Here is a 115,343-nt window from a genome sequence, read left to right on the forward strand (position 1 = left end):
CCCGAAGGCGTCCGCTTCCTGATCCGCTCCCGCCTCTTCAGCGACCAGGAGTCCGCCGACCTCGGCCTCCTCTGACCAGGCCTGAAAAGGCAGGGGGAAACCTTCAGCGCATACCAGCGCCGGAATTTTGCCGCAATGAAAGGAAAAACCGGTTCACCTCAGTTGAAACCCATGACATTTGTCAGGGTCCGGATCGCTGGTCACCAGCTGTCACCGGGGCGGACGATTTCGAGCACCAATCAACGCCGGTTCCGCCCCGACCGAGTTGGATCGGAGCGGGCCTGCCCAGCTCGAGGAGTTCTGTTGAAGCAACGGATTCTCGTGTCCGCCCTGGGCGTCGGCGCACTAGCCGTCGCAGGACTGACCAGCCAAGGAGCCGCCGCCGCGACTCCGACTCCGTACACCGCCGGAAAACATGCCACCAAGGTGTGCGCGACCGCGACCTCACCCCACACGGCGTCCTGCCATGCCTTCAAGCTGGTCGACGCCTCGGGAGTGGCGCCTGCGACGGCCACCCCGCCGGCCACCGGGCTCACCCCGACCGGCCTGCGCGACGCCTACAAGCTCAACGGGCTGAGCGCCAACGGCCGGACGGTCGCGATCGTCGACGCCTACGGCTACCCGAACCTGGAGCGCGACCTCGGCGTCTATCGCAGCCAGTTCGGCCTGTCCGCCTGCACGATCGCCAACGGCTGCTTGCGGATCATCGACCAGAACGGCGGCACCTCGCTGCCGCGCTTCAACACCGGCTGGGCCGGCGAGCAGGCGCTGGACGTCGACGCGGTCTCCGCTGCCGCACCGGACGCCAAGATCGTCGTCGTACAGGCCAAGTCGGCCAGCTTCGCCGACCTCGGCACCGCGGTGGTCACCGCCGCCAAGCAGCCCGGCGTGGTCGCGATCTCGAACAGCTACGGCGGCGGCGACGCGGCCGACTCGACGTACGGGACCTACTACAACCACCCGGGGATCGCCGTCACGGCGTCGACCGGTGACAACGGCTACCAGGGTGGCAGCTACCCGGCCTCGTCCTCCTACGTCACCGCGGTGGGTGGCACCTCGCTCGTGTCGGCCAGCAACACCCGTGGCTGGTCGGAGAGCGTGTGGAGTGGCGCCGGTTCCGGCTGTTCGACGTACAACACCGCTCTGAGTGCGGCATCCACGTTCGATACCGGCTGCTCGAAGCGAGCGATGGCCGACGTCTCTGCCGCGTCCGACCCAGGCAAGGGCGGAATGGCGATCTACTACCCGACCAGCAAGACAGCCTCGACCTGGGCGCAGTTCGGCGGGACCAGTGAGGCCGCTCCGATCATCGCGTCGGTCTACGCGCTGTCGGGCAACACCGCCGGGTACGCGAACGCACTGCCGTACGCGCACACCAGCTCGCTGTTCGACGTCACCACCGGCTCCAACGGCAGCTGCCCCATCACCCAGTGGTGCAACGCCCGGACCGGCTGGGACGGCCCCACCGGCCTCGGCACGCCGAATGGCGCAGGCGCCTTCTAAGTAGGTTCGTCACAGCCAATCAAGCAACGGGCGGACCGGCATCACCGGTCCGCCCGTCCAGCACTGTTCGCAGCCGGTTCGTTGCTCTGTGCTACGACTTTGGCGTCGCTTGCAGTATCGGTCCGTTTACGAAGGACAACCCTCGTCTCGGCCGCATTCACCGAATAGCCCTTCCGCGCGCGGAAATGCAGGTTTAAGGTCAGCCCGGACGGATCGTCGAGGGCGAGCCGCAAAGACAAATTCATGGAGCGTTTGCTGTGACAACACCACGCAGGGGGCGGGGGCTTCTGGCAGTCACCGCTGTCTCAGCCACCACCGTGCTGGCGATCACCGCCACCGGTGCACTGGCGGCACCATCCGCCAAGCCGGGTCCGGACTCGTCGAAGCAGGCCGGTCAATCCGCCGACAAGAAGACCGCCAAGGAACGCAAGGGCAACTACGACGCCCGGACGCCCAGCGACCGGGTCGACTACGCGAACGCGGCTCGCACGATGAGCAAGCAGGGCGCGGCGCAGGACAAGTTCCGCGCCTCGCTCGGCAGCCAGGCCGTGGTCTCCGTCGACCAGGTCACCGGTACGCCGAAGCAGGTGGCGAAGCTGAACGGCTTCCTCACCGGCGCGAGCAACAAGCCCGCCGCGAAGGTCGCGCTGGACTACATCCGGGCGCACCCGGAGATCTTCCACCTCTCCGAGCAGGACCTGCAGACGCTCCGGCTCCGCAAGGACTACAAGGACATCGTCGGCACCCACCACGTCTCGTGGGAGCAGGTTGTCGGCGGCGTACCGCTGTTCGGCAACGGCCTGCAGGCCAACGTCACCAAGAAGGGCCAGCTGATCTCGATCCAGGGCTCGCCGGTGGCGGGTCTGAACGGGCTGGCCGCGAGCCGCTCGGCCGGTCCGGCGGTCTCCGCCGACTCCGCCCGTGGCAAGGCTGCCTCGGATGTCGACGGCAAGGCCCAGGCAGTCAAGGGCACCGCCAAGGGCAACGTGAAGAACTGGACCAACGGCGACCAGGCGAAGCTCGTGTGGTTCTACACCGCTGACGGCCTGCGTAAGGGCTGGGCGACGTACACCCAGGCCGGCGACTCCCTCAACTACACGCACGTGATCGACGCGCAGTCGGGCGCCGTGCTGTACCGCCGCGACCTGACCGACGAGGCCAACGGCGACGCCTTGGTCCAGGAGAACTACCCGGGTGCTCCCCGCGGTGGCCAGCAGCACGTGGTCAACCTCTTCCAGCGGGGCTTCCTGCTCAAGGGTGCGACCACCCTCGACGGAACGTCGGTGCACGCCTTCGCGGACGTGAATGACGACAATGTCGCCAACGCCGGTGAGAACGTCAAGGTGCCCGGCACCAAGCACGGCGCGGAGTACGTGCTGAAGTCGTTCAACACGAACAACTCCAGCAAGCTCTGCTCGACCGCGTTCATCTGCACCTGGGACCCGGCCAAGCCGGACTCCTGGAAGGTGAACCAGAAGCAGGACGTCACCAACGCGTTCTACCTGGCCAGCAACTTCCACGACTGGTTGCAGAAGGGCCCGATCGGTTTCACCCCCGCGGCCGGTAACTTCACGACCGCCGGCGGCGACCCGGTCAGCCTGAACGCGCTCGACGGCGCGGCCACGGCCGCCAACGGTGGTCCGGACGCCAACCACCTCGACAACGCGAACATGAACACCCCGCCCGACGGCCTGTCACCGACGATGCAGATGTACCTGTGGCACACCCCGGGCGCTGACGACACCCAGGACGCCTTCGTCCCGAGCAGCGGTGCGAACGACGCCAGCATCCTTTACCACGAGTACACCCACGGTCTGTCGAACCGTCTGGTGGTCGACGCCTCCGGGAACTCGACGCTGAACAGCATCCAGGCCGGTTCGATGGGTGAGGCGTGGAGCGACTTCTACGCGATGGACTACCTGGTCACCAACCGCCTCGAGAAGGACACCAGCAAGGACGGCGAGGTGCTCGAGGGCAAGTACGTCTCGGCCGGCGCGCTGTTCCGTACCCAGGCGATGGACTGCTCGGTCGGCTCGGCCTCGCCGAACTGCGTGGGCATCGACGGTTCCCAGGGTGGTTACACCTACGGCGACTTCCCGACCATCGGCGGTGCACCCGAGGTGCACTCCTCCGGTGAGGTCTGGGCCCAGACGCTGTGGGACATCCGCAAGAAGCTCGGCCGCACCAAGGCCCTGTCGGACATCACCCGCGGGATGGAACTGTCCCCGGCCGACCCGTCGATGCTCGACATGCGCAACGCCATCCTGCAGGCCGACCTGGTCGCATTCGGTGGCGCGAACCAGAAGGCGCTCTGGAAGATCTTCGCCAACCGCGGCATGGGCTGGTTCGCCGGCGCCACCAACGCGGGCGACTCGCTGCCGGCCGAGGACACCCACGTCCCGCCGACCGGCGCGACCGCCACACTGTCCGGCACCGTGATCGACAAGGACACCAACACCGGGGTCAGCGGTGCGCTCGTCTTCATCGCCGGTCACGACTCCGGCTTCGGCGGCGACTACACCGCCGTGACGAACGCCCAGGGCAAGTACACGATCCCGGGCATCTTCCCGGGCACCTACCCGAAGTTCGTCGTCGCGGCCAAGGGCTACGAGATCCTGAACCAGTCCGTCACGGTCTCCGCCAGCGGCACCACGGCGAACTTCTCGCCGCGGCGCAACTGGGCCTCGGCCTCCGGCGGCGGCACGGTGAAGGCGTTCAACGGTCCCGACTTCAGCCCGCAGTGTGGGCCGGGCTTCGCGATCGACAGCGGCCAGGGCACCGGCTGGGGCAGCACCACCGGTGACAACGCCGGGAACCCGACCAACGTGATGATCCCCAAGAACATCGACATCGCGCTGCCGGCGGCCGTGAACGTCACCAAGTTCTCGGTCGACCCGTCCAACACCTGTGGTGACCCGGGCAGCGCCTCGACCGGCGACTACCGGATCGAGACCTCGGTCGACGGCACCACCTGGGCGACCGCCCAGACGGGTACCTTCACCGCGGCCAACCGTGGCAAGTACACCGAGCTCACCCCGAGCGGCAACGCGACCGGCATCAAGTTCGTCCGGTTCGTGATGCTCAGCCCGCAGGTCCCCAACTTCTCGACGAACTGCCCGGCCGGCGCCTTCGGCGGCTGCAAGTTCACCGACATGTCGGAGATCCAGGTCTTCGGTACCAAGTAGCAGCACCGACACCGAAGGGCCGGCCGAACATTCGGCCGGCCCTTCGGCCTGTACTGCGCGCGTCCGGCGACCGCGCCGGACAGAGTGAGACGGGACACGCTGGCGTGATGAGGCCCTCACCGACATGACTGACCGGTAACCAACCAATAACATCGCTGGTATGCAGATCCTCGCCATCGTCGTCTCGCTCGCGATCGCCGCTGTCGGTGTCGCACTGTTCGGCAAGACGATCGGGCACATGGTGTCCGTGATCAAGCTCGGTCAGCCGGTCAGCCGCACGGACAACCCGGGGCAGCGGACGGCCACGCTCGCCAAGGAGTCCTTGCTGCACACCCGGATGCTGCAGTGGAGCCACATCGGCGTCCTGCACTGGTTCGTGGCGTTCGGCTTCATCGGGCTGTTCCTCAGCCTGGTGACGGCGTTCGGGCAGCTGTTCTCCGCGCACTGGGTGCTGCCGATCATCGGCCACTGGTTCGTCTTCGAGTGGGTCAGCGAGTTCCTGTCCTGGACCGGTCTGGTCTCGATCATCGGGCTGATGGCGATCCGGCTACGGAACCTGCCGAAGGGCGAGAAGGGCCGGTACAGCCGCTTCTTCGGCTCCCGCGCCTGGCAGGCGTACTACGTGGAATACACGATCCTCGGCGTACTGATCTGCATCCTGCTGCTGCGCGGCCTGGAGTACGAGCTCGGTGGCGCCTCCAAGTTCCACTTCCCGACCACGTTCTTCCTCGGCACCGGGCTGTTCGGCGGCCTGTCGGAGCACGGCCTGGAGAACGCGGTCTACCTGGTCGCGATGGTCAAGATCCTGATCTCGTTCGCCTGGATGATCACCATCTCGCTGAACGCCACGATGGGCGTCGCCTGGCACCGGTTCACCGCCTGGCCGAACATCTGGTTCAAGCGCAAGCCTGCTACCAGCGATGGCGGCGGTCTGGCATTGGGCGCGCTGCAGCCGATCATGATCAAGGGCGAGCCGATCGACTTCGAGAACATCGAGGAGCTCGACGAGGACGCGACCCTCGGGGTCGGCAAGATCGAGGACTTCACCTGGAAGGGCCTGCTCGACTTCACCACCTGTACCGAGTGCGGCCGCTGCCAGTCGCAGTGCCCCGCCTGGAACACCGAGAAGCCGCTGTCACCGAAGCTGGTGATGATGAACCTGCGCGAGCACGCGTACGCCAAGGCGCCGTACCTGCTGGCCTCGTCGGACGAAGAGCGCCAGTCGCTGCCCGACCTGGTGAAGGCCGAGGTCGAGCGGCCGTTGGTCGGCGCGGCCGACGTCGCCGTGATCGACGAAGAAGCACTGTGGGCCTGTACGTCGTGTGGCGCCTGTGTGCAGCAATGCCCCGTCGACATCGAGCACGTGGACGCGATCATGGACATGCGCCGCTACCAGGTGCTGATCGAATCGTCGTTCCCGTCCGAGCTGAACGGGCTCTTCAAGGGCCTGGAGAACAAGGGCAACCCGTGGAACATGAGCCCGTCGGGTCGGATGGACTGGGCCAAGGATCTGCCGTTCGAGGTCAAGCAGGTCGGCACCGATGTGGAGACGCTGGCCGAGGTCGAGTACCTGTTCTGGGTCGGCTGCGCGGGCGCCTACGAGGATCGCGCCAAGAAGACCACCCAGGCCGTGGCCGAGTTGCTGAACATCGCCGGCGTCTCGTTCGCAGTACTGGGTGACGGTGAGACCTGCACGGGTGACCCGGCTCGCCGGGCCGGTAACGAGTTCGTCTTCCAGCAGCTGGCGATGCAGAACGCCGAGGTGTTCAAGGAGACTGGCGCGAAGAAGGTCGTCTCGACCTGTGCGCACTGCTTCAACACGCTGAAGAACGAGTACTCCCAGCTCGGCGTCGAGCTGGATGTCATCCACCACACCCAGCTGCTGAACCGGTTGGTCCGCGAGGGCAAGCTGACCCCGGTCGCGCCGACCGACAGCGCGCTGAACGGGCAGAAGATCACCTACCACGACCCGTGCTACCTGGGCCGGCACAACCAGGTGTACGACGCGCCGCGTGAGCTGCTCGACATCATCCCGGGCGCGGAGTTCGCCGAGATGCCGCGGAACCAGACCAAGTCGTTCTGCTGCGGCGCGGGTGGCGCGCGGATGTGGATGGAGGAGAAGACCGGCAGCCGGATCAACCTGAACCGGACCGACGAAGCCGTCGCGACCGGTGCGGACAAGATCGCCACCGGCTGCCCGTTCTGCCGGGTGATGCTGTCCGACGGCCTGACGGCCAAGCAGGCCGACGGTTCGGCCCGCGAGTCCGTCGAGGTCCAGGACGTCGCCCAACTGCTGCTCAGCTCGGTCAAGCGCGGCAGCTGACTGATTGCACGTTGCTGCAATTCCCTTCCGGTGAAGCCACTCGGACCCGTAGGATCCGACAGCTCGGGGTCCATTGGGAGGGGAATTGTTGTGAAGTTTGGTACTCGGCTGGCAGCCGTGGCTGTCGCACTGCCGCTGGCGTTGGGTCTGGCTGCCTGCGGAGGTAGTGACGGGAAGAACAGCGCGAACGGCTCCATGCCGTCCGTACCGGTCAGCACCGAGACGGCACCGACCAGCGCGCCGCCGACGACGGCACCGCCGGCACCGGTCGCGCACCTGAACCGCGTCACCTTCCTGCCGGCGATGAACACCGCGCTGACCAAGCAGAAGACCTGGCGGACGACCGCGACGATGACCGCCGGCGGTCAGACGATCATGACGATCACCGGCTACCAGCAGGCCAAGCCGCTGGCCGCGTCGATGACGATGACCGGTCAGGCGTTCGAGGGCAAGTCGGCGAAGATCATCGTGCTCGGCAGCAAGCTGTACATGTCCATGCCCGGTGCGACGCCGGCCGGCAAGTACCTGATGATCGACACGAAGGTCGCCGATCCGGCCGGCATCGGGGCGATGGTGGACAGCGCCGATCCGACCAAGACGTTCAAGGCGCTCGGCATCGGGATGAAGAACGTGAAGTTCATCGGCCCGGAGACCGTCGACGGCGTCAAGCTCGACCACTACGAGTTGACCGTCGACACGGCGGCAGCGCTCAAGACGCAGAGCAAGAAGCTGCCCGCGGGCACGCCGAAGACGCTGCCCTACTCGCTCTGGCTCGGCGCCGACCATCTCGTCCACAAGATGTCGTTCGACGCCCAGGGCATCAGCATGGTGATGAACATGAACGAGTACAACAAGCCCGTCACCATCACCGCGCCGCCGGCGAGCAAGATCGTCAAGCGCTGACCTCAGCGCAAGTAGGAAGCGCCGTTGAAGTCAAGGACGGCGCCGGTGGACCAGGTCGCGGCCGGGGAGGCCAGCCAGACGATCGCGTCGGCGACCTCCTCGGCTCGTGCGACCCGTCCGTACGGGCTCTGGGCCCGGATCGGGTCGCCGGCCGGTCCCGCCAGCAGTTGGGCCGTCATGTCGGTGGCGATGAATCCGGGCGCGATTGACGTCACGGTGATGTCATGTGGCGCCAGTGAGACGGCCAGTGACTGCCCCAAGGCGTGCAATCCGGCCTTCGAGGCCCCGTACGCCGGTACGTCCGGCTCGCCGCGGTAGGCGCCGCGCGACCCGACATTGACGATGGCGCCTCTTTTGACGCCATCGGCCGGTGCCACGTCGAGCATCTGCCGGGCCACGCACCAGGTCAGGTGCGCCGCCCCTTCGAGGTTCACCGCGAGCGTCTTCCGCCACGCCGCCACCCACTCGTCGTACGAGGTCTCCGCCAGTGGATGACCGATCCGGCGGGACCCGGCGACGGGCTGTTCGACATACAGGGCAGCGTTGTTGACCAGCACATCGATCCGCCCGAGCGCAGCGGCTGATTCCTCAACCAGGGAAGGGATTCCGGTCGAATCACCAAGATCGCCGGTGATCACGGAATGCCCCTCGCCGGGAAGCTCGGCCAGTACTGCGTTCGCCTCGTCGACGGCACCGCGACAATGCAGGACGACCCGATCACCGGCGGCCGCGAACGCCTTCGCCGCCGCCGCTCCGACGCCTCGTGACGCCCCGGTGACGAGCACTCCTCTGGACACGCTCACAGCTCACTCCCTAGCTCGTTGAACCTTCATTCTGCCGCATCACCAGCACCCCTTGACGGCGTCATGACATCACGAGGGGTTGACAGTGACGTCATAGTGACGTCACTATTGCGTCATGGAACTTGACCACTACCTCGAGTCGGTCCGCCGTAGCGTGGAGAACGCCACCGCGTTGGCCGACGACCAAACTCGCTCCGTGGCTCAGCGCCTCGGCGCCACGCTGGATGACGCGGGCCGGCTGGCCCTCATCTCAGCCCTGTCCGACGCCGCCGGTGAGATCAGCCGCGAGCTTTCCCCCGGTTCGGTCGAGCTCCGGATGGCCGGTGGCCGCCCCGAGTTCGTGGTCACGCCGGCCCCGAGTCAGCTGACCGGCCCCGACGACGACCTGGACGACGAGACGGACGACTCCGGCACTGTGGCCGACGAGCTCGCGCCGGACGCCGACGAGGCGACCGCACGGATCACGCTGCGGCTGCCGATGTCGGTGAAGAACAAGGTGGACGAGGCCGCCGCGAGCGAGGGCATCTCCTCGAACGCGTGGCTGATGCGCACCGTGATGACCTCGCTGACCGGCGACCGCGGCCGCCGCGGTGGCCCCCGGCCGCCCCGCCCGCCGCGCGCCCCGCGAGGTGGCTTCTTCGGCCCCGACGGTCCGCTCGGACCGGAAGGCCCGCTGGGACCCGACGGTGTCTTCGGCCCGGACGGTGTGTTCGGACCGGAAGGCCCGTTCGGACCGGACGGCGTCTTCGGCGACCGGGACAAGCGCGGTGACCGCGACCAGCGGCGCGGCGAGCGCGACTCGCGCCGGGACAAGCACGACCGCCGCGGTGGACGCGGACCGGGACAGCAGATGACGGGGTGGGCAGAGTGAGCGACTACAGCAGCACTCAGGTGATCGGTGAAGCCGGCGAGATCGACCGGGTCCGGATCGAGATCGGCTCCGGCCTGGTGGAGATCCACCCGGTCGACGGCGACAAGACGCTGGTCTCTCTGGAGGTCGACGGAGGCCAGGCGGAGAGCGTGCGGTGCGACGTCGTCAACGGCGAGCTGATCGTCGAGGGCCCCCGCAACGTCCGCCGCGGCCCGGAGATCCGGGTCCGGGTCCAGACCCCGGATCAGCTGATCACCCGGATCAAGACCGGCTCGGCCGACATCGTCGCCTCGACGCCGCTGGGTGAGTCCCGGCTGTCGACCGGGTCCGGCGAGATTCAGCTCGACCGGGTCGAAGGCAGCCTGGGCGCGAGCACCGGCAGCGGCGAGATCCGGGTCCGGTACGCCGCGGGTCCGGTCCGCGCCAAGACCGGCTCCGGCGCGATCGACATCGGCGAGGCCGCCGACTCGCTCGGCCTGAGCACCGGTTCGGGCGACATCCGGGTCGGCGACGCGGCCGGCCCGACCACCGTCAAGGTCGGCTCGGGTGACATCACCATCGAGCGGATCCGGGACCACTCGGTCGCCACCTCCGGCTCCGGTGACGTCACGGTCGAACTCGCCGACGGACCGAGCGTCCGGGCCGAGACCGCCCGCGGCGACGTTCACATCGGCGTACCGGAGGGCGTGCCGACCTATCTCGACCTGAAGACCATCACCGGCCACATCCGGTGCGACCTCGAGGCCTCCCAACGGCCGGCCGAGGGCGAGCGCTCGCTGATGCTGCGGGCCCGCACCGTCTCCGGGGACATCACCGTCGTCCGGGTCTGAACCACCAACCACATTCGTCAACGGGGACCAGTGAGGGGAAACATCATGATCACCGAACACCAAGAGGTCGCCCGTCACCGGGTCGCCGAGCAGATCAAGGCCGCCGAGGTTCGGGCGCAGCGCAAGGAACACCGCGAGGTACTGCGGGCCGAAGGCGAGGCCGGCGGCCCGCGGCACGAGCTGGCCGGGGTGCTGCGGCGCCTGGCCGACCGGCTCGAGCCGCAGCCGCGCCACCGCCGTACGGGCTTGTCTGTGGTGCGGTGAGATCGATGACTTATCAGTCACTTTGCAGCTTGTTGCAACGCCTGGGCTTGATCACCATCCCGAACCGCTGACGCTGCTAGGTTTCAAGCGATCATTTCGATTGACTTGGGGAGAGAGCAACGATGCAGCGTCCGACGACCGCCAAAGCAGTCGCCACCGCAGCCGCCCTGCTCGTCCTGCTGGCCGGCTGCGGCGGCAAGGACGACGACAAGGGCAACGGCACTTCGAAAGACGGCGGTGACAACCCGGCGAGCACCCCGTCGGCCCCCGCGGTCGCGTCGTTCGACCCACCCAAGGGCTTCAATCCCATCCAGGCCTACGGCGTCCTGAAGTCCGACACCGAGGACACCTACTCGCTCAGTGCCGGGATGGTCGGGCAGACCTCGCTGGTCTCCGGCAAGACCGGTCTGACCGGCCGGGACATCGCCGGCCAACGCGACCCGTGGACGGTCCTGTCCACGACGAAGCCGGACACGATCAGCACCGTCGCCCACACCGATCCGATGCCGGTCCAGGTCGACGGCAAGGACGTCATCGCGATCGCCTACGTCCAGAACGACAAGGGCGGCGGCACCCAGAAGGTCCACGGCCAGGTGCTGCTGCAGTGGCTCGACGCCGCCGACGGCAAGAAGCTCGCCGAACTGACCGTCGACCTCAGCCAGACCCTCGGCCCGGGCGGCGGCTCCAAAGGCTTCCTGAGCAAGAGCTACGACCAGGCGACCGGCCAGGTCGCGCTCGGCCTCAGCATCGACGCGGCGGACGGTGAGAAGAAGGCCGGTTCCGCGATCACCATCTTCGCCGACCCGAAGACGCAGAAGGCGAACGTGATCCCGTTCTTCGAGGCGGCCGGCGTGCTGAACGGCACCGTCGTCGGCACCAAGGCCAGCAACTCCGAGGGCGCGCACGACGGCACGATCGTGATCGCCGACGGCGCCAGTGGCAAGGTCAGCAAGCAGATCCCCACCAAGCTCAACTACCTGCAGCCGGCCGGCAGCGGCACCAAGCACGCCTTCCTGTCCGGTTCGTCCTACGTGCCGAACTCGAAGTCGGTCATCTACACCTACATCAACACCCTGTACTCCGTGGACATCGCCACCGGCGCCGTGGTCCAGACCAAGTCGGCCCTCGACACTGAGCACGACTACTACTTCCGCTGCCTCGGGGACCAGGCCGCCGGCGTCGTCTGCACCACCGGCGAGAACCCGGGCACGGACGAGATCATCGGCATCGACGACACCACCGGCAAGAAGGTCTGGGGCTACACCAAGTCCTCGGCCAGCCGGATCGTCCCCCGCGTCACCGCGGCCTTCCACGGCGTCGTCTACGGGGTCGCCGGGGAGGACCAGCCGGTGATGCTGAACCTGGCCGGCGGCCAGGACATCCCGCGCCCCTCGTCGGACCCGTCCTCGTCGGACCCGTCCGGGACGCCGACGACCGGGACCACCCCGACCGACGGAACGACGCCGACCGACGACGGCCTGGTCACGCCGCCCACCGAGACGCCCGGGGTGAACGATCCCAGCAGCGCGTTCGGCTCGTCGATGTCGTTCTACGACCCGAAGCTCGGCGTGCCGTCGCCGACCGCGGTGACGCAGTACGGCGGCGCCTATCTGCAGGAGGCTCTCGGTGACGACCTGGAGCGCGAGAAGATCCTGGTCGTGTTGAAGCCGACCGCCTGATCACCCGAAACGCAGGTCAGATGTCGGTGCGGTGGAAGTTCTGGTACGAGCGCGACGGTGTCGGGCCGCGCTGGCCCTGGTAGCGCGAGCCGTACTTCGCGGAACCGTAGGGGTGCTGGGCCGGTGAGGACAGCCGGAAGAAGCACAGCTGGCCGATCTTCATCCCCGGCCAGAGCTTGATCGGCAGCGTCGCCACGTTCGACAGTTCCAGCGTCACGTGCCCGGAGAAGCCCGGGTCGATGAAGCCGGCGGTGGAGTGCGTCAGCAGGCCGAGCCGGCCGAGCGAGGACTTGCCCTCCAGCCGCGCCGCCACGTCGTCGGGCAGCGTCACCAGCTCGTAGGTGGAGCCCAGCACGAACTCGCCCGGATGCAGGATGAAGGGCTCGTCGCTGTCCGGCTCGACCATCCGGGTCAGGTCGGGCTGCTCCTCGGCGGGGTCGATGTGCGGATACCGGTGGTTCTCGAACACCCGGAAGAAGCGGTCCAGTCGTACGTCGATGCTCGACGGCTGCACCATCGCAGCTTCGAACGGATCCAGTTGGACCCGCTTCGCGTCGATCTCGGCCAGGATGTCGCGGTCGGAGAGCAGCACGAACGCAACCTACCGCAGCATGCCGCTCCTCCGCCCGCCCCGGCCCAACGCGGTGAACCGCGCAGGCCGGTCAGGTATCTGGTCCTACCGGCCCGAAGATGGCCCTCCGGAGCCCTCAGCTCCCCGGATCGCCCCAGCTACGGGCCCTCGGCAACGGATCAGCCGGACAGCTTGTTGAACTTCGACACCTGGGTGGCGAAGGTCTTCACCTGAGCCGGCGACCAGTCCTTGAGCAGGTCGTCGATCACCTTGTGCCGCTTCTTCCGCGCGGCGGCCAGCTTGCGCTTGCCGTTGGCGGTCAGCGTCAGCAGGGTCGCCCGCGCGTCCGACTTGTCGGCGGCCCGCTTCAGCAGACCTTCCTCTTCCAGTCTTGCGCAGGCCCGGCTGACCGGACCCTTGTCCACTTCGAGTGCCGCGACCAGATCGGCCATCCGAACCGGTGCGAGCTCCTCGACATGGTTCAGCAACGCGTACTGCGCCGGCTCCAGGTCCGGGTGTGCCTCGTCGGACAGCGTCCGCTGCAGACCGCGCAGCCGGCGCGCCAACGTGACGAGCTCCTTTTCCAGGTTCTCCAGTGCGTCATTGGCTTCAGTTGCCACCTGTTCACCCCTTCTTTTCAGTTGCCCCGCAACCATCTTGTCCGGTCCCGGCAGGGACCGCATCCTCACGTTGCGTCGAATGTTGCCCCCGGCAACGCGTTCTAATCTGCCAGAAGTTGACCGGCCTGCCCAGTCCTGGGCGCGCCCTTTGTGGAAAACTGCCCGATAACCCCCCGTGCGAACCACCCCGGGCCTCAGGTATGATCCTGCGGTCTGCTGGTTGAGGGACAGCTCCGCGGGTGTAGTTCAATGGCAGAACATCAGCTTCCCAAGCTGACAGTGCGAGTTCGATTCTCGTCACCCGCTCCACGCAAAACCCCAGGTCAGAGGCCACTTTCTGACCTGGGGTTTCGTCGTCTCAGGGGCCTGGCAGCCCTGCCGTGCCCCCTCCGTGCCCCTTAGGTTCCAGACGCCTCCGGAAGGTCGTCAGAACTCTCTTCGGCCGCCGCCTCTCTCAGGCTGTTCTCGACAAGTTCTGACATTCCCTTGGCGACTGCCCTGTGACGGTCGTCGTTGGTGTGCAGGTAGATCAGTGCGGCTCGACTGCTCGCATGGCCCATACGTTCCATCAGCTCCCGGAGCGTCGCGCCGCTCTCGGCAGCCCATGTGTTACCGGTATGCCGCAGGTCGTGGAAGTGCACTCGGCTGTCCAGCTCGGGCCGCCTCCAACCCGCGCCGCCAGTGACGCTGAAACGTTGACCGCCGCAACTGGGCTCGCTTCGCGCCGGTGAACACGAAGCCGTCTGATTTCGATTCCACATAGACGTCGAAGTGCGTCCGGATATCGTCCATGACGAACTCATCCAGGTAGATGGTCCGTCGTCCGGCGTCCGACTTCGGTGGGCTGATCCGGAGTTCGCCGGTCGGCAACTCCACCACCGACTGACGAACTCGTACGACGCCGTTGACCAGGTCCACATGCTTCCGCTGCAAGCCTGCCAGCTCGCCCCATCGCAGGCTCCCGAATGTCGCGAGCAGGACCAGGGCGCGGTACCTCGGATGCATGCCGTTCGCGACTTTGTAGACCTCGCTCACGGTAAGGACCGGTCGCTCAGGACTGCGCTCGGTTGCCGCGCCTTTGATGTAGCAAGGGTTGCTATCGATGATTCGGTCCTCCACCGCAGTTGACAGGATTGAGCGGAGCAGGCGGTACGCCTTGGCAGTGGTGACCGGCCCTAGGCCGCCGTCTAGCAGGTCTTGCCGCCAGTTCCGGAGCAGCGGCGCGGTCAGTTCTCCCAGCGGCTTTCCGCCGAGCGTCGGTTGAATGTGATTCCGAAGGAGTCCGCTGTACAGAACCAGCGTCTTCGGCCGTAGTCCGGGACGCTCACGAATCCAGCTACGCGCATAGTCGCCTAGCGGCACCTCCGCCAACGCCGGATCGATCCACTGATTGCGCGCAATCTCGGCTTCCTTGAGAGTCAACCAGCGCCCGGCATCGGTCTTGGTGGCGAAGGTCATCGGCGCGGGGCGGAGAATCCCATCGGGCCCCGGGTAGCGGGCCTGAAATCGGCCAGAGGGCAGCTTGCGAATTCGTCCCCATCGTCTCATCGTCATCAGGCGGCCTCCCCCATGTTCGCCAGCCGGATCGGCCGGACCGTGTTGTTCTTGATGTGGTCGCGAATCGCCGACTCCGGAATGCGCACCTTGCTACCGAGCTTCACGAACTCGATCCGGCGTTCTGCGATCAGGCGGCGGGGGTATCGGACGCCACTCTCGTTGAAGGTGCCCAGCATCATCGCGGCTTCCGTAACGTCGAGCAGCCGATCAGTCTCACTCGTTGCCGTTGACAACTTGGTTCTCCCTTGCTCCGTGATGCAAGTCGCTTCGGGTCGTACGGCGGGCATGGTCATGCGGTTTCGCAGGTGGGGTGGGTGTGGGTGCCGTCGTCGTGGGTGAGGGGTTGGCGGCAGCCGATGCAGATGGGGTTTTTGGTTGTCTGGGGGGATCCGTCCCAATCCGTCCCAACCGTCCCTTCGCAGGTCAGAGCGGGGACGGTTTGGCTGGTTGGGACGGTTGATCCGTCCCAGGGGATCGATCCGTCCCCGGTGTGACCTGCGAAGGGACGGTTGGGACGGATTGGGACGGTTCCCTCCTGGTCGGTGTTTTCGGGGGTTGGGCAGTAGCGGTTCCAGGTGTCTTCGAAGGCGTCGCGGGTGTAGCCCTTGGCTTGGCTGCCATCGGGGAAGCGGACGTTTCCGGAGGTGATTTCGAAGTCGCGGAGCATCGCGGCGAGCTTGCGGACGGTCAGTCCGGGCCGGGGCGGGCAGATCGCTCCAGGGTGCTTCGTCGTCGGCGCGCAACCGATCGACCAGGCCGACTGAGGAAAGTGCCGGCGTGTAGCCGAACGCGGTACGGCAGTCGGTGAGCAGCCGGGCAGGCAGCGGGATGTCTGCGGATGATTCACGGTCGGCGAGCAGGGTCAGGGCGGCGATTCGGGCGGCGGTTGGCCAGTCGCCTCCAGCGAGATCCGCCAGTGCGATCAGCGGTTCCCAGGTGTCGGCGGCGCGGTCTTCCAGCGGCATCGCCGGTTCTGCGTTGGTGAGTTCGTCCAGGTGGGCGGTGATCCAGGTGTGCAGGTCGGTGCGCAGGTCTCCCAGTGCGGGCCCGTCGCGGCGGACCCGGTAGGGCTGGACAGTCTCCCCGGGTGCACGGCGACGCATCCTGATGACCGCTGCTCGGTCTTCGATGGTGTCGGGCATGTTCCCGATCCCTGCCAGGGCAGCCATGGCGAAGGTTTCGATCTTGTCCACGGTCTTGGTTCCGGCGTCGTAGCGCAGCGTCGGCCGGCCGCGTTGGTGTCCGGCGTTGAGCAGGCCGCGTAGGTCTTCGTTGTCGCCTGCCTTCGGGCCGAAGATCGTGTCTGCCTCATCGATGAGCAGCGTCGGCGGGTTGGTCGGGTCCACACCGATGGACCGGTAGACCGCTGACGGGCTGGCGTTGAGAACACGCGCACAGGGGAGCTGATCCGCAAGCGACGGATGGAGCTCCAGATGTCCCAAGCCGAGTTAGCGGAGAAAGCCGGTGTCGCTACACGGCAGATACGCCGCTACGAGAGCGGCGAACAGCAGCCGCTGCTAGCGGTGGGCGTCGCGATCGCCCAGGCGCTCAAGATTCCTGTGACCGAGCTGGCCGGCGTCACGCTCTTGCACCGAGTGGCGCTCTCTGGCGAGTGGTGGATGGCATGGCAAACCAGCCAGAACCACAAGGAGGTCATCACGACTCAGACGGTCATGCTTACCCAGCAGGACGACCTGATCCACGTCCAGACCAGCTCGCGCGGCAGCGTCACACTCGACGAAGGCGGCTACAACTGGCAGGGGGAGTTGCGCCTCTGGGACAACAAGATCCTGATGGGCTGGTACGCCGCAGAAGACGGAGCAGTCAACTCCAAGGGCACGCTCTACTTCGTGCTGCACAACCACGGCGTGAACGCCTTGGGCATCTGGACTGGCCTTAGCCACGACGGCAACATCCTGTCCGGATGGGGTGCCCTGGGACGCGGCGAGGACGAAGTACGCGAACAGGTGAAGGAACTGAAGAAGACCCTCGGAGCTACCGCTCTGCGCACAGCTCCCCAAATCGAAGGATCTGCCAATGACCACTCCTGATCACGTTGTTGCACTAACGACCACCCCGACCGAAGAGGAAGGCCACCAGCTGGCTCAGGGGCTGGTTGAGGCTCGATTGGCTGCCTGCGTTCAAATCACGTCCCCCATCACCGCCGTGTATCGGTGGAAGGGAAAGGTCTGGAGCGAGCCGGAGTGGCAGCTATGGATCAAGACCGCGACAGACAAGCGTGACGACCTGGTGAAGTACCTCGACGAGCACCACAGCGGCGAGGTCCCCGAACTGATCTTCCTGCCAATCACGGACGGCTCGGACGCCTACCTCAGTTGGATCACCGAGCAAACCCGCTAGAACGCCCCCACAACACCGAACGCCCCCGTATTCGGAGCAATCCGGCCGGGGGCGTTCGGCATCCCCGGTCAGGTCGTCAGTCATACCGGCCCGGCTTTACGCCGAACCGGACGACACGTTGACCGTCCACCGCCGGACGTTCATGTCAAGGCAAGAAAGGTTGCAGCTTGTTGCAGATTTGACACATTGAGTTACATCGAAATGAGATCTATCGTTCAAGCGCTTGCTCACCCGCCCACAGAGGAGTATCGCTAGTGAATGTCAAGCTTGGTCTCAAGTCGGCTCTGGCCGTACCGCTTGCTGCCGTCACCGTCCTGATCGCCAGTGCAGGCTCTGCGCAGGCTGCTACCAATCCCGGCCCCGCAGCCGCCCTCAAGCCGAGTGTCATTCAGGCTGTCGGGCTTCCGTACACGGGTACCGTGACCGGCCTAAGTGGCGGCAGCGGTGGAGTGACGAGTCCCGTCTTCTCGACCAACTCCACCGGCAAAATCTGTGTCGATCCCAACTTGCACAACGAGCACGACGCCACTGGCGGCGCCCAGAACAACGACAACAACTTCCGGGTCGAGGTCTACAAGGACAACTCAATCAGCGATGAACTGCAGCGAACCATCCAGTTCAGCCTCTCCAGCCAACTGAAGACGTGTGTTAACGGCCTGACCACTAACCACAACTACTACATCAAGACCAAGAAGAACCTGATGAGGGATGGTCAGACCATGGGCGGGACTGTGGTAATCAGTTACACATGACTCCAGACAGCCTTGTCATTCCGGCGGCCGTGGTGGCACTTGCCTTCCTCGCGTGGGTACTGCTTCGGCTAGTCAGGTTGACTCGGCAGGGCGACTTCATCCGAGCCGCTCACCTGGCTAGCGCCTCCACCGCATTGTGGGGACTCGGGCTGTTGCTGGCGACCCTCGGAGGCAGACCCCAGGACTCTCTTGGAAGGATCTGGTTCAACTGGGTTCCATTCGCCACCCAGACCGCAGCAAACGACACCGAGATCGTCATGAACTTCCTGTTGTTCGTGCCCGCCGGCCTCCTCCTGCCTTGGATCGCGCGGCATGCCACACGGCAACGAGTCATAGTGCTCGCGCTCGGAGCCGCAGCCATGCTCTCTTCGGTGATCGAGGTGCTGCAGACCTTCACTCCCCTCGGGACCGCAGGCGATATCACGGACATCCTGAGCAACACCATCGGCTGCACAATCGCAGCGGCCATCTCATCAATCGTCCATCACTGGCTCGTCTCTCAGCAGCTCACCAGGTCGGCTCCAGAGGCTAGGCAGCTCCAGTCGTAAGGCGCGTGCCCGCCGTGCCCCCGGCGTGCCCCGACTGAAGGATTCTGAGGCGAACCACGGGTAACTAGCGGTCAATTCAAGGTGGGGTCAGTGCTCCGTACCACTCACGCTCAGCCCCGCCTGAGCTGACAAGTCTGTTCCCAAGCTGACAGTGCGAGTTCGATTCTCGTCACCCGCTCCACGCAAAACCCCAGGTCAGAGGCAGGTTCCTGAGCTGGGGTTTCGTCGTTTCGGCGGCCGGACAGAGTCTGCGTGCTCTTGCGTGCCCGATCCCTGCGAGTGGTCAGCGGGGACCGGGCCGGCCGGACTACCCACCTCACACCGGCTCAAATCATCTGATCGGTCGATCGTGTGCGGCCCTTCGTCAGATCACGGCGAGGCCGACGCGCCGGTATCAGAATTTCGAATGATGCCGGTTTGTCCTTGCAAACATGGTGCTGGGAACCATTCCATACGCGTGGCCAGAGGCAACCAGTCGGGGGTCAGACGACCCGGGTGCCGCCGTCCAGGTGGAGGTCGACGGCGTTGACGGCGCCGTTGCGCAACAGGAAGTCGGTGGCGTCGATGACTTCTGCCATCGTGGCGAGCCGGCCGATCGGCGTACGGGAGACGGCCAGTTCCTGCGGACGGCTGACCCACTGCGGGCTGTCGCCGACGACGCCGGGATGAAGAGCGTTGACCCGGACCGGCGCGAGTTCGACGGCGAGGGTTCGCATCACACCGGAGACCGCGCTGTTGGTCGCGGTGACCATGGTCGAGCCCGGGTACGGACGGACCTTGCCGAGGCCGCCGAACAAGACGATGGAAGCGCCCGGACGGAGCCGGTCGCTCATCACCCGCACGGTCTCGGTGTACCCGACCAGCTTTACCGTCGACGCCTTCACGGCGTCGGTGATGCTGAAGGACTTGACGGTGTTGCCGGACTGCTCGATCGCGGTGATCACCAGATGGTCGATCTCGCCGACCTCGGCCAGCGCCTTCTCGATCCCCTCGGGTTCGGCCAGGTCCACCGCCTTACCCCGCTGGTCGCGGCACCGATCTCGGCAGCCGCCTGCTCGGCGCGCTCCGCGGACCGGCTCGTCACGACGACGGAGTCACCCCGCTCCGCGTAGTACCGGGCGATCTCCCTGCCCAGCCCGCCGCTTCCACCGACGATCAGCACTGACGACACCTGATCCACCTCACCGACTAGACGATTGAATTTTCAATAATAGCGGGCAGGTCATGAAAACTAAGAGTGGGTAAGCGGTTGCCGTAACTTACTTTCGACTGCTTGACTCCTCAGGTGAGGTTTTTCCCCTTCGCCCGGGAGTACCAGTGCAGATCACTCGTCGCCGCCTGCTGTCCTTCGTCCCCGCCGCCGCGCTGCTGACCGCGGTTCATCCCGCCGGCGCCTCGGCTGCTGAGCCCCCGCCAGAAACACCCGGCCGGCTCCTCGCCAACGCGATCGCGATCTTCGCGGGCACGGAGGAGTCCAACGCCCGTCCGGAGGTCGCGGCGAAACTCGCGGCGATCGACCAGACCGCGCGAACCTGGCTCGCGTCGATGGATCGGGCCCAGGCCGGTGAACTCTTCGCCGGGCTCCAGCTCGGCGTCAGCGACCCCAACCTGAGTGCGTCGTACCAGCACCTCTACGAGATCGCGCTGGCCACGAAACGCCCCGGGCCCGGCCTCCGACCTGCAGGGCAACCTCGCAGTACAGGCGAAGTTGCTCGAGAAGCTCCAGTGGCTGCACGCGAACTACTACGGCGACCAGGCGAAGGGCTACTACGGCAACTGGTTCACCTGGGAGATCGGCATCTCGACGTACGTCGGCCGGACGCTCGCCCTGCTGGACGCGCCCCGGGACCTGGTCAGCACGTACGTCGCGTCGATGGACTCCTATCTGCGCAACGGGACGAACGGCGACGTGAACCTCGACTCCCGTTTTCACACCGGCGCGAACCTCGCCGACATCACCACCAACCGCGTCATCCAGGGCGCGCTGCTCGGGGACGACGCCCGGATCCGGAAGGCGTTGCAGGACCAGTTCACCGTCTTCGCGACCATCGATCCGTACGAACTGCAGCACGGCGTCACCGACGGGTACTACGCGGACGGCTCGTTCATCCAGCACGACTCGGTCGCCTACACCGGGTCGTACGGCAAGGGCATGCTCAGCCGGGTCGTCCAGACGATCAAGATGCTCGACGGCACCGGCTACGCGCAGAGCGGCGACCTGGTCGGCGTCGTCCAGGGCTGGGTGGTGAACGGCTTCGCGCCGCTGATCTTCGAGGGCTGGATGATGGAGATCGTCAAGGGCCGCGCGGTCAGCCGGACCGCCACCGGGTACGACGACGTGGCGGTCGTGGTCGAGGCGATCGTCGACCTCTCGGACTACGCCGCGGCTGCCGACGCGGCGCTGCTCAAGGGGTACGTCAAGTTCACCGCCCGGCCGACGCTGAACCCGAACAGCTTCGTCTCGCCGGTCAGCGTGGCCCGGTTCGCCGACATCATCGGCGACCCCGCAGTACAGGCTGCTGACCTCAATCCCCCGGCGAGCAGTGTCGCCTTCAACGCGATGGATCGGACCGTGCACCGCCGGCCCGGGTACGCGTTCGCGCTGGCGCGTAGCTCGGACCGGATCAGCAAGTACGAGTACATGAGTGGCGAGAACCTGCTGCCGTGGTTCCAGGGCGATGGCGCGTTCTACCTCTACCTGTCCGGGCAGGATCAGACCAAGGCGTTCGGTGTCGACTACTTCACCACAGTGTCGCCTTACGCCCTTGCTGGCGTCACTGCGCCGGTAGAAGAACGCCGTACGATCCCGGAGCTCTACGGCACGCAGTACTACGACAACCCGCCTGTGTTCACGCCCTCCTCCGAGGCGCAGAACACGTACGTCTACTTCCCTCGCGGGACGAACCAGTACTCCGGCGGGGCGACCCTCGGTGCTTATGGCGCGGCTGGGTGGATCCAGTCCGACGACGTCGCGTACGCCGAGCGGGAGACCCTGCCGGACGACTTCGTGGTCTACAAGAACGCGCGGTCGACCAAGTCCTGGTTCATGCTCGACGAAGAGATCGTCGTACTCGCTGCAGGCATTGGCGATGACAACAGAGCAGTCACGACCTCTCTGGATGCCCGGATAGCCGCACCGACAGACCAGGTGACCATCCAGCGCGACACCAGGTGGCTCCGCTACGCCAACCTCACCGCGGGCACCTCAGTCGGCTACTACTTCCTTGCACTCAGCCAGGTAGCCGTCGACCTCACCGACGTGACCCGCAGCCGCCGGGTTATCCGTGCCTCGAACCCGGACACCGCCGTCACGAAGAAGGTCTTCAACCTCACCTCGGCCAGTACTGCGCACGCGTACGCCCTGGTCCCCCACGCCACCGAGTCGCGCTTGCGCTCCTACGCATATGGCCGACTGCTCCTGCTCTCCAACACCCAACGCCTACAGGCGATCCACCACACCGCCCTGAACCTCACCGCCGCGAACACCTTCACCCCAGGCCACCACACCATCCCCGGCCTCACCATCGACGGCCCAGCCTCAGTGCTCACTCAACGCCACCCCGATCGCACCACCACAGTCGCCGTCTCCGACCCCACCATGTCGCGACCGACCATCGCGATCACCCTGTTCGGCCAATGGCTCCGCAAGGTCTCCGGCGACGCCACGGTCACGCACACCCTCACCGGCACCCGCCTGACCTACCCCACCGGGAAGACCTACGGCCGCACACTCACCACGACGCTCGGGGACTAGCTCTCGCAGCCGATCCCGTCGTCGTCGGCGTCGAGGCCGTAGATGTCCGACCCGATCACGGTGACCGGGCCCTGCACGTATTCCGGGCCGTTGCCGCTACCGCCCGCACAGTCGACATCGCTGGCGATCGGGACGCAGCCGGAGTAGTTGGGGTCGCAGCCACCGCCGCTGGACGGCTCGTCGACCTTGGTGCCAACTGTGGTGACCTGCGTGACCGGCTGTTTCGCGACAGCCTGCTTGACCAGCCGCTTGGCGGTCTGCACCCCGTCGACCAGCGTCACCTCGTACGTCAGCCGCCGTACGCCGTTGACGCCTCGCGTGGTGATCGACTTCTCCCCCTTGGCCACCGACGAGTCCAGCGTCGTCCGCTTCTTGAACGGAATCACCTTCGCCTCGACCACCGACTTCGTCACCGTCACCGGCGCGACCGACGCAGGCGGATCCACCGGCGTACTCACGACCTCCGGCGTCTCACTCGGCAGTGTCTCCGCTGTGGGCACCGGAGCGGTAACGGGCACCGCCGCCTGCCCGACCGCCTTCTCCTCCGACCCACACCCCGTCAGCAGGCCGACGGAAACCACGACCACGGCAGCACAAAACAGACGTCCTGACCCCATACCCCACCCTCGATCCCCCAATGCCGCGAGACCGATCCCCACCCGTCCCGCCGGCAACTGGCCTACAGCATCAACCCGCCACCCTCCCCGGACAACCCCTCATAACCAACCGTGATCACGAACCGCCGGCGCCGACCAGCTGGCCGTCGATGGACAGGACACGCATCCTGCCGTGGCCTTTGAGGGGGATGACGACGGCGACCTGATGGAGGTAGTCCCGGTGCAGGGTCTGGGTGTACTTCACGAAACTGCTGAAAGCGGTGACCTCGCCGCTGGTCCAGTAGGCGTTGGAGCCCGGCTCGATCAGCTGGAGGTACTGCTCGGTGAGGGAGAGGAAGACCAGCCCCTCACCGGCCGAGGTGATGAAGATGACCAGGTCGCCCGACGGCCGGAACGTGTCGGTGGCGTTCGCGATGTAGTCCTGCTTGATGTCGGCGGTCCGGTCCTTGACCCGCTGGTTCAGCAGGTTGAGCATGCCGGGCGACGGCGTGAACAGCGCGGCCTTGGGGGATCGCGCGCCACCGGTCAGATAGATCGCCAGATTGCCGGCCGCGGACTGCGGCAGGCTCGACAGCTTGTCCATGTCCGCCTTGGCCGGGACCCGCAGCCCCTCCATCGGGGGCAGCTTCATCGTCGTCGACGGGTAGACCGAGTGCGTCAGCAGCCACGGCGTACCGGCGCTCTGCCGTTGCCAGACGCCGAGCTGGCGACTGTCCGGCTCGTCCGAGACACCCGAGTCGACCACGAACCGCATCGGGTACGAGCTGAACTGCGGCGCCCCGATCTTCGGTTTGAGGTAGCTGAACGGCTTGGTCTTGTTCTTGCCTGCCGGGTCGGTCTTGCGACCGATCTGGTAGCCGGCCCGCGTCATCGCCAGGGTCGGATCGCCCTCGATCGCCTCCGACAGCTTCGGGTCGCGAGCCTGGTTCGCCTTGTTGTTCAGGTCGTTGTACCGCGCCACGACGGCCTGCCCGTCGGCCACCGTGACTGCCGGCCGGCTCGTCGTCGTGGCGCTGGTGTTCTTCACCGGCACTGCGACGCAACCAGTTGCCACCAGCAACAAAGCCGTCGCCCCGGCGACCCGCTTGGCAGGACCCTTGTACGTCGGTGACTGGTACGCCGGTGCGTGCTGACCCGGTGATTGGCCGACCGGCTGAAGCTCCGGCAGCGGCTTCACCACCGGCACGACGGGCAGTGGCACCGGCGGACGCCGCTTCCGGATGAACATCAGCACCAGCCCCACCAGCAGCAGCACCACGCCGACGCCGAGCACGAGCAGGCAGGTCCCGAACAACCCGGCCAGCTCGACCCCGACGGTGAGCCGGAGGTCGGCGCCCGGCGAGCCGTCGGCGTTCATCGCGACCACGTCGTACGAGCCGTCCGCGATCGGCCAGGAGATCGACTGCTCGCCCGCACCACTCGCCTTGACCGTCCACCAGTCGAGCCCGGCGGGCGCGGCGAGCGGGATCAGGCCGCCCTTCATCTCCTGGGTGTCGAACTTCGGCGGCAGGTTCAGCCGGACCACCCGCGAGTACTGCGAACCGCCGAGGTAGCTGGCCACGTCGAGGTCCTGGCCGATCCCGATGAAGACCGGCTTGGCCGAGGACGCCTTCACGTGCAGGGTCGGGCCGTGCCGGTCGAGCAGGTCGGGCGCGGTCATCACGGCGAGACCTGTGCTGGTCAGCCGCCGCTCACCGGTGTCGACGGTGTTGTCCGGGCCGACCAGCCAGAACGCGGCGACGGCGCCGGCGATCGTGACCAGCAACCCGGTCAGGGCCAGCAGCAGGCCCAGGACGATGCGGGCGAAACGCATGGAAGAGCTCCCCGTTGAACGACAAAGTTCGGCCCTTGGCGGAGGGCCGACCGGTACAGACCTTAGCGGGACATCCAAGCACCCCCGCCGTCCACCCGTCGTAAATCGATAACTGACCTCGCAGAGATCTGTTACTGTCATCCGAATTAGTGAACGCTCATTCGTAAACTACCAAGCCGAGCGACGAGGGAGACTCGTGGCCAGACCACGCCTGGTCAGCGATGACGCGATCCTGGACGCGACCCGCCAGGTGCTGGCAGAGCTCGGCCCGGTGAAGCTCACCCTCGCGGCCGTCGGCAGCCGGGTCGGGCTCGCTCCGCCGACCCTGATGCAGCGGTTCGGGTCCAAGCGCGGGCTGCTGCTGGCCTCGGCCGCCCAGTCACCGCTGATAGTGCTCCGCGAGGTGGCCGCGGCCGAGGCGCGGAACACCTCACCGATGGCGACGCTGCGCGACTTCGCCCTCTCCAGCGTCGCGCACATCAAGCACCGCGAGGAACTCGGCAACGGGCTCGGCTTCGTTCAGCTGGACGTCACCGATCCCGAGTTCCGGGCCCATGCGCTCGCCCACTCGGCCGCGATCGTGGACAACTGCGTCCGGCTGCTCACCGCCGCACAGCAGGCCGGCGAGCTGAAACCTGACGTCGACGTGCCCGCCCTGGCACGGCTGACCCTGGTCTGTTTCAACGGAGCCCTGCAGGTCTGGGCCGTGAACGGCTGGGGATCCCTGACCGGCTTCCTGCGGGACCAGCTGGATCTGCTGCTCTCGCCCTACGTCGCCGTGGCTTAGCGGCGGTGGGTCGGGTAGAGGGCGCGGCGGAGGCGGAGCTCGTCGCGGAGGGTCGGCGGGATCGGGAGGTTGCGGTCCTCGAGGGCGTGCACGCAGGTCTCCAAGCTGACCAGGAGGCGGTCGGCGCGGGGGCCGCCCGCGTTTCCGAGCCGCGGGGTGCCACGCTCGGCCTGGTTGGCGGCGCGGGCCGCGGTCAGCTCGGCGAAGATCACCGCGAGCGTGATGTCCGACGGCGTCCGCCGTACCGGCTCACCGACCCCGGTCAGCCGACCGGCAGCCGGGCTCGCGGCGCTTGGTCGCGCGGTGGCTGCGCTGGTGACGGTTGGAGCGGCTTGGTGTCCGGAACGCGACAGCGGGCGGGATGACGGTAGGTAAAGCGGGAACGACATCGACATCGCCTCGTCAAACCGGAGACTCCAAGGCGCTCGACAGTGAACGTCCACCCCTCCGATTCCCTCAAGGTACTCCCCTCAGCTCAAATCGCAGCAGTCCGAACCGTCCGGACAGCGAGCAAACTCACCCCCGCACCGGCCATCCCGACCCCACACACGAGTACTGCGAGCCCGGGACTGAGGCCGGCCATCACCCCCAGCAAGTTGTTGGACACGATCAGTGGCACTGTCTGCGCGAGCACCAGCAACGACTGCAAACGGCTCAGATGAGACCCCGGCGTACTCGCGACGAACAATGCCGTGTCACCGAAAGCCGAGAGTGACGCACCTGCGAGCCAGCCGTAGTAGCCGCGCGTCACCCGTCGAGGCGGGCGGGCATGACCAGGGTCGTGAAGGTGCCTTGGTCGGCCGAGCGGACGATGACCGGTGTCTCCGGCGCGGAGATCTCCAGCAGTACGTCCGGTCCCACGCTCACGCTCAACGCGGCCGCCAGCACCGCCGCCGTGAAGCCGATCCGTACCTGCCCGACCCCGACCGCCTCGATGGGCGCGCTGGTCGTCCCCGGTCCGTCTGCGGACGAATCGACCTCGCTGACCGTCAGCTGCCCGGGTTGGATGTCGAGGGCAACGATCCCGTCGGTGAGCAGGTCGAGCAGGCGCAACCGGTCCACGACGACCCGGCAGACCGGCGCGGCGAGCCCGTCCAGGATCACCTGGTACTCCGGGAAGTCGTCCTCGATCACCTTGACCGCTCTGGACGACCCGTCCGCCACCGACCCCGTCGCTTCCCCACCCGTGTCGATCCGCACGACTGTCGATCCGCCAGGGCCGGTTTCGATCGCCGCGGTCTCCGCACCGGCGACCCAGCGCCCCAGCTCGACCAGCTCGGCGGCATTGACCAGCAGACTCCGTGGGCTACCCCGGAACCCGACCGGTTGGAGCTTGCGCACCGACAGCCGGTACCGATCGCTCGCGACCAGCGTCACTTCGTCCTCACCAAGCTCCACCAGCACACAGGCCAGCGCCGGGATCTCATCGGTCGGCGCCGCGGCGGCAGCGACCTGCCGGATCGCGCTCGCCAGCTCTGCACCGCCCAACGTCACCGCGCACTCGTACGGGACAGCCGGCAGTGTCGCCAGGATCCGCGTCGCCGCCCGCCGGGCCGTGTCCGCCTTGCCTTCGACCGTCCGCAGATGCGCCTGCACGACGGCCGCTCCGCGCGCAGGCCCTTCATCCAGCACCACCCGTACGTCGGCCAGTGGCAGGTCGATCTCGCGTAGATCGCGCAGTAGAGAGGCGCGCGGTTCCTGCTCGGGCGAGTAGTACCGGTAGCCGTTCTGCTCGTCCACCTCGGCAGGGCGTAGCAGCCCGCAGTCGTCGTAGAAGCGGAGCGCGCTCGGGGTCAGCCCGACCCGGCGCGCGAAGGTACTGATGGTCAGCAGGTCGTCGGTCATGACACTGATCCTGGGTCTTCGACCAACTCGAAGGTCAACCACAAGGACCACCGCTGAGTCACCGGCAGGCCTGGAGCTGACGCGCCGGCCCGGGGAGGTGAAAATAGGACCGTGACGAGGTTGTTCGTGGTGACCGGAGCGCCTGGCGCGGGCAAGTCGACGGTGCTGCCCGAGCTGTTGCGGCTGCGCCGGTCCACGTCCGTCGGCGAGAGCCGGCTGGTCGTGATGGACATGGACGAGCTGTTGGATCCCGAGGGCCGGCTGCTCGGCATCGACATCGCCCATTCGTCCGCGGCCGCCAACTGGCCGGCGTACAACGCGCTCTGGTTGCGCATCACCGAGCTGGTCCGCCGATCGGGCAGCCCCATGCTGCTGCTCTCGCCGCTGGTGCCGCGCGAGCTGCCGGAGGGCCGTTGGCTGCACCTGGACTGCCCGGACCCAGTACGCCGGAAGCGGCTCGCCGCGCGGGGGTGGTCCGATGCGCAGATCGCCGAGGCGCTCGCTGACGCCGCCGAGATCCGCAAGCTGGTCCCGCGCTCCGTCGCCGGCGACGGTACGCCGGAGGAGTCGGCCCAGAAGATCCTTGCCTGGGTCAAAGAGTGAGCAACCCCGGTTGCGTCCGAAGAAGCGAGGGGCAGGCCCCTCACCTCTTCGGACGCAAGCGCTGTCACCGGGTGAACCAGTTCTGCAGGGTCGCGGTGTAGGCGGGGCTGATCCCTTCCAGCGAGCGATCGGGAGTGCCCGGCCAGTGGCCGACTCCAGGGATCCGGACGCTGTCGACCTGGGTGTTCCCGGACGTCGCCGCCGCTCGCCGCCAGACCTCCAGCGTCTCCGGGACCGGCAGGTTCGCCTCGTGCTCGCCATGCATCAGCAGTACGGGACACGTGACCGTCGCGTACAGCGGCTCGGAAGCGAAGTCGATCTCGTGCCACACCGGCAGCTCCTCGCCCAGATCCACCGGGATCCCGGCCAGGTCGAACCACGGCTGGTCCGCCTGCCGCCGAAGCAGCTCGTCCACCGCCGCCCGATCCACCTTGCCCCGCAGCAGCTCAGCCACCTGGTCGCGGATCTCCACGGCCCCGGCGACCGCCTCCTCGTCGTACCCGGCTCGGCGTACGGACTCGATGGTGGCGTGCCGCATCTGCTCGGCCGGGCTGACTCCCGCGCACCCGAGCAGCAGCATGAACGCCGTATCCGGCAGCCGTTGCCCAGCCAGCGCCGCGACCCAGGTCCCCTGGCTCACACCCCAGACCCCGGTCGGCACGTCGTAGTACGACTTCAGCACCTCGTACGCCGCCACCGCGCCATCCGCCTGGACGTCGTACGGGATGTCGACGTCGTCGCTCGGCCAGGGCGCCCGCTCGAAGCTCAGTACGGCGGCGCCGAGCGGGGCGAGCGTGTTCGCGAGGTGCTCGAAGATCGCCTGCCGGTACGACGAATTGCTCGACCCGTGCAGGGCGACCACTCCGGCCCCGGACGGGTCCGTCGGTGGGCACTGTCAGCAGCGCGGACCGGCCGTCGACCTGGACTTCCTTGGCGGTGATCACCGCTGGATCGTCACACGCCGGCCGGGTCAGCTCAATCGCAGCTTGACCGGCACCAGCTCGGGTCGCGACCGCAGCGGCATCGCGCCCAGCCCCGGCGTGATCGAGCCGAGCACAGTCGTGTGCCGCGCCCCCGTGCAGCTCGGCACCGTGCCGCCCAGCCCGTTCATGGTGAGGAATCCCAGTACTGCGAACGCGTACGCCTCTTTGGCCACCGACGGCAGGCCCAGCTCGTCCGTACTGCGAAGGGGAATCCCGCGAAGCTCCTCGCCGAGGCGATGCATCAAGGCCGGATTCCGGATCCCGCCACCGGCGGCGATCACCTCCGTCCCGCCGTACGCGTGCACCGCGTCAGCAACGGTTCGCGCCGTCAACGCGGTCACGGTGGCGACCAGATCGTCCGGCGCGATCTCGGGTAGTCCTTCCATCGCATGAGCCAGGTAGCCGAGGTGGAAGAGCTCCTTGCCGGTGCTCTTGGGCGCTGGGCGACCGTAGTACGGCTCGGCCAGTAGTCGCTCGAACAACTCGGGGTGGCTCGTGCCGCGCCAGGCCATCACCCCGTCCGCGTCGAAGCTCGCCCGGCCGCTGGTGAGTTCGTGGACGACCGCGTCTGCGAGCGCGTTGGCCGGGCCGGTGTCGAACGCGATCGGCTCGTCCGCGATCACGGTGATGTTGGCGATGCCGCCGAGATTGAGGGCGATCGGCGTACCGGGGCGGCCGCGCAACCAGAGCACGTCGACGATGCTGACCAGCGGCGCACCTTGGCCACCCGCCGCGACGTCTCGCGCGCGTAAGTCCGAGACCACGGTGGTGCCGGTCGCCTCGGTGATCCAAGCGGGCTGGCCGAGTTGGAGCGTGCCGCGGACCTGGTCGCCGTCGACCCAGTGGAAGACCGTCTGACCGTGCGACACGATCAGATCCGCGTGACCGCCGCAGAGCTGCTCGACCGCCTGCGCCGCGGTAGCCGCGAACGCCTGACCGATACCGGTGTCGAGCCGGCAGACCTGCTCCAGCGAAGTGGTTGCTGGCGGCAAGGAAGCTGCGAGCTCGCGGCGGAGGTCTTCCGGATAGGGGCGGCTGAGTAGACCAAGCGGCGTGAGGACGATGGTGTCGCCTTCCAGCCGGAGGTCCGCCGCCGCGGCATCGATCGCGTCGTACGACGTCCCCGACATCAGCCCGATCACTCGCATGTCAGTCCCGCAACTCCTGTCGGTGATCGTCGCCTCGAAGGGTCAGCAGGGCGATCACGCTGACGGTGGAGGTGACCGCCACGTAGTACGCCGGTATGTCGACGTTACCCGTTCGCTTGATGAGCTCGGTGATGATCAGTCCGGCGCTACCGGAGAAGACCGCGTTCGACAGCGAGTAGGCCAGGCCGAGTCCGGTGTAGCGCACGCGGGTCGGAAACATCTCCGCCAGCATGGCCGGTCCAGGTCCGGCCATCAGCCCGACGACCAGCCCGGCCACGAACACCGCGATCCCCTTCGCCGCGTTCGAACTCCCCTTGTCCTGCAGGAGATTCATCAACGGGAACGCCAGTACTACGACCAGCGCCGCGCCGGTCGCCATCACCGGGCGGCGGCCGATCCGGTCACTCAGCCAGCCGGCCGGCATGATCGAAATGGCGAAGCCCAGGTTGGCCAGCACGGTCGCCACCAGCGCCTGCTGGAACGTCGCGTGCAGGGTCGCCTGCAGATAGGACGGCATCACCACGAGAAACGTGTAGCCCGCTGCCGACCAGCCCATCAGCCGGCCGATCCCGAGCACGATCGCCTTGGCCACTTCAGCCTTGTCCGCGCGGTCTTCGGGCAACCCGGGCTCTTCTTTGACCCGGTTAAAGTTGGGCGTCTCATCCAGCCGGAGCCGCAGCCAGAGCGCGACCAAACCGAGCGGGAGGGCCAGCAGGAACGGCACCCGCCAGCCCCAGTCATTGAGTGCGTCCTTGCTGAGGGTCGTCGCCAGGATCGCGGCCAGCCCGGCACCGGTGAGCAGTCCGAGCGCGACGGTGAAGGACTGCCACGCGCCGTACAGACCGCGCTTCGTCTTCGGCGCGAACTCGGTCATGATCGACACCGCGCCACCGAACTCACCACCCGCGGACAGCCCTTGGAGCGCTCTGACCATCGTCAGCAACCAAGGCGCCGCGGCACCGACGGTCGCGTACGTCGGGAGCACGCCGATCAGCGTGGTGGAGCCGGCCATCAGGAGCAGGACGATGATCAGCGTCGGTCGCCGGCCGATCCGGTCGCCGAGCCGGCCGAAGACGGCTGCGCCGATCGGGCGGAAGAAGAACGCCAGCGCGAACGAGGCGTAGGTCTTGATCAGGCTCTCGGCGTCGCTGGTCGAGTCGGTGCTGAAGAAGTTCGCCGCGATCACGGTGGCGAAGAAACCGTAGGCGCCGAACTCGTACCACTCGACGAAGTTGCCGACCGTGCCGGCCACCAGCGATCGCCGGTTCCGCCGGACGTCGAGCTGCGCGGTGGTGCTCATAAGTCTCCTCGAGTCAGCCCCGTCGTAACTTTCCTCCCACATCATCTCCATCTTGGTCTATCAGTTCCTTCTTGGCGACCCGATCGCTCAGAGGTCGTACTCCCAGCCGGGTTGCCATTCGAACGGGGCGTCGACCAGGTCTTCGAGCGGAGTGCCGTCGCCGAGGAGGTTTCTGAGGGCCCACCTGTTGGCCGAGTGGGCGACGACGAGCACCGTGCGCCCGTCGTACAGCGCCTTGATGTCTTCGAGGAAGGACCTGGTGAGGTCGAGGACCTGGCGGTAGCTCTGGCCGCCGCGAAATGGCTCATCGACGTACCGGAGGCGCGGCGTCAGTGACTCCACCGGCGCCCCATTGAGTTCGCCGTAGTCACACTCCCGCAACCGCCAGTCCTGGAACCGCGGCACCCGATCGCCGTACGCGAGGTCGACAGTGTCGACGGCCCGCCGGAGATCAGAGCTGAACACCGCGTCCACCCCCGGCCGACGAACTCCCAACTCCGCCGCCAGCCGCCGACCTTCCCCCGACAACTCCCCCGGCAACCATCCGGTAGCAACCCCCCGCTCGTTGTCCACAGTGATCGAGTGCGTCTCATAAACCAGCTTCACAGTCACGGCCCCACCCTGCCCTCTTCACTCCCCCTCCCGCCTCCCTTCCCTCACCCCAGCCCTCGACCGCCCTCTCCCTCCGCCTTCCTTCCCTCACCCCGGCCCTCGACTTCCTCAACTTGCTTTGCCTTAGTTACTGGCAGGTATATACTCAAGTTACTGACGAGTACAGGTAGCGAAGAGGCAGGGGAATCCGCGTGAGCCACTACAAGTCGAATCTGCGGGACATCGAGTTCAATCTGCTCGAGGTCCTGGGCCGGGGCGAGGTGCTCGGGCAGGGGCCGTACGCCGAGATGGACGTCGACACCGCCCGTGAGGTGCTCAGCGAGATCGACCGGCTGGCGAAGAACGAACTGGCCGCCTCGTTCGAGGACGCGGACCGCAACCCGCCCGTCTTCGACCCGGAGACGCACGAGGTGAAGATGCCGGAGGCGTTCAAGAAGAGCTACCACGCCTACATGGACGCCGAGTGGTACAAGCTGGAGCTGCCGCCGGAGCTGGGCGGCCAGCCGACCCCGCCGTCACTGCGCTGGGCCGCCGCCGAGATGGTCCTCGGCTCGAACCCGGCCGTGCACATCTACGCCGCCGGCCCGAACTTCGCCCACGTCGTGTGGCGCAACGGCACCGACCGGGACAAGCTGATCGCCCGCCACATGATCGAGCGTGGCTGGGGCGCCACCATGGTGCTGACCGAGCCGGACGCCGGTTCCGACGTCGGCGCCGGCCGGAGCAAGGCCACCCTGCAGGACGACGGCAGCTGGCACATCGAGGGCGTCAAGCGGTTCATCACGTCCGGCGAGCACGACATGACCGAGAACATCGTGCACCTGGTGCTGGCCCGCCCGCAGGGCATCGAGGGCGTCGGCGGCCCGGGCACGAAGGGGCTCAGCCTGTTCGTGGTCCCGAAGTACGACTTCGATCTGGAGACCGGCGAGCTGACCGGGGAGCGCAACGGCGCCTTCGTCACGAACGTCGAGAAGAAGATGGGCATCAAGGTCTCCACCACCTGCGAGATCACCTTCGGCGAGACCATCCCCGCGAAGGGCTACCTGCTCGGCGAGGTGCACAACGGCATCGCGCAGATGTTCCAGGTGATCGAGTACGCGCGGATGATGGTCGGCACGAAGGCGATCGCCACCCTGTCCACCGGCTACCTGAACGCGCTCGAGTACGCCAAGGAGCGAGTCCAGGGCGCCGACCTGACCAACCCGGCGAAGGACGCACCCCGCGTCACGATCACGCATCACCCCGACGTACGCCGCTCGCTGATGACACAGAAGTCGTACGCCGAGGCACTACGTGCTCTGGTGCTGTTCACCGCGACCTACCAGGACCGCGCCGAGAAGGCCCGGTACGCCGGGGAGCACGACGTCGAGGCCGAGCGCGTGAACGACCTGCTGCTCCCGCTGGTGAAGGGCTACGGCTCCGAGAAGTCGTGGACCCTGCTCGGCACCGAGTCGCTGCAGACCTTCGGCGGCTCCGGCTTCCTGCAGGACTACCCGATCGAGCAGTACGTCCGTGACGCCAAGATCGACACCCTGTACGAAGGCACGACCGCGATCCAGGGTCAGGACCTGTTCTTCCGCAAGATCATCAAGGACCAGGGCAAGGCGCTCGGGCACCTGTCCGAGAAGATCCAGGAGTTCGTCGCCTCCGAAGCCGGCAACGGCCGGTTGAAGGAGGAGCGCGGGCTGCTGGCGAAGGGCCTCGAGGACACCCAGAAGCTGCTCGGCGTGATGGGCCAGGCGCTGATGTCGAGCAACCCGCAGGCGGAGAACGGCGACCCGCGCAACGTCTACAAGGTCGGCCTGAACACCTCCCGCCTGCTGTACGTGCTCGGCGACGTGGTCTGCTCCTGGCTGATGCTGCGCCAGGCCGAGGTCGCGCTGGAGAAGCTCGGCGGCGAGCTGTCCGACGCGGACAAGGACTTCTACACCGGCAAGGTCGCGGCGGCGCAGTGGTTCGTGCGGTCCACGATGCCGACGGTCCGCGCCGAGCGGATCAAGGCCGAGATGACCGACCTCGACGTGATGGACCTGCCGCTGTCCGCGTTCTGACCGACTCCTCCGGCTCGGCCGTTTGCGCGGGCCGCGCCGGAGGCCCGGTCGGGGCAGATCATCTGCCCCGGGGTTGCCCCGCGATCTGCCCTGGTAGGCGAAGGGCTTGTGTAGCAACGTTTCTACCCGTGCGACAGCGCGTCCCTGGCTTGGCTTCCCCTGTCCAGGCCAGGGCCGTGCTTCGTTCGGAACCGCGGCGATCGGGGCAGCGTCAACGATGACGTGTCCCCTCGTCGTACGCTGACTCCGATGTCCGCCCGACTCCTGCGCCTGGTGCCACTGGCCGCGCTCGCCTTCCTCTTTCCCGTCCCCGCCGCCGCGGCGCCGCCAGAACTGCCGGATCAGATCGCCGCGAGCTGGCGGACCGACCACGTCTTCGTCTATCCGGCGATGCGCCCCGGCTTCCCGCCGGCCGAGCTGGACCGGATCCGCGCCGCGACCCGGACGGTGAACTTCCCGGTGTACGTCGCGCTCCTGCCGCGTACTCCGGCCACCCGGGCGGGGGATCTCGACCTGCCGACGTTGCTGCAGGCACGCGTCGGGCAGCCCGGGCTGTACCTGGTCTGGACGGTCACGGACGACTACTGGTCGGGTGACGAGATCCTGATCCGGCCCGGTGGACTCAAGGGACGCAGCCTGACCGGCGTACAGCTGGACGACAAGTCCGACAACAAGCTCATCACCACTCGCCCCGCACCGGGAATCGTCCGGACCATCCAACAGGCGGCGACGGCGTACGACGGCCGCCCCCTACCCGACGTACCGGCCGGTGACCTGCCTCCGCCGGACGAGGAGGACTCCGGCCTGTCGACCACGGACAAGGAGGATCGGTCCGCCTTCATCGGGATGGGCGCCGGGGGCCTGGCCGGGTTCCTCCTGGCCATCGGACTGACCTTGCGGCACCAGCGCAGGCGGCCGGCACCGAAGAGCCGCCCAGGCGGCTCGAAGAAGCCGGGGACGCCGGCGACCATCACCTCGGTCCAGCTTCAGGCCGACCGCTGGATCGCGAAGGCGGACCGGGCCGTGCGCAGCCTGGAGGCACGAATCAAGGCCTCGGGGAGGAGCCGGGCGAAGCTGAACCTGCCCGAGTTGCTGGACCAGCGCGACGACGCGTCGGAGCGGTTGACGGCCGCCCGGGCGCTGCGGAGTGCGGCGCCCGACGACCTGGCCGCGACCGCCGGGGCCTTGGTGCTGGCCCGGCAGGCGCAGCAGGCGGCCGGGGGCAACGAGGTCCAGCCGCCGTGCTTCTTCGATCCGACCCACCAGCCGGGCACCGTCCAGGCCGCCTGGTCCGAGGGCACCGAAGTACCGGCCTGTCCTGCCTGCGCGAAGATCCTCGCTCGCGGCGAGACACCGCCCGGGTTCCGGCTGTGGAAGAAGTCCGGGTTGCTCCGGCTGGACCACAAGGCCGTTCCGTACTGGACCCTCGATCCGAAGGAAGAGCCGTTGCTGGCGACCGGTTTCGGCGCCCTCGAAGACGACCTGGCCGACCGGGCCGGGCGCGTCTACGGAGCCGGCCGATGAGGCGGGTCCTGCTGGCGTTGGTGGCCGGGCTGTTCGTCGTACTCGGTACGGTCACGACCGCGAGCGCAGCCGACTTCCGGTCCGATCCGCGGGTAGTGGCGGCTGTTCAGGGTTGGAAGACGAACCCCGTGTACGTCGATCCGCTCTTCGCCGGGTCCGAAGGTTTCGAGGATGAACCGCTCCGGCAACTGGCGGAGCGGATCTCGAAGGCGCCGGTGCCGGTGTATGTCGCCGCGCTGCCTACCGGGCAGTGGTTTCCCGAGCACGACGACGCCATCCAGCTCGCCGGGTGGCTCGCGGTGACCAACGGCAAGCCCGGCCTGTACCTCGTACTGGACGGCCACTCCACGAGTGGCACCGCCCATCTGGTCGCGGTCCGGAGCCCAGGAACCACGTACGCGATGTCCTCGAAGGCGACCGCTGCCGACGAGGTCGCGACCTACCTGGACGAGGTCAAGGTCAGCGATCGGTACGAGCCGCGCGTGGCCCGGACCACGCCGCTGCCGGAGGAGCCGGAACGGACGTACGAGCCGGAGCCGTTCACCCCGGGCAAGGCGATCGGCAACGGGTTCGGTGGATTCACCATCGGCCTGCTCGGAGGATCAATCCTGGCCCTGCCGGTGCTGGGACTGGCGGCCCTGGTCGCCCGACGACGCGAAGGATCCCGATGAAGACCCGCCCTGCTGTGACCCTGACCAGCACCCTGCTACTCGCAACCATCACGATCCCGTCCCCAGCCCTAGCAGCATCGAGTCGAGAGACGGCGACGCCAAGTCGGGTGGCGGCGCAACTGAGCAGCGCGGTGGCGGTGCCGAGTGGGGTGGTGGCGGAGCCGACGCCGGCTGAGCGGGCGAAGGAGATCGCTGCCGCGTTGGTGAAGGATCCGGTGTACGTGGATCCGGTCTACGCGCCGGCGCTGCCTGCGGCGAAGCTGACGGACGTTCGGGCTAAGGCGAAGGCCCTCGGCTATCCGGTCTACACGATCGTGCTGCCGCTGAGCCCGAGCGACGCTTTCCAGGGCAAGGAGCGCAACGTCATCACCCTGGTGATGGACGCGCTCCGCAAACCCGGTCTGTATGTAGTGGTCGACGGTGGCGGGCGCTTCCCCTGGTACGAGATCAAGGACGTCCCGACGCTCGACGAGAAGGTGCTGAGCCCGGCCCGGGAGCGGGCGCTGGACGACACCGGGTACGACGCCGGACCGACCGAGGTGCTGGCGCGGTTCTACGAACTACTGGCCGGGCCACCGCTGCCGGCCGCCACTCGCAAGCCCGAGGGGACGGGGACCAGGTCCACCGGCTCGGACTCCGGCGATGGCGACGGCGTTTCCGGTGGAGTACTTGCCGTTGGCATCATCGTTGCCGTGCTGGCGATCCTGGTCGCGCTGGGACTGTGGATCGGGCTGCGGCGGCGCGGCAGTGCGCCGGCGATCGCGGGAGTGGGAGCGGCGCCGCGCCGGGAGAAGCCGTTCCGCATTCCACCGCATGTCGCCGCCACGGTGGCCGCGGAACACCGACGCCGGCTGACCCGGGAGACGACGGCCGAGCTGACCGACCTCGGTTCCGAGCTGGCCGCGCTGCCGACGGTGGCCGGCGACGGACTGCGTCATCAGGAGCTGGCACTCGATGCCCACGACGCGGCCGGGCGGGTGCTGGACGCATCCCGCGACCTGGTCGATGTGGTCGGCGCGATGGTGCTGCTGGACCAGGCGCGCCGCGAACTGGAGATCGCGAAGGCGATCGCGGCGGGACGCAAGGCGCCCGCAGTACAGCCGCTGTGTGCCTTCAATCCCTTGCACGCCAGGGCAACCGGGCGACCGACCCAGGTGGAGTCGGACGGTGCCACGCTGACGTTGCCGCTGTGTACCGAGTGCCGGCAAGCGCTCAAGCGGGGGGTGGCGCCGAAGTCGCTGCCTGGAGACGACGGCCCTTACTGGCACGGCGACGACCTCTGGGCCCGGACGTTATTCGGCGCCGTGGGCGACAACCTCTCCACCGCGGTGAACCGCGGCGACTACCGCTCCTGACCTACCCGAACGTTTGAGCTACGGGTACGAAGGGGGTGGACGAGCCCGTCCGGTTGCCGGGAGTGACCATCGACACGCGTCGGTGATAGACCCCGACGCCCGAACGGGCGTAGCGTCACACTGTCTGGATCTTTTCGAGGAGGGCTCGGCATGAGCATCGGTGTGGGGATCTTCCTGATGGTGGTGGGCGCCATCTTCGCGTTCGCCGTCCGCGACTCTTGGGACGCCGTCAATCTGACCGCCGTCGGGTACATCCTGATACTCGCCGGTGTGGCCGGGATCGTGCTCTCGTTCTACATCACCAACCGTCGGCGCCGCGTCCCGAACGAGGCCCTCGACCCCGCGGTGGAAGAGGAATACCGCGTCGTCGAAGAGCACCGCCGCGACATCATCGAGTAGCGGCTCCCGACAGCACCAACTCCACGCGAGTGGCGGCGCCTGCCGTCGCTCGCATTGGTACGCCCCAGTCCTGGCGATGCAGATGGCACGCCGGGAACTCGACCTCGGCCGAGTCGTCGCAAGAAGCGGCCTGTACCGCGACGTGCAGCACCCCGTCGCCGACGCGCTCGTCGATCACCAGGCGACGGGTCAGCTCGGTCGAATCGCCCGCACCCTCCTTCAGCAGCGCCTCCGGGGTCGACGACACCAGCAGCCGGGTCGACGGTCCGTACCGATCGTCGAGCTTCTGACCCGGCGGCGGCATGAACACCACCTCCAGCGTCACCTCGCCGGCCGCGATCTCCATCGGCGGCCGCTGCGTCCGGGTGGAGAACTCGTCCGGCTTCGCCGACGCGCCCAGCGGGATCCGGGTCAGCCGGTGCGCGGCCGACTCGACCACCAGCAACTCGTTGCCTGAGACAACGGCACCGCTCGGCTCGGCGAGACCGGTCGCCATCGTCTCCACCAGGCCGGCGCGCGGATCGTACCGGCGTACGGCGCCGTTGTAGGTGTCCGCGATCGCGATCGACCCGTCCGGAAGGGCCGTCACGCCGAGTGGGTGCTGCAGGAGCGCCTCCTCGGCCTTGCCGTCGCGCAGCCCGAAGTCGAACAGGCCGGTCCCGACCGCCGTGTGCACCTCGGTGTCGACCCAGCGCAGCGCGGAGATCTCGGAGTCGGCGAGCCAGAGGCGGTCACCGTCGACGGCGAGGCCGCTCGTTTGCGCGAACCAGGCCTGCTCCTTCGCCCCGTCGCGGAGACCTTCGTTCGTCGTACCGGCTGCCACCTCGGTGGTCTTGGTGAACGGGTCGAAGGTCCAGAGCTGGTGTACGCCGGCCATCGCGATCCAGAGCTTGTCCTGCCACCAGGCGACATCCCAGGGCGAACTCAGCACGCCGGTGCCGTCGCCGTCCATCCACTGCTTTCCGGTGCCCACGAGCGTCCGGGTCTCGCCGGTGGTCAGGTTGATCCCGCGGAGCGCGTGGTTGACCGTATCGGCGACGACCACGTCGTACCCGACTTCCGCGGCGACCTCGTCCGGCAGCAGAGTCAGCCCGTTCGGCTCGGAGAAGGCGGCCTCGGCCCCGTCCTTGAACCCGCGATGCTTGGTCCCGAACCGCCTGACCACCGTCGTGGCGTCCTCCGCCAGCTCGACGACGCTGTGGTTACCAGCGTCGGCGACCAGGAAGCCATTGCCATACGCAACCACCTTGGCCGGGAATCGCAGCTCGGTCGGCTCCGGCTCCGGCGCGACGTACGGCGACTTGCCGCGGGTCAGCGTGCCGGCCTTCTCGTGCTCGGCGATCAACTCCGCAAGCTGCGCGTCCAGGGCGTGCTCGTGCCCTTCCCCGGAGTACTGCGCGACGATGTACCCGTTCGGATCCACCAGCACCAGCGTCGGCCACGCCCGGGCGGTGTAGTTCTCCCAGGTGATGAGCTCGGGGTCGTCCAGCACCGGATGTCCCACCTCGTACCGCTCGACCGCCGCCTTCACGGCCGCCTCTTCCCCCTCATGCGCGAACTTCGGCGAATGCACCCCCACAATCACCAGCGCATCGCCGTACTTCTCCTCCAACGGCCGCAACTCGTCCAGCACATGCAGACAGTTGATGCAGCAGAACGTCCAGAAATCGAGCAGCAAGAACCGCCCCCGAAAGTCAGCAAGCCCCAGCTCCCTCCCCCCGGTGTTCAACCATCCCCGACCCCTGAGCTCCGGCGCACGCACAGACATACCCCCCATCATCCGCCCCACCGCCCCCACCGCCGCCCCCGCCCCTCAGTACGGCGTCTTTGTGCACCGGCTAAGCGTTCCGCCGCCGGAAAATGCTCACCGGATGCACAGAGGCCGGCAACCGAACCGGTTTCCCAGCCAGGCAGTGGTTGCCGCCGTCGCACTCCGCGCGCCTGATCCGCGTCAGCGTGAGGACCGGACCCGGGACCTCTGCCTGGCCGGCGATACGTGCGGCGACGAGGCAGGACTCCCCCGCCTTCCTTCACTTCACCCTGCACGGATCCAGGTCGGCGGCCTACCAGCCTCCGGTCTCAGCGGGGGAGGATCAGCGTGTCTGTGAGGAGCTTGGCGGTTTTGCGGAGGGTGGGTGGGGAGGAGGAGAGCTCTGCGGCCAGGGAGAGGGGGGTCAGGGGTTCGCCCGGGCCTACCAGGCGGTGGCGGTGGGCCAGGAGCCAGACGATGGCCCGGGGCCAGGTGGAGAGGCGGGCCTTGGTGAGCAGGTCGGGGGCGTCGCGGACCAGGCGGTCGGCGATCTCGTAGGCCTCGGCCGCGTAGTCCGTGCCGAGGGTCTCGCCGGCCAGCAGCCAAGCGTGCGGAGCGAGCACGGTGAGGGTCGCCGCCTGGGCCTTGTCGAGACCACGGAGATCGGGACGTGGTGGTGCGCCCAGGCCGGCCAGCGTCCGGTAGGCGTCTTCGAGGTCGTCGCTGGTGTCGTCCAGGAACACCCGCTCGCCGGTGCGGGCGCCGATCGGATCCGCCAGCGCGGCCGCCTCGAGAGCAGGAGTCCATACGTCGACCGCGTCGACCGCCTCCTCGATCGCGTCCAGGTCGAGCGCCGTCCGTTCACCCGCGAACTGCAGCCACGCCTTCACCACCGGCGGCACCGCGGCGAAGTAGGTGCTGTCGGCAAGCACCTTGCGCGGCAACCAGTACGACAGGAACAGCTCGACCAGCACCGCGCTGACCCGCAACGGACCACCGACCGTCCGGTCGACGGCGTGGTCGATCCAGAGCCGGGCGATATCGGCCGCGTCATCGGACAGGCCGCTCGCATAGCCGGACTCGAGGAACTCCGTCACCAGCTGATCGCGTTGCCGCCCGGACAGCTGCGGCCGGACCGGCGGGCGGATCGGGCGTTCCGGCAACTGGGTAAGGCGGTTCACCAGCAAACCGGAGAAGAACTCGAAGTCCTCGGTCACCGGCGGGTCGTCGTGGTCATGGGTCTCGCCCAGCGCCTGCAGGATGATCCCCGCGGCCGTCGCCGGCCGAACCGTACGCACGGTGACCCGGCCGCCACGCTGATACGCCTCGACCACCCGATCGACCGGCGGTCCGACGAACACGTCCTTGGCGATGGCGCCTTGATTGTTGTCGACGAAAACCACCACCGTGTGCGGATGCTGGTCGTCGTCGTAGTCGAGCACCACGCTCAGCCCGTCGCCGGTGACGTCCTCCGACACGATCGCGCTGGTCAGCCGGAACCCGGCGATCCGCGAGATCCAGTCAGGCATCCCGTACTGCGTACGCCCGCGTGACAGATGCGCTCGTTGCAAGGGCAACCGACCCGCCGGACCGACCGTCCGGGCCAGACTCGTCAACAGCACAAAGGAATCCAGGTCGCGTCGCTCACCGAGCACGCGGGCGGCATCGGCCCAGAAGAACCGCTCCACCTCGCCGATCTCGTCGGGCTGCCCGGCCGGCCAGAGCTGGTCGGCAAGTAGCGCGGCGGAGCGGGCGACCGAGGCCTCCGCGATCACCGGGTGCAGCGCGGGCGGAGCCGCCGCGAGGTCGAGCAGAAGCGTTTCCTGCAAGGTGTCCAGCACAGCGACACTCGGCGTGGTGTCGAGGTCGGTTCCCACGACACCCGCCGGCGGCTGCCCTGGGGTGGAGCCCGAACTGGAGTCGACCAGCCGCAAATGGCTGCCGCGTCCGTCCCGGCCTCGTGACTTGGTCACCCTGGCGAGATTACCGCCGATGAGCACCTTCGCGCTGGGCGGTGCGCGCGTCCTGTGGATGAAGGGCTCGACACGCCGTCACGACGTACACACAACGAGTGCGTTCAGTACGCCGAGCCTCCCGCAAATGACTCGCGGCCCGCACCCACCCGGAGGTGCGCACGAGCCGCGAGGCCATAGTACAGATGTCAGCCCTTGAGTGCGCCTGCCATCAGACCGCCGATGAACCAGCGGCCGAGCAGGATGTAGACCAGCAGGGTCGGGAACGAGGTGATCAGCGCGCCCGCCATGCTCGCCGCGTAGTCCACCTTCTGGCCGCCGGCCAGCGCCGCGAGGCCGAGGGTGACCGGGCCGTTGTTCTGCTGCGTCAGGAACAGCGCGAACAGGAAGTCGTTCCAGACCGAGGTGAACTGCCAGATCAGCGTCACCACGAAGCCGGAGATGGAGATCGGCAGGATGATCCGCGCGTAGGTCTGGATCAGGCCGGCGCCGTCCACCCGGGCCGACTCGATGATCTCGTTCGGCACCACGGTCGCGTAGTAGTTGCGGAAGATCAGGGTGCAGATCGGGATGCCGTAGATCACGTGCGTGATCAGCAGCGTCGGGATGCCGCGGGTGACGTCCAGTTCCTGGTAGGTCTGCCGCAGCGGCAACATCACGGCCTGGTAGGGGATGAACATCCCGAACAGGATGAACGCGAACACCAGGTTCGCGCCGGGGAACCGCCAGCGGGCGAGCACGAATCCGTTGGCCGAGCCGATCAGCGACGCGATGATCGCGGCCGGTACCGCCAGCGAGAGCGAGCGGACCATGTACGGCTGGAGGACGTCCCAGGCCTTGCGCCAGGGCTCCAGCGTCCAGGTGTGCGGCAGCGACCACTGCGCGGCGGCGGTGGTATCGCTGGAGGTCTTGAAGCTGGTGATCAGTACGACGTACACCGGCGTCAGTACGAACAGCAGGAACAACAGCAGCAGAATGTAGCGAACGGTCCGGCTCTTCCTGGTCGATCCGTCGCTGATCGTGCTGCGCTGGGGTTTACGGCTGATCGCCGCGGCGGCTTTACCTGTTGCGGCCGAGGCGTCCACGACGGTCATTCTTCGGTCTCCTGCCGGACGGTGTAGGCCACATAGGGAATGACGAGCACGGCGACCACGGCGAGCAGCACGATCGCGATTCCCGCGGCCTTGGCCATGTCACTGCGCAGCAAGGTGTTCCACATGTAGACCGACGGGACCTCGGTCCGGAACTGGTTCGGCCCGGTGATCGCGTAGATCAGGTCGAACAGCTTCAGCGACATGTGCCCCAGAATGATCAGCGCCGACAACGCGATCGGCGACAACTGCGGGAACAACACATAGCGGTACAGCTTGAACTCCGACGCACCGTCGACCCGGGCGGCTTCCCGCAACTCCCCCGGGATCCCGCGGAAGCCTGCGAGGAACAGCGCCATGATGTAGCCGGACAACTGCCAGACCGCGGGCAGGGCGATGGACGCCATCGTCGTCCATCGACTCCCCGCGGTCCACCAGGGATTTTCCAGGAAGTTCAGGTGCAGCAGGTCGAACAGCCGGTTCAGACCGCGCGCGTCGTCGCCCTGGGACGGGTTCAGCAACCAGCCCCAGACGACGCCGGACGCGATCATCGAGACCGCCATCGGGAACAGGAAGATCGACCGGAAGATGCCCTCGCCGGTGACCCCCTTCTCCAGCAGCAAGGCCCACAGCACGCCGAAGATCAGCGTGCCCACGATGAATGCCACCGTGAGCACGCCGAGGTTCTTCAGCGAATTGAGGAACCGGTCCTCACCGAACAGATTGACGTAGTTCTCGAATCCGACATGCTTCGTCGGAACCGGACGGGCATTGTGCTTGTTGGTCAGCGACGTGTTGAACGTCGAGCCAATCAACCCGTAGACGAAATACCCGAGCAACAACACCGTCGGCAACAACACCAAGGCGCCTGGACCCCAGGTACGGATCCTTCCATGCATGCTCAGGACTCCGAATCTCTAGCTGTCGGTGAGGACACTGCGGGTCAGGACGACTTGATCGCGGTGGCCAGTGCCTTCTGCAGCGTCGCGACGTCCTGCTTGCCACTGAACTGGCTGATCGCGGACAGGATGCTGTCGTTCTGGCCCAGGCTGCAGGCCGCACCGTGTGCACAGGACGGCACGATCTTGTTCGCCGTCCAGTCAGCCATCGCGGACTGCTGGTACTTCGGGTAGTCGGTCGCGACCGCGTCGGAACGGGCCGGGATCGAACCCTTCTTGGTGTTGAAGGCCTTCTGGCCCTCGGCGCTACCGACAGTCTTCAGCCAGCACTTCGCGCCATCGGGGTCCTGACCACCAGTCGGCAGCGTGAACGAGTCCGAAAGGAACTGGAAGTTCCCCGCGGTCCCCGGCGCCGGCCAGTAGGTGTACGCCGAGTCCGGCACCTTGTCGGACAGCTGCTGCGCGGCGACCCAGTCACCCATCACCGTGTAGGCGGCCTGGGCCTTGTTCACGTAGCCCAGCGCGTCCGGCCAGTCGATCGCGTCACGGTCGACGTTGCTGTAGCTCAGCAGCTTCTGGTACTTCGTCAGCGCTGCCGTCACGTCGGCGCCTCCTGCGTCGGTCTCGCCCTTCCACAGCCCGGTGAACTTGTCCGGACCGAGCTCGGCGAGCAGGACGACCTCGAGCACCATCTCCTGGGCGAAGCCCTTGGAGGTGGCCAGCGGAGCCTTGACCCCGGCCGCCTTCAGCTTCTCCATGTCGGCGATCCAGGCGTCGACCGAGGCCGGCGCCTTGGTGGCGTCGATGTTCGCCTTCTTCAGCACCGCCGGGTTGGCCCAGACCATGTTGGCCCGGTGAACGTTGGCCGGCACCGAGTAGATCTTGCCGTCGACGGTCAGGTTGTCCAACAGGCTCTGCGGGAAGGCCTTGTCCAGGCCCCACTCCTTGTACAGGTCGCTGACGTCGTCGACCTGGCCGTTCTTGATGTAGTCACCCAACTCGGCGCCCGCGTGCGCCTGGAAGGTCGCCGGCGGCTTCTTGGCCGCCAGGTCGTTCGCCAAGACCTGCTTGGCGTTCGAACCGGCACCACCGGCAACGGCGGAGTTGACGAACTTGTAGTCCTTGCAGTCCGTCGCGAACGCCGAGACCAGGCCGTCCAGCCCGGCCTTCTCGCCGCCGTCAGCCCACCAGGTGAAGACGGTGACGTCCTTGTTGGCCGACGCGTCGCCCCCAGTGGAGTTGTCGTTGCTGTTACCGCAGGCACTGACCGCGAGAAGACCCACGGCACCGATGACCGCGAAGGTCTTGCTCCAACCACCACGCATTTTTTCACTCTCCGATCAGCTCATGGAGCTGTCTGGACAAACGAGATGCCCCCTTGACGGGCCAACTCTGGGCACGTGCCCGGGCAGGTGTCAACGCTCTACACAAGCAAGTTGTGCAGATGTGACCCCTTTATGTGCGCAATTGTTGAGGGTCTTCACAGCTTGAAGCCAGACTCGCAGGCAGGATCCGCAGCCGGGTCAAGGCCGTAGCAGAACCTTGATACTGCGCCGTTCGTGCATCGCCAGATAACCCTCGGCAACCGCTTCCAACGGCAGTTCCGAGTCGAAGACGAGGCCCGGGTTGATCGCTCCCGACAGTACGGCCGCCATCAGTTCCGGCAGGTACTGACGCGCCGGAGCCACGCCTCCGGCCAGCCCCACGTTCCGGCTGAACATGGTCCGGATCGGCACTTCGACACCGTGCGGCACCCCGACGAACCCGATGGTCGCGCCCGGCCGGGCCACGTCGAAGGCGGTCTTGAACGACTGGTCGGTGCCGACACATTCCAGTACCGCGTCCGCTCCCACCCCGTCGGTGAGTTCCAGTACGGCGGCCTTCGCCTCGGCACCGCGCTCGGCGATGATGTGCGTGGCGCCGAACTCGCGCGCGATCTTCTGCCGCGACTCGTGCCGCGACAGGGCGACCACCCGCTCCGCACCCATTCGGGCGGCGGCGAGGACTCCACACAATCCAACAGCGCCGTCGCCGACCACCACGACGGTGTCGCCGGCCTTGACCCGCGCCGACCGGGCAGCGTGCCAGCCGGTGCCCATCACGTCGGACAGGGTCAGCAGCGACGGAACGAGCGAGTCGTCCGGCACCTCCGGGGTCGCGACCAGCGTGCCGTCGGCCCACGGCACCTTCGCGTACTCGCCCTGACCGCCGTCGGCGCCGTTGCTGCCGATCCCGACGATGTTCTGGCAGACCGACTGCAGCCCCGCCTTGCAGTTCGGGCAGGTGCCGTCGCTGGCGACGAACGGCGTGACGACGAAGTCGCCCGGCTTCACGGTCCGGACCTCCGCGCCGACCTCCTCGACGATCCCGACGTACTCGTGCCCGATCCGGCTGCCCGGGGTGATCTTGTTCTCGCCGCGGTACGACCACAGGTCCGAACCACAGATACATCCCGCGACGATCTTGATCACGGCATCGGTCGGCGCCGAGATCACCGGATCAGGCACCTCACTGAGTCGCACATCGAACGGCGCATGAATCGTGGTCGCTCTCATGCCCACACCCTAAACGCCCCCGAACCACTGCACAGTCCCCCGCCAGGGTGGGACCCAGGTCTCGGCCGCGGGGGTGGTGGGGGTGGCATGGAGGTGGGTTAGGAATGCGGTCAGGGCGGGGTGGGTGTTGTCTTCTCGCCAGATGATCGAGTGGGGATAGACCGGGGCGGGGTCGACGATCGGGATCCGGCGTAGGTCGTACGATTCCGGCCAGAAGTAGCGGGTGCCGGCGCCGACGAAGGTGGCCAGCTCCGCCGAGGCGGCGAGTTCGTCGAGGAGTACCTCGACGCCGAAGCTCGGTCCCTCGGTGTCGATGCCCAACGCGAAGGCGCGAGCGAGCTCCTCGTAGTACGAGCGCCATTCTGTGCCGGCCTTCATGCCGGGCATCCAGATCCGGTACTGCGTGAGGTCGGCGAGCGTGAGACTGACCGCGCCGGCCAGCGGGTGGCGAGGGCCGACGAGTAGTTGGTGCGGATCGTCGATGACGCGGGATGCCCTGATCGGAGAGGTGAGCTGGCGCCGGGGCTCGGTGACGGCGCGGAAGGTGGCGTCGATGGTTCCGGCGGCTACTTCGGCGATGGCGGCGTCGACGTCGAGATCGGGCAGCGTCACCACGTCGAGGTCGATGCCGGGGTGGTTCTGGTGGAAGGCGTGCAGGGAGGTCGCCGGGGCGGCGCGGCGGTTGAGGACGTCGACGCGGAGAGCGCGGCGGCCGGGTAGTACCGAGGTGATGGCACGATCGGCGACCCGGAGGAGTTCGCGGGCATGCGGCAGGAACACCTGCCCGTCGACGGTCAGTTGCGTACCTCGCGCCGATCGCGCGAACAGGACCACTCCGAGCTCGCGTTCCAAGGTGGCGATTCGCTTCGAGACGGCTTGCTGCGTGACGCCGAGCTCGTCGGCGGCGGCCTGGAACTGCCCGGCATCGACAACTGCCGCGAAGGTCCGGACGGCCGCAAGATCCACTCGGTCACCTTAGGTCGACAACCGGAAGTTGTGGCACGCGGACCTGACCGTTGTTTGTGCCGACCTGGCCCTCCCTGTTTGCATCAGCACCTCGATGCGCGAGAGGAAAACACATGGCCAAGATCTGGACCGCTGCGGGCCCGACGGAGGTATCCGGTTTCCGCGAGCGGGTCGAACGGGCGATCCGGATGACCGAACGGCTCAACACCCTTCCGTACGACGACCTGGAGGCGATCCGGGCGACCTGGAGTGAGCTGACCGGTCAACCCGTCGACGAGACCTTCACCCTGATCCCACCCCTGTACTGCGACCACGGGATCAACATCCGAGTCGGCCGCAACGTCTTCATCAACCAGCGCTGCCAACTCAACGACACCGGCGGCATCGAGATCGGCGACGACGTGATGATCGGCCCCGGCGTCAGCCTGATCACCTCCGGCCACCCCGTCGAACCGGCCTCCCGCCGCGACGGCATCACCGCCGCCCCGATCCGAATCGAACGCAACGTCTGGATCGGCGCCTCCGCGATGATCCTCCAAGGCGTAACCATCGGCGAGCACTCCGTCATCGGCGCCGGCGCCATCGTCACCCACGACATCCCACCCTCAACCCTCGCGGTAGGCGTCCCCGCCAAAGTCATCCGCAACATCGGCTAGTACGACGTACTCCACACTCGCGTTTCTGGGCTCCATGCGGCTGGCCGGTGCCCGCTCTGTTGCGTTAGGTCAGGAGACGAGCCGCTCCGTCGACCAGCATGCTCGCGTTCCGCAATGCGCTCTTGGCCTGCTGCGCTCCTACGAACACCATGCCGTAGTGCGCTCCGTCTTTGAGGTCGAGCAGTCGGCCGAGCGCTTTCCCGAGCGTCTTGCCGTCTGCGCCAGCTTGCTCGATCAGTCCGATCGCCTGCCGATGGTCCTGCCCGCGGGATCTGCGGCCAACCGTCGCGCAGCATGCCGCATCAGCGGCGGCGATTCCAGCGAGAACGGCAAGGGCAGCAGTGACGTTGTCGTTCGCAAGCTCGTCTTCCTCGGCGCCAACGAGTTCGGCAACCTCCAAGTACGCTCGCGCCTGGGTGAGTCGGACGATTGCCTGTCCGCGGCCGCACTCCTGCGTACGGCCGGCCTGCGGTGTCATTGCGTGCTCTCCTCGTGGACGTGAATGTTCATGAATACGCGGAACTCCGGACCGGAGACGGTGACGGCGTCGCGCCTCCAGTCCTTGACGATCGACTCACCAGCCTGGACGTGTTGGAGGAAGCCGAGTGAGCTGAGTTCGTAGACCTGGAGGTGATTGCCGCTCCAGCGATAGACCCGGTCTGCCAGGTCGGTCATCTGATCGGTCCACGCCTGCGTCGGATCCTCCGCGTCGCTGAACTTGTGCACGACCAGAAGGTCGACATCGCTGCTCACGCCGCCATCGCCGCGCGCGGTGGAGCCGAAGACGCTCGCATGCATCGGCTGGATGTGCCATCCCTGGATCTCCGCGCGGATGCTGTCGAACAGCCGCAACCGCAGTGTCGCCAACTCCAGCACAGCCTTCGCGGCCAGGTGGTCGCGATTCAGCTTGTACTGAACCGACGGGCCTACCTCCGTCGCCATCACCAAGCCGGTGCCCGCAAGGCGCCTCAGCACATTCCGTATCCCGGTCTCGCTGCCCGCGGCCGCGAGTTGATGGATCTTCCGGCCGGTCAACGGAGCGGTGGTTCGCGCCAGCACGTCGAGCACGGGGCCATCCACGGTCTGGACCACCGTGCTGATCGGATTCGACATGTCGATTGCAACACTCTACTGCCGATATCGGCAGCACAGTGTTGCATGGTAGATGTCGTTTGCTTGGGAAACGCCTGCAGGTCTCAGCGGGCAGCGACGACGGAGGAGGCGCGTGGGTGGGGTTACAAGTAGCGCCCGCGGCGGTGGATGAGGGGTGGCAGCTCGTCGGGCAGCAGCTCTACGTGGGCGATCTCGAGTTGGACCTGGAGGGACCAGCCGACCTCGGGTGGGTCGGGGGTTACGAGGCGGCAGCCCGCCCAGGTGGTGACGCCGACCGGTGCCGGGCCCCAGTCGGTGTCGGTCCAGTCGATCATCCGGAACGGGCCGCCGGGGGCCGGTGCCACGTAGCCGAAGGCGTCTGCGAGTTGCTGGTGCCCGGAGCCGAGCAGGCTCACCACGGCGGTCCTTGCCTCGCGCAACGTTTCCCACAGGTCCGAGTCCGGGTCGATCAAACCGACCACGAATCCGGGCTCACCGTCCGCCACCAGCATCGACGACACCGTGAGCCCGGCCCGCTTACCGTCGTACGAGGTCGTCCACAGCCCGACCGGTGACGGCAGTCGCCCGCGCAACCGCCGTACCGGGCTTCGCTCCGACTCCGGGGGGAGGAACGGGTGGTCCCCGTGAATGGTCATGCCTGCACGTTACGCACCCGATCCGGCAGCGAGAAACGGTCGATCGGGTGGGAGAGCAGGCCGCTTGAGCCGCGGAGCGACTCGACCTGACCGTCCGGACCGAACTCAAAGCGGTAGGACTCGCCGTACGAGCCGTACCCCGAACCGCCGATGACCCGCACCGTGTCGCCATCGGCTTCCAGCGACTGCGGCTCGGCCGCCGGGTCGGGTGAGCTCGGGTCGATCGCGTAGAGCCGGCCGCCGAGTACGACGATGTCGTTGACGCCCCACAGGTTCGCGTACCGGCCGGTGAAGCGTTCCAGCCCCGAGTCGGTCCCGCGCTCCTTCGAGCCGGCCAGGTCGAGCAGCTTGAAGAACCCCTCGGCCAGTTGCCCGGCCGGCCCGTCGATCGCGTTCGTGAAGACGGACACGGCGATCTTCTGCTCGCCATCGGCAAGGGACCGGGTGATGTGCCCCGGGTAGCCGCCGCCGTGGCCGAACACCTTCCGTTTGCCGATCTTCGACACCTGCAGACCGAGCCCGTACCGCGGCCAGTCCTCCTCGGTGGTCTGCCAGAGCGGGTGCTGCATCTCCCGCTTCGACTTGTCCGTCAGCAGCCGGTCGTCGCCGGTGAAGTGGGCGGAGAAGTAGGTGACCAGGTCGCGCGCGTTGCCGAAGAATCCGGTCGCCGAGGCGAGCGCGCGAGTGTCCACGTGGTCGATCGGCACCCGCGTGTCGCCATAGCTGTACGAGCTGTACCCAGCCGCATATTCCGCGTTGCGCTGGAGATCCAACTCCGGCCCGAGTCCGGCGAGCCCGAGCTTGTCCACGATCGAGGTCTGGACGTACGAGTTGTACGACGTACCGCTCGCGGCCTCGATCACGAGCCCGAGCAGCCCGTAGCCGATGTTGGAGTACTTGAACCGGTCGTTCTCGGCGAGCACCGCCGACGACTCTTCCCGCAGTACTGCGAGCAGCTGGTCACGGTCCGGGAACGCGGTCGCGAGCTGCCACCAGTCCGCCTCCAGGCTGTCCCGGGTGACCCCGCCTGCGTGCGCCAGCAACTCGCGCACGGTCAGCTCGCCCAGTGGCGTCCCGACCAACTCGGTGACGTGCAGGCCAGCCTTGTCGTCGAGCCGCAGCCGACCCTGCTCGGCGAGCTGGAACACGGCGGTCGCGGTGAACGTCTTCGAGTGCGACGCGATCCGGAACAGGTGATTTTCGGTCAGCTCGGTGCCCTGCTCGACGTCCGCCAGCCCGTACGCCGAGGAGAGCGCGACCGCGTCCCCGGCGTACACCGCCGCCTGGACCCCGGGGATCCGCTGGTAGCGCTGGTTGAACGCGAGCCAGCTGTCGTAGTACGCGAGTGCTTCTTGCAGGTTCTCAGAATTCAGGGGGTCAGGCATGACGCCTAGATTGAATGACGCGGAAGCGACTCGCAACGTAAGCACCGTCGGTGTACGTGGCGTTCGCCGCGGGATTCGCCCCAGTGCCGTGAAAATCACTGAAAGCAGCCGACTGATTCACGAAAACCTGGCCGGTCAGATTCTCCGACAACGCCACCCCGACCTCGAGCGCCGCGTCGCGCACCTGCTCCAGCTTCGCCGCGTCCGTCGAGTAGACCCCGGCGGTCATCGCGCCACCCTCGTCGACCGTCTTGCGGAACAGCTCGATCGACTCGTCGGTGTCCGCGGTCCGGACCAGGAACGAGACCGGCCCGAAGCATTCGCGCCCATAGACGCCCTCGTCCTTGGCATCGATCGCGACCAGCAACGGCGTACGGACCACCGCGTCCTCGTACGCCGGGTGCTTGATCGCGCGGGACTCCAGCACGACCTGCCCGTACTCCGGGGCCAGCTCGAGGCGGCTCACCACGGCCTGGTTCACGATGCCGCCGAGCAGCTCGACCGCCCGGGCGTCGTCGCCGAGGAGCTTGGAGATCGAGTTCGCGATGCCGGCGCCGACCTCGTCGAAGGACTTGTGCCCCTCGTCGGTCTCGATCCCGCCGGCCCGGGACGAACAGGTTCTGGGTGGTGGTGCACATCTGGCCGGAGTACAGCGACAGCGTGAAGGCCAGGTTGTTGCAGAGCGCCTTGAACGAGTCGGTCGAGTCGATCAGGACCGCGTTCACGCCGGCCTTCTCGGTGAACACCTCGGCCTGGGTCGCGTTCTGCTCGAGCCACTCGCCGAACTCGCTGCCGCCGGTGAAGTCGATCACCTTCACCTCAGGGCGCAGCGCGAGCGGCTTGGCCAGGCCGTCACCGGTGTGCTCGACGGCCAAGGTGACCAGGTTCGGGTCGAAGCCAGCCTCTGCGAGCACCTCACGGCAGACCTCGACCGTGATCGCGAGCGGCAGCACGGCGAGCGGGTGCGGCTTCACCACGACGGCGTTGCCGGTCACCAGCGACGCGAACAGGCCGGGCCACGAGTTCCAGGTCGGGAACGTGTTGCAGCCGATCACCAGCGCGACACCGCGGCCGACGACGGTGAAGTTCTTCTCCAGCCGGATCGGGTCGCCCTTGGCCGGCTTCTCCCAGATCGCCTGCGCCGGGTAGCGGCTCATCTCCTCGTACGAGTAGGCGATCGCCTCCAGCGCCCGGTCCAGCGCGTGCGCGCCGCCGGCCTGGAACGCCATCACGAAAGCCTGCCCGCTGGTGTGCTGGACCGCGTTGGCCAGCTCGAAGACGCGCTTGTGCAGCCGGTCGAGGATCTCCAGCGTGATGCCGACGCGGGTCTCGATACCGCCCTTTCGCCAGTCGCTGATGCCCTTCTGGGCAGCCGCGAGCAGCTCGTCCAGGCAGTCCTCGACGGTCCGCGGGTACTGGATGTCCAGCGAGATCCCGAACGGCGACTCCTCGGTGCTGACCGTGCCGTTCGCCCCGGGCGTCTCCACCGGGTACGCCGTACCGCGATGCGCGTCGAACGCCGCCTTGCCGTCCTCGGCGGCGGTTTCGCCGTACACGCGCGGGCTGGGCGACTCCGGGAACGCGGAGTAGTAGCCGCGGCTGCGGATCGCGGTCAGCGCTCCGTCCAGCCGGTCACGGTGAACGGCGAGCCAGTCGGTGCTGGTCGGTGCGGTGGTCATCTGCGCGCTCCATGCTGGTTGACGGCTCGTCGGCTTCAGGCGGACTACTGGACAGCGTAGGCCCGGTCCCGACAGTGATGTTACAGTCAATGACCAGATCGCCGATAGAGTGTCACAACCCTTGAGTGACCGAGTCTGGGTGGACGATGAGCGACAACCTGGCCGCAGCCGTTGCTGCGGCGATGTGGGCGGAGGATTCCGCCAGTGCTTCCCTCGGCATGCGTCTGGTCCGGGTCGGTGAGGGTACGGCCGTGCTGGAGATGCCGGTTCGCGACGACATGGTGAACGGCCACGGGATCGCGCACGGCGGGTTCGTCTTCACGCTGGCCGACTCCGCGTTCGCGTTCGCCTGCAATTCCCGCAACCAGGTCACCGTCGCCCAGGGCGCCGACATCGTCTTCATCGCCCCGGCTCAGCGCGGCGACATCCTGATCGCCGAGGCGGTCGAGCGTGCGTCGTACGGGCGGAACGGGATCTACGACGTCACGGTCCGGCGCGGCGACGACCTGATCGCGGAATTCCGCGGCCGCAGCCGGCAACTGCCGGGAACCATCCTGAAGGAGAAGCACGATGGCGCGTGAGGCTTACCTGGTAGACGGTGTCCGCACCCCGATCGGCCGGTACGGCGGCGCGCTCGCAACGGTCCGCCCGGACGACCTCGCGGCGCACGCGATCTCGTCCTTGCTGGCCAGGCACAGCGCTCTCGACCCGGCGTTGATCGACGACGTGATCCTGGGCTGCGCGAACCAGGCCGGCGAGGACAATCGCAACGTCGCCCGGATGGCTCTGCTGCTGGCAGGGGTTCCGGAGAGCGTGCCCGGTACGACGATCAACCGGCTCTGCGGGTCCGGCCTCGATGCCGTGGCTTCGGCGGCGCGGTCGATCATTGCCGGGGACAACGAGATCGTGCTGGCCGGTGGCGTCGAATCGATGTCCAGGGCACCTTTTGCGATGCCTAAGGCGACCACTGCCTTCTCCAGGCAGGCGGAGATCTTCGACACCACGATCGGCTGGCGGTTCGTGAATCCCTTGCTGCAGAAGCAATACGGGATCGACTCGATGCCGGAGACGGCCGAGAACGTCGCCACCGAGTTCGAGATCTCCCGCGAGGATCAGGATCTCTTCGCGCTGCGTAGCCAGCAGCGCGCGGCCAAGGCGCAGGCCAACGGTCGGCTGGCTGAAGAGATCGTCGCCGTGTCAGTCCCCGGCAAGCGGGGCGCCGTGACGACGGTCGAGGTCGACGAACACCCGCGCGAGACCTCGCTCGAAGCCCTGGCCGCTCTGAGGACGCCTTTCCGCGACCCCGGCACGGTCACCGCCGGCAACGCGTCCGGCGTGAACGACGGCGCCGCGGCCCTGCTGGTGATGAGTGGCGCGGCCGTCGAGCGGCTCGGCGTCACCCCGCTGGCCCGGATCGTCGGCACCGCCGCGGCTGGAGTGCCGCCCCGGATCATGGGGATCGGCCCGGTCCCGGCCACTCGCAAGCTCCTCGCCCGCACCGGTGTCGCACTCGCCGATATCGGGGTGATCGAGCTGAACGAGGCCTTCGCGGCGCAGTCCCTCGCGGTCTTGCGCGAACTCGGCCTTCCCGACGACGCTGATCACGTCAATCCGAACGGCGGCGCCATCGCCCTGGGTCACCCCCTGGGCATGTCCGGCGCCCGGCTCGCTCTCACCGCCGCCCTCGAGCTTCGCCACCGCGATGCGGGGTACGCGCTGTCCACGATGTGCATCGGGGTGGGTCAGGGCATCGCGACCCTGCTGGCCCGGCCTTAGTTTCGGAGGTTTTCATGACCGATCGGTTCCTTGGTGAGCCGTGTCCGGTGGAGCTTCAGGACGACGGTGAACGGCTGTCCGTCGACGAGCTGCGCGCGCGGCAACTGGCCGGGCTGCAGGCGACCGTGCGAGCGGCGTACGAGAACGTCCCGCACTATCGGGCGGCGCTCGACGGCGTGGGGTTCGCGCCGGACGATCTGAAGTCGCTGGCGGACCTGAGCCGGCTGCCGTTCACCAGCAAGCACGACCTGCGCGAGAACTACCCATTTGGCATGTTCGCCGTACCGCGGGAGCAGGTTGTCCGGGTGCATGCCTCCTCCGGTACTACGGGGCGGCCGACCGTGGTCGGGTACACGCGTGGCGACATCGACAACTGGGCGAATCTGATCGCCCGGTCGATCAGGGCCGCGGGTGGTCGCGCGGGAGATGTCTGCCATGTCGCTTATGGATATGGACTTTTCACCGGTGGGCTCGGCGCGCACTACGGGGCTGAGCGGCTCGGTTGCACGGTCGTTCCGGTCTCGGGTGGGATGACGGAACGCCAGGTCGACCTGATCCGCGACTTCGGCGCGCGGATCATCATGGTGACGCCGTCGTACTTCCTCTCCATCCTCGACGAGATGGTTGCTCGTGGCATCGACCCGGCGGAGACCTCGTTGCGGGTCGGGATCTTCGGCGCGGAACCATGGACCGAGCAGATGCGGACCGAGGTGGAATCGCGCACCGGGATGCACGCCGTCGACATCTACGGACTGTCCGAGGTGATGGGACCGGGCGTCGCGCAGGAGTGCGTCGAGACCAAGGACGGCCTGCACATCTGGGAGGACCACTTCTACCCGGAGGTCATCGACCCGATCACCGGCGAGGTGCTGCCCGACGGGGAGGTCGGCGAGCTGGTCTTCACCACACTCACCAAGGAAGCCTTCCCCGTACTGCGCTACCGCACCCGCGACCTGACCAGACTGCTGCCCGGAACCGCCCGGCCCGGGATGCGCCGGATGGAGAAGATCACCGGCCGCACCGACGACCTGATGATCATCCGCGGCGTCAACGTCTTCCCGACCCAGATCGAAGAACTCATCCTCGGCATCGAAGGCCTGACCCCGCACTACCTCTGCGTCCTCACCCGCCCCGACCGCCTCGACGAACTAACAGTCCAGGTCGAGGCGGCGCCTGGTGTCACCGACCACGCCGGGGTCGGCGCGGCTCTCTCGAACCTCATCAAGAACCGCATCGGCATCTCCGCCAAGGTCGAGATTCTGGCCCCGCACGCCCTGGAACGCTCACTGGGCAAGGCGAAGCGCATCAACGATCGCCGCCCCTAACCAGCCCACCGGCGCCAACCGGGTACTTCCCCCCTCCTGTGAGGGTTACCCCACTGCCATACCAGTGGGCTAACCCCCACGCCAGGAGCGAACCCCAACACCAATGGGTCTACCCCCGGCATCCGCGCAAACCGGGTGCTTCCCCCCTCCTGTGAGGGTTACCCCACTGCCATACCAGTGGGCTAACCCCCACGCCAGGAGCGAACCCCAACACCAATGGGTCTACCCCCGGCATCCGCGCAAACCGGGTGCTTGGCCCCTCCTGTGAGGGTTAGCCCACTGCTATGCGAGTGGGGTAACCCCCACACGGGGAGGCGAACCCCACTGTCGGTGGGCCTAGCTCGCGGCGCCACCTTGGGCAAGCGGTGCAAGTCGGCGGGGGCGGGGCCGGTACGTCGCGCGGGATCAGGTGAGGAATTTGGGGAGGGTTTGTTCGGTGGCTGTGCGGAGGGTGGGTAGCGCGGACTCGTCGCCGGCGAGGTGGCGGAAGAGGGCCTGTTGGAAGAGGCCGTCCAGGAGGCCGTACGCGGTTGCGGAGGAGACCGCGAGTTCGCGCTTGGCCAACTCGGCGTAGGTGGTGACGATGCGCCAGATCATCTGCTCGAGTGATCTGTCGATCTCCAGGGCGTCCTCGCGGAAGGACTCTTCGAACAAGGACTGGTTGCGCAGGTCGTACCAGAGGCGATGCATGTGGGCGTCTTCTTCGCAGGTGACGGCCAGTGCGGCGCCGAAGTCGACCTTCAGCTGCTCGGCTTCCTCGACGGTCGCGACGATCTGGTCGTACCGCGTGACGCACTCGGCCTTGTAGAGCTTCACGCAGTACGTGATCAGCTCGACCTTGTCGCGGAAGTAGTAGTGCAGCACCCCGTGCGAGAACTCCGAGTTCTGCGCGATCTCGCGCAGGCTGGTGCGGGCATAACCGAGCTGGGACAGCGTCTGCAGCGCCGAGGCGGCCAGCTGGGAGCGACGCTCCGCGAACTTGTCCACCTGCCGGCGCGAGATGCGATCGGTCACCTCGGTCACGATCAGGCCTCCATCGGTCACCTTCGACTTTACCCCGGCCGGCGATTTCTTGACAGTTGTCCAAGGAACTCTTGACGACTGTCCAGAAGTCCACAACTCTGTGTCTATCGCCCGGTCACCGCACCTCACCGGTGATCGGGCACCGCAAACAGCGGGGAGGAGAGGTGCATGTACGACCTGAACGGACGGAAGGCACTGGTGACCGGGGGCGCTCGCGGCCTCGGTCAGGGAATGGCAGAGGCGCTGGCCAAGGCGGGCGCGTCGGTAGTGATCGCAGATACCGCCGAGGATCTCGGCAAGGCCGCAGCGGACAGCCTGAAGGACGCCGGTGCGACCGCCGCCTTCGTGCCGCTGGACGTCACCGACGATGCGAACTGGGAAGCGGCGATCACTGCCACCATCGGTGAGCTCGGCGGCCTGGACATCGTGGTGAACAACGCCGGTGTCGAACTGTCCGGCCTGGTCGTCGACCTCGATCCGGCCGACATCCGCAAGATGCTGGAGATCAACGTGCTCGGCACCGCGCTCGGCGTGAAGCACGCGTTCCGGGCGATGCGCCCGGGTGGACCGGCGGGGTCTGGTGGCTCGGTGGTCAACATCTCCAGCGTGGCGGCGACGATCCCCTTCCCGGGCATCGCCGGGTACTCCGCGACCAAGTCGGCCGTCGACCGGCTGACCCGCGTGGCCGCGATGGAGGCCGGCAAGCTCGGCTACGGCGTACGGGTGAACTGTGTCTATCCCGGTCTGGTTCCGACCGAGATGGGGATGAAGCTCGCGGCGGACATGGTCACGCTCGGCCTCTGGCCGTCGGCCGAGGCCGCCGTGGGCGATGTGATCGGCCTGACCCCGCTGGGCCGGCTCGGCGAGGTCGGCGACATGGCCGACGCGGTCGTGTTCCTGGCCTCCGACGCGGCCAAGTTCATCACCGGCATCGGGCTGCCGGTCGACGGCGGAATGGGGATGTGAGATGACCAAACCCGTCGTCGTCTACGGCGCCTCCGGCTACACCGGACGCCTCGTCTGCGAGTACCTGCGCGAGTTCAACGTCCCGTTCATCGCGGCCGGGCGGGACAAGGCCCGGATCCAGGAGGTGCTCGACAAGGTCCCCGGCATCGACACCGTCGACCACGAGGTGGTCGAGGTCGAGCACGAGGTGAGCGCGCTGACGGACCTGTTCCGTGGCGCCAAGGTGGTCAGCAACATGGTCGGCCCGTTCGTGAAGTACGGGCCGGACGTGGTCGAGGCCGCTCTCGCGGCCGGCTGTCACTACCTCGACACCACGGGCGAGCAGGACTGGATGCTCGACGCGCAGCAGGGCTGGGGCGACAAGTTCGCCGCGCAGGGCCTGCTGCTGTCGCCGGGCGTCGCCCAGATGTACACGACGGGCGAGATCGCGGCGAACATCTGCCTGGAGACGCCGGGTCTCGACACGCTCGACATTCTCGTGCTGTGGAAGGGTTTCCCGACCTACGCGTCGACCCAGACGATCTTCACCATCCTGAAGGCGGACTGGCACTACCTCGAGCAGAACGAACTGGTGAAGTGGGACCCACTGACCACCTTCGAGGTGAACGTTCCGGGTCAGCATGCGAGTGCCCTCGCGCTGCCCTGGGGTGGGACGAGCCACCCGGTGTGGTTCAAGAACGACCCCCGGGTGGCCAACGTCAAGGTGGCCGGCGGCGTCTTCGACCGGGCTGTCATGCAAGGCGTGGTCGAGGCGGTGAAGATGGTCGAGAGCCAGATCAAGACGCTTCCCCTCGACCAGCAGGATGCCGCGCTCGGTGAGGTCGCGGCCTCGGTCCAGGCCAGCATGCCGCCCCGGGAGAACCCCCGGATCAACACCTCGCTCGACTCCGTCCACGCGTCGGGGCCGCTCGGGCGCGCACACTGCGTGATCCACGGCAACAGCAACTACAAGCAGACCGGCGCACTCCAGGCGTACGCGGCGTACTCCTTGCTCCAGCAGCCGCCACGTCGCGCCGGACTCGCCTCGGCCTGCCAGGCCTTCGGGCACCGCGAACTGCTCGGCGTACTGCGCAGCTTCGGGCTCGTACTCGAACCGGTCGTGACCATCCACCACTGATCGCCCGCGCCGGGGTCGCCATGGCATAAGGCGTACCCGGCGCGGGACACCAGGACCAGGTGCGGGAGTTCTACCCACCCCCCGGGCGCTCCCGCACCTGCACCTGATCCACCGTTCGGTCTGGGGAACTGCGCATTGGGAGAGATGGCGTGCGACTGTTCGACTACCTCGACAAGGGGGCTTCGCTCGGGCCGGCCGAGCCCTGCCTGACGATGAACGGCACCAGCCTGAGCTACGCCGAGGTCCAGGAGTTCTCCTACCAGGTCGCTCACGCTCTGCAGAAGTCCGGGATCTCGGCAGGCGAGAAGGTCGCGATCCTGTCGGCGAACAACCCGATCTCCTTCGCCTGCGTCTTCGGGATCTCCCGGGCCGGCGCGATCTGGTGCCCGATCAATCCCCGCAACGAGGCGCCGGAGAACCGTGAACTACTGGACTCCTTCGACTGCACCTGCCTGATCTTCCAGCGCGTCTTCCTCCCTCTGGTCGAACGGATCCTGCCCGACCTGCCGAAGCTGACCACGGTGATCTGCCTGGACGACTCCTTGCCAATAGCAACGAGCCTCGCCGACTGGCTGGACGGCGTACCGGATGACCCGTGGGAGGCCGCGCCGCTCGACGACACGGCCTTGCTGGTCGGGACCGGTGGGACGACCGGCCGGCCGAAGGGGGTGATGCTGACCGGGCGGAACCTGGAGACCATGTCGGCGATCACCCTGATGGGCTACCCGTTCGACGGCCGGCCGGTGTATCTCGCGCTGGCGCCGCTGACGCATGCGGCCGGCGTGCTGTGCTTCCCGATCCTCACCCTCGGCGGCGAGGTGGTGATCATGCCCGCGCCCGATCTGGCCGACTTCCTCGCCTTGATCGAACGGCACCGGGTCACGCACACGTTCCTGCCGCCGACGCTGATCTACATGCTGCTCTCCCACGAGGCCTTACCTGCAACGGATCTGAGCTCCCTGCAGTGTTTCTGGTACGGCGCCGCGCCGATGTCGGCGGCCCGGCTGGAAGAGGCCCTGACCCGGATCGGCCCGGTGATGGCGCAACTGTTCGGCCAGAGCGAGGCGCCGATGATGATCGCCACGATGGCGCCGGCCGACCATTTCCACGCCGACGGGTCGATGGCCGTCGAGCGGTTCACCTCCGCCGGCCGGCCGAGTCCGCTCACCCAGGTGGCGATCATGACCGACGACGGACTACTGGCCGAACGTGGTGAGCGGGGCGAGATCGTCGTCAGGGGGTCGCTGGTGATGGCCGGTTATTACCAGAACCCCGAGGCGACGGCGGCAGCCTCGCAGTACGGATGGCATCACACGGGGGACATCGGGTTCCTCGACGAGTTCAACTACCTCTACATAGTGGATCGAGCGAAAGACATGATCATCACCGGCGGGTTCAACGTCTATTCGGCCGAGGTCGAGCAGGCGCTGATGGCATATCCGGCCGTACGCGACTGCGCCGTCATCGGGATGCCCGACGAGAAGTGGGGCGAGCGCGTGACCGCGGTACTGCAGTTGCATCCCGGACTGACCGTCACCGAGTCCGAGGTACGGAACTTCGTGAAGAGCCGGCTCGGCGGGGTGAAGACGCCCAAGCAGGTCATCGTCTGGGACGACCTGCCCCGGTCGAAGGTCGGCAAGGTGCTCAAGAACGAGGTGAAGGCACGCCTGCTAAATCAGTAGGCGGTGCGCTCCGAGGGCGCTATGGTTGCGGTCGAACGACGGAAGGGAGGTGAGCGCGATGTCGAGTGTTCCCGTCGTGCTGCCTGTCCGTCGCCGCGCCCGCGGCTGAGACCGGGCAGCTCCGATCACCTTCTTGGAGCTTTGAATGACCGTAGTGAAGCGTCCCCCGCTGACCTCTGACGAGCGGACCCAACTCACCGGCTGGCTGGATCTGCAACGATCCTTCGTCCGGATGAAATGCGAAGACCTGAACGAGACCGACGCGCATCGCAGCCTGCTGCCGACCTCGCCGTTGATGACGATGGCCGGCCTGGTGGCCCACCTGCGCTGGAACGAGTACTCCTGGTTCCAGCTCAACCTCCTCGGCGTACCGGACACCGGCCAGACGCCGTGGACCGAGGACGGCCATCCCGATGTGGAGATGGCCGTCGACGACGTACCGATCGCTCAGTTGCTGGACGAGTACGACGCCGAGTGCGCGCGCTCGAACGCCGCGATCGCCGATCTGTCCCTGGATGCCGTGGAACAGGGCCTGTACGCCGTGAAGGGGGAAGCCGCGTCGCTGCGGTACATCCTCTGCCACATGATCGAGGAGACCGCGCGGCACCTGGGCCACCTCGACATCATCCGCGAACTGCTGGACGGCTCGACCAGCTACGACCGGCTGTCTCCGGAGCAGCCCGCGTGACGGCACGGCCGCCGTTGACCGGCGACGAGCGGACTCAACTCACCGGCTGGCTCGACCTGCAACGGTCTCTCGTTCGCGGCAAGTGCGAGGGACTCGACGAGGCGGCGGCGTACAGGCCGTTACTGCGGACATCGCCGTTGATGACGGTCGCGGGCATCGTGTCGCATCTGCGCTGGATCGAATACTCCTGGTTCCACGAGGATCTGCTCGGCGTTCCGGACACCGGCCAGACGCCGTGGACCGAGGGCGGTCCCCGGAACGAGGAGATGATGGTGGCCGGCGTCCCGCTCGCCCGGCTGCTGGACGAGTATGACGAGGAGTGCGCTCGCTCGAACGAGATCGTCGCCGGATTCTCCCTCGACGACGTGCAGCGGGCACCTGATCCCCGCGGAGATCAGGCCTCGGTGCGGTACATCCTCTGCCACATGATCGAGGAGACCGCACGGCACGTCGGTCATCTCGACATCATCCGCGAACTGCTGGACGGCAAGACCGGCTAGCTCCTCTTGCGGTTTAGTCTGCGCACGGATAATCTGTGCGCAGACTAAATCTGGAGGAGCTGACATGTGGATTCACGAGCACACCGCCGAGACCGCCGTACCGCGGAGCGTTGTCTGGCAGGCCTTGGCCGATATCGACAGCTGGACCGAATGGGACACCTCGATGCAGCAGATCAAGCTGGCCGGTCCGTTCGAGGTCGGCAGCACCGTCGCGATGACGCCGATCGGCCAGGACCCGATCACCTCGACGATCGTGGAGATCATCGAGAACACCCGGTACGCCGACGAGACATCCTTCGGCGGCGTCACCCTGCGCTTCAGCCACACTCTCTCCGACCTGCCTGACGGCGGGACCCGGATCGTCCACCTGCTGGAGATCACCGGCGCTTCCGCGGACGAGATCGGCCCTCAGATCGGCCCCGAGATCACCTCCGACTTCCCGGAAGCAATGGACGGCCTGATCGCGTACGCCGGCAAGCTCACCCTCGCGTGACCCGCTATGCGGGCGGCCCCGCCGAAAGCCCCGGCTTCCTCCTCTGGCACGTAACCCTCCGCTGGCAACGCGCAGTAACAGCCGCCCTCGCCCCACTGGACCTAACCCACGTCCAGTTCGTCCTCCTGGCCTGCACCTGGTGGCTGACCGAACAGGGCCACACCCCCAACCAGCAAGACCTCGCCACCCAGGCCGGCACCGACATCAAAATGACCTCCCAGGTCCTGAAAACCCTGGAATCCAAGGGCCTCCTGGAACGCCACCCCTCCCCCACCGACGCCCGAGCCAAAACCGTCCACCCCACCCCCACCGGCAAATCCCTGGCCCGCCAGGCAATAACCCTCGTCGAATCCACCGACGAATCCTTCTTCACGCCGATCAATACGCCCAGCCTTCTCACCACCCTCACCGCTCTGACAGAGCCCTAGCCGGGGAAACCCCGGGCATCCCGGGGCAGTTCGGCGGATCGGGGATCGTTGTCCACAAGGCGTCCGCGTGAGACGCCTTCCGGGGGCTACCATCGTCAGGACGACCAAGGGGGTGGAACGGGTGGCTTACAAGACACGGATGGCGGCGGCTCTTTCGGGCGCCTCCATCCGGCAGCTCGCCTACTGGCGACGACCTGCCGGTCCGATCCTCGTTCCCGAGGTGTCCGCTCGCCCGGTGCGCTATTCGTTCCGCGATGTGGTGGCGCTGCGAACCACGGTCTATCTGCGCCAGGAGCAGATCTCCTTGCAGCGCATCCGGCGTGCACTCGAGACCTTGGCCGAGCTCGGCGAGTTCGGCCATCTCTCGCAGTACCGATTGGTGGCTCAGGGCAACAGCGTGGTGCTGGTGGACGCGGAGGAGACCGTCGACCTGGTCGGGCGGCCCGGCCAGCGGGTGACGACTGTCCTGATGGCGGCGGTACTGCGATCGTTCCCTACCGACGCCACCGTCGTCCCTGATCTACTGCGTCCACGCCAGAATCTCCTCATCGACCCTGAGATCCGGGGCGGTCATCCGGTGGTGTCCGGGACCCGAGTGCCGTTCGACCTGATCGCCGGCCTGGTGCGATCCGGAGTGCCGGCAGCCGAGATCGCCGACTACTACCCAGCCGTCAACGCACCGGCCGCCCACGACGCTGCCGACTTCGCCGGCTACCTCGACCGCTTCAACAGGCGCCGCCCAGCCTGATGCGCGTCCTGCTCGACGAAGACGTTGCATCGCAAAGCCTGGAGCCCTTGCAACGCGTCCTCCGCAACCACCAGGTCCACCACGTCCACAGCCTGGGCTGGAGCAGCAAGAAAGACTTGCTTCGTACTACGCGACGCCGCCACCCGGGGCTTCGAGGTGCTGGTCACGAACGACGCCAGCCAGCTCGACGATCCTGATGAGACGGACGCCATCAAGAAGAGCGGCCTGCACCACGTCCGCTACGGCCAACGCTACGACCTGGGACTGTCAGGCCTGGCTCTTGCGCTCGGCGCACTGATCGCCTCGATGCCGCTGGTGATGGCAGATCTCACCAAAGCAACCGGCCAACGGCTGGTCCGGATCAACGGCCTCGATCCGCGCGGCCGCCACGAAGTCACAGACCCAGCCAAGTCCCCACCACGCTACTGGCCCCGCTGACAAAGACAGGAGCCAGGGGGTCCTGGGCGGAGGGCCCCCTGGCTCAGCTTTCAGTGGCGGGTTACCGCGTCGAGCGCGTCTGCGATGCCTTCGCCGTAGAAGGCGTTGTTGGCGGTGGTGCCGGTGCAGCGGGCGTCCGGGGTGGTCGGGCAGGCGGTGTCGTCGGCTTCCTTGCGGAGCGCCTTCTCCAGGTCGCGCGGGGTCCACCACGGGTGGGTCGACTTCATCAGGGCGGCCACGCCGGTGACGTGCGGCGATGCCATCGACGTACCGCTCATGGTGCCGTAGCCGCCACCCGGGAGGGTGGACAGGATGCCGCTACCGGGAGCCGCCACGTCGATCTTGTTCAGGCCGAAGTTGGAGAAGCTGCTCCGTGCCTTCGCCTGGGTGGTGCTGGCGACCGTGATCACGCCGGGGAGCTCGGTCGGCATGTCGAGGCAGCTGTTGTCGAGCTGCCGCGGTGCCGGGGTGCTGTCGTCCGGGCTGCCGTTGTCGGTGGTCTTGTTGGCCAGGTCGTAGTTGGAGTTACCGGCCGCCGCGACGGACAGCACGCCCTTCTTGGTGGCGAATTCGACCGCGCGCCGGACCGACTCCTGGACCGCGCCCTGGTCGCCGCTGTCCTTGCACCAGAATTCCCACGGGTCGATGTAGTAGCTGTGGTTCGTCACGTCCATGTGGTGCTGAGCGGCCCAGATCCAACCGCAGATCGCGTACTCCGGGTAGATGAACCCATCGTCGTTGACGACCTTCACCGACGCGATCCGCACACCCGGGGCGACCCCGACGATGCCGACGCCGTTGCGGGCCGCGGCCACCGTGCCGGCCACGTGCGTGCCGTGCGAGCTGGTTGTCGGCCGCCAGGCGCCGGCGGTGGTGTCGGGCACACCGTTGTTGATGCAGTTGACCGAGTCGCTGGCGTCGAAGTTCGGCGCCAGGTCCGGGTGGGTGTCGTCCACACCGGAGTCGTTGATCCCGACCAGGACGCGGCGGGAGCCGTCGGTGACGTTGTGGGCCAGGTCAGCTTTGATCTGCTTCATGTCCCACTGCTCGGCCTCGCGCGGATCCGCGACCGGAGCGGCCTCGCCGGCCATCAGCCCCTTGGCCGAAGTCAGCTTGACGCCGGCAGCGGAGCCGACCGGGCCTTCGCTGACAGCGGCAGTCCGGGTGGCACCGACCGACTGGACCTCGCGGCCGTTGCGGCCGACCCGTACGTCGGTACGGAAGTCCGGGTTGGTCGATTGCGCGATCACGACGCCGATCTGGGCGTACGACTGGACCACGGTGCCGCCGGCGGCCTTGACCGCCTGCTCGACGCGCTTCACGTGCGGGTAACTGGCCTTCGTGTTGACCGCGTAGTTCATCAGCGGACCGGGCTCGGCCGCTGCCGTAGTGGATCCGGCCGGCGCGTACGGCGCGGCCTGTGCGGCGGTTGCGGCGCCGGCCGTGGTGAACGCCAACGCGAGCACAGCCAGTCCGGCACTCAGCCGGCGGGTACCAAAACTTCGGGACACACTCTCTCCTTGGGGCGACAGCGAGTGGACGGAAACGCTCTCGCGACTCTAGAGCGCTTCGTCGGCACCGACGTCGCCACCCTCCGAACACACGGGAAACCCTGCACCAACCACTACCCACAGTCCCGACCGTCACCCTCCGCAGTGACCTCCTTGCCCACAGCTGTGGACGGCCCTGTGGACAACCTGTGGAGTCAACAGCCTCGCCGGGCACCATGGGGTTGCGTGTAAGATAGATACAACAGAGATACCAGATGCATATGTGAGGGTGAGTTGAGTAACGGGGTGCCGGAACAAGTGCCGGCGAAGGTGGTGCTGGGGGACGAGACGATCGAGATCGCGCGGATCGTCGCGGAGGCGGGACCGGCCGTGGAGCGGATTCCGGCCGCCGAGCGGGTTTACGCGTTCGTGAAGGCAGCGATCCTGGACCGGGTCTACCCCGGCGGCGAGCTGCTGACCGAGGGAGAGCTGGCCACCGCGGTGGGAGTCTCCCGTACTCCGGTCCGCGAGGCGCTGCTGCGGCTGGAGGAGTCCGGCCTGGTCAAGCTGTACCCGAAGAAGGGCGCGCTGGTCCTGCCGGTGCTGCCGCAGGAGATCAACGACGTCCTCGAGGCGCGCGAGCTGATCGAGACGCACGCCGCCGCGAAGGTCTGGCCGCGGCGCAAGCAGCTGGTCGAGAAGCTGGTCCCGCTGGTCCAGGAGATGCGCAAGTACAAGAAGGCCGGCGACGCGAAGAGCTTCCTGGAGGCCGACCGGGCCTTCCACGAGGCCATCGTCGGTGCCGCCGGCAACGAGATCCTGGCCAGGCTGTACAACAGCCTCCGCGACCGGCAGGTCCGGATGGGCGTACCCGGTATCGAGGTCCAGCCGGCCCGGATGGACAAGTCCATCGCCGCGCACCAGGAGATGATCGACGCCCTCTGCGGGAACAGCCCCAAGCGGTTCCGCGAGCTCGTCATCGCGCACATCCACGTCGCCGCGGCGGATCTGCGGAGCCTGCAGTGACCGAGCTCCTCTTCCCCCTGGGCGGTCGTCGGGCCTGGGCGGTGTGGGCGACGGCTGTCTTCACCTACCTCGTCACCGTCCTCCACCGCGGCTCGATGAGCGTCGCCGGTCTGCAGGCGGCCGAGCGGTTCCACATCTCCGCCTCCGCGCTCGCCAGCTTCACCGTCGTCCAGCTGACCGTGTACGCCGCCATGCAGGTGCCCGTCGGCATTCTCCTGGACCGCTACGGATCCAGGCGACTGCTGATCGCCGCGTCCGGGCTGCTCTTCGTCGCCCAGTCCGCATTCAGCCTGGTCGACTCGTACCCCGCAGCGCTCGCGGCCCGCGCAGTACTGGGTGTCGGCGATGCACTCGTGTTCATCAGCGTCCTCCGCGTCGTGATGTCCTGGTTCCCGGCGCTCCGGCAGCCGGTGATGTCGCAGGCGACCGGAATGCTCGGCGGTATCGGCGCGATCGTGTCGACCGTGCCGATGGCCGCCGCGTTCAGCGCGTTCGGCTGGACCGCCACCTTCGCCGGCGCGAGCGTGCTCAGCCTGGTCACAGGGCTGGCGGTGATTTTCCTGCTGAGGAACAGCCCGTACGACGAGCCGCTGCACCGCACGAAGCAGTCGCTGTCGGAGGTGCGCCACAACCTGCGCAGGGCCTGGAGGGAGCCGGGCACACGACTCGGCCTCTGGACGCACTTCACCACCAGCTTCTCCGGCTCCACGTTCGGCCTGCTCTGGGGCTACCCGTTCCTCGTCCGGGGCGAAGGCCTCGCTCCGACGACTGCGGCGTCCCTGCTGATCCTGCCCGTGCTGGCCGGCCTCTGTTACGGCCCGCTGGTCGGCCGGTACGCCGCGAAGTTCCCCTTCTACCGGTCCTGGATCGTCCTCGCGGTGATCGCGGGATCCGTGACGATGTGGACCGTAGTACTGGCGTGGCCCGGGCGGGCTCCGATGCCGGTGCTGCTCCTGCTGATCGTCGTACAGGCAGCCGGTGGCCCCGGCTCGATGCTCGGGCTGGACTACGCGCGGACCTTCAACCCGTCGACCCGCTTCGGCGCCGCCAACGGGATGGTCAACACCGGCGGGTTCATCGCGACGCTGATCTGCATCGGCATGGTCGGCGTACTGCTGGACGCATCGTCGGGCGGAGCGACGCAGACCATCGGCGACTTCAAGTGGGCGCTTACCTTCCAGTACGTGCTGTGGGCGATCGGGACGGTGCAGATCCTGCGGTACCGCCGCCGCGCCCGCGCCACGCTGGCCAGGTACAACCCGGAGGTCTACGAGGCGCTCCGCGCCAATCAGGTCGTCCCCCTCACCAGCTGATATCAGCCGCTGGCATCGGCTGAGACGGGTTCTCAGCCGAGTGCCAGGCCGGTACCAGCGGCAAGGCGCACGGTTGTCCCGGAAACAGTCATCTGGGAGGAACCGATGTCCACTACGAACCAGGTCGCCATCTCGGCCGAAGGTCTGGTCAAGAAATATGGCACCACCACTGCGCTGGACGGCGTGGACCTGACCGTGCCGACCGGCACCGTGCTCGGTGTCCTCGGTCCGAACGGCGCCGGCAAGACCACGGCGGTCCGGATCCTCGGCACGCTGCTGCGGCCGGACGCCGGGCACGCGACGGTCGGCGGGTTCGACGTCGTCCGCGAGGCCTCCCGGGTCCGCGAGATCATCGGCCTGACCGGCCAGTACGCGTCGGTCGACGAGGACATGTCCGGCCGGCGCAACCTGGCCATGATCGGCCGCTTGCTCGGGATGCCCCGGGCCCAGGCCAAGGCCCGGGCGGGCGAACTGCTGGAGCGGTTCGAGCTCTCCGACGCCGGTGACCGGATCGCCAAGACCTACTCCGGCGGGATGCGGCGCCGCCTCGACCTGGCCGCGAGCCTGGTCGGTAACCCGAGCATCCTGTACCTCGACGAGCCAACCACGGGTCTCGACCCGCACGCCCGCAACGGGGTGTGGGAGACCATCCGCAACCTGGTCCTCGATGGAACCACCGTGCTGCTGACCACGCAGTACCTGGAAGAGGCCGATGCGCTGGCCGACTCGATCATGGTGTTCGACAAGGGCAAGGTGGTGGCCTCCGGCCGTCCGGCCGAGCTCAAGGCGCAGGCGGGCCGGCAGACCCTCGACGTACGACCGGCCGAGCCGGGTCACCTCGAGCGGGTCGCCGCGATCGTCGCCGAGTCGGTCGGGGTTCGTCCGAAGGTCGACGTGGTGAACGCCCTGGTCAGCGTGCCGGTCCCGGACGGCACCTCGATGCCGGTGGTGGTTCGCCGGCTCGACGAGGCCGGGATCGCCGTCACCGAACTGTCCCTGCGGCTGCCCAGCCTCGACGAGGTGTTCCTCGCCCTGGTCGGCCACGCCGCCGTCCAAGACACCGTAGTACTGGAAGGAGCGGTCCGATGAGCACCGCCACGTTGGAACCGGCCGCCACCCGACCGGAGCACCGGAGCAGGCCGTTCGCCTGGGCCCAGCAGAGCCTGACGCTGGCCTGTCGCAACATCGTCCGGATCAAGCAGAACCCCGAAGCGCTGGCGGACGTGACGTTCCAGCCGATCATCTTCCTGGTGCTGTTCCTGTTCGTCTTCGGTGGGGCGATCGCCAACGGCGGCACCTGGCACGACTACCTGCCGTACCTGTTGCCGGGCCTGCTGGTCCAGACCGTGGTCTTCTCGACCATGGGCACCGGCGTCGGGCTGAACGACGACTTCGCCAAGGGAGTCTTCGACCGGTTCCGGAGCCTGCCGATCGCCCGGGTCGCGCCACTGATCGGCGCAGTCCTCGGTGACGCGGTCCGCTACACGCTGTCGATCGTGATCTTGATGACCACCGGTTTCGTGCTCGGCTTCCGGTTCGAGAACGGCGTCGCGAACGGGCTGCTCGCCTGCTTGATCGTGCTCGGGTTCGCGCTGTCGATGTGCTGGATCTGGGTCTGGCTCGGCCTGACGCTGAAGACCGCGCAGGGTGTCCAGGGGGTCGCGTTCCTGGTGATGTTCCCGCTCACCTTCGGCAGCAATGTGTTCGTCCAGACCGACACGCTGCCGGGCTTCCTGAAGGCCTTCGTGAACGTGAACCCGGTCAAGTACCTGGTCGACACGATGCGCGGCCTGATGCTCGGCGGAGACGTCCAGAAGCCGCTGCTGATCACGTTCGCCTGGATGATCGGGCTGATCGCGGTGTTCGCCCCCCTGGCGATCCGCGCCTACCGCCGCCGTACCTGACATCCCTTGCACTTCTTTCTCATCATCTGAATGTCCAGAGCCGATCTGGCTAAGATGACAAGGGTTCAGGCACGGGGTATCGACAAGAGGTGCAATGAGCGAACCCTCCGTACGCCGCTACTCCGGGCGCTCGGTCGACGAGTGGAAGGCGGCACGACGGGAGCGTCTGCTGGACGCGGCGCTGGAGCTGTTCGGGACCGACGGCTACCCGGCGACCTCGGTGGAACGCCTGTGTGCACAGGCGAAAGTGTCGACCCGGCACTTCTACCACGAGTTCCAGAACAAGGAAGCCGTGCTGCTCGCGGTGCACGCCCAGCTGATCGAGGTCGGCGTCCGTAGTACCGGCGAGGCGCTGGCCGCGACCGCCGGCGCGCCGGTCCGGAAACGGATCGTCGCGGCTGTCGACGGCTACCTCGAGACCATCATGAGCGACCCGCGCCGGGCCCGGATCTCGTTCGTCGAAGTGGTCGGCATCAGCCCCGCGGTGGAGGAGCAGCGGATCGCCTTCCGCGAACTGCTGATCTCCAGCATCGTCCAGGTCGGTGACTCCGCCGTCGCCCGGCAGGAGATCGGGCCGAAGGACTTCCGGTTCCTCGGCCTGTGCTTCATCGGCGCGGTCAACACCGTCGTCTACGACTGGATGCTCGCCGACCCGCGCCCGCCGGAGACCGGCGTACAGGAGGCACTCCGCAACCTGGCCGTCGCGCTGATGGTGAGCTGACCGCTCAGGCCGGCGCGACCCGGGCCCGCAGCTCGGCCTTCACCTCGTCGCGGCTCAACGCGGCGCCGACCGCATAAGCGGCCTCGAAACCATCCTCGCCGAGCGCCTCGCGCAGCCGCTCGTGACTGCGGCGGACATCGGAGTCCGGGATGGTCCGCATCCCCCGCAACACAGCAGCCTGCCCCAGCGTCCGGGCGGCCAGCTCGGGATCGCCCGCCAGCAGCCCGACGTCGGCGAAGGCCTCCACCGTCACGGCGACCAGCGGCATGTCGTCGGTCCCGAACGCGAGTCCGACCGCCTGCTCGATGTACGCGCGGGCCTCGGTGAGGCCACCGCGATCCACCCAGACCCGGCTCAACTGACTGAGCATCATCACCTGCCCGTGCGGGGCCACCCGCTCGGCCTGCAGATCCAGCGACGCGTACGCCGCGTCGGCCAGCTTCAGCGCCTCGTCCAGCCGGCCGGCCCGGCGGGCGAGCGCGGACAGGCCGATGTCCGCCATCCCCTCACCGCCCCGGCTGCCGGTCTCCTCGGCCAGCCGGCGCGCCTGCTGCAGAGCCTGGACGGCTCCCTCCTCGTCTCCGAGCTCGGCCTTGCTCAACGCGATCTGGGCGAGCAGTTGCGCCACCCCCTCGCTGGTACCGAGTTCGCCGGTCAGCCTGAGTGCCTCGAGCAGGGAGTCATGGGCGTCTTGGTGGTCGCCACGGGTGCCCTGGAAGCTGGCCAGGCCGCGGAGCGCCAGCGAGGTCCCCCACCGATCGCCGAGCGCGCGGAACCCTTCGAGCGCGGAGGCCAGATCGGCGCCCATCTGATCGACGTCGCCCTCGTTCTCGCGGAACATCGCCGACATCATCACGGCCATGTTCCGGGTCCACGGGTCGTCGTGGCTGCGGGCCTCGTCGAGCTCACGGAAGGAGGCGGCCTTGTCCCGGCGGAACGCCGCCCAGGCGGCGTTGGTGAACCGGCCGACGCCGGCCTCGGCGACCTCGGAGTACCGGCGGCCGAGCAGCCGGACCTGAGCCAGTCCACGGATCGCCTTGGGGAAGGACACGGTCATGTCGCCACCGGCGGACAAGGTGCCGAGCGAGTACATCATCAGCGTGTGCGCACGGATGACCGGATCGGTCGGGCCGGGCACATTCAAGGCGGCCTCGAACCAGGTAACCGCCTCCGCCGGGCGGCCGCGCATGTTCCAGTACTCACCGAGCACGGAGACCAGACCGATCGACGTGTCGGCTTCCCCCAGGTCGATCGCGGTCCGGAGCGCGTCGAGCAGGTTCTCGTTGTCCGCGTCGAACCTGGCGATCCACTGCAGTTGCGACCCGGTCCGGAGTTCCTTGCTGCCTTGGCGAACCAGGTCAGCGAAGTACCGCGTGTGTGCCTGCCGCACCTGGTCCAGCTCACCTGACGCTGCTAGTTGCTCAGCGCTGTACGCCTTGACGGTTTCGAGCATGCGGTAGCGGACCGAGCGTTCACCGGCGGCCGCCTCGACCAGCGACTTGTCGACGAGGGACGCGAGCACGCCGAGCACTGCTTCTGGTGGGATGTCGGGACCGCTGCAGACCTGTTCGGCGGCTTCGAGGGTGGCTCCGCCGGAGAAGCGCGAGAGTCGACGGGCGACGGCTTGCTCGTCGCAGTCGAGCAACTCCCAGCTCCACTCCACGACCGCGCGCAGGGTCTGGTGCCGCGGCAAGGCTGTCCTGGAACCGCTTGTCAGCAAGCGAAAACGGTCCGCGAGCCGCTCGACGATCTGCATCGGCGTCAACGCGCGCAACCGAGCCGCGGCCAGCTCGATCGCCAGTGGCATCCCGTCCAGCCGGCGGCAGATCTCCCCGATGGCCTGCCTGTTCCCGTCGGTGACGGCGAAGTCCGGCCGTACTGCGCGGGCGCGGTCCACGAACAGCTGGATCGAAGGGTAGGCGTCGGTCTCGCTGTCTTCGGGTGGCAGCCCGAGTGGGCCGACCTGGTGCAAGTGCTCGCCGGGAATGCTGAGCGGCTCGCGACTGGTGGTCAGCACGCGAAGCCGCGGGCAGACGGCCAGCAGGGAATCGACCAGGGCGGCCACTTCCTGAACCAGGTGCTCGCAGTTGTCCAGCACCAGCAGCACACGGCGATCCGCGATCACCTCGACCAGCCGTTCGGTCGCCGCGCGGCTGGGCGGAAGGTGGGTCGGCGCCAGCGAGGTCTTGATGCTGTCGACGAACTCGCTGGCGCCCAGCGCGCTCAGCATCGCCGGTGCGACATCGGCCGCATCGCCCAGCGGAGCCAGTTCGACGAACCAGATACCGTCGCCGCCGTGTTCCAGCAGCGACCGCCCGGTCTCGGTCGCCAGGCGGGTCTTACCCGCTCCGCCCGGACCGACCATGGTGACGAGTCGCGTGCCATTGCTGAGCAGCCTGGTCAGCTCGGCGACGTCATCCGACCGGCCGACGAAGCTGGTCAGCGGCGCCCGGAGGTTGCTCCGCGGCACCGACGCCACCGGGCTCGGCGCGGAGACGACCGCCGCCGGATCGATCGCGTCCCCTCGCAGTACGGCGATATGCAGGTCTCGCAGCCTGGTCCCGGGATCCGCGCCGAGCTCGTCGGCGAGGGTCGTCCGGACCCGCTCGTAAGCCGACAACGCTTCCGCCTGCCGGCCATCGGCGTAAAGGGCTCTCATCAGCAGTTCGTGCAACCGTTCGCGCAGCGGCTGGGCGAGGGCGAGCCTTTCCAACTCGGCGATCACGTCGCGCGCGTGGCCGCTGGTGACGGCGGCTTCGGCCAGATCCTCGGCCGCACCCAGCCTCAGCTCGGCCAGTCGATCGGCCTCGATGCCCGCGAAGGGGAGATCGCGCAGATCCGTGAGCGCGTCACCACGCCAGAGGCGCTCGGCCTGGGTGAGCAGGGCCCTGGCCTGGTCGGGATCGCTCGTGAGAAGCCGGCGGCCGCGGCGTACGAGGTCTTGGAACTGGAGCGCGTCGACGGACTCTGGCGGGATCGTCAGGGTGTAGCCGGCCGGACCGGACTGCACCGAGATGCTCGATTCGGTGGCGGGTAGGCCGGCGCGCAGACGTGACACCAGCGACTGCAGGGCGTTGGCGCTCGGAGGCTCGCTGCCCCACAAACCGTCGACCAGAGTGTCGATCCCGACCGGGCGGCCGGCGTCCAGCGCCAGGCGCGCGAGCAGCCCGCGCAGGCGGAGACCGCGGACGTCCAGCGGGTTACCGTCGGCCGCCCACATCGCAAGAGGCCCAAGCACCGCTATGCGCACCCCTCAAGCCTCCCACACCACCCCGCTCATCTCCCCTGTCTTTTGTCATCTCTCCGGGACACCTCAGGGTCGGCAGAACTGCCGGGCCAGGATGCACCTCGGTGTATTACTGTCGGCCGGGTGACCGAGATCGCCGCCAGGACCCAGTCCGATCTGAGCCGGATCATCGCCGAGCGTCAGAGCAAGCATCGAGTGCCCGGGCTGGTGGGCGCCGTCGTACGGGACGGTGGGCTGGCCTGGTCCGGCGGTGCGGGATCCGCCGATCTCGCGACGCCCGGAGTGACGCCGACCGCCGACACGCAGTACCTGATCGCCTCGCACAGCAAGACCTTCACCGCGGTCGCGATCATGGCGCTGCGCGACGAGGGCAAGCTCAGCCTCGACGACCGGCTCGAGCAGTTCATCGGTGAGAGCAAGCACGAGGGCATCACCGTGCGGCAGATGCTCAGCCACATCAGCGGGATGCAGCGCGAGCCCGTCGGCGATGTCTGGGACACGATGAAGTTCCCGGACCGCGAGGAACTGATCGCGGGCTGGAACGAGGCCGAGCGGATCGGCAAGCCGCATCACCGGTTCCACTACTCGAACCTGGTCTACTCACTGCTCGGCGAGGTCGTCGCCCGGCTCGACGGCCGGTCCTGGTACGAGTCGATCCAGGCCCGGATCCTGCGGCCGCTGGAGATGCGCCGGACGACGGTCGGCATGGACGGCGGACCCGCGGCCACCGGGTACTACGTTCCGCCGTTCTCCGATGTGCCGGAACTGGAAGGCCTGCTCGACCTCGGTGCGATGAACGCCTGCGGCGGGCTCGCGAGTACCGCGGAAGACCTGGCGAAGTGGATGGCGTTCATCGCCGGGCCGGTCGAGGAGGTGCTCTCGAAGGACACGATCGACGAGATGTGCCAGCCGCAGATCATGGCGGATCTGGACCGTTGGCAGCTCGGCTTCGGGCTCGGATTCATGCTGCTCCGGCTCGGCGAGCGCGTCTTCGTCGGCCATACCGGCGGGATGCCCGGTCACATCACCGGCAGCTTCGTGCACCGCCCGTCCGGTACGGCGGGAATCGCGCTGATGAACTCCACCTCGGCTCCCGACCCGGCCGGACTCGCCACCGACCTGGCGATCAAGGTGCTCGACGACGATCCGGCCCTGCCGGCCGCGTGGGTCCCCGGCACCTCGGTCCCCGACGAACTGGTCGCCGTCCTCGGCACCTGGTTCTCCGAAGGCGCGCCCTTCGTCTTCTCGGTCCGCGAAGGCCACCTCGAGGCAACCGCCCCCGGCGCCCCCGCCCACAAGGCCCCCGCCGTCTTCGAACGCATCTCCGCCGACCTCTACCGCACCGCCTCGGGCCGCGAGGTAGGCGAACTCCTCCGCATCACCCGAGACACCACCGGCACCCCCACCACCCTCCACTGGGCCACCTACCTCTGCACCCGCCAACCCCTCACCTTCGGCCCCCGCTCCTGACCGGGCGACGCTAGCCCAGGCTGAGGAGGAGGATGCCGACTACTACTACGGCGGCGGCTATGGCTCGTTTGGGGCCGAAGCGTTCGCCGAAGAAGAGGGCGCCGATGATGGCGCCGAAGATGATGCTGGTTTCGCGGAGGGCTGCGATGGCTGCGAGGGCGCCACGGGTTTGGGCCCAGAGGACCAGGCCGTAGGCGGCTAGCGAGACGAGGCCGCCACCGAGGCCGGCGTACAGGTAGCGCTTCTCGACGCGCAGGAAGCTGAAGCCGCGGCGCCAGAGGACGAACAGGATGAGGATCAGGTTCTGCAGGGTGAAGGTCCAGCCCATGTAGGAGGCGAGCGGGATCTTGCGGACAGCGATGCCGTCGACCACCGTGTACGCCGCGATCACGAGGCCGGTGCCGAAGGCCGCCAGTAGCGCCGGCGCCTGGCTCCGGGTCGGGCGGCCGCCGATGAAGACCAGAGCGATCAGACCCGCCGAGATGAGCAGTACGCCGGCCAGCTCCAAGCGGACCAGGTGCTGGTTCAGGAGCAGGATCGCGACCAAGGCGACCACCCAGGGCGACGTACCGCGCGCCAGCGGGTAGACCTGGCTGAACTGGCCGAAGTTGTACGACGCCACCAAGCCCGAGTAGTACACGATGTGCAGCACGACCGACGCGACGATGTACGGCCAAGCGTTCGAAGGCGGCAGACCGGTCACCGTCACTGCGACAATCGCGCACGTCCCGGATGACAACCCGAGCAGCGCGAACCCACCAAGCCGGTCCGGTACGCCGTGCGCCATCGCGTTCCACGCCGCATGCAGCACAGCCGCTCCGAGTACCGCCAGCAACACCACCACCTCGCCACCCTCTCCCGACTCGGGTCCACCCACCACCGAGTTTCTAGGAGTGGACTCCTCGGACTGGCCGACGGTTTGCGGTGGGAATGGGACGGGTGCCGTCGTGGTCGACGTGGAACAGGTACCCGTGGGGACTGGTCCATTCCAAGGTGTTGGCGTCGACGCGACGGACCGACCAGCCGCCGTGGGTCTTGACGCGATGACTGAAGCGGCGCAGTGGCGCGAGGTTGCTTGTTCCTCACAAGTTGGTAACTTTCGCCCAGCGAAGCGCGGATGCAGAAAAACACGACCCCGACCGGCCGCCTACTGGGAGTATCCGAGTGATTACGGAATGTCCCAGTGGGTTGCGGCCACGGAATCGCGCTACATGAAAGCTATTCAGTTGTCAGGCCCGACATTCCCCGTGCGCTCGGAGTCGCGCACGGAGGATGCCGGGGTGTTCACAATCCCCCGCCCACTATGGGGGCTCACACAGGGGCAGGCGGAGGATTGCGTCTTGGATACGGCGGGGGCATGCGGTTCTCTTTCCCGTCGGGCGGAATGGTCACACCACACGCGCCCCGCCGAAGTCAGGAATGATCGAGTAACAAGGCGGAAGGCTCGCCCCTTCCCCAAGCACATCAACCACCCTGACCGGTCTACTCGACGTGTCCGGCAATCAGGATTTCTATACCGTAACTATGGAAGGCTGCTAGAACTTCCATCGGGTGATTTCCGAGGCCGGTGAGATGGTGCACACCGGGAATGATCAACACGTTTCCTTTGACGGCCTGAAGCTTTGCAATCATCTGAGTGAATGCGTCGGGCACACTTTCTAGCTTCTCTTCGAAAATGTCATCTACCTTCAAGCCGCGTGACTGGCCGAAGCGAATCAGACCGTCCCGGGCGCGTCGGAAGTCGCTAGCGCTCATCATTGGCAATTCCCGTATGTAGACGGCGACATACGGCTTCTGCTTCTCTCTAATTTCCATGATATCCCCGTGTACTAGCTTCATTCGCCGGTTCCTTTTCGGTGGAAAGCTCGTTTATCGGGTTCCGTAAAACAGTCTATTGACTATCGCGTTTGTAATGCACCCAGGCGGCTGCTAGAAGAAACCCTGCCCCGCAACAAGCGAGAAATATGGCAATGTGGATTAGATTCGCGGTGATCTCGTTACTCACGACAACGGAAGCAGAGTGCTGGGGTCCGGCAAGTCAGGCAGGGGATCAGACGTAATCCGTAGCGAAGGGAAACGTCGACGCATGGCAATCACGTACTCGCTCGCTAGGTCTCCGCAGGCGACATGATCAGCGATTGTTGACCTGCCGAACCACACGCGAACTCGCCGCCTGTCTGTGATCGTCGTCATTGGCCTCGTCGCACCCTTTCCAGTCTCGAAGGTTGTTGGTGTCTCGCGGTTCTGGAAACAGCTTGGCTCGCGGACTTGTGGCGCATAACGGCCGTCTGCCGCCCTTCCGTCGCCCTTTGGTCGCCCTCAAGCGGACTGACCTGCCAGAATGGGAGTGACCCAGAGAGGTGGAGCGAGCTGCACGAGCAGTGGACAGGCCAGTCAGCAAGGCTGCTGCGGACACGCGCCTTGCGCCTTAGCGTGCGCGAATTCGCGGCCCTGCTGGGCGTGCCTGACAGGACGGTGTCCAAGTGGGAGGCCGCCGGGGAAAGCCGGACGCCGCGACCGCACATGCAGGCCATCTTGGACACGGCGCTTCATCTGGCCGATGCAGAAGCTCAGGCGCGCTTTGAAAACGCTCTTGGTTCAACAGGCTCGATTGATTCGCCTAGTACCGGAATATTCTTACCCTCTGGCAATGGCGTCGATGTTAATTCTTGGGCGGACGACGTTGATCGGGCTCGGCTTTATGCTGACCGACAGGATTTCCAGTTTGCATCACGCTTAATGCAGCGGTGGCTCGTCCGAGCGGAAGATGCCCGAATGGACGAAAGTACTATTTACCTCAAAGGTCAAAGTCTCGTGGTGTTGGGAAATGTTCAACGGGATCAGGGGATTCTGCGAGGCCCCCATTCGGCAGACTCGGTGTACCGGCAGGCTCTGGCCTGTTTCAAGTCATTGCATGCGGACCGGCGGCACGCTCAGGTTGAGCTTTTGACCACTGTTCTTGCTGAGATGTCAGGCGGACTAGAGGTGTCCGCCCGGCAATATCAACTTTTGGCCGATGACGAACGTTTGGGCGCGCTTGATCGTGCAAGGGCAAGGCTCTGGATTGGCACTGCTCTTTCTAAGAAATCTCGCCTGACTGAGGATCGGTCGGACGCGACAGTTCAGGCTATCGTGCGTGCAATTCAGGATTTCGAGACTCTAGATGAACCTGATGAGTGGAGCGTCTCTCATCAGAAGTTGGCACTTGCATATCTTGCCGCTGGTGATCCAATCAAAGCCGCCGAGGCGATCGATATCGCTGCGACTGGACACCATTTGGGTTCTCCCTTGCAACAAGTTCGCTTGAGTACCGCGCAAGCTCATATCTTATGCTCGGATCCTGCAAGTCGTGACAGCGGATTTGCACTCCTAGACCAGACTTACGAATTGGCTGAGAAATTCGGTCTAGCTCATCAGATGGTCAGCATTAGGCGTATCCGCGCCGACGTTGAATCGACACCAAAGCAGAAGAATTCTAACTCCCCCGGAAGGAAACCTCTAGCCGTGGCCGCCTTACCCACCAGCGAACAACTCGAAGATGCCCTGCTTATCTGGAAGTATCACCAGATGGGCCATGAGTTAAAGTCGGTAGACGCTGCGATCGGACTTGGGAGTCATGACCTAGGCGTTGCTGACTACGCGGCCGAACTGTATCGCCGAGAGTTCTTCCCCGTGGTTGTTTTCAGCGGTGGGAACAGTCCGACGACTAAGGCTAAATTCCCGCGAGGTGAGGCCGTTCATTATAAGGAACATGCCGTGTCGCTCGGGATTCCGGAGACGTCTATTCTGGTCGATGTTGAGGCCACGAACACGGGTCAGAACATCACATTGTCGAAAAGGGTCCTCGCGCAAGAGAGCATTCTGCCGGACAGCGTAATGCTCATCTCGAAGCCGTACATGGAACGGCGAGCATACGCAACGTGTCGCAAAATGTGGCCGGAAGTGCAGGTCGTGTGCGCATCCGAGCCCTTGAAGTTTGACGACTACATTTCGAACATTGGCAACGCAAAGCTCGTTATCGATATGCTTGTCGGCGACTTGCAGCGTGTTATCGAGTATCCGAAGATGGGCTTTGCCGTAGAACAAGTGGTCCCGGAGGAAATTCAAGGCGCGTTCCAACGCCTTATCGAGGCCGGATACACCTCGCGGCTCATGAGTTAGGTGCATACGTTGAATCGAATTTGCGCCATTCATCAGCCGAACTTTCTTCCGCGTCTAAGCACGATAGCCAAGATCTTATCTGCGGATGTTTGGATCATCCTTGATGATGTGCAGTTCTGCCGACGTGACTACCAGAACCGCGCAAAGCTCGCCTCACTCGCAACTCCTGAAATGTGGCACTGGCTTACCCTGCCGGTGCATCTGCCCGATGGACAGCGCACTGAGATTCGACGGGTGGAGTTTGCCGACACTTACAAACTCGCGAGACGCGTTCGCCGGATACTCGCACAGAACCTTAGGACTGGCCCACAATGGGACGCGCTTGAGCATGCTTTAAGGCCGGTTCTGACCCAAATTGAAGAATCCAAGCAACTTCACGAAGTGGCAGAGCTATCGACTCGCGTTCTGCTAGAGATGGTCGGATGGCATGGACAGATAGTCCGAAGCAGTGACTTTGAAGTGAGGCAGGACCGCTCATCGCGATTGGCTGACCTAACGCAGGCCGTACAGGCTGAGACGTACTTGTGCGGTACCGGCGGAAGACGCTACCTAGACGAATCGCCTTTCACACAAGCTGGTCTCACCGTTGAATACTTTGAAAGTCCGCACTGGCTCAGTTCTGAGATTTGGCACTCTGGCAAAGGCCTCAGCGCCGTCTGCACGCTCTCGGAGCACTCCCTCCAGCCTCCACACGCATGCTGAGCCCCCGGCAAGTTCCTGCTGTCGGCACCCGGTCACGACACCGCCCGCAAAGCCCGCGCCTACTGGATCACAGACAAGGAGATCACCCGCACCGCCACACGCAACGCACGCCCCACCGACCGGCCCCAGGACCAGTCGCGCGACGGCTCGGCGAACGTCCCCGGGACCCACGCCGGCCACAACCCTCGCGACGGCTCACAGACCCCGTCAGGAGCCGCACAGGCGGGACCGGGACAGACCGCGACCTCAGCGACCACACGAAAGGACGACCGGCCGACCAGCCCTGACATGGTGCTGTGGCAGGCACTGACCACCGCACCACCCGAAGGGCTCAGCCCGGCCCAGCTACGCGACCTCACCGGCATCTCCGCCCGGACCATCACCCGACGGCTCAGCACCGCTCACGCTGCCGGAGTCATCACCCAAGTCAGTAAAGGCAGGTGGCGGGCGACCCGCCCCGGAAAACCCGCCGACCCACCCACCCCGAGAAACAGTGACGTTACGTGATCGTCCCCGGATCGTCCCGTCGTCCCGAAATCCCGGCCTCGCCCGCACGTTAAGGGCACACGTCCATCCGCACCGGGACAAACGGACACGCCCCCGCGCCAATCACTCACGGTGATCGAAAGGCAGTGCATGGGCCGAGCGCTGAATGGGGGTTTTCAGCGCCCGGCCCGTTCCACGCGAGCCGGGGTGACCCGGCTCATGGATGCGCGCAACACCCGGAAACCTACCCACCGGAGGTGAGCCACCACGACACAGCCGAACCATCACGCCAACCGCGCCGCACAACCGGCGAGAAAGGAGCCACAAGCAACCACCACCCGCACCAACCAGCGCACCGGACCCGACGAGTCCGGCCGCTGGCCAACCGCCGAACAAACCGCCGCGCAGGAAGGATCAGCCCTCACCATCGAACGAGCCGATGAACTGGTCGCGCCCGTCGTCGCCGCAGCACCCGCACCGACCCCAGAACTCATCGAGCTACTCGCCCGGCTTCTCGGCCACCGCTAACCCCATCCGCACCAACAAACGCCGTGCCCGCAACCCCTTCTCAGGGATTGCGGGCACGGCGTCTTGGCGTCCGCTTCTGGTCACTGCGCCTTGCGGCTAGTCCGTGGCTTGGTCGGCGTCTTCTCAGCCGCTGCCGCCTTCTGTGACGCGGTCGGCCGCTGCTGACGCTTCGGCGGGGCCGGGATGCTGTCGGGGTCCCAGTCGGTCAGGAACTTGACCCGGTCCTCCGGCTCGCACCGGGGACCCGGTGACGGGGCAGGCAGCACGGCCAGATACCCCAGCCACTCCGGCACCAGCAGATACCGCGCCACCAGACGGCGAGTGGACATCGGAGCGTCTTCCCACCACTGGTCAACGTCTTGCCCCGGATCGAGAATGCCCGCCATCTCCGCAGGCGTCGTCAACTCCTTCTCCCGCCCTTCCGCCGCGAGCAGACGGGCAAGAATGCCGGGCTCTGCACCGGCCGCGAGCATCGGAGAGATTTCACCCCTACCCAGCTTGTCGGCAAGGTCACGATGCTCGGCGCGGATATCCGCGATCTCGTCACGAACCGCTTTCAGCGCCTTGCCATTCCCGGACCGCTGCGCGAACTTGCTGTAAACATCCTTACGCTTCACGAAGCCCTTGATAGCGCGCTCCGCCAAAACATCAACCTCAGCCTTACCGATCCTGACACAGCCCCGCTTATGGCAGGTGTACTCGGCACGCTCATTCTTGAACCTGACCGCGATACACCCACCACACTTCCCACACCTACCGATCATCGACACAAGATGAATGCCCCGGCCCGGTCGCGTGGTGCTGCGCGTCTTGTCGGCCAAGATCTCCTGAACCGCGAAGAACTGGTCCCGCGACACCAACGCATCCCACTGGCCGGGAAGGTACTGCACAGTTTCCTTGTTCGGCAGGCCACCTTTACGGCCCGGATCGTAAACCCGCTCCCCGATATAGACACGATTCAAGGCAAGAGCGCGCAAATGCTCAGAAGTCCACGGCTTCCCCGACCGGGTCCGGTATCCCTCACGATCGAACTCTGCGGCGATCTCCCGCAACGAATGCCGTGCCTCCAACCGCGCGAACAGTTTCGCCACAATCGGCGCTTCGTTCGGGTCCGGTTCCTGCGCCACGAACTTTCGCGTCAGCCCGTCATACTGACGACGGTAACCGAACGGCACCCGGCCATGCGGCTTACCCGCCCGGGCATCCGCAGCAATAGCACGTAAAGACCGCTGAGAAATCTTCCAGGCGTCATACTCGGAATCTGTCGCGTCTTCGATCAGCGAACGACGATCCCGGCCGTTCGCCGGATCATAAGTGCGGTGATGCGTCGTGACGTGAATCAAAACGCCGCGCGACTCGCACAAATCAATGAGATAAACCCATTCGCCGACCTCACGGCTACCCCGCGACGATTCCCACAACATCAAAACCTGAGCACCGAAAGTATCCGCCTCAAGATCCGCAATCAGCCGCTCGAAATCCTCACGCTCACGCTGCTTGTACCGCGACGCCGAACGGTTGTCATCACGGTACGGCTTCCCCAGAACAAACCCGACCCGCGACGCCTCCTCAGCGTTCTCATCGTGCTGCTCCTCCGGCGAACGAGCAACCCCGGACTTGTCCGACGACACCCGCAGATACTCACGCGCACCCAACCCACCACCCGCAGCACCCACCCCAGCCACCCCAGGTGCCATCACCAGCGCGGCAACAGCAGCCTGTTTCGCCTTACCTGCTTGAAGATTCGCACTCCTGCGCCTCGGTCCCGCCGTAGACTTCGTCATACCCACACACTAACGCCACTTAGTGAGGTACAAGGTTGCCGGTGCTGGTCTGGCCCGGTGGGCCGCCTGGCCGGTAGGGCCGAATGTGGTCGAGGTCGGTGGAGGTAGTGGTTTCACCGGTGCCGTAGGGGAACTGTTCGACCGGGTAGCGCAGCTTGTTGTGGTCGCGGATCCGGCCGGGGATCTCGTAGGCGTGAACGCTGAGGGCAGTGCCGAGGTCGATCACCGGCCGAAGAACGATCCGGTGATGCCCGAGGAGTTCTTCAAGCTTGCCGGTGTAGACGGGTCCGTAGCCTTCGACGCGTGCTGTCCCGGCACCGGCCAGCAGGGTTTCGTCGGTGATGTGCAGGTTGACCACGGTCTGATAGATCCGCCGCCGGTCGGGGTGATCGCCTCGGACGGCCTCGATCCTGCGTCGCAGTTCGAGACGCGCGACAGCGTCCATCCCCGCGGAGACAGGGACATCCGCCGGCGCGGATACCTCATCCGAGCCGGGCTTGCTGCGCGGTGGCTGATCCGGTCGAGACGGCTCGCCGCGCGTTGCAGGCGTGGCGGACCGCTCATGGTCAGTCAGGGTCCTTTGTGGGTGGTGGTCGAGCGGGTGGTTCGGTGTGTTCGGGTGTGGAGTGTCGCGGTCGGCGTCGTCCGGGCCGGGCTCGGCGAGACCGTCGCCGGACTGGGTCGCTGGGTGGCGGGCAGGATCAGGGATCGACCGCACGATGGCGAGTTCGTTGTCTTCGTCGACCGGAAGACGGTCCGGTCCGGCCGCGGTGGTGGAGAGGTGGCGGGCGGCCGCTGCGAGGAGGTCGGCGGCCAGGCCGGGGTCGGACAGGAGGCCGGCGGCCTTGGCGCGGCGCTGGTCGAGCGGATCGGTGTCGCCGACAGCGGCCAATGCGTCGGCGAGCTGGGCGATCGTCGCGTTCAACGCGATGATGTCGCCGGTCGCGCCCTTCACGAACAAGGTGGTCGTGCCGTGATCATCGGTCCGCCCGACCCACACACCACGCTCCTTCGCTCTCGCCTCGGCCTTCGCCTTCGCATCCCCGGCATCGGCTTCCCACATCGCCGCCTTGATGATCGCCTTCAACTGGATCAAGGTCACCGAGTCGATGATGTCGGCGACCCGCCGGTCCACGATCGCCGCGACCGCCAGCGACAACGTCACGCAGTCCTGGACAACCTGGAGGGCTTTCCAGCCCGTCGCGGCACCGGACTGGACTCGTTCCCAGGTGAGCGGGAAGCGGTAGGGCAACGCGACTGCCTGTCCGATGAAACGCGCCGCCGACGCGGACGACCGGCCGATGACCGCGCCGAACTCGGCGACGGCGAACTCCGCGATCTCCGGGCACCCCTCACCGCCATAGACCCGGGCCTGTTCACCACCCGGCAGGCCGTCATCGCGGACCCGCGACGGTGCGGGATGGAGCTCGGCGTAGTGCTGAGCGAGGAGGATCAACTCGAGTTCGCTTTCGCGCTGCCGCTCGTGCGCGGCAGCGGCCAAAGACAGCGTCTCGGCCGTGTCACACCCAGCAAGATCGATGGCGAACATGTGTTCGACTATACGGCAGATGCTAACCCCGGCCAAATCGAAGGACAGCCGCTTTTCCCTTATCCACAAGGGGAAACCTCACATCCACGCCTCGACCTCGAACATGTATGCAAGCTGGGGTCGCCGGCTGTGGCGAGGCGGAGGTCCAGTACGACGACGCCGGTGACTGCGGTGCACGGATAGTGAATCTCTGACAAGACATCAATCACCTTGAAAACAACAGAAAGCCCCGATCGCTCGGGGCTTTCTGTTGAGAACAGGTCAGAACATCAGTGCGCGGGCGGGGTCCTCGAGGATGCCGGCGACGTCGGCGAGGAAGGTGGAACCCTTCTCGCCGTCGATCAGGCGGTGGTCGAAGGACAGCGCCAGAGTGGTGATCCAGCGCGGCACGATCTCGTCGTTGACCACCCACGGCTGCTTGCGGACCGCACCGAAGGCGAGGATCGCGGCCTCGCCAGGGTTGATGATCGGCGTACCGGCATCGACGCCGAACACCCCGACGTTGGTGATCGTGAACGAACCGCCGGCCTGGTCGGCCGGTTGGGTCTTGCCTTCACGAGCCACCGCCACCAGGTTGTTCAGCGCGGCACACAGGTCGGTCAGGCTGAGCGACTCCGCAGCCTTGATGTTCGGCACGATCAGCCCGCGCGGAGTGGCCGCGGCGATGCCGAGGTTGACCGAGCCCTTGAGCACGATCTCCTGAGCAGCCTCGTCCCACGCCGCGTTGATGATCGGCGTCCGGCGAGCAGCCAGCGTGACCGCCTTCATGAGGATCAGCAGCGGCGACACCCGCAGGTCCCGGAACGCCTTGTCCTGCTTGAGCCGATCGACGAGCTCCATGGTGGCGCTGACGTCGACGGTGATCCACTCGGTCACATGCGGCGCGGTGAACGCGCTGCTCACCATCGCCTGCGCCATCACCTTCTGCACACCCTTGATCGGAATCCGGGTGTCGCCCTGAACGCTGACCACAGGAGCAGCAGCCCGTACTACGGCCGCCGGCGCGCTGTGGTTCTCGACGTCCGCCCGGGTGATCACTCCACCCGGCCCGGTCGCCGTCACCACGCCAAGATCGATCCCCAGGTCCTTGGCCAGCTTCCGCACCGGCGGCTTCGCCAGCACCTGCACGGATCCTGAGGTCTCATTGCTCTGGGCAACTACAGGTTCGGGTGCCGGAGCAACTACTTCTTCGACCACCAAAGGAGCAGCGCCACCCTTGCGGGGCCGGCGCTTTGCCTCGGTCGTCTTCGGGCCGTAGCCGACCAGGACCGCGGTGCGTCCGCCAGGAGCGGCGCCACCGATCTTGCCGGCTTCGATCTCCTCGCCGTCCGGGAGCGACGGGACCATGTCCTCGGCACCCGTTCCGGTCGGCACCGGAGCACCGGCCGCGTCGGCCGTCTGGACGGAGATGATCGGCGTACCGACGTCGACCGTCTCGCCTTCCGGCACGAGCAGCTCGGTGACGACACCGGCGTACGGGACCGGGAGCTCGACCAGCGACTTGGCCGTCTCGATCTCGACGATCGTGTCGTTCAGCTTGACCGTGTCGCCGACCTTGACCTTCCAGCTGACGATCTCGGCCTCGACCAGGCCTTCTCCCACATCCGGGAGGCGGAACTGCTGGATCCCCATCAGTACTCCATCACCCGGTCGACACCTTCGAGCACCCGGTCCAGGTCGGGCAGGTACTCCTCCTCCATCCGCGACGGCGGGTAGGGGGTGTCGTAGCCGGCGACCCGCAGTACGGGCGCTTCCAGGTGGTAGAAGCACTCCTCGGTCACCCGGGCGGCGAGCTCCGAGCCGGTACCGAGTGACAGCGGCGCCTCGTGCACGACGACCGCGCGCCGGGTCTTCTTGACCGACGCGAAGATCGTCGCCAGGTCCAGCGGCGCGATCGAGCGCAGGTCGATGACCTCCAGGTTGCGGCCGTCCTCGACCGCGGGCCTCGGCCGCCTGCAGACAGGTCTTCACCATCGGGCCGTAACAGAACAGCGTGGCGTCGGTGCCCTCGCGGACCACCTTCGCCTGGTACAGCGAACTGCTCGGGCCGGCGGTCTCGTCCAGCTCCGCCTTCTCGTGGTAGCGCCGCTTGGGCTCGAAGAACACCACCGGGTCATCGGAGGCGATCGCCTGCTGGATCATCCAGTACGCGTCGACCGGATCGCCACAGGCGACCACCTTGAGGCCGGCGACGTGCGCGAACAGCGTCTCCGGGGACTCCGAGTGGTGCTCGACCGCGCCGATGCCGCCGCCGAACGGGATCCGGATCACGATCGGCATCTTCAGCTTGCCCATCGACCGGTAGTGCATCTTGGCGACCTGGTTGATGATCTGGTCGTAGGCCGGGAAGACGAACCCGTCGAACTGGATCTCGCAGACCGGCCGGTAGCCGCGCAGCGCCAGACCGACAGCGGTGCCGATGATGCCGGACTCGGCCAGCGGGGTGTCGATCACCCGGTCCTCGCCGAAGTCCTTCTGCAGACCCTCGGTGACCCGGAAGACACCGCCGAGCTTGCCGATGTCCTCACCCATCATGATGACCTTCGGGTCCTTGTCCATGGCCGCCCGCAGGCCCATGTTGATGCCCTTGCCGAGGCTGATCTTCGCCATCTCAGTTCTCCCCTTCGAAAGAGGCGGCATAGGCGGCGAACTGCGCCTGCTGCTCCACCAGTTGCGGGGTCTGCTCGACGTAGGCGTACTGGAAGAAGTCGGTCAGCGTCGGATCGGGCATCGACAGGCATCCCTCGCGCAGCCGGGCCGCGATCTGGTCGCCCTCGGCCTCGATCTCGTCGAAGAACTCGTGCTCCACGCCGAGCGAGCGGGTCAGATAGGCCTTCACCCGCTCGATCGGGTCCTTGAGCTTCCAGTACTCCAGGTCCTCGGACAGCCGGTACTTCGTCGGGTCGTCCGACGTCGTGTGGGCGCCCATCCGGTAGGTGTAGGCCTCGACGAAGGTCGGGCCACTGCCTTCGCGGGCCCGCTTCAGCGCCTGCTGGGTGACGGCGTACGTCGCGAGGACGTCGTTGCCGTCGACGCGGATGCCGGGGAAACCGAAGCCGGCGGCGCGCTGGTACAGCGGGATCCGGGTCTGCCGGTCGATCGGCTCCGAGATGGCCCACTGGTTGTTCTGGCAGAAGAAGACCACCGGCGCGTTGAAGACCGAGGCGTAGATGAAGGCCTCGTTCACGTCGCCCTGGCTGCTCGCGCCGTCGCCGAAGTACGCGATCGTCGCCTCGCCGTTGTCGGCGTCGCCGACCGCGTGGTCACGCTGCTGGCCCATCGCGTAACCGGTCGCGTGCAGCGTCTGAGCGCCGATCACGATCGTGTACAGGTGGAAGTTGTTGTCGCGCGGGTCCCAGGCGCCCTGGTCGACGCCGCGGAACAGGCCGAGCAGATTCAGCGGGTCGACGCCCTGGCACCAGGCCACGCCGTGCTCGCGGTACGTCGGGAAGACCATGTCCTTCTTGTTCAGCGCGCGGGCGGAGCCGATCTGGGCGGCCTCCTGACCGAGCAGGGAGGCCCAGATGCCGAGCTCACCCTGACGCTGCAGCGCAGTCGCCTCGGTGTCGATCCGGCGGACCAGGGTCATGTCCCGGTAGAACCCCTTGATCGCCTCGTCGTCGAGGTCGAACGAGTAGTCCGGGTGCTCGACGCGCTCACCTTCGGGCGTCAGCAACTGGACGAACTCGACCTCCTCGGAGGCCTGGGACGGACTGACCGGCGCCTCGACGGGCGCGAACACTTCCGGGGCAAGGCCCGGCACCGACTCACTCACATGCACTCCTCGGGTTCGAGCGCGGGATCGCCGCGACCGCAACGTTGCACGGGTCCCGGCCCATCCAGCCGGGTGAGGCTACGAGGGGAAGGACCACGTGGATCCAGGGCTGATGCACACCGCATGGCAGTGAACCTCCTCACTGGTATCACTGCCTATCTTGCCGGACACCGTACCGAGCAGGTTGCTGATCCGCTAACTGTCTGGACGCGGACTTGTACGCCGGTACCGAAACCCGTCCAGCCCTGAGACACCAGTCCATCAGGTGGTCCTGTCCAAGCCCGGCCGCACGCTCGAATCACCCCGGTGTAACACCAGCGCGGTGATTCGTGCGAGATGCGTCACAGCTTCGTACCGGTAGCGCGAAGCCCCGGGTCAATACCAGTTCGACGCTGGTCTCAGGCCGATCCGTACGGCTGGCCGGATCTGGTCGGTCCTGTGGCCGGATATCTGCTTGTGGCCGGTTCGGCCCGCGCGTTAGTGTCAGCATCGTCGATGCATTACACCCATGACACCAGGCTCTTGCCGCCGAAAGGATGCCGATGGCCACCGCTTCCGCTCCCGTAGTACTGCCCGAGACCGGGCCGCGGAGCGCGTCGGCAGCGATGATCTGGTCGGCACTCGCGGTGGTCTACGTGGTCTGGGGCTCGACCTACCTGGCGATCCGGATCGTCGTCGACGCCCACATCCCGCCGATGCTCGGGATGTCGTCACGCTTCCTGGTCGCCGCGGTCCTGCTGGCGGCATTCCTGGCGTTCAGGTCCGGCGTCAGCCGGCTGCGGGTCACTGCTCGTGAGCTGGCCGGTTCGGCCGTGGTCGGTCTGCTGCTGCTTGCCTTCGGTAACGGCGCGGTCGCGATCGCCGAGCAGACCGTGCCGTCCGGCCTCGCCGCGCTGCTGGTCGCCGCGGTCCCGCTGTGGTTGATGCTGCTGCGCGTCGGCAGCGGCGAACGTCCGCGCCCACTGACCTGGCTCGGCGTGCTGATCGGCTTCGGCGGCGCCGCGCTGCTGTCCCTGTCCGGTGGCGACACCAGCGCGAAGCCGTGGTCGGTGGCCATCCTCGTCCTCGGCACGATCAGCTGGGCCGTGGGCTCCCGCTTCTCCCCGCGGCTCGGACTGCCGAAGGACCCGCTGGTCGCGACGCTCTACGAGATGGCGATCGGCGGTACGGCGATGGTGCTGATCGGCGTACTAAGAGGAGAGCCCGGCCGGCTCCACCTCGGCGCGGTCGAGACCAAGGGCTGGCTCGCGCTCGCCTATCTGGTCGTCTTCGGTTCACTGCTCGCGTACAGCGCCTATTCGTACCTGCTCGCGAACGCCCCGATCTCGCTGATCGGCACCTACGCCTATGTGAACCCGGTGGTCGCCGTGTTCCTCGGCTGGCTGATCCTCGACGAGCACGTCACCACGAAGATCATGCTCGGCGGCCTGGTCGTCGTCCTCGGCGTGGCCCTGGTGGTCACTGCCGAACGCCGCCGCTCCTAACCGGGCCGCCGCTTAAAAGGAAGAACCCGGGCCCCCATGGGGTGCCCGGGTCTCCCACCGCTGCCGATGCGCGCGGCAGCGGGTCCGTGTTGCCAGGCCTGCGCCTTGCCCCGAAAAAACAAGGCGCGAAACTCCGGCAATATCGCGTCGACATTCCGGCATGCCGTGGTAATACCCGTTCGGCGACCACCGAGACCGCCGAAATTACCCCTTCGCATACCCGGGTCATCCGTCACCCGCGCACAGACAACGACGAAGTCCCCGATCAGTTACGGGCCCATGGCAACGAAATGCCTGACCCGTCCAGGACCGGCAATTCGCCTGGTCAGAGGCACCTTGTTGCCGAGTCAGCGATCTCATCACCGGCCAGTTATGTCCCCGCCTGAATCACACGGCGACGAAAAACTTGCCGAAGAAATCTGTAACCGACGCCATCAGGTGTCGTTACTCCCTAAGACGAATCCGTCAAACCCGAAAGGAAACCTCGCATAATGCAGGTAACACGCAAGATCGCCGCTGCAGCGGCAGTGGCGACCGTTGCCACGCTGGGCCTGGCCACCGTCGTCTCGGCGAACGTGCTGGACAACTCGACGGCCAACACCGGCCTTGCCAACGCGGCCTCCGCGGCCAGCAAGGGCTACGGCCACGGCGGCACCCAGTGGTACGCCGCGCACCACGACGGCGGTCTCGTTGCGCTGGATGGCAACGCAATCGGCCCGTTCCAGGCCTGCCACAACTTCATCCCGGTGAACGCTGTCGGCGGCCAGGTGCCCATCAAGGACATCACCGCGATCGTCGGCTTCAACCAGTTCGGCAACTCGGCCACCGCGGTGAAGACGTGTGAGATGACGTCGAAGAACAACGGCGGCAAGGGCAAGTGGTACCGCGCCGGCAGCGACGGCCTCATCTCCGTCAGCGACAACGCGGTCGGCCCGTTCCAGGTCTGCCACAACGACGTTCCGGTCAACGCGGTGGGCGCCCAGGTTCCGGTCTCCGACCTCACTGGGCTGCTGGGCTTCAACCAGGCCGGCAACGCTGTCGACTCGCTGGAGACCTGCGAGATGGACTCCACGAACAACTGACCTCTCTCCCTGGTCAGTGATGCAGGACACCGGAGACCAGTCGCCTCGGTGGGGCGATTGAACCGGTAGCACCATCGAAGCGGCATCGGGAAGTAAGCCTCACTCCTTCCCGGTGCCGCTTCACCCTTTAGCAGCGTTTGGCGTCCCAGCCGGGGCCTGGCGTTTCGGCGTCTAGGGCAATTTGCGGAGATCCAGCACGGACCCGTTGGGAAACTCCCGCTCGAAGAGTGACCAGATACCCTGGGCGGCCTGCTCCGGGCTGATCAGCGAGCCGGAGTCCTTGAGCTCCCGGAAGCGTTCGACCGCCGGGAACGCCAGCTCGTCCACCGCCCGGATCTCGCCCTGCATCGCGGTGTCCACCACTCCCGGAGCCACCGCGATCACCCGGCACCCGACCGACCCCAACGGCGGTTGCTCAGCCCCGATCGTCCGGACCCAGTGATCGACCGCGGCCTTGCCTGCGTTGTACGCCGACCACCCCGGGTACGCCGTGGTCGCGGCTCCCGAGGACAGCATCACCAAGTGCTTCTCGCAGGTCAGCCCGGCCGTCGCACGCAGGAACGCCCCGCCGAGAACCTGAGGCGCCGCGGAGTTGAGCAGCACGGCCCGGGCATAGGCCCCGGCATCGACCGAGTCCGCGGGACCGATCGGGACCACCGTGCCCGCGTTGTGCACGAACACGACCCGCTCTCCCGCGAAGCCGGCCAGCTCAGCCTCGAAGTGCTCCTCGACCCGGACCCAGTCCGCGGGATCGGACAGGTCCGCCCGGAAGTGCTCGGCCGCCCCACCGCTGCGCGACAGGTCGACCACGCGCGCGTCGGGGAACGGTACGGTCGCGGCCAGCGCCGCTCCGATCCCGGCCGAGGCGCCGGAGATCCAGACCAGCGACGTCACCGGGCGGTCGGCGTACCGGCGACCTCGGACTGCCGCCAGGCGCACGCGACCTCGAGGAACAGGTCGTTCGCCGCCCGCTCGCCGATCGTCACCCGCGCGCCCTCGCCGGGGAACGGCCGGACCGAGACCCCTTCGGCCTGGACGGCCTCCGAGAACGCCACGGTCTCATCGCCGAGCGGCATCCAGACGAAGTTCGCATGGCTCTCCGGCACGTCCCAGCCGGACGCTCGCAACTCCTGGACCACCCGGGTCCGCTCGGTCACCAGTGCCTCGACGCGCTCCAGCAGTTCGTCCTCGGCCCGCAGTGAGGCGAGCGCGGCCGCCTGCGCGATCTGGCTGACCCCGAACGGCAGAGCGCACTTGCGGATCGCGGCGACCATCGGCGGATGCGCGATCGCGTACCCGATCCGGAACCCGGCCAGCCCGTACGCCTTGGAGAAGGTCCGCAGTACGACGACGTTCGGCCGGTCCCGGTAGACCTCGACGCCGTCGAAGGCCTCGGGGTCGCGGATGAACTCGTAGTACGCCTCGTCGAGGACGACGATCACATCCGCCGGCACCGCGTCGAGGAAGGTGAGCAGTTCGTCGCGGTGGACCACCGGCCCGGTCGGGTTGTTCGGCGAACAGACCAGGACCGCCCGAGTCCGCTCGGTCAGCGCGGCTTCCATCGCCTTGAAGTCGTGGCGCGCGTCCGCGGTCAGCGGGACCTGGACCGAGGTGGCTCCGGTCAACTGAACGGCGATCGGGTACGCCTCGAAGGACCGCCAGGCATAGACGACCTCGTCGCCTTCGCTGACCGACGCCTGCAGCAGGTGATAGAGCACCGCCACCGATCCGGTCCCGAGGGCCAGGTCGCTCACCGGCACACCGAGCTTCTCGGACAGAGCTTCGAGCAGGTCGAACGCGCCCATGTCCGGGTAGCGGTTCATGTCCGCGGCAGCCTCGGTCGCCGCGGCCAGCACGCCTGGCAGCGGCGGGTACGGGTTCTCGTTGCTGGACAACTTGTACGTCGGCCGGCCGTCGGTGCGCTCCGGCGGTCTGCCCGGCTTGTACGCGGCGACGTCGTCCAGGCAGGAACGGAACCGGACTCGGACCTCATCTTGGGCGGTCATGCCCGCAGATTAATCGCTGCGCCGCCGGTGTAGAACCCCATCGCTCTGGATCCTACAAATTGTCGTCTTCTGCAGGTACTGCGGTGAGCCATCGACCGCAGTACCTGGCAGAAGCTGGACAATCTGATCAGCTCGGGAGAACGACCTCGCCGCCGACAACGCTGGCGGCGGCAAGGTCGAAATCGAGGGGGTTGGTCATGCAGCGCACCGAACCGCCGCCCTTGTGGAACTCCGACAGGTCCAGCACGACGACCCGCAGGCCGAGGCCGGTCAGGATGTCGTGCAGCCGCGTCGAGCAGGCCGGCATGATCACGGTGTCGTTCACGACCACGGAGTTGCCGCTGAACGCAAACGCCTCCTCGTCGGTGAGCACGATCGGGTCCGGCACGATGCCGAACAGCTCGGCCTGGCTCGCCGCGTCGAGCGCGGGCGGGTAGACCAGCGCATGAGTGCTGTCGATCGGGCAGAACGGCAGGTCGAGGTGGTACATCCCCTCGTGCGTGATCCGCAGGCCGCGAACCCGGATGTTCCAGCCGGTGGCGAGATGCTTGAGCGCGTCCTCCTCGGTGCGCGGCCCGTACCCGACCACCAGGCTGTCGCCGAAGAAGAAGGCGTCACCGGACTCGAAGTGCGGGCCGACACCTTCGCCGCCGGTCCGGTCCAGCGCGAACCCGTGCCCGGTGAACCAGGCGGCCGCGGTCAGCGACTCCTTGCGGCGGGGCTCGAACCGCATGTGCGAGAGCATCGCCCGGCCGCCGGGCGCCTCCTCGGTCGGCGCGGTGGCCAGGCCGAGGTTCATCGCGTAGACCATGTCGGGTGAGTCCGGCCGCTGGTCGAGCACCTCGACCTCACCGCCGGCGTCGATGATCGCGAGCCGCAGCGAACTCCACTGCCGCATCGCCAGCTCGGGGTCGGGCTGATCCTGGGTCGACATGTACGGGTTGATCACGTAGTCGATCCGGAAGTGGTCCGGCCGGACCATCAGATACCGGCGACCCCACCCCAGCTGTTGTCCCATGAACCACCCCTGCACACTCGGTCCGTCATTGACGGATTCTCTGATTGTCCGACAATCAGTCAGTGTGCAGGTCGGCCCGGGCCGAGTCAACACGAGCCGGATCACACCGGGCCGCGCTGAGTCAGACCGGGGTCACTTCGTGTAGATGAGCTCCAGCTTCGACGGGTCGTAGCCGTGGCCGACCAGCCAGTCCATCGAGGCCTTCTTGCCGTCGGAGAAGGTGATCTTGATGTAGAAGGCAAGCTTCTCCGGGTTGCCCGGGTCGGCCTTAGAGGCGCCGTAGTTGACCGTGAATCCCGGCCCGACGTACGGCAGTTCCTGCAGGATCGGGTAGTTCTGGGTGAGCCGGTCGGTGCGCTCCTGGTACCGGCGGCCTTCCTCTGCCTCGGTCTCCAGCACCTGGTCCGGGTGATCCTTCTCCCAGGCCCGGCCGACGTCGCCGTTCGAGAACAGGAACACCTTCACCTCGGTGTCCCCGCGGACATCGAGGGTCTGGGTGAAACTCTGGAATCCGCGCCGATCGCCGGTCAGGGTGTGCTTGCCCTGTTTGACCTTGAGGTCACCGTTGGCCGCGACCGGCTTGCCGTCCAGGGTCAGCGTCAGGTCGTTCGGGATCGACTGGACCGACACGTTGTGTTCGGGGCTGCCCCGGAAGGCCAGGTAGCCGCCGAGCACGACCAGCACGATCACCACGACCGTGCCGCTCAGCACCCACAACCGCCTGCTCTCGTCCATCGACTACCCCTGTTTCTTGATCCGGGCCACTGTGTACTGGCCGTGTCCGTCGACGAATTGGACGATGGACGGTTGTGGCACCCGGCCGTTGCCGGCGCTCGACCCCAAGGATGCCGACAATGCGTTCCAGGTCATGCCGTCGGTGCCCTTGAAGGTCCCGACATAGATGTAGGTATGGCCGTCGTTGACGAAGATGTCGCCCGGTTGCAACTGACTGACGTTGTTGAGGTTCTCGAACACCTGGTACTTGCTCGAGCCCTGGACGTAGTCGCGCTGCCCGCCGGTCCCCCGTTTGACATAGGTCTTGTCGACGCCACTCATCACCATCACCGTAGCGACATAGACGCCACAGTCACTGAACGGCCAGGTACCGGTGGACCCGTTGAACTGCGGCATCGCCTTCTGGTACGCCTCGGTGGCGTCCGCCTCCTCCTGCCCGTGACCGCGGTCCCGCCAGGCCAGGCCGAACGCGGTCTCGACGATGCTCCCGTTCCCCGCGCCGGCGCAGCCGCCACTCGCGCCACCACCGCCGGCGGCATTGCCGAAGTTGGCCAGGACCTCCTTGGCCGACGCCTTGCTCTTGGCATAGCGCGGATGGTTCGGGTCCTCGTTGCCGCCGAAGCGCTCGTAGTACCGGGCGAAGGCGACCGCGGCGTCCTCGACGCTCTTCGTGGCCCGCAGCATGGTCCCGGCCTGGCCTTCGGCGGCCGGGCCCTTGCCGGTCAGCTGGACCTTCAGGAACTCGAGCTGGAACTCGAGGGTCTCGATCTGCTCGTCCTTGGCGCCCGACGACCTGGACGGCGTGATCATCTTGCTGGGCGGCGTCCACTGGACGATGCCCCAACCGCCGCCGTAGTCGTTCGCGGTACCGGGCTTGTCGACGTCGGCCGCCGGGGTCTTCGTGCCCGGCAGGGTGTTCTGCATCCGCATCGGCTCGACCGACGACTCGTCGATCATGTTGCCGACGATGCCGGCCGCCTGCTCCTTGGAGTAGCCGTTGGAGACGAAGTAGTTGAAGGCCTTCTGCTGGTTGTTCGAGCCGCTCAGCGGGCCGCCGCAGCTGCAGCCACCCGTGGACGCCGGCGCGGCGTTGTCGCCGACCTGCTCCTGGGGGTCGACCGACTGGAGCGCGCCCTTGCCGTCCGGGGACGCCCACAGCTCGAAGTGCAGGTGCTCACCGCTCACGCCCGGCTCGTCCTCGGTGCCCGAGCCGGACTTGCCGATCTCGTCGCCCCGCTTGACCTTCTGGCCCTTCTTGACGGCCTTGGAGCTGAAGAACTTGTACCGGGTCTCGATGCGCTTGTCGTGCTGGATCGTGATCCAGTCGCCGTCGACCGCAGTGACCTCGCCGTCCTCGGCAGCCAGCACCGGGCTGTCCTTGGCGACGTTGTAGTCGACGCCTTTGTGTTGGTCACTCCAGTCCGCCGCCTGATCGTGCGAAGACGTCGGCCAGCCGAATGCGGCACCCTGGGTCTCCGAGCCCGCGTCGCCGCACGAGTCGGAACCGAGCGCGCCCATCGCGCCGCCGAGCATGGCCAGCACGATCAGCAGTGGGAGCACCAGGACAAGGCCGATGACGCCGAGCGCCGGTAACGCCTTGCCTTCCATGGCCTCTCCTCGTGCGATCAGTGACTGGCCCGTTGCCGGGACAGGGGCGGACACCAAGGAACAGACTGCCCGAAAACCAGGTCATTATGTCGAAAGTTATCCACAGCCTGATGTCTACCCGGGTGCGCCCGCGCGACAACGGCCCCGGACTAGACGAGAATCGGTCCATGTACGAACGGCTGCGCGTGGACCGCTCGACCACTGTGGACCGGGTGGTCGACGCTTTGCGCTCCGCCCTGTTCGCCGGCGACCTGGAGCCCGGGACCCCGTTGCGGGAGCAGCCGCTGGCCGAGGCGCTCGGCGTCGCCCGCAGTACGGTCCGCGAAGCGATGACCATGCTCGTCACCGAGGGCCTCGCGGTCCGCGAGCCGAACAAGGGCGTCAGCGTCGCGATCCTGCACCCCGCGGCGGTGGCGGACATCTGCAAGGCCAGGTTCGTGCTGGAGTCGGCCGGCATCCAGGCCTGGTTCGACGCCGACGACCTCGCCCGCGAGCGGGTCCGTACCGCGATGCGCACCTTCGCCGCCACTGCCAAGGAAGGCGCCGACCCGGAGGCGATGACCGAGACCCACCTGGCGATCCACCGCAGCCTGGTCGCACTCACCGGCAGCGCCCGGCTGATCGCCACCGCCGACTCGATCACCGGCGAGGCCAGACTCGCCCTCGCCCGGGTGGACGCCCTCCGGCGGGACGCGAAGCAGCAGGTCGCCTCGCACCGCAAGCTCGTCCGACTCCTGGAGAAGGGCGAGCTGGACGAATGTGTCGAAGAGTTGCGCCGCCACCTGGCCGGTGCCGAGGAGTCGCTCCTCGAAGCCATCGCCACCCCGCCGACCTAGCCCCTGTGGATGTCCACGGACGAGGCCATCTTCAGCGGGCCAGGTGGTCGACCCAGCGGTCCGCGGCCTTCTCGATCTGGTCGAGGACCTCGGCGAAGCCGGTGTCGTCGCCGTAGTACGGGTCAGGTACGTCGGCTTCCGCGAAGAGCTCGACCGGTACTGCGAGGTCGGGGCCGCCCTGTCGGCGGAGGATCGCCAGGTGCCCGGAGTCCATCGCGAGCACCAGGTCGCGACCGGCGAACCCTTCGAACACGCAGGCCCGGTGCGCGCTTCCGTCGTACCCGCTTCGCGCCAGGACCGCGGCGGCGCGGGAGTCCATCGGGTCACCCTGGTGCCAGCCGCCGGTGCCCGAGCTGGTCACCACCACGTCGTCGATCCCAGCCTCGGCGAGCTTGGCGCGCAGCACCACCTCGCCGATCGGCGACCGGCAGATGTTGCCGGTGCATACCACCTCGACGTGCCTCACGGAACGGGTCACGCAGACGTCAGCCGATCTCGGCCTCGTCCGGCAGCAGCAGGTTCAGCAGCATGCCGACCAGGGTGATCACCAGCGACCCGAGCAGGGCGGCGCCGAACCCGGTGACGTGGAACTGGACGTCCAGCTTGCCGGTGATCCAGGAGGTGAGCAGCAGCATCAACGCGTTGATCACGAAGATCAGCAGTCCCAGCGTCAGGATGATGAACGGCAGCGACAGCAGCTTCGCGATCGGCTTCACCACCGCGTTCACGATGCCGAAGATCGCCGCGACGATCAGCAGGGTCAGGATCCGGCGGCTGGTGGTCGCGCCCTGGAGCGTGATCCCGCCGACGACCCAGCTCGCGACGGCCAGCGCCACGGCGTTGGCCAGCAACTTGATGATCAAGTTCTTCATGCCACGATCCTGCCACCTTCGCCGGTGCAAGTGCTGGACCTCGCCTAGGTGGCTCGGACAAGGAGCGGGACCTCGGACAGGTTATTTACTGTCCGAGGTCCCCGCTTGGTGTTCTGGGTGACCGCTTCCGGCTGCTAGCTCAGCTGGTCTGGCCGATCTCCGTCAGCAGCTCGGCGAACCACTCCACGGACGGGTCGAATTCCTTGCCGCCCGCGATGCGGGGGAACTCGATGGCGCGGAGCTCGTCGCCCTGCTCCTCGTCGTGGCCGACCACGCCGCTCTCACCGCGCAGGGCCGCGTCGACCGCGTAGTCGGTGCACTGCTTGATCAGCTCGAGGTCGCGCTCGTTGGCTGCCGCCGACCGGCTGAAGTAGCCGCTCTTCTGCACCATCGTCTTCTCCGCGCCGATCCGCTCCGCGAACTGCTTAGCGAACCAGGCGCCCGGGTTGATCGTGTCCAGCTTGACGTGCCCGAACGGGTCCCGCGGCACCTCCTCGCCGCGCGCCTCCATCTCGGCCACGATCGACGGTACGCCGGCGCCCTCGGACAAGAAGATGGTGACGCAGTCGTTCTCGTCCATCACCGCCTTCAGCCGCTCCGCCTCGGCGTCCAGGTCGATCGTTGCCTCCGGCACGTAAACCGCGTGCACGTCCCAGCCGCCCGCGTCGAGCCCGATGCCCGGGTTCCACTCCTGCGCGGTGACCCACTTCCGGTACTCCGCCGCGGTCGCCGCCGTCAACCAACCGCAGTTACGGCCCATCACCTCGTGGACTACGAGCATCCGCGGGTTCGAGCTGTGCTCGGCGATCACGTTGCGGGCGAACAGCGCGCCCTGCTCGGCCGCGGTCCAGGCACCCAGGCTCTGCCGGATCGGGATCACGTCGTTGTCGATCGTCTTCGGCAGGCCGACCACGGTCAGGTCGTAGTCGTGCTCGTGCAGGTACGCCGCCAGGTCGGCCGCCGTCGTGTTGGTGTCGTCGCCGCCGATCGTGTGCAGCACGTCGACGCCGTCCGCGACCAGCCGCTCGGCCGCCACCTGGAGAGCGTTCTGGCCGTCGGCGATCAGGCCGCGCTTGACCAGGTCGGCGGTGTTGGTCAGCTTCACCCGGCTGTTGCCGATCGGGCTGCCGCCGAACTTGTGCAGCAGGCCGGCCTTGGCACGCACGTCGGGTGTCACCTCGACGTACCGGCCGCTGAGCAGCCCGTGGTACCCGTTCAGGTAGGCGATGATCTCCACCTCGGGCGCCACCGCGCTGTAGCGCTCGATCAGTCCACCGACCGCGGAGGACAGGCAGGGCGCGAGGCCACCGGCGGTGAGCAGGGCAACTCTGCGGACAGACTTGTCGGCAGCCATGGTCAGGGTCCTTCCAGAGGTCGCTGAAGTCGCCCCCAGCGTAGTGAAACAGACCACCCTCGGCGCTGGTCGGGGTTCCCCTTCCGGACACGAGGCGCTCAGAGCGGGGGTAGCGGGACGCTGCGCGGCTCGACGGTGGTGGAGACGATGAACGAACTGGTGGTCTGGCCGTGCACGATGAACTTGTCGAGCAGCGTCTCCAGGCCGCCGATCGAATCGACCTGGACGCGGATCAGGAAGCAGTCCTCACCGGAGATGCGGTGGCACTCGACGACCTCCGGAGTACGGCCGGCCAGCTCGATGATCCGGGGAATCTGGCCGGGACCCGGCCGGAGCCGGACCCAGGCGCCGACCGGCAGCCCGAGCGCGGCGGGGTCGAGCTCTAGGCGGTACCCACGGATCACCCCGGACTCTTCCAGCCGGGCCAGCCGCTCACGCACGGTCGGAGCCGAGACGCCCAGCCGCCGCGCCAGCTCGCTGGTCCTCAATCGCGGATCGGCCCGCAACTCGATCAGCAACCGGAGGTTGATCTCATCCAGCGGTGGTTTCTCGATTCGAAGGCTAGCCGCTTCTCCTGCGTTCGTACTGGAAACCATCAGGCACCTCTTTGCTTCATTCCGTCATGTGAAGTTCAAGAATCTGTTTCTAGCCTAGAGGAGTGAATCCCCGCCTCGAAACCCCGAAGAATCTGCAGGCTGCCGGAGCGGCGGCCGTGACCGTGCTGCTGTGGGCGTCGGCCTTCGTGGCGATCCGGCACGTCGGCACCGAGTTCTCCGCCGGCGCTCTGGCGCTCGCCCGGCTGCTGGTCGGCAGCGTCGTACTCGGCGCTCTCCTCTTCATCCGACCGGCTCGATTCATCCGACCCGCTCGCTTCATCCGGCCCACTCGCTCCGCCCGGACCACCGCTCCGGCGACACGCAGGTGGCCGGCCAAACGGGATTGGCCACAACTGCTGGCTTGCGGCCTGCTCTGGTTCGGCGTCTACAACGTCGCTCTGAACGCCGCCGAGCGCCGCCTCGACGCCGGGACCGCCGCGATGGTCGTCCACATCGCGCCGCTGCTGATCGCCGTACTGGCCGGCCTGACCCTCGGCGAAGGCTTCCCCCGCCAACTCGTCATCGGCAGTCTGGTCGCGTTCGGCGGGGTCGTCCTGATCGGGACGTCGACCTCGACCGGCGGCGCTGAAACCTGGGGAGTCGTCCTCTGCGTCGTCGCCGCCGTGTCGTACGCCGTCGGCGTGGTCAGCCAGAAGCCGCTCCTAGATCGGCTCCCAGCAGCTCAGGTCACCTGGCTCGCCTGCACCATCGGGGCCATCAGCTGCCTCCCCTTCGCACCGACCTTGGTCCGCGAGCTGCGGACGGCAAGCGCGACGACGGTCTGGTGGGTGGTCTACCTCGGCGCTGTCCCGACCGCACTCGGCTTCACCACCTGGGCATTCGCTCTGCGTCGCACGACCGCAGGCCGGCTGGGCGCAACGACGTACCTGGTCCCGGTGGTAGCGATCGGGCTCGCCTGGCTGTTCCTCGGCGAGGTACCGGCGGTGCTCGCCCTCATCGGAGGAGCTGTCTGCCTCGTCGGCGTCGGCATCTCCCGCCACCGCCCCAGAGCCGAACGCCTCGCGGCAGCACGCACTACGACCGAAGCTCCGGCGCTGCGATGAGCTCAGGTAGTTGAGCTGCGGAGGTGGGCGTGGATGCCGCTGTAGACCTCTGCGGTTGGTAGTAGGCGCTTGGGGACTTTGGTGACGACGCTGTAGTTGGCGTCGACCACGTTGGCGAGTGGGACCTCGCTGATCTGGCTCAGGAGCTGGTAGGCGTCCAGTTTGTCGAGGCCGTAGAGGTCGCCGAGCCAGCCGACCATGTCCACCTGGCCTGCCCGCCACGCGTCCTCCAGTGGGCGACTGGAGCCGACCACTGCCAGGTAGTCGTCGTTCTCGATCCGCGGCCAAGCCGGGCCTGGCGTCTTGAGCAGATCAACCACCAGTACTACGTTCATCGCGCCCTCGACAGCAGTACCGCAGGACTCGCCCTCGCCCTGCCGATAGTGGCCGTCGCCGACAGAGAACAAGGCGCCCTCCACGTTGACGCGGAGGTAGCAGGTGGCGCCTGCTTTCATCTCCGGCGTGTCCATGTTGCCGCCGAAGGTGTCGGGCACCAGGGACGAACGCACCTCCCCCGCTGCCGGGGCCAGTCCCACTGTTCCGAGCATCGGCTCGATCGGCAGGGCCACCTCCAGGTCGCTTCCCTGGGCGCGGAAGCCGACGGTCTGCTTGGCGCTGTCGACCTCGTAGATCCAGGTCCGCTCCGGCAGCGGCTCCTGCAGAGTCGCCGTACGGTCGGTGCTGGTGAGGCCGCCGAAGAACGGGATGGTTGCCGATGCTCCCCAGCTGCGCGCCGGGGTCAGGTCGACGAAATGCAGCACCAGGGTGTCGCCCGGTTCGGCGCCCTCGACGTAGAAGGGCCCGGTCTGCGGGTTGACGAACGGCATCGTCAGCGACGCGCTGGCCAGGTCCGCCGTACTGCGAAGTCGCCCGCAGAAGGCGTCCTCGGTCCACAGCCGCAGCATGGTTCCGGGCTTCACCCGACGGATCGGGGCCACGCCGCCGAAGGTCCAGGCGTACTGCTCGGGCTCAGGGGAGAACTCGACGATGTCCACGCCGGAAAACTACGCCCGGTAGCGCTCTTTCGCGACTGATCAGCGGGTTCTCAGCCGATTCTCAAACAGACGGCATAACCTCGACAGGCAGCGGCATTGCCGCGACAGATGCCGGAGCCGGACGACCGGCCGGCGAACGGGAGCGCGAGATGCGAGTACTGGTGGTGGACGACGACCGGGCGGTCCGGGATTCGTTGCGCCGTTCGCTGGAGTTCAACGACTTCGAGGTGGTGACGGCCTCCGACGGCGCCGAGGCGCTCGCGGTGATCGGCAACGTCGAGCCGGACGTGGTCGTGATGGACGTGATGATGCCGCGCCTGGACGGCCTGGAGACCACCAAGGCACTACGGGCCGCGGGCAACAACATCCCGATCCTGGTGCTCACCGCCCGTGACGCTGTCGCCGACAGGGTGGACGGACTCGATGCCGGCGGCGACGACTACCTGACCAAGCCGTTCGCGCTGGAGGAGTTGCTGGCCCGCCTGCGCGCGCTGCTCCGCCGCAGTACGACGCCGGGCGAAGGCGGCCCACGCGGCGAGGTGCTGCAGTACGCCGATCTCGTGGTGGACGTGGACGCCCACGAGGTCCACCGCGGCATCACCCCGATCCCGCTGACCCGCACCGAGTTCTCCCTGCTCGAGCTGCTGATCCGCAACCCGCGCCGGGTGCTCGAGCGCGCGGTGATCCTGGACGCGGTCTGGGGCTACGACTTCCCGACCACGGCGAACTCCCTCGAGGTCTACATCGGCTACCTGCGCCGCAAGACCGAGGTTGACAACCTGCCTCGCCTGATCCACACGGTCCGCGGCATCGGCTACGTGCTGAGAGACACCCCACCGTGACCACGCAACCCCCCGCCGACAACTTCCCGAAGTACACCGGCCCAGCTCCGGAAGACGAAACCCTCCACCTCGGCGGCCCCCAAAACCCACACACCAACCGCCACCGCACACCGGTCGGCCACAGCACCGGAGTGGGCAGTACCCAAGGCGGGCCGGGGCAGTCGTCAGGCAACGGGGACGGGAACAACCGAGGTGTAGCTGCTACCGCGACGCGGACGCAGGCCTGGTGGCAGGAGAAGCTGCACGAGCTGAGCCTCCACGCCCGGGTAACGCTGCTCGCGGCTGTCGCCGTCGGCCTGGCAGTCGCGTTCGTGAGCGTCGCCGCCTATGCCACCGTCCGGCAGCAGATGTACCGCAACCTGGACGACAGTCTGGTCCTTCGCGCCTCCCAGGCCGCGAAGAGCGGAGTGCTGACGAGGTTGGACAACCTTCAGGGTGTCGCCCCGGAGGCGCTCGGTCTGAGTGATATCCGGCTCGGCGTCTACACCGCTGAGGGGCAACGGATCGGCGCCATATCCAGCGTCTATCCCCCGATGGAAGAACCCGAGCTCGCGATCGCACAGTCTCAGGAGGCTGGGGTCTACAGCCTCCGTACTGTTGGCGTTCGCAACGGCGAGCACTACCGGGTGGTTGCTGTACCGGCCCAGTTCTGTCCGCTGCTGCATGGTTGCGATGAAAACGGCAATGAAACCGTCCCGTCGGCGCTCGTGGTCGCGCAGTCGTTGACGCCGATCGACCGGACCTTGCACAACCTGGGGATCGTGTTGTGGGCGGTCGGCCTGCTTGGCGTGATCGGGGCGGCGCTGGCTGGGAACGCGATCGCTCAGTCCGGACTGCGGCCGCTTGCGCGGCTGACCGGCGAGGCCGAGCGGATCGCGCGGACCGAGGAGCTGAAGCCGATCGCTGTCAGCGGGTCGGACGAGATCTCGCGACTAGCGCTCGCGTTCAATGCGATGCTCGCGGCGTTGGCCAGATCTCAGGACAGGCAGCGGCGGCTGGTCGGGGATGCGGGGCACGAGCTGCGTACGCCGCTGACGAGTATCCGGACCAATCTCGATCTGCTCGCCCAGGCGGACAAGAAGGGCGGGCTCCGGCCCGATGATCGCCAGCAGTTGCTGGATGACGTCCGCGCCCAGATGGACGAGCTGACCAACTTGATCGGTGACCTGACCGAGCTCGCCCGCGATACCCCGCAGGTTCGCAACGCCGAGCTGATCGAGCTGTCGAACGTCGTCGAGGACGCGGTGATCAAGGTCCGTCGCCGGGCCCAGTCGCTGGAGTGGGATGTGCAGTTGACCCCGTTCCCGGTCTGGGGCGACGAGCGGTTGCTCGGCCGGGCGGTGACGAACCTGCTCGACAACGCCGCGAAGTACAGCGCGCCCGACGCGGCGGACCGGAGTACGGGCGAAGGCGAACCGGCAGGACGGGTCAGCGTGCACCTGCTTGACGGCGTACTGACCGTCACGGACAGCGGCCCAGGAATCGCCGAGGCGGACCTGCCGCACGTCTTCGAGCGGTTCTACCGGTCCAGCGAGGCGCGCAGCCGCCCGGGATCCGGACTTGGCCTCGCGATCGTCAAGCACGCCGCCGAGCAGCACGGCGGCATGATCTACGCCCGCAACGCGCCCACGGGCGGGGCCCAATTCACGCTCTGGCTCCCGCACGCAGCCACTCAGTCCCGCTGACCTCCCGTACTGCGGGTCGCCGGCTGAGGTGCGCAGTTATGTGAGCCTGCTGACAGCTTCTTCAGGGGATCTTCACAGAGTTCTTCGGGAGCTCTGACGGGATCTTCAGGGCTCTCTCAGGTGGATCCGCCAAGGTTCTACTCATGACCGAGAACCAGCCGCACCAGCCGCAGAACCAGCCGGGGCACGACGCGCCGGCCTCGGGTTCGACGTACGGGAACCAGCCCCAGCAGGGCGCATCACCGGCGTACGGCTCGAGTCCGCAGGAGCGGGAGCGCACTCAGCAGTTGCCGGTGCAGGGCTACGGCCAGCACCAGCACCAGCAGTACGCGCCGCAGGGCGGACAGCCGCGGATCGGTCAGCACCCCTCAGGTGGGAGTGCTTATCCACAAAGCGGGCAGTTCGGGACGGCCGGGACGCATCAGGGGACGTCACCGGGCCCGAACTGGCCTTTCGACCCGCAGCCGGCCCAGCCGGAGCCCCCGAAGCCCAAGCGGCGCGGTCTGGCTCTGGTGGCAGCTACCGCGCTGCTGGTCGGCACCGCCGGCGGTGTGGGTGGTGCGGCTGTGTACTCGGCGACCAACGACTCCAGCAGCTCGGCCCCGTCGGTGACGGCACCGCTGAACGGAGGCCAGGCCGCACCGGTGTCCGCGCCGGACGGTTCGGTCCAGGCAGCGGCCGCGAAGGTGCTGCCGAGTGTGGTGAAGATCGGCGTGGCCACGTCGCAGGGCGCGGCCACCGGTTCGGGCATCGTGATCAGCCAGGACGGCCTGATCGTCACCAACAACCACGTCGTCGCCGGAGCGGGGAGCGGCGGCAAGATCTCGGTGATGCTCAACGACGGCCGGACCCTATCGGCCACTGTCGTCGGCACCGACCCGCTGACCGACCTCGCGGTGATCCGCGCCGACGCCAAGGACCTGAAGCCCGCCGTACTCGGCAAGAGCGGCACGCTCGGCGTCGGTCAGGGCGTGGTCGCGATCGGTTCACCGTTCGGGCTGGAGGCGACCGTCACGAGCGGTATCGTCTCGGCCCTCAACCGCCCCGTCACTTCCGGTGACGCGCAGCAGGACAGCACGACAGTCTTCCCAGCAATCCAGACAGACGCCGCCATCAACCCCGGAAACTCCGGCGGCGCATTGATCGACCTCGCCGGCCAGGTGGTCGGAATCAACTCCGCGATCAAGACCGCCGGCGGATCGGGACAATCCGAAGGCGGAAATATCGGCCTGGGCTTCGCAATCCCGATCGACCAGGCCAAGCCGATCATCGACGAGCTGGTGGCCAAGGGCAAGGCCACACATGCACGGCTCGGCGTACAGGTCGGCGACGCGCAGTCTTCCGACGGGCTCCAGCAGGGAGCGACCCTCGGCGAGGTGACGGTGGGCGGTGCGGCGGACAAAGCCGGTCTCAAGAAGGGTGACGTAGTCACCTCGGTAGACGGTAAGGCGATTGCGTCAGGGGACGCGTTGGTCGCCGCAGTTCGTTCGCACCGCCCCGACGACGAGGTGAGCATCACCCTCACCCGAGCCGGCAAACCCCAGACAATCAAGGCCACCCTGGGCTCCGACAACGGCAACCCCACCGGCTGACCCAAGCCTTCCCTCCGCCCAAGACCAGAACTGCGACCGCCCACCGAGCGGCCGCAGTTCTGTTTTCGGGGCCTATAGCCACCGCGATCTCCGGACTTGCCAATGCCGGTGTTTATGCAGGTCAGAGGCCACTTTCGACAGTCGGCCTGACCGAGCAGAGATGCCCCGCCAGCAACTCGCGGGAGGGGCATCTCTGCGTTGGGTCTCAACGAGGGTCTCAACAGCGCCATAGATCAGGCCGAAACGAGCGCTCCGGCAGCTCCGTCGCCGTCCTCACCCTTCCCCGGTGGCTTCTCTACCGGAGGCGCCCACAGGAGCCCGCCGACACGGTTCGCGATGTCGCGTCGTACCGGTGTGGTGATGTGCTGGTATCGCTTGGCCATTGCGGTAGTTGCCCAGCCCATCGCATCCATCACCGCACGCTCGGGGATCCCGAGCAACAACATCACCGTCGCTGCCGTGTGCCTGGCGTCGTGTAGTCGCCCCTTGCGGATCCCGGCCGCCTTCAGCAGGTCCTTCCACTCCTGGTGATCAGTGCGCGCGTTCAGCGGCTTCCCTGTGCGACTCGCGAACAACCACCCCTCGTCCGTCCAGAGCTGCCGAGCAGCTTCCTTCTCCCCCGCCTGTTGCTTCTGATGGGTGCGCAAGATCAACACCAGCTCGTCGGGCAGTCCAATGGTTCGCCGTCCCGCTCGGGACTTCGTTGGTGCGGCATCCGGCCGCGTGGACACACGCTCTGGGCAGTGGCCCGGAATCTTCCGGCCGCAAGGCTTGTCCCCGCAGCCGTGGACATAGTGCGGCTTGTTCCGACTACGCCGGACTTGCAGAATCCCGCCGTCAAGATCGACATCCGACCACTTGAGACCGAGCGCCTCGCCCTGGCGGAGACCGAGCGCAAGGGCGATTGCCCAGCGAGCACTATTCCGCCCCCTGTCCGCCTCGCGAAGAATGGCCTGAATTTCCTTCACCGTGTAGGGCTCGATCTCCTCCTCTTGCTCGATATCGGATCGAGGCGACTTCGCCTTGGTGGCCGGGTTGCTTTTGATGTGACCTCTTGCCTCAGCCACGCCAAGCGCGGTCCGGATCGTTCTGTGAACCTGATGCGCAGTGCCCGGTCTAGCTCCCGCATCCTGCATTCGGGTGTAGAGCCGTTCGAGGTGTTCGGGTTGGAGCTTGTCCAGCTTGTGCTTCCCAATCCCGGGAATGAGGTGAATTCGTGCGGCGCTCTCATATGCCCTATATGCACCGAATCGAAGGTTTGGTTGGACAATCGTCAACCAGTGCAGGAGCCAGGTCTCGACCGTCCACTTCTTCTCGCCGACCGGCCGGACTTTGCCGGAGTCTCGCTCTATCTCCAATTGCTTCACGCGCGCCACCACGTCTTCCTTCTTCTTCCGCTTGACGTGCGGCCGATCTGGCGAGCCGTCGTCCTTCAGCCCCATCGTGACGCGGCCGTGCCAGTAGCCATCCGAGCCGAGGTAGATGGACGACCGACCATCAGGATTCTTGTGACGCTTCTCAGTCTCTTCACTCATTGGGAACTCCTTCCTAGGCAGCCTGTCGGCCTTCGCGGGCGGTGGTCCGAAGACGATCGATGTATTCGGTCAAGCACTCGGCGGGGATCCGCCGTAGGCGACCGAGCGGCACGGACTCGATCTCCCCGGCCGTCATGAGTGCGTAGAAGGTGGTGCGCCCGATGCCGAGCCGCTTGGCGGCCTGCTCGACCGTAAGCAACAGCGGAGCGGCTGACGTGGCCTCTGTAACTGACATTCGCTCTGAACTCCCTTGCTCGGCAGTGCGGCCTTGATAGGTGCTGACAGCGGCAACGTTCATGCGGTCTCGCAGGTGGGATGGGTGTGCGTGCCGTCATCGAAGGTGAGGGGCTGACGGCAACTAATGCAGGTGGCCTGGTTGGGGAGCTGGGGGTGATCCGTCCCATCCGTCCCAACCGTCCCTTCGCAGGTCAGAGCGGGGACGGATGGATTGCTGGGACGGTTCGATCCGTCCCACGGAACTGATCCGTCCCCGGCGTGACCTGCGAAGGGACGGTTGGGACGATTCGGTACGGCTCCCCCCTTGGAGGTGGCTTCGGCCTCGGTTGGGCAGTACCTCGCCCAGGTGTCTGCGAAGTCGTCGCGGACGTATCCCTTCGACTGGGTGCCGTCTTCCCACCGATGGTTCTTCGGGGTGATGTCGTACTCACGAAGCAGCGCGGCGAGCCGTCGAACAGTGAGCCCGCCCGGCGCGGGCTGCTCGGCCCACGGCGATTCCTCGTCGGCCCGCAGCCGCTGCACGATCACGGCCGACGGCAACGCCCGTGCTGCGCCGAACGCATCCCGGCAATCACTCAGAAGCCGGATCGACTGAGAGGCCTCCGTCGAGTCCTGAAGCTCTGCAATCAGCGTCAGGGCAGCGTTTCTAGCCCGGCGCGGCCAGAGCCCGCCTGCGAGATCCGCAAGAGCAATCAGGGGCTCCCAGGTGTCGGCCGCGCGGTCTTCCAACGGCATGTTCGGCGCGGCGTTGGTGAGATCGTCCAGGTGGGCCGTGACCCATGCGTGTAGGCGTTCCCGCAGTTCGGCTAGGACGGGAGCGTCACGGCGTACGCGATAGGGCTGGACCGATTCGCCCTTGGTGCGGCGGCGCATCCGGATCACGGCTGCCCGGTCCTCGATCGTGTCGGGCATCATCCCGATACCAGCAAGGGCGGCCATGGCGAACGTCTCGATCTTCTCGACCGACCGCGATCCGGCGTCGTAGCGCAGGGTTGGGCGTCCTCGCTGGTGTCCGGCGTTGAGCAGTCCGCGTAGGTCCTCGTTGTCGCCTGCCTTCGGCCCGAAGATCGTGTCTGCCTCATCGATCAGCAGCGTCGGCGGATCTGACGGCGTGAGGCCGATCGACCGGTACACGGCTGACGGGGATGCGTTGGTGGTCATCAGCGGCCGGTGCGACAACCCATCGGCCATGTCCAGCAACCGCGACTTCCCACAGCGCTTCTCAGGTGCCCGAATCACCAGCCGGGGCGCACAGTTCCACGCCGAGACCGCATGCGTAGCAGCGATCCACAGCACCACGGCAACCCCCGCCGCATCGCTCGGCAATACGACGTACCGGCCGATAACGGCGCGTACCTCGTCCAGCAGGTCGGCACCGTCGACCGCGTCGACCTGGTCGTTGTTGTCGTCGGTCATGCGGCAATCCCTTCGTCGCGGAAACCGCCAGCGATGGCAGCTCTGATGTCTCGGTCGGTCTGGGCTGCTTGATGTCCTGCGTAGGTCAGAGCAGCGAGTGCAGCGGCACGGTCGATAGCTCCGGCCGCGACCATCCGCGCAGCACCCCTAGCAGCGCCGTAGAGGGTCGTGCGTCGCTTCCCCTGCGGCGCTTGGCGTACGGCGTCTAGCAGGCTGCCGAGGAGCTTGTCGGGGTGGGAGATGCCCCCGCCCGGTTGTGTCGTCGTTGGGCTGATTGGCGGGGCCGACGAATCGGCCGGCCTAGGCGGCAGGCATGCGGCGACGAGAGCGGGGGGCATCTCCACCGGGTCCAGGCCACCAGTGCTCGACCACCGATAGCGCAGTCCGGTTCGGTGGTGGATCGATGGCGGCAGTACGACGTATCCGCCGTCAGCCTTGATATCGATGCCGGGCCGTCCTGGCATCGGCCGTGACGGGACCGACTGCCCGGGGTGGCGGTAGTACAGGTGAGCGCCGCCCGATCCGGTGACGACGTGGAGGGTGCGCGGAACGAGCTGGTCAACGACCATCCTTGAGAGGCTGACGTTGCCACCGTGCGCAGGGTCAACATCGACCACCAGGAGCCCGGACACCGCTCCGGTACGAACGGCGAGCTGTCCACGCGGTACAGCCGCGACAATCGCGGCGATACGGGCCGGATCGGTCGTGGCCGCATAGAAGCCGTGGCAGGTCAGGTGTCCACAGGTTGCCGGGTCGTGGTCAGTGGCGGTGCGGCAGGTGTCGCAGTTGGCTACGGGACGCTTAGAGCGGCCGAGCATGAACACCCGCCAGCCACGTTCGGCGGTCTTTAGTGCGGCGGTCAGGATCTCGTTCATCGGTGGATCTCCCCTCGAGGGATTTCAGGCAGCGGTCAAGCGATGAGCGGTGGTCACTTGCTCTTGCTGGTGGACTTGGTTCCAGCGCCCCTGGTGGCGCGGATGTGGTTGATGACGTGCCGTCCGATCCGGACCCGCAGGCCACTCCCCTGGCATTTGCCGCAGTGGCGATACGCCTTGCCGAGCGGGTACTTGAACTTGCCCGCGCCCTTGCAGCGGCGGCACTTCCCGAACGGCCAGATCAGGCAGGTGAGCAGGTAGAAGCCGATGCTCACGGTGACGATGAGCGCGACCGTGGCGGCCTGAGCGAGGGTGTGGACGGTGGCAGCGAGCCCGCTACCGTGGGTAGCGGCGGTCAAGAGGGTGGTAGCGGCAGCGATGGGCACGGGAAGCCTCCATTGGGCTGTTTTTGGGCGTGAGGAGCCGTGGCCGCTACCCGCTACGCGTGGATGAACGGCCTGGTCAGGTTTGGGTTGCGGGGTAGCGGGACGGGTAGCGCAGCCGCTACCGGTAGCGGTCCAGCCGCTACCTAGACCGGCCCGCCACCCCTATCGAGTTAGTAACTCTCTGTGCAGCCGCGGCTTACGTGTCGCGGCGGCCGATCGCTTGGCGGATGTCGTCGGCACGAGCGCCCTTGCGGGTCGCCCCGTCGCGTTTGATGTTCACGCTCGGCACCCGCAGCGCCCGGGCCTGAGCCGAGATCGCCTCGGCGGTGGTGCCGTCGTACTGCTCGGGCATCTGGTCGGCCAGCCGTCCGGCGATCGCCTCCCAGTGCGCAGCCGTGTCGGCACCGAGCACGGTGAGGATGTCGGCCAGCACATCCCTGGCATTCCGCTCGACCTCCTCACCAGCCGCCATGCCGGTCAGCAGGCCCATGCGTTCGCGGTGCGCCCTTGCTGCGGTGAGGATCTTTTCGGCGTCGCTGTGGTCGGCCAGGAACGTCCGCACGGTCGGTGTCGCGTCTGCTGCGCCGTAGAGGTAGCCGACGCCTCGGTACTCGTCGCCGACCGGGAGGGTCGCGGCATCGAACCCTTCCGCATACGCATCGCCACCCAACACCGCCTCAGAGACGACGCGGTTGCCGCACTTCAGCGCGAACCGGACAGCGTGGTTATCCCTGTACCGGTTGAACAAACGGGCCACATCACCCGCACCGACACCAGAGGGCTTCTGCGAGCACGACACGATCACCACGCCCGCCGACGGCCCAACAGCCTGGATACGCGAGAGCTTGGCGGCGATCTGCTTGTTCACCTCCTGGTCCTCGGTCTCGAAGTAGACCTGGAACTCCTCCATCACCATCACCAGCACCCGCAGATCCGGATACCGCGCATCCCGCGCGAGTTCCTCGGTCAGCTTGCCTTCTGGGCATACCGACACGGGCAGGGCGGCGAGTTGGGTGTTGACACGGTCGATGTGGGCGAGGACTTCGTCGAGGATGGCCATCAGGTTGGCGATCGGGTCCGGGTCGTTCGGCGAGGGGTGGGTGCCGAACACGATGCGGTGGGCAACCAACTTGAACTTCAGCCAGTCCGGGGAGTTCTTTCCGTCGACCACGATCAACTTCACGTACGGGTCCAGCGCGGCATGCAACGCGATCAGCCGGGCCGCGAACGTCTTACCCTTGCGCGGCTGGGCACCAACCAGGAGCGAGATCCACATCAGCAGCAGCGACACCGGCGCGTCGCGCTCGTCCTTACCGAACTTCGCCGGACGCCAGATCGAGCGCGGCTTGCAGTCGAGCATGTCCGTCCGGCCCACCGGAACGGCAAGCGGGTCACTGTCGGCCACGAACAGCGTGTGGCGGCGCGAGCTGGACTTGTCCGGCGATAGGAACACCTGATTCATGTGCACATCCAGGCCGGACGCGATCTTCTCCCGCGCGCCTTGCACGTCGGACCAGCCCTTGCCGTACGGGAGATCCACCAGCACCTGCGACCCGGTGTTGCGGGCGTCCCTGGACATCTGCGACCCGAACCGGATCTCCTGGTCGGTCTTGTCCGGCTTGCCGAGTCCGGCCGCGTAGTAGGCGCGCAGGACGATGTCCGAGTTCAGCTTCCGGAACCGAGGCGCGACCACCGCAGTACCGACCAGTGTCTGACCGGCCGGGCGGCCGTAGTGCGCGAGCGCAGCGACCGCACCGACACCCGCAGCCGCTAGAAGCCCTGCGGGAGCAGCGTTCCAGGCGATCGGTGCACTGATCATCAGGCCGAGGTTCTGCGCCGTCAGAACGCAGCCCCTCCACAGACGGGTTGCCTTGAGCTGACGGTGGATCTTCTCCCACTCCTTCAGCTCCCGATCGTCGGCCGCTGCCTGCTCAAGGGCGACCGAGTTCGGGACCCACCACCAGGCGATCTGCTTGCCTACCAGGCGAAACAGGCCACGACCGGCGAACCAGGACAGCTTGGCTCCGTACCAGGGCGACCGGACACCGTGGTACGCGGCGACATGCGCCGAACGAGCCAGCGCACGGCGTGCGGTGGCGGGCAGGTTTTCGGGGCGCAGGTGCACCGGGATAATCGGCAGCCGCTCCCCCGGCGCGACCGCTACCGGCATGCCCAGCTGGTCCACCGGCACGAGCACCTTGCCCGCGCCCGGCGTCGTGTCGGTCTCGTCGTCCAAGGCGACTTCGTACGCGGTGTCCATGCGCTCGACGTCACCCGTCGACAGCGGGACGGTTTGGCCGGCATCGGTAGCCGATCCCTGCGGAGCCTCGTCGCGGCGGGCACGGCGGGCATCCAAATCGATCGGCTCAGGAACCTCGTTCGGAAGCTCAGTCATGGTTAGTTCCCTCCACGGTCGAAGACGATCCGGAACGGCCCGACCCACAGGTAGGTGAGATCGGCTTCCTCCAAAGTGCTGACGGTGGTCATGGCGAGCGCCTTGCTTACGGCGTCTTGGTATTCATCCGGCCATCCGGCCATCGCTATCCGGACGCACGGTGTCATCGCGGCGATTGCGCCGATGAGGCTTGCGATCTCATCGATGTTGAAGTCGGTTGGCTCAGCCGGGGGCACGTCGTTGGGATTGGGCATGTCAGTTGTCCCCCTTCTGGGCGGGGCGGGCGTGGATGAGGTGGGCCAGGGCTGCGCCCATCCCGAGCACGGCGACGGGCAGGCAGGCGACAACGGTGGTGATCTGCCAGGGCGCTCGGGTGACGCCAGCGGCCTCTAGCAGGTGATAGGCGACCTGACCGAGCGCACCCAGAAGCAGGGCGCTCAGTGCGGACCACTTCGCGAACCGGCGAGCCGAGATCGGGACTCGGCCGGACAGCCATACCCGCAGTGCGAATGCCGCATAGGTCTCCACGCCGATTGGCAACGTGATTGCGGAGTTGATTGTGAAGCCGTCCGCGATGCCGGGCAGCGGGTGCACGACTCCGAAGCCGGTGAGTTCACCGAGCCCGACCCAGCCGGACCAGACCGCGACGAACGCAGGCAATGCCAGCAAGAGGACTGGCCAGGAACGAACTAGTCGAACCTCCGATGGGGAAGCCGCGGGGACCTCCGCAGACAGGGTGAGTTCGGCAACCATCCCTAGGTCTGCGGGTGCCGTGACCTGCGGAGATGCCCCCTCATCGACTGCGGCGGGAGTCTGAGCCGCCGCATCGTCGCGTCCGGCGTCGCCCGGGTCTGGCACCGAGCGCAGGTGAGGCTCGGCCGGTCCCGAGGTGGGTTCGGTGAGAGCGTCCAGGATGGTCCGGGCCTTGTCGGCGCCGATCCGGTATTCCTTCATGATCCGGTTGCGCGAGGGGAGGTTGCCCAGCTCGGCCGTGAGCTCGCGGGCGGCAGGGATCAGGTCCTCAACCGGCACCGGATAAGTGCTGCGGACCGGGGTGCTCACGATGCCACCCGCTCACTGCCGGTACGCGTGGCGTTGTCGTCGGCCAGGTCGCGGGCGACAGCCAACACTCGGCGTTCGGCGCGGCGTACCCGTCGACGGTCCAGCACAGACACCGACTCCCCCAGCGTGATGCAGGCGATCTCGGCGTTGAGCAGATCCAGCTCGGCCGCGATCAGCGGCCATTCGTACTCGATCTCGGCCAGCTCAGCGGCGGTTGGTTCGTGGTCTTCGGCCTGAAAGGCGATGATGTTCACGGGGTTGTACTCCTGTTCTCAGCGGACTAGTTCGACCCCTGACACCTCGGCGGCTACAACCGCCGGGGTGTCCCTTTCGGGATCCGATCTCGTGTTGCGCAACACTGTAGCGATACATGTATGAGTTGCGCAACTGTGGCGCGGTATTCTGGGTTTGTGACTGACTTACGTGATGACTTGGCAGCGGCCACCCGCCGCTACGAACGAACAGACGCGGCCCACGAAGCCGCCCGGCAAGAGGTGATGGCGGCCGTGCTCGCAGCGTTGCGAGCTGGCGTCCCGCCAACCGAGGTCGAGCGGCTCTCGCCGTTCACATCGGCGTACATCCGCAAGATGGCTCGGGCGGAGGGCATCCCCCCGGCCGCACCGGGGCCCAAGCGCTCGACCAACTGAGTGTGTTCGGCGGGTTGTGCTGATGAGCTGTTCGGCATGACTTGAGTCTTAGCGAGATCCAGTCTCGATCTAGCCCCGCGTGTATCTCATCTCCACCGTCCGTGACCCATCTGGTCTCATCCGTGTCTCATCGCGTTGATACGCTCGCGGCTCCAACGACCTCTGGGGGAGGCAATGACCACCGAAACGGCGCTCAAGGTCCTGCTTCGGCAGCGGCACCTACAGGAGCACCGCGCCTTCTGCCGCGAATACGACAAGATCGCCCGGACGATCGACCGCGAACTGGTCGGCAGCCACCCAAGCAAGGCGACCTTCTATCGATGGCTGTCTGGCAACCTGTCCGGCCTGCCTCATCCAAGTCACTGCCGCATCCTCGAAAGCATGCTCCCGGGCTGGACGGCTCAAGCGATTTTCGAACCATGGCCTGGCGAGGATGACCAGCCTTCGGATGCGCCCGCCGTTGCCGCTTCCGCAATGCCGGCCGAATTGGCGGGCGTCACCGCGATCTACCCCAGTCGCACCGAGTTCTCCCACGAAATGCCGTCGACCAAGCTGTTCGACACCGCGATGACCGTCGACGCGATGGGCCTGTCGCTGAACCTGATCTGCCAGCAGTACCCGGATCTCAAGCTTCGGGCTTTGCTTCGCCGGGCATCCGTTCGGCTGCTCTTCCTGGACCCGGACGGCGATTCGATCAAACGCCGGAACATCGAAGAGGGCCACGAAGACGGCCACCTGTCTGCCTGG

The 115,343-nt window shown here is 67.0% G+C and carries 110 protein-coding genes, 1 tRNA gene and 2 pseudogenes (2 of these 113 cut by a window edge); 52 read left to right on the forward strand and 61 right to left on the reverse strand.

Going from position 1 to position 115,343, the window contains the following annotated elements; translation table 11 throughout:
* The 5 genes from F1D05_RS18945 to F1D05_RS18965 form a co-directional block, all read left to right on the forward strand.
* Positions 1-75, forward strand: partial view of a DUF779 domain-containing protein gene (locus F1D05_RS18945; RefSeq protein WP_185448884.1) — the end only. The gene continues 303 nt to the left of window position 1, outside the view; the window shows 75 of its 378 coding nt (coding positions 304-378); the start codon falls outside the window, past its left edge; the stop codon is at positions 73-75.
* 228 nt (positions 76-303) lie between these two features.
* Complete coding sequence (locus F1D05_RS18950) at positions 304-1,503, forward strand: S53 family peptidase (protein ID WP_206686271.1); 1,200 nt, start codon at positions 304-306, stop codon at positions 1,501-1,503.
* A 257-nt stretch (positions 1,504-1,760) separates the two neighbouring features.
* On the forward strand, positions 1,761-4,688 hold the full coding sequence (locus F1D05_RS18955) for a M36 family metallopeptidase (protein WP_185448885.1): 2,928 nt from the start codon (positions 1,761-1,763) through the stop codon (positions 4,686-4,688).
* A gap of 160 nt (positions 4,689-4,848) precedes the next feature.
* Positions 4,849-7,011, forward strand: a complete 2,163-nt coding sequence (locus F1D05_RS18960; RefSeq protein ID WP_185448886.1) for a (Fe-S)-binding protein — start codon at positions 4,849-4,851, stop codon at positions 7,009-7,011.
* 90 nt (positions 7,012-7,101) lie between these two features.
* The gene (locus tag F1D05_RS18965; RefSeq protein WP_185448887.1) at positions 7,102-7,914 is read left to right on the forward strand and encodes an LppX_LprAFG lipoprotein; all 813 of its coding nucleotides are present in this window, start codon (positions 7,102-7,104) and stop codon (positions 7,912-7,914) included.
* A 2-nt stretch (positions 7,915-7,916) separates the two neighbouring features.
* Here the strand turns inward: F1D05_RS18965 and F1D05_RS18970 are convergent, their stop codons facing one another.
* Positions 7,917-8,717, reverse strand: a complete 801-nt coding sequence (locus tag F1D05_RS18970; RefSeq protein ID WP_246486813.1) for an SDR family NAD(P)-dependent oxidoreductase — start codon at positions 8,715-8,717, stop codon at positions 7,917-7,919.
* 115 nt (positions 8,718-8,832) lie between these two features.
* Here F1D05_RS18970 and F1D05_RS18975 point away from each other — a divergent pair, with 115 nt between their 5' ends.
* The 4 genes from F1D05_RS18975 (at position 8,833) to F1D05_RS18990 (ending at position 12,361) form a co-directional block, all read left to right on the forward strand.
* Entirely contained in the window at positions 8,833-9,588 is a 756-nt protein-coding gene (locus F1D05_RS18975) for a hypothetical protein (protein WP_185448888.1), read from the forward strand.
* Positions 9,585-10,418, forward strand: coding sequence for a DUF4097 family beta strand repeat-containing protein (locus F1D05_RS18980; RefSeq protein ID WP_246486814.1), 834 nt, complete (start codon positions 9,585-9,587; stop codon positions 10,416-10,418). Before F1D05_RS18975 ends, F1D05_RS18980 begins: the two co-directional genes overlap by 4 nt.
* 45 nt (positions 10,419-10,463) lie before the next feature.
* Positions 10,464-10,682 carry a hypothetical protein gene (locus F1D05_RS18985; protein ID WP_185448890.1) on the forward strand — a complete coding sequence of 73 codons (219 nt, stop codon included), beginning with the start codon at positions 10,464-10,466 and terminating at the stop codon, positions 10,680-10,682.
* A 122-nt stretch (positions 10,683-10,804) separates the two neighbouring features.
* Positions 10,805-12,361 (forward strand): hypothetical protein, encoded by a 1,557-nt coding sequence (locus tag F1D05_RS18990; protein WP_185448891.1) that lies wholly within the window; start codon positions 10,805-10,807, stop codon positions 12,359-12,361.
* 16 nt (positions 12,362-12,377) lie between these two features.
* On the opposite strand, the gene dcd is transcribed toward F1D05_RS18990, so the two are convergent.
* Entirely contained in the window at positions 12,378-12,953 is a 576-nt protein-coding gene (gene dcd / locus F1D05_RS18995) for a dCTP deaminase (protein ID WP_185448892.1), read from the reverse strand.
* A 158-nt stretch (positions 12,954-13,111) separates the two neighbouring features.
* The gene (locus F1D05_RS19000) at positions 13,112-13,552 is read right to left on the reverse strand and encodes a MarR family winged helix-turn-helix transcriptional regulator (protein WP_246486815.1); all 441 of its coding nucleotides are present in this window, start codon (positions 13,550-13,552) and stop codon (positions 13,112-13,114) included.
* Between the two features lie 235 nt (positions 13,553-13,787).
* On the opposite strand from F1D05_RS19000, the gene F1D05_RS19005 reads away from it, so the two are divergent.
* Positions 13,788-13,861: transfer RNA gene (locus tag F1D05_RS19005), tRNA-Gly, on the forward strand.
* 89 nt (positions 13,862-13,950) lie between these two features.
* Here F1D05_RS19005 and F1D05_RS43045 read toward each other — a convergent pair.
* From F1D05_RS43045 to F1D05_RS42045, 5 genes and pseudogenes are all read right to left on the reverse strand, one after another.
* Positions 13,951-14,193 carry a site-specific integrase gene (locus tag F1D05_RS43045; protein WP_206686272.1) on the reverse strand — a complete coding sequence of 81 codons (243 nt, stop codon included), beginning with the start codon at positions 14,191-14,193 and terminating at the stop codon, positions 13,951-13,953.
* Positions 14,162-15,010 (reverse strand): tyrosine-type recombinase/integrase, encoded by an 849-nt coding sequence (locus tag F1D05_RS19010; protein ID WP_206686273.1) that lies wholly within the window; start codon positions 15,008-15,010, stop codon positions 14,162-14,164. The genes F1D05_RS43045 and F1D05_RS19010 overlap by 32 nt, the downstream gene beginning before the upstream one ends.
* Before the next feature lie 95 nt (positions 15,011-15,105).
* Positions 15,106-15,342, reverse strand: coding sequence for an excisionase family DNA-binding protein (locus tag F1D05_RS19015; RefSeq protein WP_185448894.1), 237 nt, complete (start codon positions 15,340-15,342; stop codon positions 15,106-15,108).
* A 56-nt stretch (positions 15,343-15,398) separates the two neighbouring features.
* Positions 15,399-15,776 (reverse strand): DUF3631 domain-containing protein, encoded by a 378-nt coding sequence (locus F1D05_RS42040; protein ID WP_281388984.1) that lies wholly within the window; start codon positions 15,774-15,776, stop codon positions 15,399-15,401.
* 100 nt (positions 15,777-15,876) lie between these two features.
* Positions 15,877-16,278: pseudogene (locus F1D05_RS42045) on the reverse strand (DUF3631 domain-containing protein); the annotation flags it as partial.
* A 237-nt stretch (positions 16,279-16,515) separates the two neighbouring features.
* Here F1D05_RS42045 and F1D05_RS19025 point away from each other — a divergent pair.
* The 4 genes from F1D05_RS19025 (at position 16,516) to F1D05_RS19040 (ending at position 18,770) form a co-directional block, all read left to right on the forward strand.
* On the forward strand, positions 16,516-17,160 hold the full coding sequence (locus tag F1D05_RS19025; protein ID WP_281388985.1) for a helix-turn-helix transcriptional regulator: 645 nt from the start codon (positions 16,516-16,518) through the stop codon (positions 17,158-17,160).
* On the forward strand, positions 17,147-17,470 hold the full coding sequence (cutA, locus tag F1D05_RS19030) for a divalent-cation tolerance protein CutA (RefSeq protein ID WP_185448896.1): 324 nt from the start codon (positions 17,147-17,149) through the stop codon (positions 17,468-17,470). The genes F1D05_RS19025 and cutA overlap by 14 nt, the downstream gene beginning before the upstream one ends.
* 254 nt (positions 17,471-17,724) lie before the next feature.
* A complete protein-coding gene (locus F1D05_RS19035; protein ID WP_185448897.1) occupies positions 17,725-18,222 on the forward strand; it encodes a hypothetical protein in 498 nt (165 codons plus the stop codon).
* Entirely contained in the window at positions 18,219-18,770 is a 552-nt protein-coding gene (locus F1D05_RS19040; RefSeq protein ID WP_185448898.1) for a VanZ family protein, read from the forward strand. Before F1D05_RS19035 ends, F1D05_RS19040 begins: the two co-directional genes overlap by 4 nt.
* Before the next feature lie 482 nt (positions 18,771-19,252).
* Here the strand turns inward: F1D05_RS19040 and F1D05_RS19045 are convergent, their stop codons facing one another.
* The 3 genes from F1D05_RS19045 to F1D05_RS40430 all read right to left on the reverse strand — a co-directional run bounded on the left by F1D05_RS19045 (position 19,253) and on the right by F1D05_RS40430 (position 20,399).
* Entirely contained in the window at positions 19,253-19,780 is a 528-nt protein-coding gene (locus F1D05_RS19045) for an SDR family oxidoreductase (protein WP_206686276.1), read from the reverse strand.
* Positions 19,711-19,941: an SDR family NAD(P)-dependent oxidoreductase gene (locus F1D05_RS38960; RefSeq protein ID WP_206686277.1), complete on the reverse strand. Its 231-nt coding sequence runs from the start codon at positions 19,939-19,941 to the stop codon at positions 19,711-19,713. The genes F1D05_RS19045 and F1D05_RS38960 overlap by 70 nt, the downstream gene beginning before the upstream one ends.
* A 110-nt stretch (positions 19,942-20,051) precedes the next feature.
* Entirely contained in the window at positions 20,052-20,399 is a 348-nt protein-coding gene (locus F1D05_RS40430) for a hypothetical protein (protein ID WP_246486816.1), read from the reverse strand.
* On the opposite strand from F1D05_RS40430, the gene F1D05_RS19050 reads away from it, so the two are divergent.
* A complete protein-coding gene (locus F1D05_RS19050) occupies positions 20,383-22,524 on the forward strand; it encodes a polysaccharide lyase family 8 super-sandwich domain-containing protein (RefSeq protein ID WP_246486817.1) in 2,142 nt (713 codons plus the stop codon). The two genes, F1D05_RS40430 and F1D05_RS19050, sit on opposite strands and share 17 nt — an antisense overlap.
* Here F1D05_RS19050 and F1D05_RS19055 read toward each other — a convergent pair.
* Positions 22,521-23,111 carry a G5 domain-containing protein gene (locus F1D05_RS19055; protein ID WP_185448899.1) on the reverse strand — a complete coding sequence of 197 codons (591 nt, stop codon included), beginning with the start codon at positions 23,109-23,111 and terminating at the stop codon, positions 22,521-22,523. The two genes, F1D05_RS19050 and F1D05_RS19055, sit on opposite strands and share 4 nt — an antisense overlap.
* A 145-nt stretch (positions 23,112-23,256) precedes the next feature.
* The gene (locus F1D05_RS19060; RefSeq protein ID WP_185448900.1) at positions 23,257-24,954 is read right to left on the reverse strand and encodes a hypothetical protein; all 1,698 of its coding nucleotides are present in this window, start codon (positions 24,952-24,954) and stop codon (positions 23,257-23,259) included.
* Between the two features lie 196 nt (positions 24,955-25,150).
* On the opposite strand from F1D05_RS19060, the gene F1D05_RS19065 reads away from it, so the two are divergent.
* A complete protein-coding gene (locus tag F1D05_RS19065) occupies positions 25,151-25,741 on the forward strand; it encodes a TetR/AcrR family transcriptional regulator (RefSeq protein WP_185448901.1) in 591 nt (196 codons plus the stop codon).
* Here the strand turns inward: F1D05_RS19065 and F1D05_RS19070 are convergent.
* The 3 genes from F1D05_RS19070 to F1D05_RS19080 all read right to left on the reverse strand — a co-directional run bounded on the left by F1D05_RS19070 (position 25,738) and on the right by F1D05_RS19080 (position 27,586).
* Positions 25,738-26,130 (reverse strand): hypothetical protein, encoded by a 393-nt coding sequence (locus tag F1D05_RS19070; RefSeq protein ID WP_185448902.1) that lies wholly within the window; start codon positions 26,128-26,130, stop codon positions 25,738-25,740. The genes F1D05_RS19065 and F1D05_RS19070 overlap by 4 nt on opposite strands.
* An 86-nt stretch (positions 26,131-26,216) precedes the next feature.
* Positions 26,217-26,492, reverse strand: a complete 276-nt coding sequence (locus tag F1D05_RS19075) for a hypothetical protein (protein ID WP_185448903.1) — start codon at positions 26,490-26,492, stop codon at positions 26,217-26,219.
* The gene (locus F1D05_RS19080; RefSeq protein WP_185448904.1) at positions 26,489-27,586 is read right to left on the reverse strand and encodes a MerR family transcriptional regulator; all 1,098 of its coding nucleotides are present in this window, start codon (positions 27,584-27,586) and stop codon (positions 26,489-26,491) included. The genes F1D05_RS19075 and F1D05_RS19080 overlap by 4 nt, the downstream gene beginning before the upstream one ends.
* Before the next feature lie 111 nt (positions 27,587-27,697).
* On the opposite strand from F1D05_RS19080, the gene F1D05_RS19085 reads away from it, so the two are divergent.
* Positions 27,698-28,189, forward strand: a complete 492-nt coding sequence (locus F1D05_RS19085) for an AAA family ATPase (RefSeq protein WP_246486818.1) — start codon at positions 27,698-27,700, stop codon at positions 28,187-28,189.
* A 64-nt stretch (positions 28,190-28,253) separates the two neighbouring features.
* On the opposite strand, the gene F1D05_RS19090 is transcribed toward F1D05_RS19085, so the two are convergent.
* From F1D05_RS19090 to F1D05_RS19105, 4 genes are all read right to left on the reverse strand, one after another.
* Complete coding sequence (locus F1D05_RS19090; protein WP_185448905.1) at positions 28,254-29,051, reverse strand: alpha/beta hydrolase family protein; 798 nt, start codon at positions 29,049-29,051, stop codon at positions 28,254-28,256.
* 108 nt (positions 29,052-29,159) lie between these two features.
* Positions 29,160-30,320 carry an anhydro-N-acetylmuramic acid kinase gene (locus tag F1D05_RS19095; RefSeq protein ID WP_185448906.1) on the reverse strand — a complete coding sequence of 387 codons (1,161 nt, stop codon included), beginning with the start codon at positions 30,318-30,320 and terminating at the stop codon, positions 29,160-29,162.
* Position 30,321: 1 nt separating this feature from the next.
* The gene (locus tag F1D05_RS19100; protein WP_185448907.1) at positions 30,322-31,620 is read right to left on the reverse strand and encodes an MFS transporter; all 1,299 of its coding nucleotides are present in this window, start codon (positions 31,618-31,620) and stop codon (positions 30,322-30,324) included.
* An 87-nt stretch (positions 31,621-31,707) separates the two neighbouring features.
* Complete coding sequence (locus F1D05_RS19105; RefSeq protein ID WP_185448908.1) at positions 31,708-32,232, reverse strand: histidine phosphatase family protein; 525 nt, start codon at positions 32,230-32,232, stop codon at positions 31,708-31,710.
* 191 nt (positions 32,233-32,423) lie between these two features.
* On the opposite strand from F1D05_RS19105, the gene F1D05_RS19110 reads away from it, so the two are divergent.
* The 5 genes from F1D05_RS19110 to F1D05_RS19130 all read left to right on the forward strand — a co-directional run bounded on the left by F1D05_RS19110 (position 32,424) and on the right by F1D05_RS19130 (position 38,232).
* Complete coding sequence (locus F1D05_RS19110; RefSeq protein ID WP_185448909.1) at positions 32,424-34,283, forward strand: acyl-CoA dehydrogenase; 1,860 nt, start codon at positions 32,424-32,426, stop codon at positions 34,281-34,283.
* 249 nt (positions 34,284-34,532) lie between these two features.
* Positions 34,533-35,807: a hypothetical protein gene (locus tag F1D05_RS19115; protein WP_185448910.1), complete on the forward strand. Its 1,275-nt coding sequence runs from the start codon at positions 34,533-34,535 to the stop codon at positions 35,805-35,807.
* Positions 35,804-36,478, forward strand: coding sequence for a hypothetical protein (locus F1D05_RS19120; protein WP_185448911.1), 675 nt, complete (start codon positions 35,804-35,806; stop codon positions 36,476-36,478). Before F1D05_RS19115 ends, F1D05_RS19120 begins: the two co-directional genes overlap by 4 nt.
* Positions 36,475-37,833, forward strand: a complete 1,359-nt coding sequence (locus tag F1D05_RS19125; protein ID WP_246486819.1) for a hypothetical protein — start codon at positions 36,475-36,477, stop codon at positions 37,831-37,833. The genes F1D05_RS19120 and F1D05_RS19125 overlap by 4 nt, the downstream gene beginning before the upstream one ends.
* Before the next feature lie 150 nt (positions 37,834-37,983).
* On the forward strand, positions 37,984-38,232 hold the full coding sequence (locus tag F1D05_RS19130; RefSeq protein WP_185441574.1) for a DUF6458 family protein: 249 nt from the start codon (positions 37,984-37,986) through the stop codon (positions 38,230-38,232).
* Here the strand turns inward: F1D05_RS19130 and F1D05_RS19135 are convergent.
* The 7 genes from F1D05_RS19135 to F1D05_RS19165 form a co-directional block, all read right to left on the reverse strand.
* Positions 38,222-40,012 carry an NHL domain-containing thioredoxin family protein gene (locus F1D05_RS19135; RefSeq protein ID WP_343066476.1) on the reverse strand — a complete coding sequence of 597 codons (1,791 nt, stop codon included), beginning with the start codon at positions 40,010-40,012 and terminating at the stop codon, positions 38,222-38,224. The genes F1D05_RS19130 and F1D05_RS19135 overlap by 11 nt on opposite strands.
* A 299-nt stretch (positions 40,013-40,311) precedes the next feature.
* Entirely contained in the window at positions 40,312-41,955 is a 1,644-nt protein-coding gene (locus tag F1D05_RS19140) for a hypothetical protein (RefSeq protein WP_246485760.1), read from the reverse strand.
* A 188-nt stretch (positions 41,956-42,143) separates the two neighbouring features.
* Positions 42,144-43,049: a carbohydrate ABC transporter permease gene (locus F1D05_RS19145; protein WP_185441576.1), complete on the reverse strand. Its 906-nt coding sequence runs from the start codon at positions 43,047-43,049 to the stop codon at positions 42,144-42,146.
* Positions 43,046-43,945, reverse strand: coding sequence for a carbohydrate ABC transporter permease (locus F1D05_RS19150; RefSeq protein ID WP_185441577.1), 900 nt, complete (start codon positions 43,943-43,945; stop codon positions 43,046-43,048). The genes F1D05_RS19145 and F1D05_RS19150 overlap by 4 nt, the downstream gene beginning before the upstream one ends.
* A 44-nt stretch (positions 43,946-43,989) precedes the next feature.
* Positions 43,990-45,270: an ABC transporter substrate-binding protein gene (locus tag F1D05_RS19155; RefSeq protein WP_185441578.1), complete on the reverse strand. Its 1,281-nt coding sequence runs from the start codon at positions 45,268-45,270 to the stop codon at positions 43,990-43,992.
* Between the two features lie 198 nt (positions 45,271-45,468).
* Positions 45,469-46,500: a zinc-dependent alcohol dehydrogenase family protein gene (locus F1D05_RS19160; RefSeq protein ID WP_185441579.1), complete on the reverse strand. Its 1,032-nt coding sequence runs from the start codon at positions 46,498-46,500 to the stop codon at positions 45,469-45,471.
* Between the two features lie 9 nt (positions 46,501-46,509).
* Positions 46,510-47,466, reverse strand: a complete 957-nt coding sequence (locus F1D05_RS19165; RefSeq protein ID WP_185441580.1) for a LysR family transcriptional regulator — start codon at positions 47,464-47,466, stop codon at positions 46,510-46,512.
* A 113-nt stretch (positions 47,467-47,579) separates the two neighbouring features.
* Here F1D05_RS19165 and F1D05_RS19170 point away from each other — a divergent pair, with 113 nt between their 5' ends.
* Positions 47,580-48,122, forward strand: coding sequence for a sugar O-acetyltransferase (locus tag F1D05_RS19170; RefSeq protein ID WP_185441581.1), 543 nt, complete (start codon positions 47,580-47,582; stop codon positions 48,120-48,122).
* Between the two features lie 64 nt (positions 48,123-48,186).
* On the opposite strand, the gene F1D05_RS19175 is transcribed toward F1D05_RS19170, so the two are convergent.
* The 5 genes from F1D05_RS19175 to F1D05_RS19195 form a co-directional block, all read right to left on the reverse strand.
* Positions 48,187-48,600, reverse strand: a complete 414-nt coding sequence (locus F1D05_RS19175; protein WP_185441582.1) for a hypothetical protein — start codon at positions 48,598-48,600, stop codon at positions 48,187-48,189.
* Positions 48,597-49,235 carry a nucleotidyltransferase domain-containing protein gene (locus F1D05_RS19180; RefSeq protein WP_185441583.1) on the reverse strand — a complete coding sequence of 213 codons (639 nt, stop codon included), beginning with the start codon at positions 49,233-49,235 and terminating at the stop codon, positions 48,597-48,599. Before F1D05_RS19180 ends, F1D05_RS19175 begins: the two co-directional genes overlap by 4 nt.
* Positions 49,236-49,357: 122 nt before the next feature.
* Positions 49,358-49,870, reverse strand: a complete 513-nt coding sequence (locus F1D05_RS19185; protein WP_185441584.1) for a flavin reductase family protein — start codon at positions 49,868-49,870, stop codon at positions 49,358-49,360.
* Positions 49,867-51,255: a serine hydrolase gene (locus F1D05_RS19190; RefSeq protein ID WP_185441585.1), complete on the reverse strand. Its 1,389-nt coding sequence runs from the start codon at positions 51,253-51,255 to the stop codon at positions 49,867-49,869. Before F1D05_RS19190 ends, F1D05_RS19185 begins: the two co-directional genes overlap by 4 nt.
* 95 nt (positions 51,256-51,350) lie before the next feature.
* Positions 51,351-52,934 (reverse strand): aldehyde dehydrogenase family protein, encoded by a 1,584-nt coding sequence (locus F1D05_RS19195; protein WP_246485761.1) that lies wholly within the window; start codon positions 52,932-52,934, stop codon positions 51,351-51,353.
* A gap of 125 nt (positions 52,935-53,059) precedes the next feature.
* Here F1D05_RS19195 and paaI point away from each other — a divergent pair, with 125 nt between their 5' ends.
* From paaI to paaK, 3 genes are read left to right on the forward strand one after another with little or no spacing between them, the layout of a single operon-like run.
* Entirely contained in the window at positions 53,060-53,515 is a 456-nt protein-coding gene (gene paaI, locus F1D05_RS19200; protein WP_246485762.1) for a hydroxyphenylacetyl-CoA thioesterase PaaI, read from the forward strand.
* Positions 53,505-54,710 carry a 3-oxoadipyl-CoA thiolase gene (gene pcaF, locus F1D05_RS19205; RefSeq protein ID WP_185441586.1) on the forward strand — a complete coding sequence of 402 codons (1,206 nt, stop codon included), beginning with the start codon at positions 53,505-53,507 and terminating at the stop codon, positions 54,708-54,710. The genes paaI and pcaF overlap by 11 nt, the downstream gene beginning before the upstream one ends.
* Positions 54,711-54,724: 14 nt before the next feature.
* Entirely contained in the window at positions 54,725-56,035 is a 1,311-nt protein-coding gene (gene paaK, locus F1D05_RS19210) for a phenylacetate--CoA ligase PaaK (protein WP_185441587.1), read from the forward strand.
* Between the two features lie 405 nt (positions 56,036-56,440).
* On the opposite strand, the gene F1D05_RS19215 is transcribed toward paaK, so the two are convergent.
* Positions 56,441-57,079, reverse strand: coding sequence for a TetR/AcrR family transcriptional regulator (locus F1D05_RS19215; protein ID WP_246485763.1), 639 nt, complete (start codon positions 57,077-57,079; stop codon positions 56,441-56,443).
* A 147-nt stretch (positions 57,080-57,226) separates the two neighbouring features.
* Here F1D05_RS19215 and F1D05_RS19220 point away from each other — a divergent pair, with 147 nt between their 5' ends.
* The 9 genes from F1D05_RS19220 (at position 57,227) to F1D05_RS38965 (ending at position 64,118) form a co-directional block, all read left to right on the forward strand.
* Positions 57,227-58,024: an SDR family NAD(P)-dependent oxidoreductase gene (locus F1D05_RS19220; protein WP_185441589.1), complete on the forward strand. Its 798-nt coding sequence runs from the start codon at positions 57,227-57,229 to the stop codon at positions 58,022-58,024.
* Between the two features lies 1 nt (position 58,025).
* Positions 58,026-59,141, forward strand: coding sequence for a DUF5938 domain-containing protein (locus F1D05_RS19225; RefSeq protein WP_185441590.1), 1,116 nt, complete (start codon positions 58,026-58,028; stop codon positions 59,139-59,141).
* 149 nt (positions 59,142-59,290) lie between these two features.
* Positions 59,291-60,823: an acyl-CoA synthetase gene (locus tag F1D05_RS19230; protein ID WP_185441591.1), complete on the forward strand. Its 1,533-nt coding sequence runs from the start codon at positions 59,291-59,293 to the stop codon at positions 60,821-60,823.
* 145 nt (positions 60,824-60,968) lie between these two features.
* Positions 60,969-61,511, forward strand: coding sequence for a DinB family protein (locus tag F1D05_RS19235; RefSeq protein WP_185441592.1), 543 nt, complete (start codon positions 60,969-60,971; stop codon positions 61,509-61,511).
* Positions 61,508-62,011 (forward strand): DinB family protein, encoded by a 504-nt coding sequence (locus F1D05_RS19240; protein ID WP_185441593.1) that lies wholly within the window; start codon positions 61,508-61,510, stop codon positions 62,009-62,011. Before F1D05_RS19235 ends, F1D05_RS19240 begins: the two co-directional genes overlap by 4 nt.
* A 64-nt stretch (positions 62,012-62,075) precedes the next feature.
* Positions 62,076-62,504 (forward strand): SRPBCC family protein, encoded by a 429-nt coding sequence (locus F1D05_RS19245; RefSeq protein WP_185441594.1) that lies wholly within the window; start codon positions 62,076-62,078, stop codon positions 62,502-62,504.
* Complete coding sequence (locus F1D05_RS19250) at positions 62,501-62,932, forward strand: MarR family winged helix-turn-helix transcriptional regulator (RefSeq protein WP_185441595.1); 432 nt, start codon at positions 62,501-62,503, stop codon at positions 62,930-62,932. The genes F1D05_RS19245 and F1D05_RS19250 overlap by 4 nt, the downstream gene beginning before the upstream one ends.
* A gap of 121 nt (positions 62,933-63,053) precedes the next feature.
* Complete coding sequence (locus F1D05_RS19255; RefSeq protein ID WP_185441596.1) at positions 63,054-63,680, forward strand: DUF433 domain-containing protein; 627 nt, start codon at positions 63,054-63,056, stop codon at positions 63,678-63,680.
* 156 nt (positions 63,681-63,836) lie between these two features.
* Complete coding sequence (locus F1D05_RS38965) at positions 63,837-64,118, forward strand: hypothetical protein (RefSeq protein WP_206685758.1); 282 nt, start codon at positions 63,837-63,839, stop codon at positions 64,116-64,118.
* Between the two features lie 50 nt (positions 64,119-64,168).
* Here the strand turns inward: F1D05_RS38965 and F1D05_RS19265 are convergent, their stop codons facing one another.
* On the reverse strand, positions 64,169-65,629 hold the full coding sequence (locus tag F1D05_RS19265) for a S8 family peptidase (RefSeq protein WP_185441597.1): 1,461 nt from the start codon (positions 65,627-65,629) through the stop codon (positions 64,169-64,171).
* A 285-nt stretch (positions 65,630-65,914) separates the two neighbouring features.
* Between F1D05_RS19265 and F1D05_RS19270 the strand changes: the two genes are divergently transcribed.
* From F1D05_RS19270 to F1D05_RS19290, 5 genes are all read left to right on the forward strand, one after another.
* Complete coding sequence (locus F1D05_RS19270; protein WP_246485764.1) at positions 65,915-66,634, forward strand: GntR family transcriptional regulator; 720 nt, start codon at positions 65,915-65,917, stop codon at positions 66,632-66,634.
* Entirely contained in the window at positions 66,631-67,947 is a 1,317-nt protein-coding gene (locus tag F1D05_RS19275) for an MFS transporter (protein WP_185441598.1), read from the forward strand. Before F1D05_RS19270 ends, F1D05_RS19275 begins: the two co-directional genes overlap by 4 nt.
* Positions 67,948-68,052: 105 nt before the next feature.
* On the forward strand, positions 68,053-69,036 hold the full coding sequence (locus F1D05_RS19280) for an ATP-binding cassette domain-containing protein (RefSeq protein WP_185441599.1): 984 nt from the start codon (positions 68,053-68,055) through the stop codon (positions 69,034-69,036).
* Complete coding sequence (locus F1D05_RS19285) at positions 69,033-69,851, forward strand: ABC transporter permease (RefSeq protein ID WP_185441600.1); 819 nt, start codon at positions 69,033-69,035, stop codon at positions 69,849-69,851. Before F1D05_RS19280 ends, F1D05_RS19285 begins: the two co-directional genes overlap by 4 nt.
* A 94-nt stretch (positions 69,852-69,945) precedes the next feature.
* Positions 69,946-70,572: a TetR/AcrR family transcriptional regulator gene (locus F1D05_RS19290; RefSeq protein WP_185441601.1), complete on the forward strand. Its 627-nt coding sequence runs from the start codon at positions 69,946-69,948 to the stop codon at positions 70,570-70,572.
* Positions 70,573-70,576: 4 nt separating this feature from the next.
* Here F1D05_RS19290 and F1D05_RS19295 read toward each other — a convergent pair whose 3' ends face one another.
* On the reverse strand, positions 70,577-73,810 hold the full coding sequence (locus tag F1D05_RS19295) for an ATP-binding protein (RefSeq protein ID WP_185441602.1): 3,234 nt from the start codon (positions 73,808-73,810) through the stop codon (positions 70,577-70,579).
* Positions 73,811-73,942: 132 nt separating this feature from the next.
* Here F1D05_RS19295 and F1D05_RS19300 point away from each other — a divergent pair, with 132 nt between their 5' ends.
* Positions 73,943-75,289: a serine hydrolase domain-containing protein gene (locus F1D05_RS19300; protein ID WP_185441603.1), complete on the forward strand. Its 1,347-nt coding sequence runs from the start codon at positions 73,943-73,945 to the stop codon at positions 75,287-75,289.
* Between the two features lie 10 nt (positions 75,290-75,299).
* On the opposite strand, the gene F1D05_RS19305 is transcribed toward F1D05_RS19300, so the two are convergent.
* Both F1D05_RS19305 and F1D05_RS19310 read right to left on the reverse strand, forming a co-directional pair.
* The gene (locus F1D05_RS19305; protein WP_206685759.1) at positions 75,300-76,166 is read right to left on the reverse strand and encodes a DMT family transporter; all 867 of its coding nucleotides are present in this window, start codon (positions 76,164-76,166) and stop codon (positions 75,300-75,302) included.
* Positions 76,167-76,771: 605 nt separating this feature from the next.
* A complete protein-coding gene (locus F1D05_RS19310) occupies positions 76,772-77,128 on the reverse strand; it encodes a recombinase family protein (RefSeq protein ID WP_185441604.1) in 357 nt (118 codons plus the stop codon).
* Between the two features lie 594 nt (positions 77,129-77,722).
* On the opposite strand from F1D05_RS19310, the gene F1D05_RS40435 reads away from it, so the two are divergent.
* Together F1D05_RS40435 and F1D05_RS43050 are read left to right on the forward strand one after the other, a co-directional pair.
* Entirely contained in the window at positions 77,723-79,450 is a 1,728-nt protein-coding gene (locus tag F1D05_RS40435) for a YdcF family protein (protein ID WP_246485765.1), read from the forward strand.
* On the forward strand, positions 79,451-80,152 hold the full coding sequence (locus F1D05_RS43050) for a WbqC family protein (RefSeq protein ID WP_185441605.1): 702 nt from the start codon (positions 79,451-79,453) through the stop codon (positions 80,150-80,152).
* Positions 80,153-81,246: 1,094 nt separating this feature from the next.
* Here the strand turns inward: F1D05_RS43050 and F1D05_RS19325 are convergent.
* The 5 genes and pseudogenes from F1D05_RS19325 to pdhA all read right to left on the reverse strand — a co-directional run bounded on the left by F1D05_RS19325 (position 81,247) and on the right by pdhA (position 88,274).
* Positions 81,247-82,950 (reverse strand): recombinase family protein, encoded by a 1,704-nt coding sequence (locus tag F1D05_RS19325; protein ID WP_185441606.1) that lies wholly within the window; start codon positions 82,948-82,950, stop codon positions 81,247-81,249.
* Between the two features lie 19 nt (positions 82,951-82,969).
* Entirely contained in the window at positions 82,970-84,499 is a 1,530-nt protein-coding gene (locus tag F1D05_RS19330) for a hypothetical protein (RefSeq protein WP_185441607.1), read from the reverse strand.
* A gap of 261 nt (positions 84,500-84,760) precedes the next feature.
* Positions 84,761-86,131, reverse strand: coding sequence for a dihydrolipoamide acetyltransferase family protein (locus F1D05_RS19335; protein ID WP_185441608.1), 1,371 nt, complete (start codon positions 86,129-86,131; stop codon positions 84,761-84,763).
* Positions 86,131-87,109 (reverse strand): annotated as a pseudogene (locus F1D05_RS19340) (alpha-ketoacid dehydrogenase subunit beta). Before F1D05_RS19340 ends, F1D05_RS19335 begins: the two are co-directional and overlap by 1 nt.
* A gap of 1 nt (position 87,110) precedes the next feature.
* The gene (gene pdhA / locus F1D05_RS19345) at positions 87,111-88,274 is read right to left on the reverse strand and encodes a pyruvate dehydrogenase (acetyl-transferring) E1 component subunit alpha (RefSeq protein WP_185441609.1); all 1,164 of its coding nucleotides are present in this window, start codon (positions 88,272-88,274) and stop codon (positions 87,111-87,113) included.
* 542 nt (positions 88,275-88,816) lie between these two features.
* Between pdhA and F1D05_RS19350 the strand changes: the two genes are divergently transcribed.
* On the forward strand, positions 88,817-89,758 hold the full coding sequence (locus tag F1D05_RS19350; protein ID WP_185441610.1) for an EamA family transporter: 942 nt from the start codon (positions 88,817-88,819) through the stop codon (positions 89,756-89,758).
* 491 nt (positions 89,759-90,249) lie between these two features.
* The gene (locus F1D05_RS19355) at positions 90,250-90,840 is read left to right on the forward strand and encodes a hypothetical protein (protein WP_185441611.1); all 591 of its coding nucleotides are present in this window, start codon (positions 90,250-90,252) and stop codon (positions 90,838-90,840) included.
* A 171-nt stretch (positions 90,841-91,011) separates the two neighbouring features.
* On the opposite strand, the gene F1D05_RS19360 is transcribed toward F1D05_RS19355, so the two are convergent.
* The 5 genes from F1D05_RS19360 to F1D05_RS19380 all read right to left on the reverse strand — a co-directional run bounded on the left by F1D05_RS19360 (position 91,012) and on the right by F1D05_RS19380 (position 96,207).
* Positions 91,012-91,734 (reverse strand): SDR family NAD(P)-dependent oxidoreductase, encoded by a 723-nt coding sequence (locus F1D05_RS19360; protein WP_185441612.1) that lies wholly within the window; start codon positions 91,732-91,734, stop codon positions 91,012-91,014.
* Entirely contained in the window at positions 91,731-92,846 is a 1,116-nt protein-coding gene (gene hisC / locus F1D05_RS19365; RefSeq protein WP_185441613.1) for a histidinol-phosphate transaminase, read from the reverse strand. The genes F1D05_RS19360 and hisC overlap by 4 nt, the downstream gene beginning before the upstream one ends.
* Before the next feature lie 127 nt (positions 92,847-92,973).
* Positions 92,974-93,864 (reverse strand): dimethylarginine dimethylaminohydrolase family protein, encoded by an 891-nt coding sequence (locus tag F1D05_RS19370; protein WP_185441614.1) that lies wholly within the window; start codon positions 93,862-93,864, stop codon positions 92,974-92,976.
* A gap of 132 nt (positions 93,865-93,996) precedes the next feature.
* A complete protein-coding gene (locus F1D05_RS19375) occupies positions 93,997-94,599 on the reverse strand; it encodes a PEGA domain-containing protein (protein WP_185441615.1) in 603 nt (200 codons plus the stop codon).
* A 3-nt stretch (positions 94,600-94,602) separates the two neighbouring features.
* On the reverse strand, positions 94,603-96,207 hold the full coding sequence (locus F1D05_RS19380; protein WP_185441616.1) for a phage tail tip lysozyme: 1,605 nt from the start codon (positions 96,205-96,207) through the stop codon (positions 94,603-94,605).
* A 167-nt stretch (positions 96,208-96,374) separates the two neighbouring features.
* Between F1D05_RS19380 and F1D05_RS19385 the strand changes: the two genes are divergently transcribed.
* On the forward strand, positions 96,375-97,043 hold the full coding sequence (locus F1D05_RS19385; protein ID WP_185441617.1) for a GntR family transcriptional regulator: 669 nt from the start codon (positions 96,375-96,377) through the stop codon (positions 97,041-97,043).
* 31 nt (positions 97,044-97,074) lie between these two features.
* Here the strand turns inward: F1D05_RS19385 and F1D05_RS19390 are convergent, their stop codons facing one another.
* The 4 genes from F1D05_RS19390 to F1D05_RS19405 all read right to left on the reverse strand — a co-directional run bounded on the left by F1D05_RS19390 (position 97,075) and on the right by F1D05_RS19405 (position 99,865).
* The gene (locus F1D05_RS19390) at positions 97,075-97,521 is read right to left on the reverse strand and encodes a low molecular weight protein-tyrosine-phosphatase (RefSeq protein ID WP_206685760.1); all 447 of its coding nucleotides are present in this window, start codon (positions 97,519-97,521) and stop codon (positions 97,075-97,077) included.
* 7 nt (positions 97,522-97,528) lie between these two features.
* The gene (locus tag F1D05_RS19395; RefSeq protein ID WP_185441618.1) at positions 97,529-97,915 is read right to left on the reverse strand and encodes a phage holin family protein; all 387 of its coding nucleotides are present in this window, start codon (positions 97,913-97,915) and stop codon (positions 97,529-97,531) included.
* A 139-nt stretch (positions 97,916-98,054) separates the two neighbouring features.
* Positions 98,055-99,269 carry a pyrophosphate--fructose-6-phosphate 1-phosphotransferase gene (locus F1D05_RS19400; RefSeq protein ID WP_185441619.1) on the reverse strand — a complete coding sequence of 405 codons (1,215 nt, stop codon included), beginning with the start codon at positions 99,267-99,269 and terminating at the stop codon, positions 98,055-98,057.
* 98 nt (positions 99,270-99,367) lie between these two features.
* Positions 99,368-99,865 (reverse strand): Lrp/AsnC family transcriptional regulator, encoded by a 498-nt coding sequence (locus tag F1D05_RS19405; RefSeq protein WP_185441620.1) that lies wholly within the window; start codon positions 99,863-99,865, stop codon positions 99,368-99,370.
* Between the two features lie 62 nt (positions 99,866-99,927).
* Between F1D05_RS19405 and F1D05_RS19410 the strand changes: the two genes are divergently transcribed.
* A complete protein-coding gene (locus tag F1D05_RS19410) occupies positions 99,928-100,929 on the forward strand; it encodes a DMT family transporter (RefSeq protein WP_185441621.1) in 1,002 nt (333 codons plus the stop codon).
* A gap of 2 nt (positions 100,930-100,931) precedes the next feature.
* On the opposite strand, the gene F1D05_RS19415 is transcribed toward F1D05_RS19410, so the two are convergent.
* Positions 100,932-101,924, reverse strand: coding sequence for an acetamidase/formamidase family protein (locus F1D05_RS19415; protein ID WP_185441622.1), 993 nt, complete (start codon positions 101,922-101,924; stop codon positions 100,932-100,934).
* Positions 101,925-102,073: 149 nt separating this feature from the next.
* Here F1D05_RS19415 and F1D05_RS19420 point away from each other — a divergent pair, with 149 nt between their 5' ends.
* The 3 genes from F1D05_RS19420 to F1D05_RS19430 all read left to right on the forward strand — a co-directional run bounded on the left by F1D05_RS19420 (position 102,074) and on the right by F1D05_RS19430 (position 106,043).
* Positions 102,074-102,766: a response regulator transcription factor gene (locus F1D05_RS19420; protein ID WP_185441623.1), complete on the forward strand. Its 693-nt coding sequence runs from the start codon at positions 102,074-102,076 to the stop codon at positions 102,764-102,766.
* Positions 102,763-104,451, forward strand: a complete 1,689-nt coding sequence (locus F1D05_RS19425; protein WP_246485766.1) for a sensor histidine kinase — start codon at positions 102,763-102,765, stop codon at positions 104,449-104,451. Before F1D05_RS19420 ends, F1D05_RS19425 begins: the two co-directional genes overlap by 4 nt.
* Before the next feature lie 143 nt (positions 104,452-104,594).
* Positions 104,595-106,043: a S1C family serine protease gene (locus tag F1D05_RS19430; RefSeq protein ID WP_185441624.1), complete on the forward strand. Its 1,449-nt coding sequence runs from the start codon at positions 104,595-104,597 to the stop codon at positions 106,041-106,043.
* A 233-nt stretch (positions 106,044-106,276) separates the two neighbouring features.
* On the opposite strand, the gene F1D05_RS19435 is transcribed toward F1D05_RS19430, so the two are convergent.
* The 9 genes from F1D05_RS19435 to F1D05_RS19475 form a co-directional block, all read right to left on the reverse strand.
* Positions 106,277-107,578 carry a tyrosine-type recombinase/integrase gene (locus tag F1D05_RS19435; protein ID WP_185441625.1) on the reverse strand — a complete coding sequence of 434 codons (1,302 nt, stop codon included), beginning with the start codon at positions 107,576-107,578 and terminating at the stop codon, positions 106,277-106,279.
* Between the two features lie 13 nt (positions 107,579-107,591).
* Positions 107,592-107,813 carry a helix-turn-helix domain-containing protein gene (locus F1D05_RS19440; protein ID WP_206685761.1) on the reverse strand — a complete coding sequence of 74 codons (222 nt, stop codon included), beginning with the start codon at positions 107,811-107,813 and terminating at the stop codon, positions 107,592-107,594.
* A 59-nt stretch (positions 107,814-107,872) separates the two neighbouring features.
* Positions 107,873-109,231: a DUF3631 domain-containing protein gene (locus F1D05_RS19445; protein ID WP_185441627.1), complete on the reverse strand. Its 1,359-nt coding sequence runs from the start codon at positions 109,229-109,231 to the stop codon at positions 107,873-107,875.
* Entirely contained in the window at positions 109,228-110,106 is an 879-nt protein-coding gene (locus F1D05_RS19450; protein WP_185441628.1) for a bifunctional DNA primase/polymerase, read from the reverse strand. Before F1D05_RS19450 ends, F1D05_RS19445 begins: the two co-directional genes overlap by 4 nt.
* 53 nt (positions 110,107-110,159) lie before the next feature.
* The gene (locus F1D05_RS19455) at positions 110,160-110,492 is read right to left on the reverse strand and encodes a hypothetical protein (RefSeq protein WP_185441629.1); all 333 of its coding nucleotides are present in this window, start codon (positions 110,490-110,492) and stop codon (positions 110,160-110,162) included.
* 196 nt (positions 110,493-110,688) lie between these two features.
* Entirely contained in the window at positions 110,689-112,887 is a 2,199-nt protein-coding gene (locus F1D05_RS19460) for a cell division protein FtsK (RefSeq protein WP_185441630.1), read from the reverse strand.
* 2 nt (positions 112,888-112,889) lie between these two features.
* Positions 112,890-113,141, reverse strand: coding sequence for a hypothetical protein (locus F1D05_RS19465; RefSeq protein WP_185441631.1), 252 nt, complete (start codon positions 113,139-113,141; stop codon positions 112,890-112,892).
* A gap of 1 nt (position 113,142) precedes the next feature.
* A complete protein-coding gene (locus F1D05_RS19470) occupies positions 113,143-113,949 on the reverse strand; it encodes an ABC transporter permease (RefSeq protein ID WP_185441632.1) in 807 nt (268 codons plus the stop codon).
* Entirely contained in the window at positions 113,946-114,203 is a 258-nt protein-coding gene (locus tag F1D05_RS19475) for a DUF6284 family protein (protein ID WP_185441633.1), read from the reverse strand. The genes F1D05_RS19470 and F1D05_RS19475 overlap by 4 nt, the downstream gene beginning before the upstream one ends.
* 156 nt (positions 114,204-114,359) lie before the next feature.
* Here F1D05_RS19475 and F1D05_RS19480 point away from each other — a divergent pair, with 156 nt between their 5' ends.
* Together F1D05_RS19480 and F1D05_RS19485 are read left to right on the forward strand one after the other, a co-directional pair.
* The gene (locus F1D05_RS19480) at positions 114,360-114,596 is read left to right on the forward strand and encodes a hypothetical protein (RefSeq protein ID WP_185441634.1); all 237 of its coding nucleotides are present in this window, start codon (positions 114,360-114,362) and stop codon (positions 114,594-114,596) included.
* Positions 114,597-114,770: 174 nt separating this feature from the next.
* Positions 114,771-115,343: the 5' portion of a DUF5919 domain-containing protein gene (locus F1D05_RS19485; protein ID WP_185441635.1), read on the forward strand. Its footprint extends 276 nt past the window's final position; only the first 573 of its 849 coding nucleotides appear in the window; the start codon lies at positions 114,771-114,773; the stop codon falls past the right edge of the window.

This window comes from Kribbella qitaiheensis (assembly GCF_014217565.1).
In the GTDB taxonomy this organism is placed as follows: domain Bacteria; phylum Actinomycetota; class Actinomycetes; order Propionibacteriales; family Kribbellaceae; genus Kribbella; species Kribbella qitaiheensis_A.

Bases quoted from the DNA above. Each gene is read 5' to 3' on its own strand.
- F1D05_RS19150 (WP_185441577.1), bottom strand. From the start codon at position 43,945: ATGCATGGAAGGATCCGTACCTGGGGTCCAGGCGCCTTGGTGTTGTTG.
- F1D05_RS18975 (WP_185448888.1), top strand. From the start codon at position 8,833: ATGGAACTTGACCACTACCTCGAGTCGGTCCGCCGTAGCGTGGAGAAC.
- F1D05_RS19080 (WP_185448904.1), bottom strand. From the start codon at position 27,586: ATGACCGACGACCTGCTGACCATCAGTACCTTCGCGCGCCGGGTCGGG.
- F1D05_RS42040 (WP_281388984.1), bottom strand. From the start codon at position 15,776: ATGCTCCGCGACTTCGAAATCACCTCCGGAAACGTCCGCTTCCCCGAT.
- F1D05_RS19185 (WP_185441584.1), bottom strand. From the start codon at position 49,870: ATGACCATTCACGGGGACCACCCGTTCCTCCCCCCGGAGTCGGAGCGA.
- F1D05_RS19010 (WP_206686273.1), bottom strand. From the start codon at position 15,010: ATGACCTTCGCCACCAAGACCGATGCCGGGCGCTGGTTGACTCTCAAG.
- F1D05_RS19125 (WP_246486819.1), top strand. From the start codon at position 36,475: ATGAAGACCCGCCCTGCTGTGACCCTGACCAGCACCCTGCTACTCGCA.
- F1D05_RS19245 (WP_185441594.1), top strand. From the start codon at position 62,076: ATGTGGATTCACGAGCACACCGCCGAGACCGCCGTACCGCGGAGCGTT.
- F1D05_RS19120 (WP_185448911.1), top strand. From the start codon at position 35,804: ATGAGGCGGGTCCTGCTGGCGTTGGTGGCCGGGCTGTTCGTCGTACTC.
- F1D05_RS19355 (WP_185441611.1), top strand. From the start codon at position 90,250: ATGCAGGTAACACGCAAGATCGCCGCTGCAGCGGCAGTGGCGACCGTT.
- F1D05_RS19330 (WP_185441607.1), bottom strand. From the start codon at position 84,499: ATGTTCGCCATCGATCTTGCTGGGTGTGACACGGCCGAGACGCTGTCT.
- F1D05_RS19465 (WP_185441631.1), bottom strand. From the start codon at position 113,141: ATGCCCAATCCCAACGACGTGCCCCCGGCTGAGCCAACCGACTTCAAC.
- F1D05_RS19380 (WP_185441616.1), bottom strand. From the start codon at position 96,207: ATGGAAGGCAAGGCGTTACCGGCGCTCGGCGTCATCGGCCTTGTCCTG.
- F1D05_RS19145 (WP_185441576.1), bottom strand. From the start codon at position 43,049: ATGACCGTCGTGGACGCCTCGGCCGCAACAGGTAAAGCCGCCGCGGCG.
- F1D05_RS19400 (WP_185441619.1), bottom strand. From the start codon at position 99,269: ATGGCTGCCGACAAGTCTGTCCGCAGAGTTGCCCTGCTCACCGCCGGT.
- F1D05_RS19160 (WP_185441579.1), bottom strand. From the start codon at position 46,500: ATGAGAGCGACCACGATTCATGCGCCGTTCGATGTGCGACTCAGTGAG.
- F1D05_RS19370 (WP_185441614.1), bottom strand. From the start codon at position 93,864: ATGGGACAACAGCTGGGGTGGGGTCGCCGGTATCTGATGGTCCGGCCG.
- F1D05_RS19420 (WP_185441623.1), top strand. From the start codon at position 102,074: ATGCGAGTACTGGTGGTGGACGACGACCGGGCGGTCCGGGATTCGTTG.
- F1D05_RS19190 (WP_185441585.1), bottom strand. From the start codon at position 51,255: ATGCCTGACCCCCTGAATTCTGAGAACCTGCAAGAAGCACTCGCGTAC.
- cutA (WP_185448896.1), top strand. From the start codon at position 17,147: ATGACCACTCCTGATCACGTTGTTGCACTAACGACCACCCCGACCGAA.
- F1D05_RS19335 (WP_185441608.1), bottom strand. From the start codon at position 86,131: ATGGGGATCCAGCAGTTCCGCCTCCCGGATGTGGGAGAAGGCCTGGTC.
- hisC (WP_185441613.1), bottom strand. From the start codon at position 92,846: ATGACCGCCCAAGATGAGGTCCGAGTCCGGTTCCGTTCCTGCCTGGAC.
- F1D05_RS18985 (WP_185448890.1), top strand. From the start codon at position 10,464: ATGATCACCGAACACCAAGAGGTCGCCCGTCACCGGGTCGCCGAGCAG.
- F1D05_RS19130 (WP_185441574.1), top strand. From the start codon at position 37,984: ATGAGCATCGGTGTGGGGATCTTCCTGATGGTGGTGGGCGCCATCTTC.
- F1D05_RS19220 (WP_185441589.1), top strand. From the start codon at position 57,227: ATGTACGACCTGAACGGACGGAAGGCACTGGTGACCGGGGGCGCTCGC.
- F1D05_RS19450 (WP_185441628.1), bottom strand. From the start codon at position 110,106: ATGAACGAGATCCTGACCGCCGCACTAAAGACCGCCGAACGTGGCTGG.
- F1D05_RS19325 (WP_185441606.1), bottom strand. From the start codon at position 82,950: ATGACGAAGTCTACGGCGGGACCGAGGCGCAGGAGTGCGAATCTTCAA.
- F1D05_RS18990 (WP_185448891.1), top strand. From the start codon at position 10,805: ATGCAGCGTCCGACGACCGCCAAAGCAGTCGCCACCGCAGCCGCCCTG.
- F1D05_RS19225 (WP_185441590.1), top strand. From the start codon at position 58,026: ATGACCAAACCCGTCGTCGTCTACGGCGCCTCCGGCTACACCGGACGC.
- F1D05_RS19180 (WP_185441583.1), bottom strand. From the start codon at position 49,235: ATGTCGAATCCGATCAGCACGGTGGTCCAGACCGTGGATGGCCCCGTG.
- F1D05_RS19395 (WP_185441618.1), bottom strand. From the start codon at position 97,915: ATGAAGAACTTGATCATCAAGTTGCTGGCCAACGCCGTGGCGCTGGCC.
- F1D05_RS19385 (WP_185441617.1), top strand. From the start codon at position 96,375: ATGTACGAACGGCTGCGCGTGGACCGCTCGACCACTGTGGACCGGGTG.
- F1D05_RS19040 (WP_185448898.1), top strand. From the start codon at position 18,219: ATGACTCCAGACAGCCTTGTCATTCCGGCGGCCGTGGTGGCACTTGCC.
- F1D05_RS19060 (WP_185448900.1), bottom strand. From the start codon at position 24,954: ATGCGTTTCGCCCGCATCGTCCTGGGCCTGCTGCTGGCCCTGACCGGG.
- F1D05_RS19285 (WP_185441600.1), top strand. From the start codon at position 69,033: ATGAGCACCGCCACGTTGGAACCGGCCGCCACCCGACCGGAGCACCGG.
- F1D05_RS19175 (WP_185441582.1), bottom strand. From the start codon at position 48,600: ATGACACCGCAGGCCGGCCGTACGCAGGAGTGCGGCCGCGGACAGGCA.
- F1D05_RS19435 (WP_185441625.1), bottom strand. From the start codon at position 107,578: ATGAGTGAAGAGACTGAGAAGCGTCACAAGAATCCTGATGGTCGGTCG.
- F1D05_RS19100 (WP_185448907.1), bottom strand. From the start codon at position 31,620: ATGAGCACCACCGCGCAGCTCGACGTCCGGCGGAACCGGCGATCGCTG.
- F1D05_RS19445 (WP_185441627.1), bottom strand. From the start codon at position 109,231: ATGACCGACGACAACAACGACCAGGTCGACGCGGTCGACGGTGCCGAC.
- F1D05_RS19195 (WP_246485761.1), bottom strand. From the start codon at position 52,934: ATGACCACCGCACCGACCAGCACCGACTGGCTCGCCGTTCACCGTGAC.
- F1D05_RS19310 (WP_185441604.1), bottom strand. From the start codon at position 77,128: ATGAAGCTAGTACACGGGGATATCATGGAAATTAGAGAGAAGCAGAAG.
- F1D05_RS19280 (WP_185441599.1), top strand. From the start codon at position 68,053: ATGTCCACTACGAACCAGGTCGCCATCTCGGCCGAAGGTCTGGTCAAG.
- F1D05_RS19440 (WP_206685761.1), bottom strand. From the start codon at position 107,813: ATGTCAGTTACAGAGGCCACGTCAGCCGCTCCGCTGTTGCTTACGGTC.
- F1D05_RS19430 (WP_185441624.1), top strand. From the start codon at position 104,595: ATGACCGAGAACCAGCCGCACCAGCCGCAGAACCAGCCGGGGCACGAC.
- F1D05_RS19170 (WP_185441581.1), top strand. From the start codon at position 47,580: ATGGCCAAGATCTGGACCGCTGCGGGCCCGACGGAGGTATCCGGTTTC.
- F1D05_RS19290 (WP_185441601.1), top strand. From the start codon at position 69,946: ATGAGCGAACCCTCCGTACGCCGCTACTCCGGGCGCTCGGTCGACGAG.
- F1D05_RS19405 (WP_185441620.1), bottom strand. From the start codon at position 99,865: ATGGTTTCCAGTACGAACGCAGGAGAAGCGGCTAGCCTTCGAATCGAG.
- paaK (WP_185441587.1), top strand. From the start codon at position 54,725: ATGACCGATCGGTTCCTTGGTGAGCCGTGTCCGGTGGAGCTTCAGGAC.
- F1D05_RS19235 (WP_185441592.1), top strand. From the start codon at position 60,969: ATGACCGTAGTGAAGCGTCCCCCGCTGACCTCTGACGAGCGGACCCAA.
- F1D05_RS19460 (WP_185441630.1), bottom strand. From the start codon at position 112,887: ATGACTGAGCTTCCGAACGAGGTTCCTGAGCCGATCGATTTGGATGCC.
- F1D05_RS19375 (WP_185441615.1), bottom strand. From the start codon at position 94,599: ATGGACGAGAGCAGGCGGTTGTGGGTGCTGAGCGGCACGGTCGTGGTG.
- F1D05_RS18960 (WP_185448886.1), top strand. From the start codon at position 4,849: ATGCAGATCCTCGCCATCGTCGTCTCGCTCGCGATCGCCGCTGTCGGT.
- F1D05_RS19070 (WP_185448902.1), bottom strand. From the start codon at position 26,130: ATGTCGTTCCCGCTTTACCTACCGTCATCCCGCCCGCTGTCGCGTTCC.
- F1D05_RS19095 (WP_185448906.1), bottom strand. From the start codon at position 30,320: ATGCGAGTGATCGGGCTGATGTCGGGGACGTCGTACGACGCGATCGAT.
- F1D05_RS19135 (WP_343066476.1), bottom strand. From the start codon at position 40,012: ATGATGGGGGGTATGTCTGTGCGTGCGCCGGAGCTCAGGGGTCGGGGA.
- F1D05_RS19115 (WP_185448910.1), top strand. From the start codon at position 34,533: ATGTCCGCCCGACTCCTGCGCCTGGTGCCACTGGCCGCGCTCGCCTTC.
- F1D05_RS19155 (WP_185441578.1), bottom strand. From the start codon at position 45,270: ATGCGTGGTGGTTGGAGCAAGACCTTCGCGGTCATCGGTGCCGTGGGT.
- F1D05_RS19350 (WP_185441610.1), top strand. From the start codon at position 88,817: ATGGCCACCGCTTCCGCTCCCGTAGTACTGCCCGAGACCGGGCCGCGG.
- pcaF (WP_185441586.1), top strand. From the start codon at position 53,505: ATGGCGCGTGAGGCTTACCTGGTAGACGGTGTCCGCACCCCGATCGGC.